Origin of the sequence: Streptomyces sp. MK7, from assembly GCF_032658145.1 — a bacterium.
Classification (GTDB): Bacteria; Actinomycetota; Actinomycetes; order Streptomycetales; family Streptomycetaceae; genus Streptomyces; species Streptomyces spiralis.
On record NZ_JAVACL010000006.1, the window covers coordinates 170,959 to 259,174 of the forward strand.

At 73.4% G+C, this 88,216-nt stretch carries 74 protein-coding genes and 1 pseudogene (1 of these 75 cut by a window edge); 36 read left to right on the plus strand and 39 right to left on the minus strand.

Translation table 11 applies throughout. The annotated features are described in order from the left end of the window. The 5 genes from glgX to R2S09_RS11000 form a co-directional block, all read left to right on the plus strand. A protein-coding gene (glgX, locus tag R2S09_RS10980) for a glycogen debranching protein GlgX (RefSeq protein WP_306184272.1) crosses the window boundary here: on the plus strand, positions 1-2,070 show its 3' portion. It extends 48 nt beyond the left edge of the window; the window shows 2,070 of its 2,118 coding nt (coding positions 49-2,118); its start codon lies off the left edge, out of view; its stop codon occupies positions 2,068-2,070. 213 nt (positions 2,071-2,283) lie between these two features. After that, entirely contained in the window at positions 2,284-2,535 is a 252-nt protein-coding gene (locus tag R2S09_RS10985) for a hypothetical protein (protein ID WP_316740625.1), read from the plus strand. Positions 2,536-2,574: 39 nt separating this feature from the next. Continuing rightward, positions 2,575-3,348 carry a hypothetical protein gene (locus R2S09_RS10990; protein WP_316740627.1) on the plus strand — a complete coding sequence of 258 codons (774 nt, stop codon included), beginning with the start codon at positions 2,575-2,577 and terminating at the stop codon, positions 3,346-3,348. Positions 3,349-3,382: 34 nt separating this feature from the next. Further along, positions 3,383-5,749 (plus strand): malto-oligosyltrehalose synthase, encoded by a 2,367-nt coding sequence (treY, locus tag R2S09_RS10995; RefSeq protein WP_316740628.1) that lies wholly within the window; start codon positions 3,383-3,385, stop codon positions 5,747-5,749. A 79-nt stretch (positions 5,750-5,828) separates the two neighbouring features. Further along, on the plus strand, positions 5,829-7,079 hold the full coding sequence (locus R2S09_RS11000) for a M14 family zinc carboxypeptidase (protein ID WP_306184275.1): 1,251 nt from the start codon (positions 5,829-5,831) through the stop codon (positions 7,077-7,079). Positions 7,080-7,138: 59 nt separating this feature from the next. Here R2S09_RS11000 and R2S09_RS11005 read toward each other — a convergent pair whose 3' ends face one another. Together R2S09_RS11005 and R2S09_RS11010 are read right to left on the minus strand one after the other, a co-directional pair. Continuing rightward, complete coding sequence (locus R2S09_RS11005) at positions 7,139-7,582, minus strand: SSI family serine proteinase inhibitor (RefSeq protein ID WP_306184276.1); 444 nt, start codon at positions 7,580-7,582, stop codon at positions 7,139-7,141. Then, complete coding sequence (locus R2S09_RS11010) at positions 7,579-8,904, minus strand: M14 family zinc carboxypeptidase (RefSeq protein WP_316740629.1); 1,326 nt, start codon at positions 8,902-8,904, stop codon at positions 7,579-7,581. The genes R2S09_RS11005 and R2S09_RS11010 overlap by 4 nt, the downstream gene beginning before the upstream one ends. A gap of 309 nt (positions 8,905-9,213) precedes the next feature. Here R2S09_RS11010 and treZ point away from each other — a divergent pair, with 309 nt between their 5' ends. Next, positions 9,214-10,968 (plus strand): malto-oligosyltrehalose trehalohydrolase, encoded by a 1,755-nt coding sequence (gene treZ, locus R2S09_RS11015; protein WP_316740630.1) that lies wholly within the window; start codon positions 9,214-9,216, stop codon positions 10,966-10,968. Positions 10,969-11,371: 403 nt separating this feature from the next. On the opposite strand, the gene R2S09_RS11020 is transcribed toward treZ, so the two are convergent. The 6 genes from R2S09_RS11020 to R2S09_RS11045 form a co-directional block, all read right to left on the minus strand. After that, positions 11,372-12,346, minus strand: coding sequence for a phosphotransferase family protein (locus R2S09_RS11020; protein WP_306184279.1), 975 nt, complete (start codon positions 12,344-12,346; stop codon positions 11,372-11,374). 46 nt (positions 12,347-12,392) lie between these two features. Continuing rightward, on the minus strand, positions 12,393-13,520 hold the full coding sequence (locus tag R2S09_RS11025; RefSeq protein WP_316740632.1) for an aminopeptidase P family protein: 1,128 nt from the start codon (positions 13,518-13,520) through the stop codon (positions 12,393-12,395). 230 nt (positions 13,521-13,750) lie between these two features. Then, a complete protein-coding gene (locus R2S09_RS11030; protein ID WP_316740634.1) occupies positions 13,751-14,326 on the minus strand; it encodes a PDZ domain-containing protein in 576 nt (191 codons plus the stop codon). 36 nt (positions 14,327-14,362) lie between these two features. After that, complete coding sequence (gene cyc2 / locus R2S09_RS11035) at positions 14,363-16,558, minus strand: germacradienol/geosmin synthase Cyc2 (RefSeq protein WP_316740636.1); 2,196 nt, start codon at positions 16,556-16,558, stop codon at positions 14,363-14,365. Positions 16,559-16,691: 133 nt separating this feature from the next. Next, entirely contained in the window at positions 16,692-17,894 is a 1,203-nt protein-coding gene (locus R2S09_RS11040) for a damage-control phosphatase ARMT1 family protein (protein WP_316740638.1), read from the minus strand. Positions 17,895-18,074: 180 nt separating this feature from the next. Beyond that, on the minus strand, positions 18,075-18,728 hold the full coding sequence (locus R2S09_RS11045; protein WP_316740640.1) for a Tat pathway signal sequence domain protein: 654 nt from the start codon (positions 18,726-18,728) through the stop codon (positions 18,075-18,077). Between the two features lie 520 nt (positions 18,729-19,248). Here R2S09_RS11045 and R2S09_RS11050 point away from each other — a divergent pair. Together R2S09_RS11050 and R2S09_RS11055 are read left to right on the plus strand one after the other, a co-directional pair. Continuing rightward, a complete protein-coding gene (locus R2S09_RS11050) occupies positions 19,249-19,911 on the plus strand; it encodes a DUF6230 family protein (protein WP_306184438.1) in 663 nt (220 codons plus the stop codon). Positions 19,912-19,927: 16 nt separating this feature from the next. After that, positions 19,928-20,377 carry a DUF6114 domain-containing protein gene (locus R2S09_RS11055; RefSeq protein ID WP_316740643.1) on the plus strand — a complete coding sequence of 150 codons (450 nt, stop codon included), beginning with the start codon at positions 19,928-19,930 and terminating at the stop codon, positions 20,375-20,377. A gap of 6 nt (positions 20,378-20,383) precedes the next feature. Here the strand turns inward: R2S09_RS11055 and R2S09_RS11060 are convergent, their stop codons facing one another. From R2S09_RS11060 to R2S09_RS11100, 9 genes are all read right to left on the minus strand, one after another. Beyond that, the gene (locus R2S09_RS11060) at positions 20,384-21,346 is read right to left on the minus strand and encodes an ABC transporter substrate-binding protein (RefSeq protein WP_306184286.1); all 963 of its coding nucleotides are present in this window, start codon (positions 21,344-21,346) and stop codon (positions 20,384-20,386) included. A 121-nt stretch (positions 21,347-21,467) separates the two neighbouring features. Beyond that, positions 21,468-22,136: an ABC transporter permease gene (locus R2S09_RS11065; protein ID WP_316740645.1), complete on the minus strand. Its 669-nt coding sequence runs from the start codon at positions 22,134-22,136 to the stop codon at positions 21,468-21,470. Then, a complete protein-coding gene (locus tag R2S09_RS11070; RefSeq protein WP_306184288.1) occupies positions 22,133-22,861 on the minus strand; it encodes an ABC transporter permease in 729 nt (242 codons plus the stop codon). Before R2S09_RS11070 ends, R2S09_RS11065 begins: the two co-directional genes overlap by 4 nt. Further along, complete coding sequence (locus R2S09_RS11075; protein WP_316740648.1) at positions 22,858-24,057, minus strand: ABC transporter ATP-binding protein; 1,200 nt, start codon at positions 24,055-24,057, stop codon at positions 22,858-22,860. Before R2S09_RS11075 ends, R2S09_RS11070 begins: the two co-directional genes overlap by 4 nt. 210 nt (positions 24,058-24,267) lie before the next feature. Next, on the minus strand, positions 24,268-24,633 hold the full coding sequence (locus R2S09_RS11080) for a DUF6479 family protein (RefSeq protein ID WP_306184290.1): 366 nt from the start codon (positions 24,631-24,633) through the stop codon (positions 24,268-24,270). Positions 24,634-24,754: 121 nt separating this feature from the next. Beyond that, the gene (gene msrB / locus R2S09_RS11085; protein ID WP_306184291.1) at positions 24,755-25,162 is read right to left on the minus strand and encodes a peptide-methionine (R)-S-oxide reductase MsrB; all 408 of its coding nucleotides are present in this window, start codon (positions 25,160-25,162) and stop codon (positions 24,755-24,757) included. Between the two features lie 18 nt (positions 25,163-25,180). Further along, positions 25,181-26,575: a UDP-N-acetylmuramate--L-alanine ligase gene (murC, locus tag R2S09_RS11090; protein WP_306184292.1), complete on the minus strand. Its 1,395-nt coding sequence runs from the start codon at positions 26,573-26,575 to the stop codon at positions 25,181-25,183. Between the two features lie 73 nt (positions 26,576-26,648). Next, entirely contained in the window at positions 26,649-27,122 is a 474-nt protein-coding gene (locus tag R2S09_RS11095) for an indole-3-glycerol phosphate synthase (protein ID WP_306184293.1), read from the minus strand. Between the two features lie 1,071 nt (positions 27,123-28,193). Then, entirely contained in the window at positions 28,194-29,021 is an 828-nt protein-coding gene (locus R2S09_RS11100) for a pyrimidine reductase family protein (protein ID WP_306184294.1), read from the minus strand. A 37-nt stretch (positions 29,022-29,058) separates the two neighbouring features. Between R2S09_RS11100 and zapE the strand changes: the two genes are divergently transcribed. The 5 genes from zapE to R2S09_RS11125 all read left to right on the plus strand — a co-directional run bounded on the left by zapE (position 29,059) and on the right by R2S09_RS11125 (position 34,383). Continuing rightward, positions 29,059-30,171 carry a cell division protein ZapE gene (gene zapE, locus R2S09_RS11105; protein ID WP_306184295.1) on the plus strand — a complete coding sequence of 371 codons (1,113 nt, stop codon included), beginning with the start codon at positions 29,059-29,061 and terminating at the stop codon, positions 30,169-30,171. Positions 30,172-30,350: 179 nt separating this feature from the next. Next, a complete protein-coding gene (locus R2S09_RS11110) occupies positions 30,351-31,367 on the plus strand; it encodes a slipin family protein (RefSeq protein ID WP_306184296.1) in 1,017 nt (338 codons plus the stop codon). A 127-nt stretch (positions 31,368-31,494) separates the two neighbouring features. Then, a complete protein-coding gene (locus tag R2S09_RS11115; protein WP_316740654.1) occupies positions 31,495-33,108 on the plus strand; it encodes an FAD-dependent oxidoreductase in 1,614 nt (537 codons plus the stop codon). A gap of 94 nt (positions 33,109-33,202) precedes the next feature. Further along, entirely contained in the window at positions 33,203-34,087 is an 885-nt protein-coding gene (locus R2S09_RS11120; protein ID WP_316740656.1) for a polysaccharide deacetylase family protein, read from the plus strand. Positions 34,088-34,155: 68 nt separating this feature from the next. Continuing rightward, complete coding sequence (locus tag R2S09_RS11125) at positions 34,156-34,383, plus strand: hypothetical protein (RefSeq protein ID WP_316740658.1); 228 nt, start codon at positions 34,156-34,158, stop codon at positions 34,381-34,383. Here R2S09_RS11125 and R2S09_RS11130 read toward each other — a convergent pair. Together R2S09_RS11130 and R2S09_RS11135 are read right to left on the minus strand one after the other, a co-directional pair. Further along, positions 34,375-35,046, minus strand: coding sequence for an ABC transporter (locus tag R2S09_RS11130; protein WP_316740661.1), 672 nt, complete (start codon positions 35,044-35,046; stop codon positions 34,375-34,377). The genes R2S09_RS11125 and R2S09_RS11130 overlap by 9 nt on opposite strands. Before the next feature lie 146 nt (positions 35,047-35,192). Then, positions 35,193-36,056: pseudogene (locus R2S09_RS11135) on the minus strand (ATP-binding cassette domain-containing protein); the annotation flags it as partial. 45 nt (positions 36,057-36,101) lie between these two features. Here R2S09_RS11135 and R2S09_RS11140 point away from each other — a divergent pair. From R2S09_RS11140 to R2S09_RS11160, 5 genes are all read left to right on the plus strand, one after another. After that, positions 36,102-36,824, plus strand: coding sequence for a peptidyl-tRNA hydrolase (locus R2S09_RS11140; RefSeq protein WP_316740665.1), 723 nt, complete (start codon positions 36,102-36,104; stop codon positions 36,822-36,824). A 52-nt stretch (positions 36,825-36,876) separates the two neighbouring features. Then, a complete protein-coding gene (locus tag R2S09_RS11145) occupies positions 36,877-37,173 on the plus strand; it encodes a hypothetical protein (protein ID WP_306184304.1) in 297 nt (98 codons plus the stop codon). Positions 37,174-37,324: 151 nt separating this feature from the next. Continuing rightward, positions 37,325-38,671 (plus strand): DUF692 domain-containing protein, encoded by a 1,347-nt coding sequence (locus tag R2S09_RS11150; protein ID WP_316740668.1) that lies wholly within the window; start codon positions 37,325-37,327, stop codon positions 38,669-38,671. 235 nt (positions 38,672-38,906) lie between these two features. After that, positions 38,907-39,707, plus strand: coding sequence for a DUF4142 domain-containing protein (locus R2S09_RS11155; RefSeq protein ID WP_316740670.1), 801 nt, complete (start codon positions 38,907-38,909; stop codon positions 39,705-39,707). A 97-nt stretch (positions 39,708-39,804) separates the two neighbouring features. After that, a complete protein-coding gene (locus R2S09_RS11160) occupies positions 39,805-40,590 on the plus strand; it encodes a TIGR04222 domain-containing membrane protein (protein WP_316740672.1) in 786 nt (261 codons plus the stop codon). Between the two features lie 153 nt (positions 40,591-40,743). On the opposite strand, the gene hemQ is transcribed toward R2S09_RS11160, so the two are convergent. Beyond that, entirely contained in the window at positions 40,744-41,475 is a 732-nt protein-coding gene (gene hemQ, locus R2S09_RS11165) for a hydrogen peroxide-dependent heme synthase (RefSeq protein WP_306184309.1), read from the minus strand. A gap of 5 nt (positions 41,476-41,480) precedes the next feature. Then, positions 41,481-42,956, minus strand: a complete 1,476-nt coding sequence (gene hemG / locus R2S09_RS11170) for a protoporphyrinogen oxidase (protein ID WP_316740673.1) — start codon at positions 42,954-42,956, stop codon at positions 41,481-41,483. 471 nt (positions 42,957-43,427) lie between these two features. On the opposite strand from hemG, the gene R2S09_RS11175 reads away from it, so the two are divergent. Further along, on the plus strand, positions 43,428-44,414 hold the full coding sequence (locus R2S09_RS11175) for a DUF4349 domain-containing protein (RefSeq protein WP_306184311.1): 987 nt from the start codon (positions 43,428-43,430) through the stop codon (positions 44,412-44,414). Between the two features lie 27 nt (positions 44,415-44,441). Then, complete coding sequence (locus R2S09_RS11180; protein WP_306184312.1) at positions 44,442-45,869, plus strand: FAD-dependent oxidoreductase; 1,428 nt, start codon at positions 44,442-44,444, stop codon at positions 45,867-45,869. Between the two features lie 75 nt (positions 45,870-45,944). On the opposite strand, the gene R2S09_RS11185 is transcribed toward R2S09_RS11180, so the two are convergent. Continuing rightward, positions 45,945-46,235 carry a hypothetical protein gene (locus R2S09_RS11185; RefSeq protein WP_189901675.1) on the minus strand — a complete coding sequence of 97 codons (291 nt, stop codon included), beginning with the start codon at positions 46,233-46,235 and terminating at the stop codon, positions 45,945-45,947. 153 nt (positions 46,236-46,388) lie between these two features. On the opposite strand from R2S09_RS11185, the gene R2S09_RS11190 reads away from it, so the two are divergent. Both R2S09_RS11190 and R2S09_RS11195 read left to right on the plus strand, forming a co-directional pair. Continuing rightward, on the plus strand, positions 46,389-47,207 hold the full coding sequence (locus tag R2S09_RS11190; protein WP_306184313.1) for a rhomboid family intramembrane serine protease: 819 nt from the start codon (positions 46,389-46,391) through the stop codon (positions 47,205-47,207). 329 nt (positions 47,208-47,536) lie between these two features. Continuing rightward, positions 47,537-47,698, plus strand: coding sequence for a hypothetical protein (locus R2S09_RS11195; RefSeq protein WP_306184314.1), 162 nt, complete (start codon positions 47,537-47,539; stop codon positions 47,696-47,698). A gap of 23 nt (positions 47,699-47,721) precedes the next feature. Here the strand turns inward: R2S09_RS11195 and R2S09_RS11200 are convergent, their stop codons facing one another. Beyond that, entirely contained in the window at positions 47,722-50,748 is a 3,027-nt protein-coding gene (locus tag R2S09_RS11200; RefSeq protein WP_316740677.1) for a BTAD domain-containing putative transcriptional regulator, read from the minus strand. Positions 50,749-51,031: 283 nt separating this feature from the next. Here R2S09_RS11200 and R2S09_RS11205 point away from each other — a divergent pair, with 283 nt between their 5' ends. After that, positions 51,032-51,349, plus strand: coding sequence for a helix-turn-helix transcriptional regulator (locus R2S09_RS11205; protein ID WP_306184440.1), 318 nt, complete (start codon positions 51,032-51,034; stop codon positions 51,347-51,349). 132 nt (positions 51,350-51,481) lie between these two features. Here the strand turns inward: R2S09_RS11205 and hisC are convergent, their stop codons facing one another. The 12 genes from hisC to aroF form a co-directional block, all read right to left on the minus strand. Then, on the minus strand, positions 51,482-52,678 hold the full coding sequence (gene hisC / locus R2S09_RS11210; RefSeq protein ID WP_316740679.1) for a histidinol-phosphate transaminase: 1,197 nt from the start codon (positions 52,676-52,678) through the stop codon (positions 51,482-51,484). A 56-nt stretch (positions 52,679-52,734) separates the two neighbouring features. Continuing rightward, on the minus strand, positions 52,735-54,123 hold the full coding sequence (locus tag R2S09_RS11215) for a hypothetical protein (RefSeq protein ID WP_316740680.1): 1,389 nt from the start codon (positions 54,121-54,123) through the stop codon (positions 52,735-52,737). Positions 54,124-54,228: 105 nt separating this feature from the next. Next, the gene (locus tag R2S09_RS11220; protein WP_306184319.1) at positions 54,229-55,500 is read right to left on the minus strand and encodes an MFS transporter; all 1,272 of its coding nucleotides are present in this window, start codon (positions 55,498-55,500) and stop codon (positions 54,229-54,231) included. A gap of 48 nt (positions 55,501-55,548) precedes the next feature. Beyond that, entirely contained in the window at positions 55,549-56,805 is a 1,257-nt protein-coding gene (locus R2S09_RS11225; protein ID WP_316740682.1) for an ATP-grasp domain-containing protein, read from the minus strand. Positions 56,806-56,866: 61 nt separating this feature from the next. Continuing rightward, complete coding sequence (locus R2S09_RS11230) at positions 56,867-57,967, minus strand: hypothetical protein (RefSeq protein WP_316740684.1); 1,101 nt, start codon at positions 57,965-57,967, stop codon at positions 56,867-56,869. Between the two features lie 76 nt (positions 57,968-58,043). Continuing rightward, positions 58,044-59,252, minus strand: a complete 1,209-nt coding sequence (locus R2S09_RS11235; RefSeq protein WP_316740686.1) for an FAD-dependent oxidoreductase — start codon at positions 59,250-59,252, stop codon at positions 58,044-58,046. Further along, positions 59,240-60,460, minus strand: coding sequence for a nickel pincer cofactor biosynthesis protein LarC (gene larC, locus R2S09_RS11240; protein ID WP_316740688.1), 1,221 nt, complete (start codon positions 60,458-60,460; stop codon positions 59,240-59,242). The genes R2S09_RS11235 and larC overlap by 13 nt, the downstream gene beginning before the upstream one ends. After that, positions 60,457-61,311, minus strand: a complete 855-nt coding sequence (larB, locus tag R2S09_RS11245; protein ID WP_316740690.1) for a nickel pincer cofactor biosynthesis protein LarB — start codon at positions 61,309-61,311, stop codon at positions 60,457-60,459. Before larB ends, larC begins: the two co-directional genes overlap by 4 nt. A gap of 3 nt (positions 61,312-61,314) precedes the next feature. Next, positions 61,315-62,184 (minus strand): ATP-dependent sacrificial sulfur transferase LarE, encoded by an 870-nt coding sequence (locus R2S09_RS11250; protein WP_316740691.1) that lies wholly within the window; start codon positions 62,182-62,184, stop codon positions 61,315-61,317. A gap of 5 nt (positions 62,185-62,189) precedes the next feature. Continuing rightward, a complete protein-coding gene (locus tag R2S09_RS11255) occupies positions 62,190-63,689 on the minus strand; it encodes an isochorismate synthase MenF (protein ID WP_306184326.1) in 1,500 nt (499 codons plus the stop codon). Positions 63,690-63,691: 2 nt separating this feature from the next. Continuing rightward, entirely contained in the window at positions 63,692-64,789 is a 1,098-nt protein-coding gene (locus tag R2S09_RS11260; protein WP_316740694.1) for a phenazine biosynthesis protein, read from the minus strand. Between the two features lie 23 nt (positions 64,790-64,812). Continuing rightward, complete coding sequence (gene aroF / locus R2S09_RS11265; protein WP_316740695.1) at positions 64,813-65,868, minus strand: 3-deoxy-7-phosphoheptulonate synthase; 1,056 nt, start codon at positions 65,866-65,868, stop codon at positions 64,813-64,815. 282 nt (positions 65,869-66,150) lie between these two features. Between aroF and R2S09_RS11270 the strand changes: the two genes are divergently transcribed. The 11 genes from R2S09_RS11270 (at position 66,151) to R2S09_RS11320 (ending at position 79,298) form a co-directional block, all read left to right on the plus strand. Next, positions 66,151-66,822 (plus strand): cyclase family protein, encoded by a 672-nt coding sequence (locus R2S09_RS11270; RefSeq protein ID WP_306184330.1) that lies wholly within the window; start codon positions 66,151-66,153, stop codon positions 66,820-66,822. Positions 66,823-66,859: 37 nt separating this feature from the next. Next, the gene (locus R2S09_RS11275) at positions 66,860-68,083 is read left to right on the plus strand and encodes a DUF362 domain-containing protein (protein ID WP_316740698.1); all 1,224 of its coding nucleotides are present in this window, start codon (positions 66,860-66,862) and stop codon (positions 68,081-68,083) included. Between the two features lies 1 nt (position 68,084). Next, positions 68,085-69,428: an aldehyde dehydrogenase family protein gene (locus R2S09_RS11280; protein ID WP_316740700.1), complete on the plus strand. Its 1,344-nt coding sequence runs from the start codon at positions 68,085-68,087 to the stop codon at positions 69,426-69,428. 76 nt (positions 69,429-69,504) lie between these two features. Further along, positions 69,505-69,783 (plus strand): phosphopantetheine-binding protein, encoded by a 279-nt coding sequence (locus tag R2S09_RS11285; RefSeq protein ID WP_316740702.1) that lies wholly within the window; start codon positions 69,505-69,507, stop codon positions 69,781-69,783. Between the two features lie 4 nt (positions 69,784-69,787). Further along, the gene (locus R2S09_RS11290) at positions 69,788-71,230 is read left to right on the plus strand and encodes a methylmalonyl-CoA mutase family protein (RefSeq protein WP_316740704.1); all 1,443 of its coding nucleotides are present in this window, start codon (positions 69,788-69,790) and stop codon (positions 71,228-71,230) included. After that, positions 71,230-72,576, plus strand: coding sequence for a crotonyl-CoA carboxylase/reductase (gene ccrA / locus R2S09_RS11295; RefSeq protein ID WP_306184335.1), 1,347 nt, complete (start codon positions 71,230-71,232; stop codon positions 72,574-72,576). Before R2S09_RS11290 ends, ccrA begins: the two co-directional genes overlap by 1 nt. Next, the gene (locus tag R2S09_RS11300) at positions 72,573-74,093 is read left to right on the plus strand and encodes an amino acid adenylation domain-containing protein (protein ID WP_316740707.1); all 1,521 of its coding nucleotides are present in this window, start codon (positions 72,573-72,575) and stop codon (positions 74,091-74,093) included. Before ccrA ends, R2S09_RS11300 begins: the two co-directional genes overlap by 4 nt. Further along, a complete protein-coding gene (locus R2S09_RS11305; protein ID WP_306184337.1) occupies positions 74,086-74,334 on the plus strand; it encodes an acyl carrier protein in 249 nt (82 codons plus the stop codon). The genes R2S09_RS11300 and R2S09_RS11305 overlap by 8 nt, the downstream gene beginning before the upstream one ends. Next, a complete protein-coding gene (locus tag R2S09_RS11310) occupies positions 74,318-75,574 on the plus strand; it encodes an MFS transporter (RefSeq protein ID WP_316740710.1) in 1,257 nt (418 codons plus the stop codon). Before R2S09_RS11305 ends, R2S09_RS11310 begins: the two co-directional genes overlap by 17 nt. Continuing rightward, positions 75,571-78,378 carry a condensation domain-containing protein gene (locus tag R2S09_RS11315; RefSeq protein ID WP_316740712.1) on the plus strand — a complete coding sequence of 936 codons (2,808 nt, stop codon included), beginning with the start codon at positions 75,571-75,573 and terminating at the stop codon, positions 78,376-78,378. Before R2S09_RS11310 ends, R2S09_RS11315 begins: the two co-directional genes overlap by 4 nt. Next, positions 78,375-79,298, plus strand: coding sequence for a diiron oxygenase (locus R2S09_RS11320; RefSeq protein WP_306184340.1), 924 nt, complete (start codon positions 78,375-78,377; stop codon positions 79,296-79,298). The genes R2S09_RS11315 and R2S09_RS11320 overlap by 4 nt, the downstream gene beginning before the upstream one ends. Before the next feature lie 16 nt (positions 79,299-79,314). Here the strand turns inward: R2S09_RS11320 and R2S09_RS11325 are convergent, their stop codons facing one another. From R2S09_RS11325 to hemE, 4 genes are all read right to left on the minus strand, one after another. Beyond that, complete coding sequence (locus R2S09_RS11325; RefSeq protein WP_316740717.1) at positions 79,315-81,255, minus strand: condensation domain-containing protein; 1,941 nt, start codon at positions 81,253-81,255, stop codon at positions 79,315-79,317. A gap of 10 nt (positions 81,256-81,265) precedes the next feature. Continuing rightward, a complete protein-coding gene (locus R2S09_RS11330; RefSeq protein ID WP_316740719.1) occupies positions 81,266-82,786 on the minus strand; it encodes an AMP-binding protein in 1,521 nt (506 codons plus the stop codon). Next, positions 82,786-84,633 carry an asparagine synthase (glutamine-hydrolyzing) gene (asnB, locus tag R2S09_RS11335; protein WP_316740721.1) on the minus strand — a complete coding sequence of 616 codons (1,848 nt, stop codon included), beginning with the start codon at positions 84,631-84,633 and terminating at the stop codon, positions 82,786-82,788. The genes R2S09_RS11330 and asnB overlap by 1 nt, the downstream gene beginning before the upstream one ends. Positions 84,634-84,865: 232 nt before the next feature. Next, entirely contained in the window at positions 84,866-85,936 is a 1,071-nt protein-coding gene (gene hemE / locus R2S09_RS11340) for a uroporphyrinogen decarboxylase (protein WP_316740723.1), read from the minus strand. Positions 85,937-86,149: 213 nt separating this feature from the next. Between hemE and R2S09_RS11345 the strand changes: the two genes are divergently transcribed. Together R2S09_RS11345 and R2S09_RS11350 are read left to right on the plus strand one after the other, a co-directional pair. Further along, the gene (locus tag R2S09_RS11345; protein ID WP_316740724.1) at positions 86,150-86,824 is read left to right on the plus strand and encodes a DUF3000 domain-containing protein; all 675 of its coding nucleotides are present in this window, start codon (positions 86,150-86,152) and stop codon (positions 86,822-86,824) included. Positions 86,825-87,173: 349 nt separating this feature from the next. Continuing rightward, the gene (locus R2S09_RS11350; RefSeq protein ID WP_030179617.1) at positions 87,174-87,830 is read left to right on the plus strand and encodes a response regulator transcription factor; all 657 of its coding nucleotides are present in this window, start codon (positions 87,174-87,176) and stop codon (positions 87,828-87,830) included. Positions 87,831-88,216 lie beyond the last annotated feature (386 nt).

Here is an 88,216-nt window from a genome sequence, read left to right on the forward strand (position 1 = left end):
GGCGCCGGAACGAACTTCGCGGTGTTCACCGAGGCCGCGGACCGAGTAGAGCTGTGTCTGCTGCACGACGACGGCTCGGAGACGGCGGTGGAACTGCGCGAGAGCGACGCGTTCGTGCGGCACGCGTACGTGCCGGGCGTCATGCCGGGGCAGCGGTACGGGTTCCGGGTGCACGGCCCCTACGCCCCGGAGCGCGGGCTGCTGTGCAACTCCGCGAAGCTGCTGCTCGACCCGTACGCGCGTGCGATCAGCGGCTCCGTCCGGTGGGGCGAGGAGGTCTACGGCTACCACTTCGACGACCCCGGCCGGCGCAACGACCTGGACTCGGCGCCGCACACCATGACATCGGTCGTGGTCAACCCGTACTTCGACTGGGGCGACGACCGGCCGCCGCGGCGCGGTTACCACGAGACGGTGATCTACGAGGCGCACGTCAAGGGCCTGACGATGCGGCACCCCGGGCTGCCCGAGGAGCTGCGCGGCACCTACGCGGCGCTCGCCCATCCGGCGTTCATCGAACATCTGACCGAGCTCGGGGTGACCGCACTCGAGCTGATGCCCGTACACCAGTTCGTCAACGACCACCGTCTGGTGGACATGGGCCTGAGCAACTACTGGGGCTACAACACGATCGGCTTCTTCGCCCCGCACAACGCCTACGCCTCCTGGGGCGACCGCGGCCAGCAGGTGCTGGAGTTCAAGTCGGCGGTACGGGCGCTGCACGAGGCGGGGATCGAGGTCATCCTCGACGTGGTCTACAACCACACCGCCGAGGGAAACCACCTGGGGCCGACGCTGTCCTTCAAGGGCATCGACAACCCGCGCTACTACCGGCTCACCGACGACAAGCGCTACTACATGGACACCACGGGCACCGGGAACTCGCTGCTCATGCGGTCCCCGCACGTGCTCCAGCTGATCATGGACTCGCTGCGCTACTGGGTCACGGAGATGCACGTCGACGGCTTCCGCTTCGACCTCGCGGCGACCCTGGCGCGGCAGTTCCACGAGGTGGACCGGCTGTCGTCGTTCTTCGACCTGGTGCAGCAGGACCCGGTCGTCTCGCAGGTCAAACTGATCGCCGAGCCGTGGGACGTGGGCGAGGGCGGCTACCAGGTCGGGAACTTCCCGCCGCTGTGGACGGAGTGGAACGGCAAGTACCGCGACACCGTCCGCGACCTGTGGCGGGGCGAGCCGCGGGCGCTGGCGGAGTTCGCCTCCCGGCTGACCGGCTCCTCCGACCTCTACCAGGACGACGGCCGCCGCCCGCTGGCCTCCATCAACTTCGTGACCTGCCACGACGGCTTCACCCTGCACGACCTGGTGTCGTACAACGACAAGCACAACCAGGCCAACGGCGAGGACAACCGGGACGGCGAGAGCCACAACCGGTCCTGGAACTGCGGTGTGGAGGGCGACACCGACGACCCCGAGGTGCTCGGGCTGCGGGCGCGGCAGATGCGCAACTTCGTCGCGACGCTGATGCTGTCCCAGGGCGTGCCCATGATCAGCCACGGCGACGAGTTCGCCCGCACCCAGCGGGGCAACAACAACGCCTACTGCCAGGACAACGAGCTGTCCTGGGTGCGCTGGCCGGAGCCCGGTGAGCCGGCCGGCGAACTGCTGGAATTCCTGCGGGCGATGGCCCGGCTGCGCAGGCGGCACCCGGTCTTCCGGCGGCGCCGCTTCTTCCACGGGCGGCCCGTGGAGGGCACCCACGACGAGCTGTCCGACATCGCCTGGTTCACCCCGGAGGGCGCGGAGATGACCCAGCAGGACTGGGACTCGGCGCGGGCCTCCGCGCTGACCGTGTTCCTCAACGGCCACGCCATCTCGGAGCCCGGCCAGCGCGGGGAGCGCATCAGCGACGACTCCTTCCTGCTGATGTTCAACGCCGCGCCGAAGCCTCTGGACTTCGTCGTCCCGGTGGACCACGGACGACAGTGGCAGGTGGTCGTCGACACGGCCCGCACCGACCCGGTGCCCCCGGGCACCGGCCGCAGGGTCCGCGCCGGGGACCGGCTCACGCTCACCGACCGCAGTCTGACGGTGCTCCAGCGGCCCGTGTAGCCGCCCGGGTGCCATGGGCCGCGTACGCCGTCGGCCGCGCCGGGGCCGCGGGCGTCGGCGAGGCGGCCGCAGACGGCGACCGCGAGCGCCTGACCGGCCACGATCGAGCTCGTCGCGTACGCCATCGCCTCGGCGAGCCGGGCCGGCGGCACCGCCCGTCCGGTCAGCCCGAAGACGGTGAGCAGGTGCGGGGCGTACGCCGCTCCGAGCACGGTGACGATCAGGTACAGGCCGGTCGGGGTGTGCGTCCGCGGCAGCGGCAGGGACAGTACGAACGCCGCCGCGGTGGCCACCCGCCGGCGTGCCCGCAGTCCGAAGCGGGCCGGGAGGGCCGCCGTCGAGAGCCCGGCGACGGCGCTCATCACCCCCATCGCGGCGTACACGAGCCCCGCATGGTCCTCCTCCCCCAGCCGCCGGGTGAACGCCGTGATGCCGGCCTGGCAGGCGCCGGACATCGCCCCCTGAAGGGCCGACGCGGCGCGCAGCGCGTCCACGCACCGGGGCATGCGCGACCGGCGCGCGGGCAGGGGGCCGCCGGCCGGACGCGGGGCGGTCGCCGCCCCCTCCTGGCCGTTGCCCGGCCGCGCGGCGGGTCGCCGCGGCCGTCGGGTGCAGGGCGAAGCCCGTGCCGCACACGCCCACCAGCAGGGCCGCCGCGCCCAGGGCGTACGCCGGACGGGCGAGGACCGAGGCGAGGCCCACCAGGGCGGGCCCGAGGACGAAGGAGATCTCGTCGAGTGTGCTCTCGAGGGACAGTGCCGCACCCACCGTGGCGTCGGGCGCCCCGGACCGGCGGGCGAGGGCGACGAGGCGGGCGCGGGCCGGCGGTCCGACCAGCGGCACCGTCGCGCCCGCGCCCGGGGCGGCGAGCAGCGGCGCGCCCGCACCCGCGAGCGCCCCGGCGACCAGTGCGGCGATCGCGCTCGCGTCGGCGAGCGAGAGGACGAGGACGACGGTCCGCCGGCCGTGCCGGTCCGCGAGCCGTCCCACCAGCGGCCCGCAGGCCACCTGCCCGAGGGCGAGCGCACCGCCGGTGAGCCCCGCGGCGGCCAGGGACCCACTCGTCCGGGCGACGAGCAGCACACTGCCGAACCGCACGGTGGCCGTGGGCAGCCGTCCCAGGAAGGACAGCACCGCAAGCCACGGCCCGGTCAGGCCGGTGACGTCACGGTAGGTCCTCAGCGTCCCGCGCCGCCCCGGTACGACCGTCGTGCGACGCCGCCCTGGTGCGGTCATCGTCCGACGCCGGCGCGCGTGCGCACGTGGACGGGCCGATGACACGAAAGCCGGCCGGGCGGGTACGTAGGTTTCCATGACACCCGAGCGCCATGAACCCGCTGTTCCCACGGCCACCTACCGGCTCCAGCTCCAGCCCGGCTTCCCGTTCGCCGCCGCCGCGGCGGCCGTACCGTACCTGGCCTCGCTCGGCGTCTCCCACCTGCACCTGTCCCCGGTCCTGGAGGCCGTCCCGGGCTCTCTGCACGGCTATGACGTCGTGGACCACGCGCGCGTGCGCGACGAACTCGGCGGCGAGGAGGGCCTGCGCGCGCTGGCGCGCACCGCGCGGGAGCACGGGCTGGGGCTGGTCGCGGACATCGTGCCGAACCACATGGCCATGGCGCCGCGCCACAACCACGCCCTGTGGGAGGTCCTGCGGGAGGGGCCGGAGTCGCCGTACGCGCGCTGGTTCGACATCGACTGGGAGGCCCAGGACGGCAAGGTGCTGCTGCCGGTGCTCGGTCACCCCGTCGGCAGGGAGCTGGACCACCTGAAGGTGGACGGCGACGTCCTGCGCTACTACGACCACGCGTTCCCGCTGCGCGAGGGCACCGGGAAGCTGCCGCTGCCGCGGCTGCTGGACGCGCAGTGGTACCGCCCGGTGTGGTGGCGGCTGGCCCGTACGGACCTCAACTACCGGCGGTTCTTCAGCATCTCGGAGCTGATCGGGGTGCGGGTGGAGGACCCGGAGGTGTTCGAGGCGACCCACGCCAAGATCCTCCAGCTGCTGCACGAGGGGGTGATCGACGGCCTGCGCGTCGACCACCCCGACGGCCTCGCCGACCCGGACGGCTATCTCGACCGGCTGCACACGGCGACCGGCGGCCGCTGGACGGTCGTGGAGAAGATCCTCTCCGACGGCGAGCACCTGCCGCCGTCCTGGCCGGTCGCGGGCACCACCGGCTACGACGCCCTGCGCCACGTCGACGGCCTGTTCACCGACCCGGCCGGGGCGGGCGAACTGCTCGGGCAGTACCGGCGCTTCGCCGCCCCGCAGACCGACCGCGGCGGGGACTGGGCGGCCACCGTGCGGCGGGCGGCGTACAACGTGATCACGCACGAGCTGGCCGCCGAGACGGAACGGCTGACCCGGGTGGCGAGCCGGGTGTGCACCGCCTCACCGGAGGTGGCGCTGCGCGACCGCGCCCCCTGGGCGCTGCGCACCGCGCTCCAGGAGCTGCTGGTCCGCCTGGAGGTGTACCGGCCGTACGCCTCCGTGGACCCGGCCACTGTGGTCACCGAGGAGGCCGCCGCCGAGGCCCGGCTCGCCTTCGTGGTGCCGGAGGAGGGCGAGGCCGTGGACGTCGTACGCGACCTGGTGCTGGGGCGGGCCGGTGACGGACCGGACCACGTGGAGTTCCGCACCCGGTTCGCGCAGGCCGCCTCCGCGCTGCGCGCCAAGTCCGTGGAGGACACCGCCTACTACCGGTACGTTCCGCTGCTGTCGGCCAACGAGGTGGGCGGCGACCCGGGGCACCCGGCCGTGTCCCCGGAGGACTTCCACGGGTACTGCGCGCGCGTGCAGCGCGACTGGCCGGCCACCGGGACGGTGGTCTCCACGCACGACACCAAGCGCAGCGCGGACGTCCGGGCGGCGCTGTCCGTGCTGACCGAGTGCCCGGGGCGCTGGGCCGAGGTGCTGACCGAGGTGACGGCCGACGGGGAGGGCGCGCCCGACGGCCAACTGGCGTGGGCGGCCTGGCAGACCGTGTTCGGGCTGGGCCCGGCGGACGGGCGGCGGGTGCGGCAGGCGCTGCTGAAGCATGTGCGCGAGGCGGGCCTGTACACGAGCTGGACGGAGCAGGAGCCGCCGTACGAGGAGGCGGTGGACCGGTTCGTCGCCGAGGGTCCGTGCGGGACGGCGGGTGAGCGGGTGGCCGCGCTGCGCGCCGCGCTGGAGCCGTACATCCGGGCGAACGTGCTGGGGACGGCCCTGGTGCACCTGACGATGCCGGGCGTGCCGGACCTGTACCAGGGCACGGAGGCCGAGTGCCGGACCCTGGTGGACCCGGACAACCGGCGGCTCGTGGACCTCCCGCCCGCCGACTCCGGCGAGAAGGGGGAGGTGACGGCGGCGGCGCTGCGGCTGCGGGCCCGCCGGCCGGAGCTCTTCGGCGCTACGGCGGCGTACGCGCCGCTGGGCGCGCAGGGCCCGGCGGCGGAGCACTGTGCGGCCTTCGTGCGCTCCGGTGGGGTGGTCACGGCCGTGACCCGGCTGTCGCTGCGGCTGGCGGAGTCGGGCGGCTGGCGCGACACGCTGCTGCCGCTGCCGGCGGGGCGGTGGGCCGATGTGCTCACGCCCGGGCGGGCGTTCGAGGGACGGGTGCCCGTGGCGGAGCTCTTCGAGCGGCTGCCGGTGGCGCTGCTGGAGCGGGCGGCGGGGCCGTCGGGGCGGGAGTGATCGCGGGGTCCGGCGTTCTTGACAGTTCCCGGAGTCCGTGGGGTACTGCGGAATGCGAGTCCGGGCGGACAAGTCGGGGGTGAGTCCACTGCCGGAGCTGCGCTATCCCAGTGTTCCCGAACTGCTCGCCTCCGCCCGGTCGCTGGCCGCGCGCCGGCCGGGCCTGTGCGAGCTGGATCAGGTCGGCGTCTCCCGCGCGGGCAGGCCGCTGCACCTGCTGTCGGTCGGTCACGCCCGGCGGGCCGTCCTGGTGGTCGCGGGCGCCCACGCCAACGAGCCGACCGGCGGCTCCACCCTCCTCGCGCTCGCCCGGCGTGTGCTGGAGGAGCGGCGGCTGCGGGCGGACACCTCCTGGCACTTCCTGCTGTGCGCCGACCCGGACGGGGCGAGCCTGCATGTGACGCCGGCCCCGCGCAGCCTCCTCGAGTACCACCTCGGGTTCTTCCGGCCCGCAGGGGCCGAGCAGCCGGAGTGGTCCCCGTCGGTGCTGCCGCCCGACCGGCTGCCGCCCGAGACGCGGACCTTGCTCCGGGTCATCGACACGCTGCGCCCCTATGTCCAGGTGACACTGCACGGCACGGATCTGGGCGGCAGCTGGGTGCAGCTGACCAGGAACGTGCCCGGGCTCGCCGAGCCGTTCGGCAAGTCGGCGGCGGAGCTGCACATACCGGTGGAGACGGGCGCCTGCGACGCCGCGGGGTGGCCCGTCTCGGGGCCCGGGGTGCGGGTGATGCCGGAGCCCGGCTCGGGTGTGGCGTATCCGAGCCTGCCGGACGACGCACGGCACAGCACCTGGTACCACGCGCACCGGTACGGCGGCATGACGGCGGTCGTGGAGGTGCCGATGTGGGCGAGCGACCTCGTCGACGATCCCGCCCCGCATCCGGCCCCGGCGGCGGCGATCCGGCGGCTGGCGGCGCGGCTGCTGCGGGACACCCGCCAGGTCGAGAAGGTGCTCGCCGACGCGCTGCCCCGGCTGGACGGCGCCGACGGGCCGCTGCTGCGGGCGGCGAAGTGGGGGCTCGGCCTGGCACCGGGGCTGGCCGCGGACTGGGTCGACACCCCGCCCGCGGACACGACGATGGCGTACGTCGGCAGCGTCGACGCGTTCGGCCGCAGGCTGCCGCTACGAGCCGCGGCCATGCTGCTCCGGGTCCTGCGCGAAACCGACGACCCCGCCGTCCCCGGCCTGGAGCACCTCGTGACGGCCTGGAGCGAGTCCTTCGCCACCCGCTTCCGCGCCCGCTGGGTCCCCCTCCCCCACCAGGTCGAACACCAGTCCCGCACGGTCCTGGCCACGGCCCACCACGCCCGCGAACTGACCATCTGACAGCCGTCGGCCCGTGGCGGTGGCGACGGCGGCGGGCGCGTGCCCAGGCGCGGGAAGGCTCACGCGTCCAGTGCGAAGACCTCGCCCGTGCGGGCCTCCATCACGCACTGGTTGGCGAAGGTCTCCGTGTAGTCGATCGCTCGGCCCTGCCACTCGCCGCGGGCCTGGACGGTGACGGGGGCGTAGATCATCGAGCAGATGACGTCGTCCTTGTGGGGGACGAAGCGGATGTCGCCGCGCGCGGACCGGAGCTGGGCGCAGGCCAGCGTCGCGTGGGAGTGGCCCCGGGGCGGGTCGCACCGCAGGAGGGCGCCCCGGGTGTCGCCGGAGCGGGTGTCGCCGTGGGTGACCGTGACGTAGAGCCAGTCGTTGTCGCCGCTGTGGCGGTGGGGGGTCCGGGCTCCGTGGGCGGCCTGGGCCGGGAGCGCGGCCGCGAGGAGGAGGGCCGCTGCCGCCATCGTGCCGCGCCGCAGCCGGGTCGCCGTCTTGCTGAAGTGGGTCATTCTCCATGTATCGGCACGGCGGCCCCCGGCCCCCACGTGGCCTCACCCGAACGGGAGCACGCGCGCGCGTGCCGCCCGGCGAGCCGGCAGGCGGCCAGCACCATCCGGGTCTGGTACTCGGACTGCCGGGCGACCGGTATCCAGCGCGCCCCGAGGCCGTCGCGGTAGTCCGCGCACCACTCGTCGATCAGCCGGTCCAGATGCGGCAGGACACCGGCCGGGTCGTCCCCGGCTGCACGCACGAGGCGGTGGATCAGCCCGGCGGTGCGCAGGGCGAGGCGCCGGCCGGCGATGCGCAGGGCGGCCAGGTGGGCGTTGGTCAGCGGCGGCAGCGCGCGTGCCGTGCCGTCGTCGGTGTCGGGGTCCCATGCGTCGGCGAGGCCGGGGCAGACCAGTAAATAGTCGTCCACCGGGGCGAGCAGGCGGTCCGCGCCCGGCACGCCGGCGACGTGGGGCCGGGCGCGGGCCAGGAGCCGCGCCAGGTGCCGTGTGTTGTCGCGCAGGGCGTGGCTCACGGCGCGCAGCACCGCGTCCGGGTCGGTGGGCGCCGAGCCGTCGCCCACCGCGGCCACGCCCCACATGGGTGCCTCGACGACGGCGGTCACGGTGCCGTGCCGGTCCGGGTGGAACCAGGTGGACTCCACGGCCGCCTCGGTGATGGCGGCGGCCAGGTCGCGCCGGCGCGGGGGCGGGATCCGGTACACGGCGGGACCGAGGCGGGGCCAGTACAGGGAGTCGTAGGCGCCCAGTTCGCGCGGGATGCCGAGCCGGGCCGCGGTGTGCGCCAGGCGCTGGGCGAGGCCGGGCAGGTCCCGGGTCAGCTCGACGAAGCCGCCGCCGACGTCCACGCCGTGCAGCGAGCACTGGACGAAGGGCCGCAGCTCGTCCTGGAGGTCGAGCAGGGCGCGGGTCTCGGGCAGCGCGGCGGCCTCGGCGCCGTCGGGCAGCCATTCGGGCTGCTCCAGGAAGCCGGGCCGGAAGAAGTTCCGGAAGTAGGCGCCGAGGGTGTAGGGGCCGGTGAGCCAGCCCTCGTTGCGGCGCGAGCCGTCCGGGTCGAGGCAGAGCAGCAGGTTCCAGGTGATGTCGGCGGCCTCGCCGGTGACGGGTGCGGCCAGGACCCGCTCGGCCAGCCGCAGGACGGTGGCGCCGCCCACCGGCTCGTTGGCGTGGGGCCCGGCGACGACGAGGGCCTGGCGGCTGCCGTGGCCCACCGAGAGCAGCCAAAGGGGCGTGCCCGCGCGGGAGGTGCCGACACGGCGCAGCCGGGCGCCCTGGGGGTGGCGGGCGACGAGTGCGGCGGCGTGCGCGCCCAGCTCGTCCACGGTCGGGTAGCGGTGGAGTGGGGGCAGGGCACACCTCCACAATGCGGTGCCGTTGGTTCACCACATGTGCATGGTGTACGCACAGTCAGTCACGATGTTTCCGATCCGTCAACACCACCGTGCGAAAACGGACTTGACCGGCCGCGACGGGCATCCCGCAGACCGTGGGCGAAGTGGGGCGCAGACGGTCCCCGACCGGGCGGATCCGACGACACCCACCGCAAAAGGAAGCATCCGAAAGCGGATTGATCTCTTTTGGAGGACGATGGACGCACTCCATCACGGTGAGCAGACGAAGGGGAACCGTCCGTGCAGTTCGAGGTGTGGGCACCGCAGGCCGGCCGTGTGACGCTCCGGTGCGACGGGGCCACGCGCGCGTTGGAGCGCGATCCGGAGCGGTCGGGTTGGTGGATCGGTGAGGCCGAGGCGCGGGACGGCTCGCGGTACGGCTTCGCGGTGGACGACGGGCCCGTGCTGCCCGACCCGCGCTCGCGGCGGCAGCCGGACGGCCCGGACGGGCCGAGCGCCGTCGTCGACCACGCCCGCCATGTGTGGCGTACCGCGGACTGGGCGGGGCGGCCGCTGCCCGGCGCGGTCCTGTACGAGCTGCACGTCGGCACGTACACGCCCGAGGGCACCTTCGACGCGGCCGCCGAGCGGCTGGAACACCTGGTCGAACTGGGCGTCACACACGTGGAGTTGATGCCGGTGTGCCCGTTCCCCGGCCGGCACGGCTGGGGGTACGAGGGCGTCTCGTTGTGGGCGGTGCACGAGCCGTACGGCGGCCCGGAGGGGCTGAAGCGTTTCGTCGACCGGGCGCACGGACGGGGCCTCGGCGTGGTCCTGGACGTCGTCCACAACCATCTGGGCCCGTCGGGCAACTATCTGCCGCGGTTCGGGCCGTACTTCACCGACGCCCACCACACGCCCTGGGGGGCCGCCGTCAACCTGGACGCGCCCGGCTCGGACGAGGTGCGGGACTTCCTGATCGGCAGCGCGCTGGCGTGGCTGCGGGAGTACCGGATCGACGGGCTGCGTCTGGACGCGGTGCACGCGCTGGCCGACACGCGCGCGTGCCACTTCCTGGAGGAGCTGTCCACGGCCGTGGACGCGCTCTCCGCCGACCTCGGCCGCCCGCTGTTCCTCATCGCCGAGTCGGACCTGAACGACCCGCGGCTGATCACCCCGCGCGCGGAGGGCGGCCTGGGCCTGCACGCCCAGTGGAACGACGACTTCCACCACGCCCTGCACAGCGCGCTGACCGGTGAGGCCCAGGGCTACTACGCCGACTTCGGGCGGGCCCCGCTCGCGGCGGTCGCCAAGACGCTCACCGGCGGCTTCTTCCACGACGGGACGTACTCCAGCTTCCGGGGCCGCCGTCACGGCCGTCAGCTGGACCGCACCCGGGTGGCCGGCCACCGGCTGCTCGGCTACAGCCAGACCCACGACCAGGTCGGCAACCGGGCCCAGGGGGACCGCCTGTCCATGCTGCTGGCCGACTCCCCCGGGCTGCTGGCGTGCGCGGCCACGCTGACGCTGACCGCGCCGTTCACACCGATGCTGTTCATGGGCGAGGAGTGGGGCGCGAGCACCCCGTGGCAGTTCTTCACCGACCACACCGACCCGGAGCTGGCGGAGGCCGTGCGGCGGGGCCGGCGGCGGGAGTTCACCGCGCACGGCTGGGCGGAGGAGGAGGTGCCCGATCCGCAGGACCCGGCGACCCGCGACCGCTCCTGCCTGGACTGGTCCGAGCCGGAGCACGGGCCGCACGCGCGTCTGCTGGCCTGGTACCGGCGGCTGATCGCGCTGCGGGAGGAGCAGCCGGACCTCACCGACCCCGACCTCGCCGACACCAAGGTGGCCTACGACGAGGAGGCCCGCTGGTTCGCCTTCCGGCGGGGCGACGTCCGCGTGGCCGTCAACCTCGGCAAGGAGCCCGCGGCCATCCCCCTCGGCACCCGCCCCGCCGAGCTCCTCGCCGCATGGGACCCGGTCGAGGTGCCCGACGGCGACGGGGTACTGCACCTGCCCGGGGAGTCGTGCGTGGTACTGGCACAGAACTGACCAGGCCCGAGCCGGGACGGGACCGCCACCACGACGCATCAGGGACCGACGGCCCGGCGGGCCGCACCGCCGCGGGCACCGCCGCCCCTGAGCAGCGCCGGGTCGGCGCCACCGCCCGCGACGCCACGGTCATCGCCGACACCGCGCGCCTACGGCACTACGCGACCGCCGGCCCGCCGCACGAGGGGACGGCCCCGCCGCCCCGCGACGCCCCGGGACCGGCGGCTCACACGGCTACGGCCCTTACCGGTGCCGCCGGCCCGCCGCACGGCCGAGACACCCCGCGGCACCCCGGGGACCGGCGCCTCACACACCTACAGCCCCCACGAGTACCACCGACCGCCGCACGACCGAAACGGCCACCACCACCCCTGCGGCACACCCGGGACCGGCGGGTGTGGCGCTACGGTGCCGTGGTGCTGTCGTCGCCGGTGCCCTGGCAGTCCTCGCGGAGTTCTGTGACCCGTTCCAGGAGGATCGCCTCCCAGGCGTGGCGCAGCCGGGACCTGAGCGGTGGCAGCGGGGTGTCGTCGCGGCCCTCGAGGCGGCCGGCGAGCCGGATCACGCTGTCGCAGCGGGCCAGCCACAGGCCGCGCAGGCAGGGGCGGGCGCCGTAGCCGGCGAGGGTGGCGGCGCGCACGGCGGCGGGGGAACCCACGGCGAGGGCGAGACCGGCGATGTCCTCGGCGGGATCCCCGACCGCCGCGCCGGTCCAGTCCAGGACGCCCCGCACCCGCCCGTCCGCGCTCACCACCAGGTGCTCGGCCCCGAGGTCGTGGTGGACGAGCACGGCGGTCCCGGGCTGGGCGGCCAGCTGGGCCGCGGCGGGCGGGGTGAGCTGGTTCATCCGCGCGGGATCGAACTCGTCGGCCTTCCCGAGGCGTTCGGCCGCGTGCACGGCCGTACGGCGCAGCGCCTCCAGGGAGCGGGGCGCGGCGCGGGGCACGCCGAGTGCCTCGGCCTGGCGGGCGGGCACCGCGCGCAGTCCCGTGAGCAGCCCGGCGAGGTCGTCCTCTCCGACGGCGGAGACGTCGTGCCCGCCCGTGGTGCCGCCGGTGATCCGCGTGTCCAGCGTGTACGTCAGTCCGGGCGCCCACTCGCCGTGGGCGACGCTGGCCGGCACGGCGAGCGGCACGTGCGGCCGGACGAGGTCGCGCAGGCGCACCTCGCGGCGCTGGCGTGCGGCGGCCTCGCGGTCGGGGGCGAGGCGCAGCACGTGGCGGGTGCCGACCCACCACGTGGAGTGCTCGCCGCCCTCGGCGACGGGCCGGACGTCGGGTCCGGCGGCGGTGCCGGCCCGGTCCTGCGAGCTCTCCTTGAGCAGGGTGCGGACCAGTCTGCGGAGGGTGTCCGCGGTGGGTGTCGGTGCCTGGGTCATCGTCGGGCCGTGTCGATTCGGGTCGCGGGTGCCGGCTGCCGGTCGGTCAGTCCACCAGGACCATCTCGCGGGTCGTGTCGTTGAGGCGGCGGCCTCCGTCCTCGGTCACCGTGACGATGTCCTCGATGCGGACGCCGAAGCGGCCGGGCAGATAGATGCCGGGTTCCACGGAGAAGCACATGCCGGGCACGAGGGGCTGTTCCTCGCCCTCGATCATGTAGGGCGGTTCGTGCGTGGTGACGCCGATGCCGTGGCCGGTGCGGTGGATGAAGTACTCGCCGTAGCCGGCCTCGGCGATCACCGTGCGGGCGGCCCGGTCGACCTCCTGGCAGGCCGCCCCGGGGCGCACCGCCCGGAATCCGGCCTCCTGGGCCTCGCGCACGATGTCGTGCACCCGGCGCTCCTCGTCGGTGGGCTCGCCGACGTGCACGGTGCGGGTGGTGTCGGAGCCGTAGCCGTCCTTGAGGCCGCCGAAGTCGAGGACGACCATGTCGCCGCGCTCGATGACGCGGTCGCCCATCTCGTGGTGCGGGTTGGCGCCGTTGGGGCCGGAGCCGACGATGGTGAAGTCGACCTGGGAGTGCCCGGAGCGCCGCAGCAGCTCGGCGAGGTCGGCGCCGACCTCGGACTCGCGGCGCCCGGCGAACCGGACCTTGCGGATCTCCTCGAACGCCTGGTCGGCGGCCGCGCCCGCGGCGGCCAGGAGCCGCAGTTCCGCCGGGTCCTTCACGGCGCGCAGCATCGGCAGGGCCTCGGTGAGGGAGGCGTAGGAGGTGCCGGGCAGGGTCCGCTGGAGGCCCAGCAGGTGCATGGCCCAGGTGTTGTCGCTGATGCCGAACCGGCCGGAGGTGTCGAGCAGGTCGGCGGTGACGGCGTAGGGGTCCTTGCCGTCGGTCCAGTCCCGCAGGGTCAGGGCGGGCGCGCCCACGGCCCCGGCGGCGTCCGGGGCCTCCAGGGTGGGGACGACGAGCACGGGGTCCCGGCCGGGGGTCAGGACGAGCAGGGTGAGCCGTTCGGTGACGGCGGTGGGCGTGTAGCCGGTGAGCCAGACCATGTCGGGGCCCGGCGCCACCAGCAGTCCGGCCAGCCCGGCGTCGGCGGCCGCCTGTGCGGCACGCGCCATCCGGGCCCGGTGGTCGTCGGCGGTGAAGGGCGCGGGCGCGGTGCCGGTCATCCGGGCCTCCGTATTCGGCTGAACGGGTGATGGTGGACCCACGGGCAGCATCCTGCCCGCCCGCGCGGGGCCGCGCGAGCCGGTCGGCCGCATCCGCCGGGCGGCGCGGGCCCGTCGCCCCGCCCCGTCCGGTCGGCCGACCGTGTGACCAGTGCTTCCGCTCCCATGTTAAGACTCGGCACCCACCCGCCCCGCACGCCCCGTGCCGGGACCGCGACACACCGTTCACCTCATGTGACGACTCCGGGCACCACGGTCAGCTGCTCGTAGCCGCCGCTGCGGTGCCGCACCGTCAGCACCACCTCACGGCCGGGGCGCGCCCGGGCGACCGCCCGGGCCAGGTCCGCGGCCGAGTCGACGCGGGTTCCGCCGAACACGAGGAGCACGTCTCCGCGTACGAGGCCCGCCGAGGAGCCGGGTCCGGGGACGTGGACGCCGACGACGCGGGCCCCCGGCCCGGTGTCGTCGACCGCCTCGATGCCGAGGGCCGGGCGCACCGGCGTCGGCGTGGGGCTCGCGGGCGCCGTCCGGTACGCCGGGGCGGACCGGGGCGCCGCCGCCCCCGGTCCTGCCGCCTGGCGTTGCAGCTCGGCCATTCTGCTCATGCCGATCACCGTGGCGCTCACCGTGCCGATGCCGATCCCGGACAGCAGCAGGACCAGGCCGCCGAGCAGACCGAACGCGACGGTCAGCAGCCGGCGGCGCCCGCGGCGGACGCTGTGCGGGCGCCGGACGGTGCCGCGCGAGGCGCCGCCCGGGGGCTCCCGGCCGGGCATCGGCTTGGGACGCAACGCGGTCTGTTCCATCGATCGCCTCCATCTGGTCCTGCCCCAGGTCCTGGGTCAGCCGACGGGCAGGGCGGAGGCCGGCGGGCGGTCCGGGAGGAAGCCGTGGGCGCGGCGGGCGAGCCACTCGGCCTTGTAGCGGTCGACGTTCCGGTGCCAGTTCAGGATGCCGGCCATGTAGTTCTGCAGGCCGGTGACATAGCCGTGGAGTGAGGCCCACGCATGGTCCGACAGCCCGAAGTCGTCGCGGACGAGGGGCAGTTCGTGGGCGATGACGTGTTCGAACTGGTGCATGCGCTGGGTCATCAGGTCGTGCACGACGGTGAGCGCCGCCGGATAGCCGATGCCGAAGAAGTACTGCACGACGAGGATCGCGTTGTGGATCTCGCCCTCGTACTCGATCTCCTTCTGGTACGAGAAGACGTCGTTGAGCAGGCAGGCGTAGTCGACGGCCGCGTTCTCCAGCGAGCGGACCGGGCCGCAGCCGTAGACCTCCGGCGGCAGGTCCGGGGCACGGCCCGCGCGGCACAGGTGCAGGGTGAGGTCGGCGCCGAAGGTGGCGCGCCGCATCTCCAGATAGTCCACCGGGTCGGGGATGCGGTTCTGGAGCTGGTTGGACAGCTCCCACACCCAGCTCTCTGTCATCGTGTCGATCGCCTGTTTGAGGGTGCGGCACTGGTCGGCGGTCATCTGCGCGGTGGTGCGCGCCCACAGGGCGGTCAGTCCGCGCTCCATGGCGCCCACGGGAACGGTCGCCGTCTCGCCGTCCAGCGGCATGCAGCCCGACAGGCGGGCCGTGGCGAGCCGGGCCCCGGCCAGGTCGCGGCGATGGCCGTACACCAGCGGGTAGTAGTCGTCGGCGTAGGTGCCCCAGGCGAGCCACCGCGCGCTGAGGTCGAGCGCCTCGGGGGTGGCGTCCGGGTCGAGGCCCGCGGAGCACAGGGCGAGGTCGTAGGAGGCGAGTTTGTCCTCGTCCCACACGCCCTCCTGGAGGATGCCCATGCGGTGGCACCACGCGGTCAGGCGGGAGCGGGCGGCGTCCAGGTGCGGGCTGAGCCGGAGCTCGTACGGCATGTACAGGTCGGGGATACGGGAGGGCCCGACCTTCTGGAACGGCACATGGGTGTAGGCGCGCAAACGCCCCCACTGCCTGAACGGCGTGGGAGGTACCCCCATGGCGCCCGCGTCGGCGAGCAGCGCGCGGACGTCCGCGCCGGAGGTGCCGAGGCCGGTCGGCCGCTGCCAGGGGCTGTCCGGACGTGCCCCCTTGTTCATGTACCGGCTGGAGCGCATGTGCCACTCGTGGCCGCCGGACTGCCAGTCCTGAAGGCCCTTGGTGTACGCCGCCACCGCCGCGATCCGGTCGGGGGTGAGGCCGTGCTCCACGGCGAGCGCGGGCACCTCGGTGAGCGCCGTGTGCTCGAACTGGCGCAGCCGGGAGGTGAGGACGTCGTTGACGGTCTCGGCGGCCTCCTGGGTGGTGCAGCCGAAGAAGGTCTCCAGGACCAGCACGCCGTTGCTCAGCTCGCCCTCCTCCTCCACCTCGCGCTGGTAGGAGAACAGGTCGTTGCGCAGGTGCACACCGTCGGAGAAGGTCTCCATGAGCACCCGCAGCGGCCTGGATCCGGCCACGCACGCGGGAACCTCGGCGGTGGCGTACTCCACGAGCCCGGCCGACCAGGGGGCGCCGCCGACCTTGCGGCGCATCTCGATGTACTCGACGGGGTTGGCGACGCGTCCCTCGTTGATGTTGGACAGCTCCCACAGGGACTCGTTCAGCAGGTGTTCGGTGGCCACCGCGAACCGCTGCCGCCAGCCGGCCGACATCGACGGCACCGTGCGCGCCCACAGGTCGGCGAGGCCGGCCTCCACCGGGTTCTCCGGTTCGGGCACGGGAGTCGCGAGGTCGAGCGGCATGAACAGGGGCAGCCGGTCCAGGTAGGCCTTGCCGCCGGCGCGGTCCTGGCCGCGTTTGAACGTCTCCAGGAAGTGGTCGTCGAAGAAGAAGACCCACACGTACCAGTCGGTGATCAGGGACAGGGCGGGTCCGTCGCAGTCCGGGTGGGTGTAGGCGCAGAGCAGTCCGTAGTCGTGCGCGTCGAGGTCGGACTGCTCCCAGATCCCGGAGCCCTCCAGCATGCCCATCTCGCGCGCCCACCGCGTCGAGTGGGCGCGGGCCTCGTCGACGTGCGGGTTGAGCCGCGCGGGATACGGCATGTAGAAGTGCGGGAGTTCGAAGGGCTGCTGCGTCATGGCCGGGCACTACCCGTGACACTCCGGCGGCATCCTCCGGCGCGGATCCGATCACACCATCGCGTGAATCGCCGTCCGAACCGGCCCGTGAGCAGCGAGGGTTCGCCGAGACGCCGTGAAGGTGCGGGCCCCGTCAGGCTCCGGCGACCTGGATCAGCGCATGCGTGCCGCCGGTGCGCCAGCGCCGGTCCTCGGCGGCGTCGAGCGCGGCCTCGGTGCGCGCGTCCAGGCCGGTGACCACCTCGGACTTCAGGGTGCGCAGGGCCGCGACCGGGCCGGGGAAGTACGCGGTCACATCCGCGAACGACGTGGTCGGGGGCCACAGCCGGTCGCCGACCAGGCGCCGGTAGTTCAGGTCGCCCTTGAAGACGGTCAGCGTGCCCGCGGCGAACTCCTCGCGCAGGTCGCCGGGCATCTCGGCGTACGGCAGCGGGGCGCAGGAGAACGGGTGCGCGCGGACGGTCAGCCGCCCGTCGGCCATGGCGGACCACAGGCGGCGCCCGTACCCGTGGGCGGCGCCCGGCGCCGCCGCCAGCCGGCGCACGGCGTCGACGACGTCGGCCGTGGTGGCGTCGGAGACGTAGTACGGGTACGGCTTGACGTGCAGGACCACCCGCGCCGCGCGGCCGTGGCCGAGAAGGTCGGCGACGAGGAGCAGGTCGGGGACGAGTTCGCGGCCCGCGTTGTCGGCGACCAGGCAGAGCGTGCCGGTGCCGGAGGTCGGCAGCAGGGACCACAGGGCCTCGCTGTCGTCGGCGACGAGGCCGGGGGCGTCCTGGGTGACGCCGGTGGCCGTCGCCCGGGCCTCGGTGGAGGCCGCCGACAGGCGGAAGCCGAGGTCGGCGCGGTTGCCCCAGAGCGAGCCGTGCAGCAGGGCGGCCAAGCGCTCCGCGTCCGGTACGCCCTCCAGGGCGTCGAGCGCGGCCAGTTCCTCGTCGGTGTCCTGGGCGTCGAGTTCGGCGAGCTTGGCCGGGCGGAACGGGTCGATGCCCTGCCACGGACCGGGCCCGAAGTAGCCGACGGCCTCGAGGAGCAGACGGTAGAAGTAGCTCTCGGACCACAACCACGGCACGTCGAACCAGGACCGGCCCTCGTACCCGGCCATCCCCCAGGCCGTCCAGCGGTGCCGGTCGTGGGCGTCGGCGGGGAGCGGTTCGATCACTCCCTCGGTGCAGCTCTCCGACAGTGCGTCGAGGGCGCGGTGCTGCGCGGGGCCGTAGGGAAGGGCCTCACGCACCTGCCGGATGATGGCGGGGTGCCGCTCGGCCAGCACGCTGTGCGGGAAGGAACCGGGTTCGCCGCCGAGGAGCACCGGCGCGGTCGGGATCTCGGGCATGCGCTCACGCTAGGGCCTGTCCGGCGGATCCCGCCGCAGACGCGGGGTCTGGCACGCACATCTGGGCTTGATATGGCGCGGTGGCTTCTCTCCGGCCAGATCCGCCGGACAGGCCCTGGCGAACAGCGGCGCGCCGGACACGTGCTGCCGGTGCCCGGCGCGCTGCCGGCGCGGGAGAGGTCAGTTGACGTAGACGGCGGCGCCCGCGTCGGTCACCGGGGCGTACTGCGCGGTGAAGTAGCCGTTGGCGAAGCACAGCGACGAGCCGGACGCCTTGCCGAACTGCTGGTTGGTGAAGGTGATGCTGTTGGCGGCGTTGTCGGCCTTGCCGGTCAGGGCGGCCGCCTTGTAGACGCAGGTGACGCTGCCCAGCAGGGTGCGCAGCTTGACCGTGGCCTGGATGGCGGAGCCGCTGGACGGTGTCACGGTGAGCGTGCCGTCGGAGTCGACGGTGGCCGCGTACGGCAGGTTGTCGATCGTGATGCCGCTGACGCCGAGCACACCGGTGACGTTGCTGGTGCAACTGGCGCTGTCGAAGGTGTGCCCGGTCACCGACTCGGTCGCGCTGCCGGGTGCGGCGGGGTTGCCGGTGACGGTGGCGGTGAACGTCGAGGAGGTGCACGAGACGCCGCTGCTGCCGGACGCGCTGGAGGCGAATGTGGCGTGGGTGCCGCTCGCCAGCGAGGCGGTGAGGACGTCACCGACCGCGACGGGCGTGCCGCCGGGGCCGCCCGTGGTGAGCACCGCGCCGCCCGCGGCGGAGGCGGGGACGATCGCCGGGAGCGAGAGCGCGGCGATGACGGCGGCGAGGGTGAGGACGGGACGCGTACGCATGCGGGTACCTCGATTCTGTGTGGGGGTCGGGCGAGGTGCGGGGACGCCCTGAGGTGCGTGCGCAGGGAGCCGAGGAGAGCGCGTGAAAGCCCTTGCACAGGTGAACGGCGTGCGTGAAGGGCCGACAGGCGCAACGGCTCCGGGAAGGAGCGCGGCGGGCCGTGCGGTGGGCCGCGCTGCGAAAACGGCGTCACGGATCCGGCGCCACGGATCCGGGGAGGCCACGCAGAGTTGTAGCCCCGACCGCCCGTCAACGTCAAGGCATGACAAGGCAGTTGGCCGAGCCGGCCGCAGCTGTGCGTCCTGTGCACGACCGAGGCGCCGAAGGTTCACCTTTCTTTCACAAGCACCTTGACCCTGCCTGTAACCCCCGGTAACTTCCTCCGCACCTACTGCCGCGTAAACCAGAAAGCCCTTGCATCGACCGATGGTGCTCCGGGTGCGCGGCAGCCGCTGTCCGCGCCAGGGCAACGGGCCGCTGAACTCCGCACCGGCACTGACCATGCACACGGGAGCAGACATGGCCTCGTCCTCGGACCTCACATCGTCCGCCGACCCCACCCCCGAGACCCCCGAGCAGCCCGGCACGGACAGACGCGGCCGGGTGCGGCTGCGCCGTGCCGCCGTCCTGGCGGTGCCCGCCACCCTGGTCGCGGCGGGCCTTGCGGTGCTCACCGCACAGGGCGCCCTGGGTGTCCAGTTCGCGATCTCCGGGATGCCCTTCACGGTCACGGCGACCGAGCTGAACGGCACCGGCTTCGAGCAGTTCGGCGCCCTGGACAACATGGCCGAGGACAGCCCCAACGCGGGCGACACCGGCGGCCAGGTGCTGGTGGTGACCTCGGCGATCAAGAACGCGACGCTGACCCGGCTGTGCCAGAGCGTCGACCTGGGCGGCACCAACCTGCTGATCACCGCGGGCAGCGGCGCCGAGAAGGTGCGGGCGACCGATCTGACGACGGACTCCACCGAGCTCTCTGGCGACGCCGCCTTCGACAACATCGAGATCGGCAACGACGCCAGCACGCTCACCAAGGCGGGTGTACGCGGCCCCAAGGGCGTGTTCAGCCAGCAGTCGGACACGGTTCGCATCGCCAACCTGCGGCAGACCAACTACGCCACCACGGCGGGCGTCTTCAAGCTGCCGGGCCTCAAGCTCCGGTTCAGCGACTCGGGTTGCTGAACCGATGGCGGACGACGTGAGCGCAGGGCAGGCGGGCCCCGGTGTGCCGCGACCGGGCCCGTGGGCCGCGTTCCGCAGCTGGCGGTTCCGCCGCCCCTTCTGGGGCGGGCTGCTGCTCACACTGGGCGGGGTGGAGATCCTGCTCACCGAGAAGGCATCACTGAAGGTCGTGATGCACATCGGGATGCAGGGCCTGGCCGGCTATCTGCTGCCCGCACTGATGGTGCTGTGCGGGCTGCTGACCCTCTTCAACCCCGCCCAGCGCCTCTTCTACTCCCTCACCGGCGTCCTGCTGTCCCTGGGCACCTGGGTCACCTCCAACCTGGGCGGCTTCTTCCTCGGCCTCCTCCTCGGGGCGACCGGCAGCTGCCTGGTCTTCGGCTGGCTCCCGGACCAGGAGTCCCGCCGGGCACGCAGGCAGCGGCGGAGACAGGCCCGGGGGCGGCCACGGGCGGCCGGCGCCTGACGTGCGTCAGCCGAGACCGGCCGACTTCAGCCAGGCCTTGGCGACGTCGAGCGGGTCCTTCTTCTGGGCCTGCACCTGGGTGTCCAGGTCCAGCAGGGTGGCCGTGTCCAGCTTGGCGGAGACCGCGTTGAGCGCGTCGACGCCCTTCTGGGAGAGCTTGCCCTTGCGGACGAGCGGCTGGACGTTCTCGAAGCCGAAGAGGTTCTTCGGGTCCTGGAGGACCACGAACTTCTCCTTGGCGATGGTCGGGTCCGTGGTGAAGACGTCCGCGACCTGCACGGTGTTCTTCTTCAGGGCCTGCTGGGTCAGCGGGCCGCCCGCGTCCAGGGCCTTGAAGGACTTGAACTGGAGTCCGTAGACCGACTTCAGGCCGAGGAGGCCCTGCTGGCGGGCCTGGAACTCGGGCGAGCCGCCGAAGACGAGGTCCTTGGCGGCGTCCTTGAGGTCGGCGATGGAGGACTGCCCGGTGAGGTGGTACTTCTTCGCCGTCTCGGCGTTGACGGTGACCGAGTCCTTGTCCTGCGCGGGCGCGGGCTGGAGCAGCGTCAGCCCCGGGTCGAGCTTGCTGTTGATCGCGGCCGTCGTGGCCTCCACCGTCTTCGGGGCGGCCTTCTTGTCGAGGTAGGCCAGCAGCGCCCCGTTGTACTCGGGCAGTACGGTGATCGAGCCGTTCTTCAGCAGGCCGTACGTGGTCTCGCGGCTGCCGATGTTGGGCTTGTAGGTGACCTTGATGCCCTTGGCCTTCAGGGCCTCGCCGTAGATGTCGGCGAGCAGGATGCTCTCGGCGAAGTTGTTGGAGCCGACGACGACGCTGTCGCCGCTCGCCCCGCCGCCCGTGAGCGGGTTGTCGGACGTGTTGTCTGAGGACGACGAACACCCGGTGACGAGCGCCGCGACGGTGGCGAGCGCGACGGCGGCCGCGCCCGTGAGCCTCGTGCTGGACCTGGAGTTCTTCGGGTGAGAAGTCACCTGTCCGATCCAATCCAGCCGGTTCTCGGTCAGTCAAGAGTCACCGGGTCACCGATTGGCTTCGATCTTCGGCGAGTTGCGCGAGACGCCGGCCTGGGGCGGCGGCGCCGCACCCCCGGGATCAGCCGCTCCTGCGCACCCCGGGCGAGACCGTGCACCGCGCCACCGCCCAGAACACCGCGAGGGTCGCCAGCGCCAGGGCGGCGACCAGTGTGGCGCCGCCCACCACCTTCTCGTAGTCGCGCTGGTAGAGCCCGTCGATGACGTAGCGGCCGAGGCCGCCGATGCCGACGTACGCGGCGATGGTGGCCGTGGAGACGATCTGGATGGCGCCCGAGCGCAGGCCGCTGAGGATCAGCGGGAGCGCGACGGGCAGTTCGACCTGGAACAGGATCCGCGACTCCTGCATGCCCATGCCCCGCGCGGCGTCCACCGGCGAGGGGTCTACGGAACGCACCGACTCGTACGTGGTCACCAGGATCGGCGGGACGGCGAGCACCACCAGCGGGACCATCACGGGCACCAGGCCGAAGCCGACCATGATGGTCATCAGCACCAGCAGACCGAAGCTGGGCAGGGCCCGCCCGGCGGTGGCGATGAAGGCGAGGGCGTTGCCGCCGCGCCCGTAGTGCCCGGTGACCAGGCCGACGGGCAGCCCGATGGCGGCGGCGAGGGCGAGCGCGATCAGGCAGTAGCGGATGTGCTGGATCAGCCGCGTGGGGATGCCGTCGTAGCCGTGCCAGTGGGCGCTGTCGCTGAAGAAGGCGTTGACGAAGTGCAGTACGTTCACCGGACGGTGTCCTCCAGGGCGGGCACGGCCGGCTCGGGCCCTGCCTCGGCGGCGTCGGCGGCCTCGGCCGGGGGGCGGCGGCGGGTGCCGTGCGGCATCCAGGGGGTGAGCAGGCGGCGCACGAGGACCAGGACGGCGTCGGCGAGGATGGCCAGGGCCGCCGTGGTGACCACGGAGTTCACCGCGAGTTCGGGCCGGTGGTAGATGTTGGCGTCGTTGAGCAGGTTGCCGAGCGCGCCCTGGTTGCCGATCAGCATGCCCACGCTGACCAGAGAGATGCTCGACACGGTGGCCACCCGCAGTCCCGCGATGATGGCGGGTACCGCGATCGGCAACTGCACCTGGAGATAGCGCCGTACGGGCCCGAAGCCCATGGCGGTGGCGGCGGCGAGCGTCTCCTGCGGCACCGAGCGGACGCCGTCGACGATGGCCGGGACGAGCACGACCAGGCTGTAGACGGCGAGCGGGATCATCACGGTCAGCTCGGTCTGGCCGGTGTAGTCGATCAGGACGACGAAGAAGGCCAGGGACGGAATGGCGTAGAGGACTGTCGTCAGCCCCAGCACCGGCGCGTACAACCAGCGGAAGCGCACACACAGTTGCGCGATCGGCAGCGAGACGAGGAGGCCGGCCAGGACCGGCAGCAGGGCCTCGCGCAGATGCAGGCCGATCAGGCCGAGCCAGCTGTGCTGGAGGTCGCTCGGAAGGTCGAAGAAGCCGCTCATCCGGCGACCTCGGCGCCGGTGGCGGCATCGGCGTCACCGAGCGCACCACCACCGGTAGTGCCGTCGTCTCCGGCGGTACCGGTGGTGCGCTCGGCGTGGGCCGTGCGGATCGCCTCGCCGATGGCCTGCTGGGAGACGACGCCGACGGCGCGGCCGGTGCCGTCCACGGCGACGGCCCAGCCGGTCGGGGAGAGCACGGCGCAGTCGAGGGCGGCGCGCAGGGACTCGCCGCCCTGCCGGAAGGGCCGTCCATGGGGCAGCAGCCGGGCGACGTCCACCGGTCCGGCGGCGAGCGCGGCCGGCTCGCTCCAGCCGAGGGGCCTGCCGTCCCGGTCGGTGACGAGGAGGTAGGGCACGTCGTCCTCGGCGTCGGTGCGCGCGGCGACCTCCTCGGCGGTGGTGTCGACCGTGACGATCGGGGCGCTCTTCAGCTGCAGCCCTTCGGTGCCGAAGAAGGAGAGCCGGCGGATGCCTCGGTCCGTGCCGAGGAAGTCCTCCACGAAGGCGTCGGCGGGGGCGGTGAGCAGTTCGGCGGGCGGCGCGTACTGGGCGAGCCGGCCGCCGGTGCGCAGCACCGCGACCGTCGTGCCGAGCTTGATGGCCTCGTCGATGTCGTGGGTGACGAAGACGATCGTCTTGCCCAGCTCGTCCTGGATGCGCAGCAGTTCGTCCTGAAGGCCCTTGCGCACCACGGGGTCGACGGCGGAGAACGGCTCGTCCATCAGCAGCACGGGCGGATCCGCGGCGAGCGCCCGGGCCACGCCGACGCGCTGCTGCTGACCGCCCGACAGCTGGTAGGGGTAGCGCTTGGCCAGTGCGGCGTCCAGTCCGACGCGCTCCATCAACTCCAAAGCCCGCACGCGGGACTTGCTCCTGCTCCAGCCGAGCAGCCGGGGTACGGTGGCGATGTTGTCGACGATGGTGCGGTGCTGGAAGAGACCGGCGTTCTGGATGACGTAACCCATCGACCGCCTGAGGGAGTTGACGGGCTGTTCCCGGATGTCGACGCCGTCCAGGAGGATGCTGCCCTCGCTGGGCTCCACCATCCGGTTGATCATGCGCAGGGTGGTGGTCTTGCCGCACCCGGAGGGTCCGACGAGGACGGTGATCGAGCGGTCCGGTATCTCCAGCGAGAGCCGGTCGACCGCGACCGTGCCGTCCGGGTACCGCTTGGTGACTGTGTCTATGCGTATCAAACGCCGAACACCCTTCGGGTCTGGCAGAAGCTGCCCGCTCTCGGCCACGGTCGCACGGGCCGCTGCGGTGTGAGTCTAGACGCCTCGGGTTGCGGCGGGCCGGGAGCGCCCCGGGCAGGGGCGCATCCCGTGAAGATGTGGTGGGATCTGTGAACAGGGCCCGCGAAAACGGGGCGGGCCCCGTGAAGGGACCTGCCCCGCTTCGTCGGATCAGTGGGCGCCCGGGCCTCCGCTGCCGAAGGATCCGCTGGTGCCCGGGGCCCAGCGGTGCCGGTGCTGGTCCTCGCTGCGGCGGGTGCCGGCGCGATGGATCTCGTACGGCATGAGCCGCTGCCCGTCCTCGGGCTCCACCTCGTCCGGCTCGCGGAGCTCGCTGATCTCCTCGATGGCTCCGGTGACCGGGAGGTGCGGCTGCTCATGGTCCTTGGGGCGGTCGGGCTCCCGGCGCATCACGCCGATGCCCATGCCGACGGCCCATACGAGCGCGATCACGATCACCAGGCCACCGATGAAGGCTCCCAGAGTCGCCCACACGTGCGGCGCCGCGGCCAGTTCGACGTAGGAGGCTGTGACCATCTCTTTCACCCGCCTCTGCGGAGATGCGGAGAAACTGCCGGTGGCGTCGGCGACGCCACCTGTGTCCCATATTGTCCCACCCCGTCAGGGTGCTGCAAAGCGTCCTGACGGGGCGCTCGGCTCAGTCCTCGGCCGGCGTCAGTCGCAGCGAGACGCTGTTGATGCAGTACCGCTGATCGGTGGGTGTGGGGTACCCCTCCCCCTCGAAGACATGCCCGAGGTGCGACCCGCAGCGGGCACACCGCACCTCGGTGCGCACCATCCCGTGGGACCCGTCCTCCAGCAGTTCCACGGCGTCGGTGTCCTTCGGGTCGAAGAAGGACGGCCAGCCGCAGTGGGACTCGAACTTGGTGTCGGAGGTGAACAACTCGGCGCCACACGCCCGGCAGGAGTAGATGCCCTTGGTCTTGGTATCCGTGTACTCGCCGGTGAAGGCGGGCTCCGTGCCGGCCTGGCGCAGGACGGCGTACTCGGCCGGGGTCAGCTCCGCGCGCCACTGCTCGTCCGGCTTCTCGACCTTGTACGGCATGAGCCTCAGCTCCTCGCTTCAGTTCTCGCTCAGTCGGTCCAGGATGCGCGGGCCGAGGTCCGTGACGTCGCCCGCTCCCATGGTGAGAACGAGATCGGCGGCCTTCGCCATTCCCGCGATCACGTCCGGAACCTCCGCCGTGTCGTGGACGGCCGTGACGTCGGCGCCCGCGGCCCGGGACGCCTCGATGATCAGCTCGCTGGTGACGCCGGGGATCGGGTCCTCGCGGGCGGGGTAGATGTCCAGGACGACGGAGGCGTCCGCGAGGGCGAGCGCCTGGCCCATCTCCTTGCCCAGCTCCTGGGTGCGCGAGAACAGGTGCGGCTGGAAGACGACCAGGATCCGGGCGTCTCCCGCAGCGCCGCGCATCGCCTCCAGGTCGGCGGTCATCTCGGTCGGGTGGTGGGCGTAGGAGTCGATCACCTGGACGCCCGCGGCCTCGCCCTTGAGCTGGAGCCGCCGCTTGACGCCGGTGTAGGCGGCCAGGGCGGGGGCGAGCTCGGCGGCCGGGATGCCGAGGGCGACGCCGGCGGCCAGCGCGGCGACGGCGTTGTGCGCGTAGTGGCGGCCGGGGACGGAGACGGAGAAGGTCAGCTCGGTGCCGTCCAGCAGGACGGTGACCTCGCTCTTCAGGCCCTGCGGGACGATCGCGAGGATGCGTACGTCGGCGTCCTCGGACTCGCCGTACGTCACCACCCGCACGTCGCGGGCCGTGATCCGGCGCGTCAGCTCCCGCGCGCCCTCGTGGTCGGCCGCGATCACCAGCGTGCCGCCCTCGGTGATGCGGTCCACGAAGGTCTCGAAGGACTCGTAGATCTCGTCCATCGAGGCGTAGTTGGCGTGGTGGTCCAGTTCCACGTTGAGGACGATGGCGACCTCGGGGGCGTACTTGTGGAAGCTGCGGTCCGATTCGTCCGCCTCGGCCACGAAGATGTCGCCCTCGCCGTGCAGCGCGTTGGAACCGGGGGCGTCCAGGTCGCCGCCGATGGCGTAGGAGGGCTTCAGACCCAGCTCGGACAGGGAGACCGCGAGCATGGAGGTCGTGGTCGTCTTGCCGTGGGTGCCGGCGACGGCGATCGGGCGCAGGCCCGTCATCAGGGCGGCCAGCGCGTCGGAGCGGTGGACGACCGGGATGCCCAGCTCGGCGGCGCGCGCCAGCTCAGGGTTGTCCTCGCGGATGGCGGAGGAGACGACGACGCAGCTGGCGTCGTCGGCGAGGTGCTCGGCCGCGTGCCCGATGTGCACGGTGGCGCCCAGCGCGCGCAGCGCCTCGGCGGTCGCGGAGTCCTTGGCGTCACTGCCCGCGACCCGCGCGCCGCGCTGAGCGAGGATCTTGGCGATGCCCGACATCCCGGCGCCGCCGATGCCGATGAAGTGCGGTCGGTCCATGGCGGTAGGAAGGCCGGGTGCCATGCGCTTTTCTCCCCAGGTGGTACGGCTGCGGTACGACGGTGCGCGCACCCGAGCGCGGGGGCGCCGCCCAAGCCTATGCCTTGCTGTGCGAGAACAGCTTCAGGACCGGTACGCCGACCTTGTGACGGGCCCGTGAGGCCCAGTCCCGGTGGAAGAACTCCTCCACGTAGTGCGGGTCGGTCAGGACGATCACCTCGTCCGCGCCGACGTCCGCGACCAGGGACTTCAGGGCGTCCAGCGGATGGTTCTCCACCAGGCGCCCCTCTGCCTCGCCACCCGCGGCGCGCAGCGCCTTGAGGGAGACCTCCAGGGCCCGCTCCCCCTCGCTCTTGGCGGCCTCGCCCTCGGGCGTCTCGCCCTCCCGCGCCGCCTCGTCGATCTCGCCGAGCGCGATGTCGTCGATGGCCCGCAGCAGCCGGTCGGCCTGCTCGCCGCGCGGCTGGAGCAGCACGTGGAAGGAGACCGGCTCCTCGCCGTGCAGGGTGGTGACGAACTCCACGTCGGCGGACGTCAGGGCCTTCTCGATCATCAATACGCTTGTGAACACCAGGCGCCCTTTCTGCTCCGAGGGCCGCGCCGCGCCGCCCTCTGCCTACGGCTGGGGCCGATCCAGTCCCCAGCAGAAACCATCCTGCCTTGCGTCGGCGCCGGTTTCGCCGGAACTGAGTGCACCCACCATCAACAGACCGGAATTATCAATTCCGGTTGCTGGAAGTGTCCGGGTCTGATTGGTGGGGCGCGGCGGGTCTGGTCGGCGGGGGCGCGGCGGGTCTTGTTGCCGGTCGGGGTGCCGGTGGGACCTCCGGGTCGGGGTGCCGGGGGCGCCCGGGTTCGGGGTGCCGGGGGGAGGCCCCGGTTTCGGGTTGCCGGAGGCGCCGTGGTTCGGGCTGCGGGAGGAGGCCCGGGTTTCGGGTCGCCGGAGACGCCACGGTTCGGGGTGCCGGGGGAGGCCGGGGTTACGGGTCGCCGGAGACGCCATGGTTCGGGCTGCCGGAGGAGCCGGGTTTCGGGTCGCCGGAGGCGCCACGGTTCGGGCTGCCGGAGGAGCCGGGTTTCGGGTCGCCGGAGGCGCCACGGTTCGGGCTGCCGGAGGAGGCCGGGGCTGCCGTAGCCCGTGGCACCTGGATTCGGGTTACCGGAGGCTCCTCGGGGATGCCGTGGCCGGGAGCCACCCGGGGTGCGAGTGCCCGAGGCTCCCGGGCCGCCGTAGCCGAGAGGCACCCGGGGTTCGGGGGCCGGAGCTGCCGTAGCCGGGAGGCGCCGAGGGTTCAGGGTGCCCAGGGCTGCCGGCTGCCGTAGCCGACGGCGCTTGGATTCGGGTAAGGCTCCCGGGCCGCCGTAGCCGGAAGTCACCCGGAGTTCCGGTGCCCGAGGCTCCCGGGGCTGCCGTAGCCGGAAGTCACCCGGAGTTCCGGTGCCCGAGGCTCCCGGGCCGCCGTAGCTGGAAGACGCCCGAGGTTCAGGGTGCCCAGGGCTGCCGGCTGCCCTGGCCGGAGGCCACTGGCTGCGGTTGGCGGGGGTGCCCCGGGCCGTCACGTCCGGCGGTACCGGTGCCCAGGGCTGCCGGCTGCTGTGGCCGGAGGCTACTGGTTGCGGTTGGCGGGGGTGCCCCGGGCCGTCACGTCCGGCGGTACCGGCCGAACAGGAAGCCGTCCTCCTCCAGGAGCGAGGCCAGGGTGAAGCGGTGCGGGACGGGGACGGAGGGGCCGCCCGCGATGCGCTGGGCGTCCCCGGCGGTGAGCATCGGGGAGACGGTCAGGCACAGCTCGTCGAGCACGCCCGAGGCCACGAACTGGCCGAGCAGACGCGGACCGCCCTCGGTGAGCAGGCGCGTGTGGCCCAGCTCGGCCAGCGCGCGCACCGCGCGGACCGGGTCGATGCCCATGCCGTCCCCGGCGATCACCACGCGGGCGCCCGCCTTCTCCGCGGCCGCGACCCGGTCCGGGGCCGCGGCGGCACCGGTGAGGATCAATGTGGGCACCAGGGGCGAGGTGAACAGCGGGAGCGTGAAGTCCAGCTCCAGGCCCGCGGTGACCACCGCGATCGCCGGGGCCGGCCCCTGCCCGGCCGCCTCGCGCAGGGTGCCGAACTCCTTGCGTGCGCGGGCCGGGCGGTAGCCCTCCTGCCGTACCGTCTCGGCGCCGACCACCACCACGTCGGCCAGCGCCCGCAGCGTGCCGAAGATCCGCATGTCGGCGGCGCTGGAGATGGGCTGCGAGCGGCCCTCGTGCTGGGCCGCCCCGTCCAGCGTGGACACCATGTTGGCCCGCAGCCACGGCTCGCGCCCCGCGGCTCCGGGCCCGGGGTAGGCGTAGGCGGCGGCCAGCTCGGCGAGGGTCCACTCCCGGCCCGCGAGGCCGCCCGGCGCGCTCGCGTCACCGGTCTTCCGGCCCTCGCCGAAGGCCTGGGCTGCTGTTTCGTCGGTCACAGGGAACAGGCGTCGCATGCGGTGCAGTGTTCCACGCGGCATACCATGGGGAACCGTGTCGTCCTCCACTGCCGCCTCCGGTCTGAGCCCCGTCATCGGTGCCGCCCCCGTGTCCCTGTGCGCCCGTGAGCCGCACGTCCCCGCGGACCGGCTGGTCGCCGAGATGGTCCCGCCGCCGCGCTTCGACGCGGTGCGCTTCTCGACGTACATCCCGGACCCGAACCAGCCCAGCCAGACCGAGGCCGTCCGGGTCCTGGAGGACTTCGCCGCCGGGCTCGACGGTGCACCCGCCGGCGGGACCGCCCGGCGCGGCCTCTTCGGCTTCGGCAAGGGCAGGAGCAAGGCCGCCAGGACGCCCGCCGGGCCCCGCGGGGTCTACCTCGACGGCGGCTACGGCGTCGGCAAGACCCACCTGCTGGCCTCCCTGTGGCACGCCACCCCGGCCGAGCCCGACCGCAAGGCGTTCGGCACGTTCGTGGAGCTGACCAACCTGGTCGGCGCGCTGGGCTTCCAGAAGACGGTCGAGACCCTGTCCGGGCACCGTCTGCTGTGCATCGACGAGTTCGAGCTGGACGACCCCGGCGACACCGTGCTCGTGTCCACCCTGCTCGGCCGGCTGGTCGACGCGGGTGTCGCGCTGGCCGCCACCTCCAACACGCTGCCGGGCAAGCTCGGCGAGGGCCGGTTCGCGGCCGCCGACTTCCTGCGCGAGATCCAGGGCCTGTCGGCACACTTCCGCGCGCTGCGCATCGACGGCGAGGACTACCGCCACCGCGGGCTGCCCGAGGCCCCGGCGCCGTTCTCCGACGAGCAGGTGGAGAAGGCGGCGCACACCGCTGGGAACGCCTCGCTCGACGACTTCCCCGAGCTGCTGGAGCACCTGGCCAGGGTTCACCCCAGCCGCTACGGCGCGCTGACCGACGGCATCGGGGTCGTGTGCCTCACCGGCGTGCGGCCGGTGCCGGACCAGTCGACGGCGCTGAGGCTGGTCGTCCTCGCGGACCGGCTCTACGACCGTGAGGTGCCGGTGCTGGCCTCCGGGCTGCCCTTCGACCGGCTGTTCAGCGAGGAGATGCTGAAGGGCGGCTACCGGAAGAAGTACTTCCGCGCGATATCCCGGCTCACGGCACTCGCCCGGGACGCCAAGGGGCTTGTCGACGCTCCCTGACCGGCCCGAGGTGCGGTCCTCGCCCACCGCCCGGAGAGCGACGCCTCCAGCGACACCTTACGGCCGTGTGACGGTCTCACGTTCACGGCCCTGTGACGGTCTCACGGCCCTGTGACGGGGCATATGGTTGATGAAGGCCCCGAACGGGCGCACGGACGACTGGGCGAGGAGTCGTCATCATGCTTCAGGACCTACTGACCGCCGTGATCGCCGCGGGCTGCACGGGTCTCGTGTACCTCTCGGCGTCGGCGCGGGTCGTCAAGCAGTACGAGCGCGGTGTGGTGCTGCGGCTGGGGCGGTTCATCGGTGGCGTACGCCCGCCCGGTTTCACGATGATCATCCCGTTCGTGGACCGGCTGTACAAGGTCAACATGCAGATCGTCACGCTCCCGGTCCCCGCGCAGGAGGGCATCACCCGGGACAACGTGACCGTGCGGGTGGACGCGGTCGTGTACTTCAAGGTCGTCGACCCGGCCAACGCCGTCATCCAGGTCGAGGACTACCGGTTCGCGGTGTCCCAGATGGCCCAGACGTCGCTGCGCTCGATCATCGGCAAGAGCGATCTGGACGACCTGCTGTCCAACCGCGAGAAGCTCAACCAGGGACTCGAGCTGATGATCGACAGCCCGGCCATCGGGTGGGGTGTGCAGATCGACCGTGTGGAGATCAAGGACGTCTCCCTGCCGGAGTCGATGAAGCGGTCCATGGCCCGGCAGGCGGAGGCGGACCGGGACCGGCGGGCCCGGATCATCAACGCCGACGCCGAGTTCCAGGCGTCCAAGAAGCTGGCCGAGGCGGCGCAGCAGATGGCGGACACGCCGGCGGCGTTGCAACTGCGGCTGCTGCAGACGGTGACGGCGGTCGCCGCCGAGAAGAACTCCACACTGGTCCTGCCCTTCCCGGTGGAGCTGCTGCGCTTCCTGGAGAAGGCCCAGGGGCAGCCCCAGGTGCCGCCGGCACCGGAGACGCCGAGGCCGCTCGGCCTCACCCCACCCCCGGAGACGGCGGCCGTGGACGCTTCCGCACCGGCGGGCTCCACAGAAGCCGGAGCCGAAGGAGCCGGCGAAGCCCGCCTGGACGGCGAGCCCGAGCCCGCCGCCCTGGACGGGGCGCCCGAACCCCCCTTGGATCCCGCCTCGATCGCGCCCGTCCGGGCCGCCGCCGACGCCGCCTCGGCGGGGCCGCCTGATCAGTGAGGACGCGTCATCGCGCCATGGGGCCATCGGGCAGCTGAGGCGCCCACGCCGCTCGGCCGCCCTCACTCAGGCTCGCTGCCCCGGTGGGCAAGCGATCGGGCGGGTACGGCCGGGGTACCCGGCGGCCATGAGCGAACACAGACACGAAGGGGCGCAGGAGCAGCCCGGTGGGCGACACGAGCAGCGGCGCGTCAGTGGCTCGTACTGGGTGGAGACGGCTCCGGGGCCGTCGGCCCGTCCCCCGCTGGCGGAGGACCTGGACGTCGACGTGGTGGTGATCGGCGCGGGCGTGGCCGGCCTGAGCACGGCCTATGAGCTGACGCGGGCCGGCCTGGGCGTGGCGGTGCTGGAGGCGCGGCGGGTGGCGGCAGGCGTCACCGGGCACACCACCGCCAAGCTGACCGCGCTGCACACGCTGATCTACGACAAGCTGCGGCGCACCCGTGACGCGGAGGCGGCGCGGCTGTACGCCCGGTCGCAGTCCGAGGCGATCGAACACGCCGAGGCGCTGGTGGACGAGCTGGACATCGAGTGCGAGTGGGAGCCGCGCAGCGCGTACACCTACGTCCGTGACCCGGGCAGGGTCGCGGAGCTGCGGGCCGAGGCGGAGGCCGCGCGGGAGGCGGGGCTGCCCGCGTCGTTCGTGACGGAGACCGGGCTGCCGTTCCCGGTGGCGGGGGCGGTCCGGGTGGCCGGGCAGGCGCAGTTCCATCCGCGCAAGTACCTGCTGGCCCTGACGGCGGACCTGCTGGAGCGCGGTGGACAGGTGTACGAGGGCACCCTCGTGCGCGGTCTGACCGAGGGCGAACCGTGCCGGGTGACGACCGCGACGGGCGCGACGGTGCAGGCCCGGGACGTGGTGGTCGCCACCCACTACCCGATCTTCGACCGGGCGCTGCTGTTCGCCCGGCTCTCCCCGCGCCGGGAACTGGTCGTCGCGGGGCCGATCGAGTCCGGCCGGGACCCCGGGGGCATGTACATCACTCCGGAGGAGGGCACCCGGTCGGTGCGTACCGCGCCGTACGGGCCGTACGCGGAGGACGGGCCGGACGGCACGGACGGACCGGACCGCGTGGACGGGCTGCGGCTGCTCGTGGTCACCGGGGAGCACTTCACGCCGGGCAGCGCCGGCACCCCGGCCCGCTTCGACCGTCTGGCCGCCTGGGCGCGGGAGCATTTCCCCGGCGTGGACCTGGTCCACGCCTGGGCCACCCAGGACATCGACCCCACCGACACGGTGCCGATGGTCGGGCCGCTGCACGCGGGCGCCCGCCACACGTATGTGGCGACCGGTTTCGGCGGCTGGGGGCTGAGCGGCGGCATGATGGCGGGGCGACTCCTCACGGCGCTGATCACCGGTCGGGACTGCGCGTGGCGGGAGCTGTACGACCCTCGCCGGGTGCGGACGGCGGTGCGCGAGGCTCCGACGTTCCTCAGGACGCAGGCGGAGGTCGCCCGGCACTTCGTGGGCGACCGGTTGCGGCCCGCGCCGCCCGTGGAGGCGATACCGCCGGGCGGAGGTGCCGTGGTCCGTGCCGGCGCCGACCGCTACGCCGTGCACCGCGACGACGAGGGCAACCTGCACGCGCTCTCCGCCCGCTGCACCCATCTGGGCTGTCTGGTCTCCTTCGACTCCGCCGAGCGGGCCTGGGAGTGTCCGTGCCACGGCTCCCGCTTCGACACCGAGGGCCAGGTGCTCCAGGGCCCGGCGACCAAGCCGCTGGAGCGCAGGACATGGTGACGGGCGGGGCCGTGTCCGGCACGGGACCCCCGGGCGGGTGACCGCACGGCCGCGCTGCCGTTCATACGACCGGAGATCGTTCTACGTTCATCCGGTGATCTCACTTGTACGACGAATCACTGCGGCCTGCGCCCTGAGCGCCGCCCTCACCGCCCTCACCGCCGTCGCCGCCTGCGGCACCGCGCATGCACCCGGCACCCGGCACCCGTCCCCCGCCGCCGGCCACCCGGCCCCCGCCAGGCCCTCGGCCGCCGCCCCCTCCGCGCCGCCGACGCTCGCCTCCCGGCCCGGTGGCCTGACCCCGGTCTTCGTCAACGGCCCGCGGACCAAGGGCAAGATCGTCGCACTCACCTTCGATGCCGACATGACCGCCGACGAGGGACGGCGCGCGGCGGCGGGCGAGCACTTCGACAACCCCGCGCTCATCGCCACGCTCCGCGCCCTGAAGGTCCCGGCCACCGTGTTCATGACCGGCCGGTGGGCCGCGCAGTACCCGGACGAGGCCCGTTCCATCGGCAACGACCCGCTGTTCGAACTCGCCAACCACTCCTACAGCCACTACGCCTTCACCGGCGACTGCTACGGCCTGCCCACCATCGCCGCGGACCGGATGCGCTCCGACGTGGAGAACGCCGACAGCGCGTTCCGCAAGGCGGGCGTGCGGCACGTGATGCCGTACTTCCGCTTCCCCGGCGGCTGCTACGACGACAGGGCGCTGCGGGCACTCGGCGGCCTCGGCGTCACCGCCGTGCAGTGGGACGTGGTGAGCGGGGACGCGTTCGCGACGGACGCGAACGCCGTCACCCGGCAGGTGCTGGACGGGGTGAGGCCGGGCTCGGTGGTGATCATGCACTGCACGCGCAGCGCCGCCCCGACCACCGAGCGCGTCGTGCGGGCGGTCGTGCCGCAGCTGCGGAGGCAGGGCTACCGCTTTGTGAAGGTGTCCGACATGATCCGGGCGACGACCGGCCGTTCCTGACCACCCCCGACCAACTCCTGATCGCGCACGACGGACCAGGGTGATCGCCGCCGTCCTAGGCTGGAGCCATGAGCGAGGACCACGAGGACCGCACCGACCGCACCGGCGGCGACAGCGGCGACAGCGGCGGCTACTGCCTGATCGACGCGGCCAGGCCGCCGAAGGCCGACGGGCCGCCGTACGCGGAGTGTGTGCTGTGCCGCGAGCCGACCGAGTACCCGGAGTCGTACAAGGGGATCACTCTCTGCCCGGTCTGCGAGTGGCAGGAGGCGCAGCGTACGGCCTGCTCAGGGTGATCTGCGCCCGGTGAGCGCACAGCTCGCGGCGATCGCCGCCGCCGCGAGGAGCGCCGCACCGGCCAGCGGCAGCAGCGGCAGCGGGACACGGCCCGTCCGCGAACCGGTGACCAGGCCGCTGACGGCCGCCTGCGCCGGGGAGCCCGCCGTCACCATCGACAGCAGCGCCGCCAGCAGCATCGCGGGCACCGCGCGGCCGGTCGAGCGCAGCACGGGGCGGTTCGTGACCGCGCCGACGGCCGTCCCGAGCAGGGCACAGACCAACGCGGCGAGCAGCCCGGCCCCGCCCGCCTGGAGCATCGGCACCCGGGTGCGGTGGTCGGTGCCGGCCGGGTCACTGACCAGCGTGACGACGACGGTCGCGGCCGTGCCCAGGACCACGGACGCCGCCAGTGCCACGAACACGCAGGCCAGATGAGCCCGCGCGGGCCCGGCCGCCGCCGCGACGCACGTACGGGCCGCGGGCGGCTCGCCGCCGACACAGATCCGCACCAGCCAGGCGGCGACGGGCAGCAGGGCGGCGGCCGCGTAACCGACCGAGTCGAGCACCGGCTGGCCGCTCTGCACGCCGACGGCGAGGAACGCCGCGTAGAGGATGAACGGCGGCAGCCACCGCTGCGAGCGCACGAGAAGGGCGGCCTGGTAGCGCATCAGGGCGGTCATCGAGGGCTTTCCTGGTCGGGACCGGAGCGATCGGAGACGGAGGGGCCGGGCCCGGAGTGGTCGGGCCCGGACTGGTCGGGCCCGGACTGGTCGGGGCCGGGGTGGTCGGGGCCGGGGTGGTCGGGGCCGGAGCCGTGGGCGGCACGGCGGGCACCGGCGTCCGCGGGGTGGGCGGTCACGCGGGCCACGTGCCACGGCGGGCGGGCGGTCAGCAGCGCGCGCAGCACGACGTCCGAGTGGGAGGCACGGACCGCGAGCCGGTGGGTGCCCGGCGCGATCTCCTCGGCCGAGGTCACCCCCGGGTGCCCGGCGACCGGAAGACGCCCGTCCGGCGGCCCCTGCGCCTCGACGAGGACGTGCGGGCCGGACGGGGCCGGGGAGTCGCTCTCCGTACGGCGTTCGAGGGCACCGTCGCGCACCGTGTACGTCACGCCGGATGCTCCGGCGAGGCGGTGCGGGTCGTGGTCGACGAACACCACGGCCCCACCGCCCGCGATCTGCTCGGCGACGGCCCGCTCCAGCTCGGCCCGCGCGCCGGCGTCCAGCCCGGTCCACGCCTCGTCCAGCACGAGCAGCTCCGGGGCGGCGAGCAGCGCCTGGGCCACGGCGACCTTCTGGCTGCTGCCCTTGGACAGCGCCGTCATCGGCGAGGCGGCGTGGGCGGCGGCCCCGAAGCGTTCCAGCCACTCCCCCGCGGCGCGTGCGGCGGCCGGCCGGGACAGACCGTGCACCGCGCCGAGGTGCGTGAGGTAGCCGGCCGCGGTGAACGGCAGCGCGGCCGGGAAGCGCTCGGGGACGTAGGCCGTGCGCGGGCGGCCCGTGACCCGGCCCTCGGTGGGGGCGTCGACGCGCGCGAGCAGGCGCAGCAGGGTGGACTTGCCGGTGCCGTTGGCGCCCTCGACGCGGGTCAGGGTGCCGGGCCGGATCGCCAGGTCGACACCCCGCAGGACCCAGGGACCGCGCAGGCCGTAGCGGCGGCCGACACCGTCCAGCCGGAGATCGTCTCGCATGGGGGGCATCCTCTCGCGCGCACCGCGGTTGGCACACTTGAGGGCGTGACCTACGAGACTCCCGCTTCCGACAGCCCGTTCCGCACCGAGCCCGCGCCGCGCGACCTGGCCCCGCAGTTCGTGCTGCCGCTGGTCGTCCGGATCGAGCGGGCCGCTCCCCCGGCGCGTACCGACGCGCTGGAGACGGCGGCCCGCGCCGTGCTGGTGCTGCTCGGCGACGAGCGCTCGGCGGGCGAGGGCGAGTGGGCGAGCGCCGTACGGGACTGGCAGGACGCGCGGATCCGCAAGGTGGTGCGGCGGGCGCGCGGCGCGGAGTGGCGGCGGGCCGAGGCCCTGCCCGGCATCACGGTCGCGGGAAAGACGGCGGAGGTACGGGTCTTCCCGCCCGTCCCGCTGGACGGCTGGCCCAAGGACCTGGCGAAGCTCCAGGTCTCGGGCACCGACCTCGACGACCCGGAACCGCCGGCCCGGCCCGACCCCGGCACCCCGGTGCTGTGGCTCAACCCCGGCCTGGAGATGTCCGCCGGCAAGGCGATGGCACAGGCCGGCCACGGCGCCCAGCTCGCCTGGTGGGAACTGACGGACGAGCAGCGCACCGCCTGGCAGGACGCCGGCTTCCCTCTCACCGTCCGCACCACCGACCCCGCCCACTGGCACGAACTCACCACCAGCGGCCTCCCCCTGGTCCGCGACGCGGGCTTCACGGAGATCGCCCCCGGCTCCTGCACGGTGATCGCGGACCACCCCGCGCTGCGATCCCTTCGCTGAGTCCGCTGATCCGATGCGGCGCATCAGGCCCCTCGGTGACAGGATCGGTGTTATGAACACCAACACGGACTGGGTGTACCGGGTGTTCGAGCCGCACGGCTCCGAGGGCTGGCGGCCCTACGGCGACGCCGAGCGGTGGCACGGTGCGATCACCGCCTCCGACTCGCCCGAGGGTGCCAGGTTCGCCATCGGCCGGATCGTCGCCGACCTGATGGGCGAGTGGGAGAGGATCGGCCTCCACCACGCGATGCACGTGCGGGTCTTCGTCTGGCACGTCGAGGAGGGCGACATGGATGACGCCGACTTCATCGTGGAGGTCCGGCCGCGGTCGGACTTCGACGCGGCGTGACGGTCGGCGTCCGGCACATCGCCGCCCGCCCCCGGCCCTCCGGGCGGTGGGTGAAGCTCAAATGTTCCTCTGAAGGTGCGGGCGGTGCGGTTCGCGGCCCGGTGCCCGGGCCATACCCCCGTCACCGAGGAAGTGAGGGGGACGAGCGACGATGGAGCGGCTGGGGACGGGGATCGGGTGGCGGCCGGAGATCGCGGACGCCGTGGAGCGCATGCCGGGCGTCGACTGGGTCGAGGTGGTGGCCGAGAACGTGTGCCCCGGGCATCCGCCGGAGTCGCTGCTGCGCCTGCGGGCCCGCGGGGTGACCGTCGTGCCGCACGGGGTCTCGCTCGGCCTCGGCGGGGCCGAGCGGCCCGACGAGGGCCGGCTCAACGCCCTCGCCGAGCGGGCGGAGGCGCTCGGCGCGCCGCTGGTGACGGAGCACATCGCGTTCGTCCGGGCGGGCGGCCCGCTGACCGCGTCGGACCCGCTGGAGTCGGGGCATCTGCTGCCGGTGCCCCGCACCCGCGACGCCCTCGACGTGCTGTGCGAGAACATCCGGATCGCGCAGGAGGCGCTGCCCGTGCCGCTCGCCGTGGAGAACATCGCCGCGCTGCTGTCGTGGCCGGGCGAGGAGATGACCGAGGGGCAGTTCCTGTACGAGCTGGCCGACCGCACCGGCGTGCGGCTGCTGATCGATGTCGCCAACCTCCACACGAACCACGTCAACCAGGGTGAGGACCCGGCCAAGGCGCTGGCCGAACTTCCGCTCGAAGCGATCGCGTACGTCCATGTGGCGGGCGGATACGAGCGGGACGGCGTCTGGCACGACAGTCACGCCCACCCCGTTCCCCGGCCGGTCCTGGACGTCCTGACCGACCTCGCCGCCCGGGTGTCGCCGCCCGGCGTGCTGCTGGAGCGGGACGAGAACTTCCCCGAACCGGGCGAGCTGGAGCGGGAGCTGAGCGCGATCCGCGAGGCCGTGGGGCCGGGCCGTACGTCCGCCGCACGGTCCTCCGCCGACGCCTGCCCCGCCCCGCCCCAGGGGTCCGCGCGCGCGTCCGCTGCCGCCGACCTGCCGGCGACAGCGACGACCGGCACCGGTCCCGCGCGTCAGCGGCTCGCGCTCGCGCAGACCGCACTGCTGTCCGCCCTGGTCGCCGGGACGCCCGCCCCGGAGGGGTTCGACCGCGTACGGCTCGGCGTCCAGGCGCGGGCGCTGGCGTCCAAGCGGGCCGGTGTCGTCGCCAAGATCGCACCCGAGCTGCCCGTGATCCTCGGTGACGGGTACCGGGCGGCGTTCCTCGCGTACGCGCAGCGGCATCCCATGCGCGGTGGCTATCGGCGGGACGCGATGGACTTCGTGGAGTCCCTGCTCCTGGACGGCCGCCCTACGGACGCCGGCGTCCGACGCGAGCTGCGGGAGTGGTGGCTGGGCCGGTCGGGGCCGGCCCCGAGGTCCACCAGGCCGGCGATACGCGCGGCCCGGGCGGCACGGCGGGTACTGCTGCGGCGTTGACGGTGGCGGTGGCGGTGTGCGCGGTTTAACAGTGCGGGGCACCAGGCACTTCGTGCCGGGTTTCACGCAGTTTGCCGGCTTGTGCGCCGCCACGCTTCGCCACCTTTCGTTCTGATTCACTCGTTACGGCCGTTTTCTCCCGCCCGTCGGCCGTCGCGCTCGCCGCAGTAATATGCCAAGCCTTCACACCCACCCCGAAGCGCACTGACGTGCGGTGCCGCGACAGGAGGCACCCATGCGACCGCGACCCCCCGTGAAGGGCCGAGGCCTCTTCAGCGGGACCGGCGTCATCGTCTCGGTCCTGGCCGGGACCGTGGTGGCCCTGCTCGTCCCGCTCTGGTCGTACGCCCACCGGCCCGCCACGCCCGCGGACCTGCTGAGCGCCCGGACCGTGGCGACGCAGTACGGGCCGCTGTCCGAGCTCGACCGGGACTTCGTGACGAAGGTGAGGCTCGCCGGGCTGTGGGAGCTGCCCGCCGGACAGCAGGCGGAGGAGAAGGGCACCACCGACGCCGTACGGACGGCGGGCCGGCACCTCGTGGAGGGGCACACCTTCCTCGACCACCGGGTGCGCGACGTGGCCGCCCGGCTGGGCCTTACCCTGCCCAACGAGCCCACTGTCCAGCAGAACCAGTGGCTGGACACGCTGGACGCGGCGCACGGAGAGGACTACGACCGCAGGTTCGCCAACATCCTGCGGCTCGCGCACGGCAAGGTCTTCTCGCTCGTCGCCGAGGTGCGGGCGAGCACACAGAACTCACTCGTGCGCGACCTCGCCGACGACGCCAACACGACGGTGCTGGACCACATCAAGGTCCTGGAGGCGACGGGGTTCGTCGACTTCGCCGCCCTGGCCCGCGACCTGGCCGCGAGCGGTGACCCCGCCACCGCCGACCCCTCCGACACCGCCGTCCCGGGCGTCGGGCCCGGCGAGGTGGTCCCGGTCACCCCGTCCGTAGCGCCGGGCTCGCCGACGTACGCACTGCCGCCCGCCGCCTCCAGCCCGCCCCCTGCCGCGCGGGCGCGGACACCCTGACCTCGCGAAACAAACGGAACGTCACATACCGACCACACTCCGTCCGGAATGTGAACAGGGCATGGAGTTTCCCACACCTCTGGCATAGAAACGCGTCATGTTCTGGGTCCTTCTCCTGCTGCTGGCCTGGGCCGTCGCCGGCGCGGCGTGCACACGGCTGTGCCTGGCCGCCGTACGCGCGGCGGCCGTCTACACGCACGACGCGACCGTGGGCCGGGGACACGAGCTGACGCTGTACGAGGCGGCGTTCCTGTCGGGCGGTCCCGCGCGCGTCGCCGACGTCACGCTCGTCTCCATGGCGCGCCAGCGCCGACTATGGCTCGCGCACACCGGCTGGGCCACGGTCGTCGATCCGCACGGCCGGGACGAGATCGAGCGGTCCGTCATAGGGGCCATCGGCCCGGAGGGACAGTCCCGGATCGCTCCCGTACGGGCCGCCGCGGCCGCGGCGGACTCGGTGCGCGGCCTGGCCGACCGGCTGGTCAGCGCGGGGCTGGCCGTGCCGGAGGGCACGGCGTCGACGGTCGCGGCCGGGATCCGCCAGGTGCGGGGTGCCGCGCTGGCCGTCCTCGCGCTGGGCGCGGCGGCGCTCCTGCTGCCCGGTCCGACCGGGATGCCGCGCGATCTGGTCGCCCTCTGGTTCGCGCTGCCGCTCGCGCTCACCCTGAGCTGTCTGGGCATAGCCCGGGTCGAGGCCCATCCCTACTCACGCTGGGCGTCTCCGGCCGGGCAGCGGCTGCTCGGCGCGCTGGCCCGGCGCGCGAAGGGGGACGGTGACGAGCGCACGTACCTGGCCTCCGTGGCCGTGCGCGGCGTCCGCGCGATCGGCGAACCCGAACTGCGCGCGGCCTTCGCCCACCGCGACCAGCCCTGGCGGGAGTGACCGCCCGGGACAGGCGTCCTCCGTGCGGAGCGGCGGCCGCGCAGGCCGCCGGCCGGGCGGGCCACCGCCCACGCCGACCCCGCCGCCGGCCGGCCCTGGAAGTGAGGGACGGCCGGCGACCGGACTGAAGTGATCAGCGGTGATCAGCGGTGATCAGGCGAGGCCGGCGACCAGGTCCGCGATGTCCTTGCGGCGGCCCGTGAAGAACGGGACCTCCTCGCGCACGTGCATCCGGGCCTCCGAGCCGCGCAGGTGGCGCATCAGGTCGACGATGCGGTGCAGCTCGTCGGCCTCGAAGGCGAGGACCCACTCGTAGTCGCCGAGGGAGAAGGACGCGACCGTGTTCGCGCGCACGTCCGGGTAGCCGCGGGCCATCTTGCCGTGGTCGGCGAGCATGCGGCGGCGGTCCTCGTCGGGCAGCAGGTACCAGTCGTAGGAGCGCACGAACGGGTAGACGCTGACGTAGTTGCGCGGCGTCTCGTCGGCGAGGAACGCCGGGATGTGCGAGCGGTTGAACTCGGCGGGGCGGTGCAGCGCCATGTTCGACCACACCGGCTCCAGCGCGCGGCCCAGCTTCGTGCGGCGGAAGAGGTTGTACGCCTCCTGCAGCTGGTCGGCGGTCTCCGCGTGCCACCAGATCATGAGGTCGGCGTCGGCGCGCAGACCCGAGAGGTCGTACGTGCCACGGATGGTCACGTCCTTGGCGGCGAGCTGGTCGAACAGCTCCTGGACCTCGTCGGCGTAGCCCGCGCGGTCCTCGGGGAGGACGTCCTTCAGCTTGAAGACGGACCACAGCGTGTAGCGGATGACCTCGTTGAGGTCCTTGGCCAGCTTGCCCTTGTTCGGGATCCTGCCGGACTCGGTGGTGGAGGCGTCGTCACTCATGGTCCCTATTCTCCCGCTCCGCCGTGCAGACTCTGCACCGGGTGGGCGGTGAGCTCCTGCACAGCCCGCAGGTCGCCCCGCAGCTGGTCCACGGCCGCGTGGGCGCTCGCGATACAGGCCGGGATGCCCACGCCGTCGTAGACCGCGCCGCACACCGCGAGGCCCGGGAGCTTGCCGACGTGCTCGCGGATGCGGGCCACGCGCGCGTGGTGGCCGACGAGGTACTGGGGCAGGCCGTCGGTCCAGCGGGTGACGCGGGTCTGAAGCGGTGCGGCCTCCAGGCCGGTGGCCTCCCGCAGGTCGCGCCGGGAGACGTCCACGAGTTCGGCGTCCTCCCGTCCCAGGATCTCCGTCTCGCCGTGGCGACCCACCGAGGTGCGCAGCACCACCAGGTCCGGGTCCTCGTCGGCGATCCAGCCCCACTTGCGGGAGGCGAAGGTCGAGGCCTTGATGGTGTGCCCGTCGACAGGGGGCACCAGGAAACCGCTGCCCTCGGGCAGGCGCGCGGCGTCGGCACGGCGGTAGGCGAGGGTGATCAGGGCCATCGAGGCGTACTCGACGGCCCGCAGCTCCGCCGCCGCCTCGGGCGACTCGGCGCGCAGCAGCTCGGCGGCGGCCGGCGCGGGCGTGGCGACCACCACGGCGTCGGCGTGCAGCACCAGGTTCCCGGCGACCACCCGCCAGGCCGCCGGTGCCCCGGGCTCGGCCGGCGCCTCCCGGCGCAGCTCCGTCACGGGTGTCCCGGTCAGGATCTCGCCGCCGCGTGCGCGCACCGATTCGGCCACGGCGAGCGGGAGCCGGCCCACTCCGCCCTCGATGCCCATGAAGACCGGGCCGGTCTGCTGAGCCCCGGCCGCCCGGGCCTGGATCTCGCGGACGGCCTCGGTCAGCGAGTCGTGCGTCCGCGCGGCCTGGAAGAGCTGGGGCACGGCCGAGCGCATCGAGATGCGGTAGGCGTCGCCCGCGTAGACCCCGCCGAGCAGCGGTTCGACCAGGCGGTCGACGACCTCGCGGCCCAGGCGCGCCGCCACGTACTCTCCGACGGCCACGTCGTCGCCGACCTCGGTGCGGGGCAGGTCGGCGTCGCGTTCGATGCGCGCCAGGCCCTCGTCGGAGAGCAGTCCGGCGAGCGCGGCGGCGGTGCCGGGGACGCCCATCACATGCCCCTTGGGCATGGGGCGCAGGGCGCCGCGGGTCCAGATCGAGGCGGTCGCGGTGGCGGGCGGCTGCAGCCGGTCCGCCAGGCCCGCCTCGCGCGCGAGGGTCACCGCCTCGGGCCGGCGGGCCAGCATCGACTCGGCGCCCAGGTCGACGCGCACACCCGCGACCTCGCCGGGCAGCAGCTTGCCGCCGACCCGCCGCGCCGCCTCCAGCACGGTCACCCGCGCCCCGCGCTCCAGCAGCCGGTGCGCGGCGGCCAGCCCCGCGATCCCGGCCCCGATGACGACGACATGCCCCATGCCCCTGCCCCTTGCGCTCATGTCCTCCACTTTCTCAGACCCCGCTGACACTCCCGCGTCGCCCCCACGCCCCCCAGGGCCTGTCCGGCGGATCATGGCGCAGACGCGGGGGCTGGCACGCCCGTCTGCGGCGTTGTCGTCGGTTGCCGACGCTCCGCGTCGACGCCCTCCTCCGCCTTGCATCTGGACGCGCCAGCCCCCGCTCACCTGAGTTGATCGGCGCCGACACTTGCCTGCACCTTGATCCGCCGGGCAGGCCCTGGCGGTGTCCGTCACGAGTCCCGACCGTGACCGCATCGGAACCGTTTTCGGCCAACGTCCCGCAGGGCCCGGGCGTCGAAGGAACGTCCATGTCGACGCCACCCGTCACGACGACCCCCGGGGGTACACCACATGCGCGCACGACGTCTCCCACGTCCTTCCGACCGACACCGTGACCGACACCGCGGTCGGCGTCCTGTCCCGCGTCCTGTCCGGCGTTCCGCTCGTCCCGTGTCCGCCCTGGCCGCTCTGCTGCTCGCGGCGGCCCTGGCGGTCACCGGGTGCAGCGCGGGAGGTGGCGGCGCGGACTCCTCCGGCAAGTCCGCGGCCGACAGCGCCGCCGGGGGCGAGGCGCAGCGGGGCGCCTCGGGCCGTGGCGGCGGCACGGCCTCCGGCGCGAAGGCCACCGCCCCGCCGAAGCTCACCAGCCACATCATCCGCACCGCCTCCCTGACCGTGGAGGTCAAGGACGTGCCCAAGGCCCTCGATGCGGCCCGTGCGGCCACCGAGAGCGCGGGCGGCTACATCGGCGACGAGAACACCACCCGCGACGAGGCGGGGCACGAGCAGACCCGTGTCGTGCTGCGTGTGCCCGCCGACCGGTACGACGAGGTCCTCACCGATCTGCAGGGCACCGGCAAGCTCGTCTCGCGCACCGCCCAGGCCCAGGACGTCACCGACCAGGTCGTCGACGTCGACAGCCGCATCAGGTCGCAGCGCGCCAGCGTGGCCCGGGTCCGCGACCTGATGGACAAGGCGAGCGACCTGAGCGACGTGGTCAGCCTGGAGAGCGAGTTGAGCCGCCGCGAGGCCGACCTGGAGTCGCTGCTCGCCCAGCAGGCGTCCCTGAAGGACCGTACGAGCCTGGCCACCATCACCCTGTCGCTGTCCGAGACACCGGTGCGGAAGAAGGCCGCCACGCACGACGAGCCGGGCTTCGCGGACGCGCTGAGCGGCGGCTGGCACGTGTTCGTCACCGTGGTCCGCTGGATCGCCCTCGCCCTCGGCGCGGTCCTCCCGTTCGCCGTCACGGCGGCGCTGCTCGCCCTGCTGTGGCTGCGGGTCGTACGGCCCCGGCTGCCGCGCCGTACGGCGGATGCGGCGGGTGCGGGCGGCGCGGCGCCCGCGACGACCGCGCTCGGTCCGCTGCCCGCCGCCCGGCCGGTGCCTCCGCAGGGTGAGCCTCCGGCCCGGGAGGAGCGGAGCACGCGCGACTGAAATCACCTGCGGCCGTAGCGTGTTCGCATGGACATGAGCGGTGCGAGGGATGACAGGACCGTACGCGGGGCGCGGGCGGCACGGGAGCGGCTGGTCGTGATCGGCGGCGACGCCGCGGGGATGTCCGCGGCGTCGCAGGCGCGCCGGCTGCGCGGGCCCGGGGAGCTGGAGATCGTGGCGTTCGAACGCGGCCACTTCAGCTCGTTCTCGGCCTGCGGCATCCCCTACTGGGTGGGCGGCGACGTCGACGAGCGGGACCGGCTGATCGCCCGCACCCCCGAGGAGCATCGCGCCCGGGACATCGAGCTGCGGATGCGCACCGAGGTGACGGAGATCGACGTGGCCGCGGGCCGGGTCCGCGCGCGGGAGGTCGATTCCGGCGCCGAGTACTGGACGCCGTACGACAAACTCGTGATCGCCACCGGGGCGCGGCCGATCCGCCCCGCCATGCCCGGCGCCGACGCCCCCGGGGTGCACGGCGTGCAGACCCTGGACGACGGAGAGGCGCTGCTCGACACCCTGGCACGCACGCGTGGCCGCAGGGCCGTCGTGGTCGGCGCGGGCTACATCGGCGTGGAGATGGCCGAGGCCCTCATCAACCGCGGCTACGAGGTGACGGTCGTCAACCGCGGCACCGAGCCGATGTCCACCCTCGACCCGGACATGGGCCGCCTGGTGCACGAGGCCATGGTGGGCCTCGGCATCACCATGGCCGGCGAGGCCGAGGTGACCAAGGTGCTCACCGGTGCGGACGGCCGGGTCCGGGCGGTGGCCACGCAGGACGCCGAGTACCCGGCGGACGTGGTGGTGCTGGGCATCGGCGTGCGCCCCGAGACGGGACCGGCGCGGGCGGCCGGGCTGCCGCTCGGCGCCCACGGCGGGCTGCTCACCGACCTGGCGATGCGGGTGCGCGGGCACGAGAACATCTGGGCGGGCGGCGACTGCGTGGAGGTCCTCGACCTGGTCCTGGGACAGGAGCGCTACGTCCCGCTGGGCACTCACGCCAACAAGCACGGCCAGGTCATCGGCACCAACGTCGGCGGCGGCTACGCCACGTTCCCCGGCGTGGTCGGCACCGCGGTGAGCAAGGTGTGCGACCTGGAGATCGCGCGCACCGGGCTGCGCGAGAAGGACGCCCGCCGGGTCGGGCTGCAGTTCGAGACGGTCACGATCGAGTCGACGAGCCGCGCCGGCTACTACCCGGGCGCCTCCCCCATGACGGTGAAGATGCTCGCCGAACGCCGCACCGGGCGCCTGCTGGGCGTGCAGATCGTGGGCCGGGAGGGCGCGGCGAAGCGCGTCGACATCGCGGCGGTCGCGCTGACGGCGGGCATGACGGTGGAGCAGATGACGGCGCTGGACCTGGGGTACGCGCCGCCGTTCTCACCGGTCTGGGACCCGGTGCTGGTGGCCGCCCGGAAGGCCGCGGCGAAGGTCCGCGACGGCGCGCGCTGAGCACCGCGCCGTACCGTCGCCCGCTCCCGGTGGTCACCCGCTGCCACCCGCTCCCGGTCGTCACCCGCTCCGGGGCTACGCCGTGCTGCCGTTGAGTCTGGGCAGCGAGGAGACGGAGGCGCTGGTGGCCGTCGTCGTGGCCTGCTGCTCCCCGCCCGGCCGGGCGTGCGCGGCCGGCGGACGGGTGGAGCGCAGCCGGTGGCTGACGGCCTCGTCCAGCGTCACCGGCCGCTGTGCCTGGGCCGCCAGCCGCCCGGCCTCCTGGCCGAGCCGGGCGACGTCCTCCCACGGCAGCCGCACCACCAGGGAGAGCTCTGCCTCGCCGTCGGGCAGGGCGTGCATCGCGGGGGTTCCTCGGTCGCTCATCGCCTGCTCCTCGCCTCATCGTGTCGCCGTGTCGCGCGTGGCCGCCGCGCCGCCGTGTGTCACGGGGACGGCCGCTTGTGTCAGGGGGACATACGGACCGGCGGCCGACCGCGTTCACCGATTCACCGGCCGTATCGGGGGCAGTACTTCCCTGTGGTCATCCCCGTCCATGATCTGAACCCGGTGCGGCGCACCCCCTGGGTGACGTACGCCCTGATCGCCGCGAACGTCGTCGTGTTCCTGAGCACACCGGGCATCTCCGGTTCCGTCGCGGGCGGCAGCACGCTGGCGCAGCTGTGCCATCTGGAGGCGTTCACGGAGCACTACGCCCTGGTGCCGCGGGAGCTGATCCAGCACCGGATGCCGTCGCTGGTGCCGACCGGCGAGGTGGGCGTGGGCATACACGGGCCGGGCTGCGTGCTGGGCCCGCCGGCGTACGACAAGTCGGCCGAGCTGTCGGTGTTCACGGCGATGTTCCTGCACGGCAGCTGGCTGCATCTGCTGGGCAACATGCTGTTCCTGCTGATCTTCGGCAACAACATCGAGGACCGCCTGGGCCATGTGCGGTACCTGCTGTTCTACGTGGCCTGCGGCTACGCGGCCGGGTACGGCTTCGCGCTGCTCAACTCCGGCTCCGGCCAGCCGCTGATCGGCGCGTCGGGGGCGATCGCCGGAGTCCTGGGCGCGTATCTCGTCCTGTATCCGAGGGTCCGGGTCTGGATCCTGGTCCCGTTCCTGCTCTTCCTGCCGCTGCGGCTGCCCGCCTGGATCGTGCTGGGCTTCTGGTTCGTGCTCCAGGCGCTGTACTCCTCCGGCCAGGGCGTCTCCAGCGCCGGCACCGTGGCGTACGCGGCCCATGTGGTCGGCTTCGTCGCGGGCATGCTGATCGCGCTGCCGCTGCGCCCCGGCACCCCACCGCCGCCGCGACCACAGGGCCCGGTCTTCGGAAGGCGGGCCCGTCCGGGCTGGTGACACGGGAGCCCGGTGCGCTGCCCGGACGCGGACGGCGGGGCGGGCCCGCCATCGCGGTGACGGCCCTGTCCCGACCGCGCAACCCTGTCCACAGCACCCGACCGGCACGGGTAGCCGCCCGGGAACCGATCGGGAACCGGATCGGCGACAGTGATGCATGCCGAGGGCACTTCTGACGGCTCCCGGCCCGCGACCGACCGAACCGACCAGCGGGACGTCGCGAGGCGCGGGCTCGTCCGTCGGCGCTCGTTCCAGCCGGGGGACGGTTACAGGATTCGGCCCAAGCGCCTCAGGCGTAACCGTGGACACAGCGACTGAAGGGACATCCCATGGGAAAACTGGCCGTTCGCACCGCCCTGCTGATGCTGGGCGTCACCGCGCTGACGGGGCTCGTCGTCACCGAGTCGAGCGCGGCACCGGCAGCACCGGCGGCCACCGGGTCCCACGTGGTCCCCGCTTCCGACGCCGGACCCAACTTCGTGCGGAAGTAGCCGTGGACGGCCCCCGGGCACCGTCAGTCCGGCCACCTGCATTCCGCCGGCACACCGAGGCCGGCGAACAGTTCGTGGGCCGCCTCCCGGGCCGCCTTGGCCGTCGCCGCGTCGCCCATGGCGTCCGCCGTGGCGGCGACACCGGCCTGCGCCCGGGCCATCTCCACGCGTAGATCCATGGCTGCGGAATGCCGGTACGCGCTGCGGTGCAGCTTCAGGGCGGCCGCGTAGTCGTGACGGCGCCGGTGCACCCGGCCGAGGACGTTCCCGATCTCTGCCCGGCGAATGGCGCCGCTCACCTCCATCAACGCCAGCGCGCGGGCCGTGCACGCGTCCGCCTCCGGGGAGCGGCCCAGCCGCTGAAGCGTTTCGGCCCGGTACGCGAGCATGAGCCCGGCGGTGCCGGGCTGGCACAGTCCGTCCGGCCCGCCCTCGATGACGGACAGCCGGAACAGGGCCAGATCCGGACGGCCCGTGCCGAGGTGGGCCACTGCCAGCTCGGTCAGGGCGTAGATCTCGTGGTCCCGTTCACCCAGCAGCCGATCGAGGCGGACGGCCAGGGCGGCGGCGTCCGCCGCCTCGGTGTACCGGCCCAGACAGTTCAGCGCCGAGGCGATGTTGGCCAGGGCCTCGGCCTCTTCTCGCCGGCAGCCGAGCCGCCGGTGCAGGTCGAGGGCGCGGCGCAACGTGTCCAGCGCTCGTGTGTACTGCCCGAGGCTGGAGTAGCACATGCCGATTCTGCTCAGGCAGGCGGCGACGCCGGGCACCTCCGCCGCCTGTTCGGCGAGCGCCAGCGCCTCGTCGAGCTCGGTGAGCGAGCCACGGATGTCGCCCACCTTCCACAGTGCCATGGCCAGATTGGTCAGGCTGATCCGCAGCAGCAGCGGATCGTCCAGACGGCGTGCGGCTCGTACGGCGAGCAGTTCCACGTCCCGGAACTCCGTCCACCAGCCGCGCAGGTTGAGGTAGAACGCCAGGCCCCGGGGAAGGTACGCGGCGTGCAGGTCGAGTCCGACGTCATAGGCGAGTTGAGCCGCGTCGCGGAGCGCGGGGTACTCCTTGTCGAGCCAGCTCAGGGCGTCGCTCTCGGAGTCGAGGCCGGGGACCACGGAGCCCTCGGGCAGCGGCACGGGATGACGGGCGCGGCCCGGGAAGATGAGGTCACAGGCCCGCTCCAGGGTCAGCAGGTAGTGGTCGAGCAGCTGTTGGACGCCGGCCCGGTGACGGTCGGCCGGCCCGCTGCCGCGTAGATCGCGTGCGAACCAGCGGACCAGGTCGTGCAGCGTGTAGCGGCCCATGGTGTGCTGCTCGAGCAGGTTGACGTCCAGGAGCTCCTCCAGGATGGTCTCCGCTTCGAGAGCGTCCGTCCCGAACAGTGCGGCGGCGCTGAAGACGTCGAAGTCGGCGCCCGGGTGCCAGCCCAGCATCCGGAAGGCCGCGCGCTGTGGCTCGCTCATCGCCCGGTACGAGAGCTGGAGGCTGGCCGCGACGCTGCGCTCCCCCACGCGGAGTTCGGTCAGCGTCCGGGCCTCCGAACGCATCCTGTCCACGAGGTACCGGACAGTCCACTGCGGCCGGTTCCTCAGCCGTGCCGAGGCGATGCGCAGGGCGAGCGGGAGGCCTGCGCACATGCCGGCCAGAAGCGTGCGGGACTCCACGTCGTCCCGTTCGTCGCCGAGCACCTTGGACAGCAGCTCCATGCTGTCCTCCATCGACAGACTGCCGACGGAGCACCACTCCGCGCCGTCGATCTCCACGAGCCTGGTCCGGCTGGTGACGATCGTCGCGGAGTTCTCCGCGCTCAGCAGGAGCGGCTGCACCTGGGCGCAGTCGCGGACGTTGTCCAGCACCACCAGCAGGCGCTGGTTCGCCGTGACCGAGCGCCACAGGGCACGTCGCTCGCTGAGCCCTTCGGGAATCCGGTCGCTCGCGATGCCCAGGCTGCGCAGCAGGAGGTCCAGTGCGTCCAGTGGCTGGAGCGGCGCATGGCCCGGCGTGAAGCCGTGGAGGTCGAGGAAGAGCTGGCCGTCCGGGTAGCGCTCGGCCAGCAGCTTGGCCACGTGCACGGCGAGGGCGGTCTTGCCGCTGCCTCCCATCCCGTCGATCATGATGAACCGCCGGCCGTCCGCCAGGGCGGTGAGGATGCGCCGGACGACGTCCTGACGTCCCGTGAAGTCGGGCAGGTCGTAGGGGAGGGTGCAGCGCGCGGCGACGGGTTTCGGTGCCGCGGGTTCGACGGGCGGCGCGGCCGGCGGTCCGTCGGCCAGCTCCGGGCTCTGGCGCAGGATCGCCTCGTGCAGCTTGGCGAGCTGGGGGCTCGGGTCGGCGCCCAGTTCCTCGGCGAGCAGGTGCCGCACCGCGGCGTACTCCTCCAGGGCGTCCGCGTGCCGGCCGGTGCGGTACAGCACCGTCATCAGCAGCTCGCGCAACGACTCCCGCAGGGGATGGGCGTCGACGTACTGCCGCAGATAGGTGGCGAGGTCGTCGAGCCGGCCCGTCCGCATCCGCAGTCTGGCGTACTGTTCGACGGCCGCCAGCCGCATCTCCACCAGCACGTTGGCGGCGGTGCCGATCGCCTCTCCGTCGAGACCGTCGAGCACCGGGCCGCGCCACACGTCCAGCGCGGCGCGCAGTCCCGCCCCGGCCTCCGTCGCACGGCCCGCGCTGTTGGCCTCGGCGGCCGTGTGCAGCAGCTCCTCGAACTCCTTGAGATCGAGTTGGTCGGCGGAGACCACGGCGCGGTAACCGGCGCCGTCGGTGTGGAGGATCTCGGTGCCCCCCGGAAGCGATCGCCGCAGTGCCGAGACGGTCTTGCGGATCTGATGGGCCGCCGTGGAGGGCGGCTCGCTGTCCCACACGGCTTCGACGAGCCGCGCGACCGGAACCGAGCGGTTGTGTGACAGCAGCAGAAACCCCATCACACGCTCGGCCTTGGTCCCCCCGAGCGGAAGGCGCCTTCCCCCGGCCCAGCACTCCAGCGCGCCCAGCACGTTGAAGCGTATGCCCTCCCTTTTGCCGCCGTGGTCCACGGCCGACTCCCCCTCTGTCACGACGCGGTCCTGCTCCCCGTCAGGAAGAGTAATTCACCGGTAACCAATCGGGATACGGGGAGGGCAGCCTTGAGGGAGGGACCGGGGGAATCAAGACCGGGGGAATCACGGGAGTACCGACGCCAAGAGGGCAAACCAAAACTGATCTTTTACCTGATCGGTGGAGGAGGGCTCCCATCTGGCGTGATAACGGGGGCACGGATGGCCTCAGAGAGGTGTTTCATTGACGACTTCTGACGCGTTCGTGGAAAGGCGGCAGCACCGGGCAGGGCACCAGGACGATGTGACCTGCGCGACACCGGTCAGCTCACTCAGTGGCCGGGAACGACAGGTCCTGGAGCTGCTGGCCGACGGTCAGCTGGACGAGAGCATTGCGCGCAAACTGAATATCTCGGTCCGGACCTGCCGTCGCATCATCGCCTCCCTGATGGATCGACTGGAGGCTCGAAGCCGATTCCAGGCCGGCGTGATCGCCGTGGCGCGTGGCTGGATGGAAGTGCCGTCACCGTCCGGGCCGGCGGTAAGACCTTCGGCCCGGACGCGAATGCGAAGGGGATTAACGACAGGCGCGGGAATTGGTTCAATCGTTAACCGGTCCTGAGGGATCATCCGTCATTGGCCGGTCGAGATGACCGATCCACCGCCGGCTAATTCACAGATCACGATCACGTCCGTGGAAAGGGGGGGCGGGGGTGGGCTGCCGGACGTCGTGCTCCGCACCGGCCGGCGGCCCTCAGCGCCGGAACCGGGCCGCGGCCGAGAGGAAGGCGTCGTTCTCGGGCGGGGAGCCGACGGAGACCCGGACCCCGTCCCCGGCGAACGCTCGCACGACGACCCCTGCCCGCCCGCAGTGCTCGCCGAAGGCCGCGGCCGCGTCGCCCAGCGGGAGCCAGAGGAAGTTGGCCTCGCTCGGGGGGACCGTCCAGCCCTGGTCCGTCAGAGCGGTGCGCACCCGCAGGCGTTCGCCGACCGTCGTCTCCACCCGCGCCATCAGCTCGCTCTCCGCGCGCAAGGCGGCGATCGCGGCGGCCTGGGCCACGCTGTTCACGCTGAACGGCAGGTAGGCCTTGCGGACCGACTCGGCCACGACCGGATGTCCGACCAGGAAGCCGACCCGCAGTGCGGCGAGGCCGTACGCCTTGGAGAACGTGCGCAGGACCACCACGTTCGGCCGTCCGGCGGCGATGTCCAGGCCGTCGGGTGCCTTCGTGTCCCGGACGTACTCGCGGTAGGCCTCGTCGAGGACCACCAGGCAGTCCGCGGGAACCCGGTCGAGAAACGCGCGCAGGCCGGCCTCCCCCACCACCGTCCCGGTGGGGTTGTTCGGATTGCACACGAAGATCAGGCGGGTCCGGTCCGTGATGGCGTCGGCCATCGCGGCGAGGTCGTGAAACCCGTCCCGGAGCGGCACCTCCACGGCGGTGGCGCCGGAGAGCCGGGTCAGTATCGGGTAGGCCTCGAACGAGCGCCAGGCGTAGAGGACTTCACCGCCCGGCTCGGCGACGGCCTCCATGAGCATCTGGGCCACACCGACCGAGCCGCAGCCGACCGCGATGCCGTCCTCGGGGACGGCATGGCGCGCCGCGATCTCGGCGATCAGGTCGGCACAGCTGTTGTCCGGATAGCGGTTGGCCCGCAGCGCCTCCCGGCTGATCGCCTCGACGACGGCGGAAGGCGGCGGGTACGGGGACTCGTTGGCCGCCAGCTGGAAGACCGGGCCCGTCCGTGCGGAGCCGGCGGACCTGCTGGGCCGGTAGCTCACCATCCGGTCGAGGACCGAGCGGAAACGAGGTTTCCGCTCGGAGTCCGTGACGGTGGCGGTGGCGGGGCCGGCCTCGGCCGTGGTGACGGCGGCCGTGGTGACGGCGGCCGTGGTGACGGCGGCCGTGGTGACGGCGGTCGTGGTGACGGCGGCGGTGTCATCGGACATCTGTGACTGCTTTCTGCTGGTCCGGCCGGGGGGAAGGTGCGCGGCTCCGCATCGCCTCAGGCGGTCGGCTCGGCCAGCTGGTACAGCGACGGGCCCGAGTGGATGCCGTGCGCCCGGTTCATGACGACGTCGCCCAGTTCCGCGCGTGTGGCGCGGGCGTTGGCACCGCCGTAGCCGTTGGCCACGGAGAACATGCCCCACAGGATGTTCCAGGGCCGCAGTTCACCGTTCTCGTCCGGGAACAGCTCGGCAGTGGGGCGCACCCGGCGCTGGAGGATGTGCGGGCTGTCGAGCGCCGCGTCGAGGTGCCGGCGCCACTGCTGCGCCGTGAGGTCCGGCGTCCAGCCGAGCACCACGCCGCGGTTGCCGTACAGCGACGTGGGCTTGAGCACGAGGTCGTGGCGGTGCTCGACGGCGTACTCGATCAGGTCGGCGCGTTCCCCGCTCTCCAGGGTCACGGTGCCGGGGCGCACGGTGCGCGTCCACGGCAGCAGACGGTCCACGCCGGCGCGCTGCTCGCTGCTGAGCAGCGCGCGGGTGTCCTCGTCGGAGAGCATCGCCAGCGCGCCCTTGCTGGCGTAGGCGGCGGAGTCCAGCGGTGTGAAGATCTTGACCTCGCCGCGTTCCGCCGCGTCCAGGACCGGATCCAGGATCTCCGGCGCGTCGGCGATCTGGGAGATGGCGAAGGTCCTGAACACGATGTCGACCGGCTTGTCCTCCAGCCAGACCCGGCCGCCGCGGACCTCGAGCTGCCCGACATGGCAGGGGTAGGCCTCCAGGCCCAGCTCCCGCCAGCGCAGGCAGAGCTGCCGCATGTAGGCGACCTCGTTCTCGAAGTAGCTCGGCCAGTCCGTCAGCGCGACCACCGGACGGTCCTCCGGTGCGAATCCGCACTCCACCAGGACGTTGTTGACCTGCTCGCGCAGCGTGTCCACGAAGCCGAGGCGGTGTTCGGCGGCGAACTCGGCCAGCAGCGGGTGCTCCAGCAGCCCCCGGCAGAGGTCGGCGTTGTCCATGCCGCCGATCGAACTGCCGATGTTGAACTCCAGGAGCTTGAACTGCCCGTCCTGCGGATGCCCGTCCCGCGGATGCCCGTCCTGCAGGTACAGATCGGCCCGGACCTGCCGGGTCATCGCCGCTCCCCGGCCGCGGAGCACGACGGAGACCTGCGTCTCGGTCAGTCCGGCGGCCCGTGCGAACGCGGCGAAGTCGCCGCCGAAGAGTGTGTCGGGCAGGCTGCTCAGGGCGTCCAGGACGTTCCTCACGTCGCCGAACGTCCGCTCCCGCTCGGCGGGCCCGAGGAAGACGGGCCGGGACAGGAAGGTCCCCTTGTAGAAGGCGGCGAGCATCTCCGACTCCGGCAGTCTCCCCACCAGGTCGCCGGCCTTGGCGCCGCTCTCCGTCACCCTGCTCAGATATTCCGCCGTCAGTGACACGCGGTCCATGTGGGTCCTCCTAGAAGTCCTGAAGTCCGTGAAGCCGTGAAGCCGTGAAGCCAGGGAAGCCGTGAAGTCCCGAAGTCGAGAAGTCGAGAAGCCCTGGAGTCAGGGTCATCGGCCCGCCGCCGGCACACCGGCCGTGGCGGCGGGGGCGGGCGGCTCGAAGTAGACGGCCCCGGCCGGCAGCGAACGCTCGGTGAGTCGCAGCACGGTGCCGCCCAGCAGAGCCGTGGCCGTGATGACCAGCCAGGGCAGCCGGCCGTCCACGGCGACCAGTGCGGTGAACACGCTGGGCGCCAGGGCGTTGGCCAGGGCCCAGGAGCTCTGGTAGGCGGCCAGGTACCTTCCGCGCAGTTCGGCCGGCGCCGCGGACTGGGCCAGGGTGCTCGCGGCCGGACTGTGCACGAGTTCGGCGAAGGTGGCGACCACCACGCAGGCCAGTACGACGGCCATCGCCACGGTCGTGTTGTGCGGGCGGACGGTGCCGAGGACGGCCTGTCCGACGAAGGCCGTCACGAACAGCGCCACCCCGGCGGTCGCCATGCGGTTGCGGGTGCGGAAGCGACGCCGGGCGAACGCGGCGACCGGGACGCCGAGGGTCGCGCACAGCAGGGTGTTGACGACGAAGGAGCTGCCGATGAGGCCCTGGGGTATGTGCAGCCAGTCGGTGGCGTAGACGGGGATCAGGATGGTGAGGGAGGTGTAGCCGATGGCCACCGACAGGTTGGCGAGCGCGAGGGCGAGGAAGGGGCGGTCCCTGGCGACCAGCTTGTATCCGCCGCTCCTGGCCGCCCGTTTGCGGTCGGCGTGCGGGCTGGCCGGGGTGCGGGTGGCCAGCACCGCGGCGATGACGAAGCTGGCGGTGTTCAGCCACGCGGCCACGACATAACCGGAGTCGCCCAGGGTGGCGAGGATCACGGAGGCGATCAGGGTTCCGCCGCCGAGACCGGCGTTGCCCAGGCTCCGGGACAGGGCCTGCATCCGGTCGCGGTCGGTGCCTTCGAGGAGTTCGGCGAACCGGGCCTGGAGCGTGGACGGCGCGGCCCGGGTGCCCGCCGCGGTGATCAGCGCGAGCACGGCGAACAGGGGCAGATCGTGGGCGAGCGGGTAGAGGGCGAAGCCGAGCGCGCGAAGAAGGTACAGGACGATGAGCACCTTCAGGGCGCCGAACCGGTCCACGGCACTGCCGCCCAGGGGCAGCGCGGCCATGGCGATCAGGCTGGTAACGGTGAGCACCGCGCCGATCTGCGCCAGCGGCAGGTGGGTGACGTGTTTGAAGAAGATCAGGTTGAAGGGGACGTACATGCCCGACCCGGTCGCGTCGATGGCGATGCCGCTGATCAGCGCACGTTCCCCCTTGAAGCGGGGGCGCAGAAAGGACATTTGTTCTCCAGGAAGGGGTCCGCGGGGGCGGACCCATCGGATACGGACCTACGCGATCTCGTAGAAACCGGGACCGTCCAGGTAGCGCGCCGACACGCAGTCCCGGGCGACGGCGCTCTCGCTCTCGTGAGCCAGGAACACCCGCAGCGGGAAGGTCCAGTCGTCGACGGAACGGCTGATCGGGTCGCCGGGGGTCACCCGGAACACGCAGTCGTGGAAGCTCTCCAGCGCTTTCAGCTCCGCCAGCTTGGGGTAGCGGGCGAGACGCCCCTCGACGGGCGAGACCATGTTGACGATCCTGGCGTGCCGGGCCGGCTCGTAGTCGGTGTTCCATCGCCCGAGGAAGCGCTCGGGGTCGGCGTACGCGTCGACGGTCCAGTCCAGTTGGCTCTCGCCGATCGCGGCCCCGGTGGGCACATGGACGTCGGCGCCGCAGACCCGGGCGCCCGTCTCGACCAGACGCGGCCCCTTCGGAGTCAGTTTGAGCTCGGAGTGCGCGGGTCCGTTGCGGATGCCCAGGGCGTCCAGGACCAGCAGGGTGTGCTCGACCAGCGCGTCCTGTTCGGCGCCCCGGCGGGGCAGCAGCTCCGCGCCGGCCGGCAGGTCGCGGACGCCGTTCGCGCTGAGGTGGTGCATCTTCCAGATGTCGGTCACCCGGTGCCTGCCGTGCAGGCTCACCGTGTTGACGATGTACTCGTTGCCGACGAGGTACTCCTGGGCCAGTACCGCCCGGTTCTCCTGGCCCAGCACGCTGCGGCCCCCGATCAGCTTGCCGAACGCCGCGCGGACGTCCTCGGCGCTGTCGCAGAAGAAGACGCCGTCGTTGCCCGCGCTGCTCACCGGCTTCAGCACGACACGGCCCGGGTTCCTGCCGTACCAGTCGAGCAGGGTGTCCAGGTCGGTGGCCAGGAGCTGCTCGGTGGCCGGGACCCCGGCCTTCCGGACGGTCTCGGTCATCTGGAACTTGTCGCGCCGGGCGGGGCTCAGCGCGGTCCCGTTCGTGGGCAGGCCGAGCCGCTCGCTCAGCTCGTCGGCGAGCATGACCGCGCGCTCGATCCCGGGCAGCAGCCCGATCGGCGCATAGGGCGCCAGGGCCGCCGCCGTCGCCGTCACGTCCTGGTCGTGGACGATGTTGACGGTGAAGTCATCGGGCCGGAAGCTCGCCGCGTAGACGGCGGGAACCGTCGGCGTGCTCTGCACATGGATGCAGTCGACGCCCCGCTCGCGGAACAACGGGGCGAGGCAGCGCGCGCTCGCGAACGCGTCGACGACGACCACCGTGCGACGGTCTGTGCTGGAACTCATGGTCATCCCACCATCGGTTGCTGACGGGCGGCGAGGCCGCGTGAGTGGACAGGAGCGGTCGTCATGCGCCGGCGATCTCGACGGGGTCCCCGAACCTCATCAGGTCCCGGTAGGCCATCGCCCTGGTGTGGCGCATCGTGCGCAGCATCGCGATCGCGCTCTCGGCGGCCTCGTCGACCTGCACGATCGACTGGTCGTCGCCGACGAGGGCGGCGGTGACGGCGATGTGGCGCTCGATGTCGTGCAGATCGGCCTCCAGCAGGGCGTCGCGCGCGAGGGCCAGCTCGGGGTCGGCGACGGCCACCTTGGCGAACGGCTCGCCGGAGGCGGCGACGAGTTTGCGCATCGCCTTGCGGAACGCCTTGTGCTCGGGCTGGGTCCGGCCGGTGAGCGCCACCGGCACGGCCGGGGGCTGCATCGTCGGCCGGACCCTGGCGTCGTAGCAGGCCGCCGACATGTCCCCGGAGTGCATCATGGCCGCGGTGAACCCGCGGACCAGCACGACGGCCTCGCGCAAGGCGGTCACCGCGGTGTCGCGGTCGGCGTCCGCCAGCGCGGCGACGGCCCGGGAGACGGCGTGCGCCGCCGCGAGGTTGAGTACGAAGTAGAAGTGATGGGTGATGACCCACCGGGTCAGCTCGTCGCGGCCGACACGGCGGGGCGTCCCGGACGCGACCGCCGCGCCGGAGGGCTCGGCCGCCGGCGGACCGTCCTGCGGGCTCAGACCCCTGAGGATCAGGACCATGGCCCGGACCTCGGCCGCCCGGTCGTTCAGGTCGAGTCGGGCGCCCCGCAGATCGGCGAGGGTCCGGGCGATGATCGTGGTTGTCTCCCGGCGGCGGTAGGCGTCGTCGATGTCCGCCGTGCGCACCCCGAAGTACTCGTGGTTGGGCACGATCGGCCGCAGCGACGCGGTGTCCATCGGTGCGGTGGCGGCCTCGTCGGCGAGGTGTCCGGCACGGGCCACCGCGGTGTCCAGCGCCTCGTGGATCGCGTCGTCGTCCGCCCCGTTCGGGTCGAGCAGCCGGGTGTGCAGGTGGTTCAGCGCGTCGATCGCCGCCGTGAGGGCGGCTTCGACGGGGGCGGCGGGCCGGGTGCGGCAGTGCACGGCGTTGTCCGCCGGGAGGACGACGAGGGGTATGTCGGGGCATGCAGGGGCCATGTCGGTCACCTCGGATGTTCGGTGGTCGTGTTCGGTGTCGGCGGGGGCGTGCGGCGCCGCCGCGCCGGACGGCCCGTCACCCGGCGGGTGCGGCCGCGCGCCGGACCGCGCCGCTGAGCGCGGTCCCGGGATCGGTGATCAGGTCGACGTTCACGGGAGTGCCCCGGGCGAGGAGACGGCGGCCCTGCGCCATGTCCCGGGGGCGGTCGACGGTCAGGAGGGCCCGCAGGCGGTCGCCGCTCAGCCACAGCGCCGTCCAGTCGGGTCCGTCCGGCGTGCCCCGGAAGACCACCCGGTCCGCGGCGGCGTGATGGCCGGCGTACTGCACCATCCGCCCGAACTGCTCCGACCAGACGTACGGGACCGGGTCGTAGAGCGCTTCCTGGCCGAGCAGTGCGGCGGCGGCCACGTCGGGCGCGTTCAGGGCCGTGTCCCAGTGCTCGGCCGTCAGCCGCCGCCCGTACCGCGCCGACCACCAGGAGGCGCAGTCGCCGGCCGCCACCACCTCCGGGCGGGCCGTGCGCAGCGAGCCGTCCACGACGACTCCCCCGGCGACCTCGAGCCCGGAGCCGGCCAGCCAGCCGACCTCCGGCCGCACCCCGACGCCGGTCACGACCGCGTCGGCGGGCAGGAAGGACCCGTCGGCCAGCGTGAGTCCGCCGGGATCCACCGAGGCGACCCGGACCCCGCAGCGCAGCTCGACGCCGCACTCGGCGTACCAGCCGGCGGTCAGCGCACCGAGTCCGGGCCCGAGCGCCCCGGCCAGCGGGGCGTCGCCGGCTTCCAGGACCGTCACCCGGCAGCCCTTCCGGGCCGCCGCGGTCGCCACTTCGGCGCCGATCCACCCGGCTCCGACGAGCACCACCCGCGCGCCCGCGCGCAGCGAGTCGCGCAGCCGTTCCGCGTCGTCCAGGGTCCGCAGAACGTGCTGCGGCCCCTCACCGGGCAGCCGGACCGGCATCGCACCCGTGGCGATCACCAGCCCGTCGAAGGGCAGCGGCCCCGCCGAGGTCGCCAGGGCCCCGCCGGGACGGCCGTCGTGCAGGCGCAGCGCCTCGGCCCGGGTGCCGAGGAGCCGCTCGCACCGCAGGGCCTCCCAGTCGGCGGGCAGGGCGATGCCGTCCGTGTCGCCCGCGAGGACGGCCTTCGACAACGGGGGCCTGTCGTACGGCGGGTGGCTCTCGGCCCCCACGAGGGTCAGGCGGCCCTCGTAGCCCCGTGCGCGCAGGCGCTGGAGCGCGCTCAGGCTCGCGAGCCCGCCCCCGACGACGATCACGTTCCGCATGAGTCGCACCTCTGGTTCTCCACGGCTCCTTCGGCCGCGGCGATCGACCTCGCCAACGCCGTCTTGACGGGAATGCCGAGCCGTTCGGCCGCGGCGACCACGTCCTCGTACTCCGGCTGGACGTTGACGATCCGCCGCCGGTACCGCGCGACCTTGACCCGTACGGAGGCCTCGCCCACGGCGACGGTGGTGAACTCCCGCTCCAGCTCGTGCTTGTCCACCCGGTGCTCGCGGGTGCCGATGGTGGAGGTCTCGGCCGTGATCGTCTCCCGTACGGCGGGCAGGACCGGGAGCGGGCACAGCGCCGAGAGCATGTGGGCGGGGCGTCCCTTCTTCATGAGGATGGGCGTGAGCCAGGCGTCGGAGGCGCCGGCCTCCAGCAGCCGGGTCAGGACCTGCGGCCAGATGCGCGGGTCGAGGTCGTCGACGTTGGCGTCGACGACCACCGCCTGCGCCGCGGCCGGGGCATCGGCCCGCGGGGCGGTCCCGAGGACGACCCGGACGACGTTCGGGACGTCCGCGAGGTCGCGCGTGCCCGCGCCGGCCCCGGTGGCGACCAGGCGGAGCTCGGGCATGCCGCCCCACTCGCTGCACAGCGTCAGCAGGAGCGCCACACCGGTCGGGGTGGCCATCTCGTACGGGAATCCACCGGACCGGGCCGGTGCGCCGGAGCCGGTCAGGAGCCTGAGGACGGCGGGCGCCGGGACGGGGATCCGGCCATGGGCGCTGCGCGCCCGTCCGCTGCCCAGCGTCACCGGTGTGGCAGCGGCGGCGGTGATGCCCAGTTCGTGCGCGGCGGCGCAGACGCCCACCACGTCCGCGATCGCGTCGAGGGCGCCGACCTCGTGGAAGTGGACGTCGTCGACGGCGACGCCGTGCGCGGCGGCCTCGGCGCGGGCCAGCCGCAGGAACACCGAGTGGGCTCGTTCCCGTACCGCCTCGGGGAGCGCGGCCCGCGCCAGCGTCGTGCGGATCGCGTGCCAGGTGCGGTGCGGCGGGCCGGGGTCGGCGTCGACGTGCACCTGGGTCGCGGACAGGCCGCAGCGCCGGACCTGCTCGGCGCGGATCCGGATGCTGCCGGGAGCGACCGCGTCGACGGCCCGTCCGACCGTGTCCACGGTGGCTCCCGCGTCGAGCAGGGCGCCCAGCAGCATGTCGCCGGCCACCCCCGAGGAGCAGTCGAACCAGGCGGAGACAGGTGTGTTCATGAGCCCACCGGGATCGGCCGGCCGGTGTCCCGGCGCACCATCCGACGTGTCATCCGGGCCGCCGCGACGGCGGCTCCGAACCCGTTGTCGATGTTGCAGACCAGCACGCCCGGGCCACAGGAGTTGAGCATGGTGAGCAGCGGGGCGATGCCGCCGAAGCAGGCGCCGTATCCGACGCTGGTCGGCACCGCGACGACGGGGACGGCAACCAGTCCGGACACCACGCTCGGCAGTGCGCCGTCCATGCCCGCGACGACGACGAGGCAGTCCGCGGCGTCGAGCCTGTCCCGCACCGCGAGGAGCCGGTGGATGCCGGCCACCCCGACATCCCGCACCAGCTCCACCGAGCAGCCGAACTCCCGGGCGACGAAGGCGGCTTCCCGTGCCACCGGTTCGTCCGTCGTCCCGGCCGTCACCACCACGACCCTGCCCTGGACGGACGGCGGCTCGCCCAGCGCGGCGCAGCGTGCCTCCCGGTCGATCCGCACCTCGGTCCGTACGCCGGTCGGCACGTCGCTTCCCGCGTCGCCGTCGAAGCCCCGGGACACCGCGTCCAGGGCCTCGTCGGACAGGCGCGTCGCGAGGGCGGTGCGCCGGCCGGGCTGGCGGACGAGCTCCTGGAGCAGGGTGACGATGTGGGCGGTCTTCTTGCCGGCGCCGTAGACCACCTCGGGATCACCGGTGCGCAGAGCCCGGTGGGTGTCCAGGCGGGCGAAGCCGAGGTCCTTGATCCCGTCGCCGTCGCCGCGGCCGGCCAGGGGGCCGGCCACCAGCTCCCTCAGGGCCTCCTCGACGCCGCTCGTGCCCGCGGACACGCGGTGCAGCAGGTCCCGTACCTCCTCGCGGTCCATGGCTCACCCCTCGGCGCTGTCGTTGAGGGAACCGGAGCGGAACCCGCGCGGGTCGACCTCCACGGAGGCGAACCCGGCCGCCCGGACGGCGTTCAGCGCCTGGGCGCAGGACGTGACGGCGGGCACGGCCGGGGCGTCGACCTGGACGAGGGCACGCTCACCGAGGTCGCGGACCCGCAGGTCGTACGTGCCGATCCCGGCCCGGCCCAGCGCCTCCCGCAGCGCGGTCTCCGCGGCCTCGACGCGGGCGAGCCGCTCCCGGGTGACGGTCAGGCCGTAGGCGACGCGGCTGGACAGGCACGGCGACGCCGGCTTGTCCCAGGTCGGCAGTCCCCAGGCGCGGCTCGCCGCCCGGACCTGGTCCTTGGTCAGGCCCGCGTCGGCCAGCGGGGTGACCACGCCCCGCTGTGCGGCCGCGCGGATGCCGGGCCGGAAGGGGTCGGTCAGATCGTCGGCGTTGGTGCCGGTCGCGACATGGGCGAGGCCCTCGTCGGCCGCCACCGCCAGCAGTCGCCCGGTCAGTTCGTTCTTGCAGTACCAGCAGCGGGAGCGCGAGTTCTCGCGGTATCCCGCGACCTGGAGCTCGCGGGTGGCGACGAAGGTGTGCCGGGCGCCGAGCGCGCCGGCGATCTCCCGCACCGCGTCGCGCTCCCGGCCGGGCAGGCTCGCCGAGTCCCCCGTCGCGGCGAGCACCCGGTCGGGGCCGAGCGCGCGGAGGGCCGCCGCCAGCAGCAGCGTGGAGTCCGCGCCCCCGGAGAGCGCCACCACCAGGGAGTCCAGTTCGAGCAGCCGCCGGTGGAGGTCGTCGAGCTGCCGTGCGGGTACGTCACCGAAGTGCGGCGGAGTGCCCGCCGGCGATGTCTGCAGGGGCATGCGGGTCACTCGATTCCCAGGGCGGACATCATGGGGCGCAGCTTCGCGCAGGTCTCCGCGTACTCGGCCTCGGGGTCGGAGTCGGCCACCAGACCGCAGCCGGCGAACAGCGAGGCGGAGGAGCCGTCGAGCAGGGCGGAGCGGATGGCGACCGCGAACTGGCCCTCACCGGCGGGGGCGGCCCAGCCGACCGCCCCCGCGTACCAGCCGCGGTCGAACCCCTCGTTGTCGGAGAGCCAGCTCAGCGACTCCTGGCGGGGATGGCCGCCCAGCGCGGGCGTGGGGTGCAGCAGCTCGACGAAGTCCAGGACGCCGGCCTCGGAGCCGGGCGCCAGGCGGCCCCGGACGTCGGTGGACAGGTGCTGGACGTTGGTGAGTTTGACCACGCGGGGCGGGGTCTGGATCTCCACGTCGGCGCAGGAGTCGTGGAAGGCGTTCCGGAGCATCCGGACCACGACGTCGTGCTCGTGCTGGATCTTGGGGCTGGCGACCAGTTCGCGTTCCAGCGCCTCGTCCTCCTCGGGCGTGGCTCCGCGGGGGGCGGTGCCGGCCAGTCCCAGCGCGCGCACGGTGCGGTCGTCGACGCGCACCAGGTACTCCGGGGTGGCGCCGAGGAAGGTGTACTCCTCGTGGTCGATCGCGAAGACGGTGGTGCCGGGGTTGGCCTCGCGCAGTCGCCCGACGGTGGCGGGGACGTCGAACGGCGTGGACGCGGTCACCCGGAGTTCGCGTGCCAGCACCAGCTTCTCGAAGACGCCGTCGCGGATCCCGCCGGTCGCCCGGCGCACCAGCCCCTTCCAGTCGTCGGCGCCCGGCAGCTCGACGCTGGTGTGCGTACGAGCCGCCGGGGCCGACGGCTGCCGCCGCGGGGGACCGGCGGTACGGAGACAGCGGTCGGCGAGCTGGGCGAGCGACTCGGCCAGCTGCTCGGGGTCGCTGTCGTGCATCAGTACGGCGTTGAGCCGCAGTTCGGCGGGGTGGGCTCGGTCCGTGACGCCCGGCTCTGGCAGGGCGCTGCGCAGTTGCAGGGACGGCACCCACAACAGCGCGTCGGGGAGCCGTCGGTTCTCCGGCGTGCTGTCCGGGCTGAACGCGAACCCGCCGATGGCGAGGGGGCCGTCGGCACCCGGCAGTGGAACGGTGGCGGTCGTGCCGCCCGTCACCGGGTTCCGGGACAGCTCCGTCCACGTCTCGCGGACGGACGCCATCCGCGTCTCGCCGCGGCCCCGCAGATCGCGGGCCGTCCCGATGGCGACGACGCTGTCGCGGTCCCATGCCGACTGCCACAGGAAGGAACGGGGCGTACTGCGCCGGGCACGGCTCCAGACCGCCAGGGGGTCGGTGACCGAGAGGGGCCTGGCCCAGCTGGCGAGCACCGTCCGCTGGGTGGCCCGCGCCCGGTCCAGGGCGCGCCGGCAGGTGGCGAGCAGGCTGTCGAGGTCCGCCTGGTCGAGCACGGACGCGTGCCGCACGGGCGCGGCGGTCGGGGCGGTACCGGTCCGCACGGTCAGTACACCCCTTCCACGACGGCGGTGCCGCCGCCCTCCGTGGTCAGCGGCCGGATGTCGGCCAGACCGTCCTGCGGATAGGCACGCGTGGGAGCGATGCGCAGCACCGCGTCGCGCTCCAGCGTCCAGGGCAGCAGCAGGTCGCGGGAGACCAGGCTGATCCTGGCCTGTCCCCGCTCGCCGTAGCCGACTTCGCTGGTGGTGTCCTCGGGGTCGACGACCCTGACATGGCTGAAGGGGTGGAACGGCACGAAGACGCAGCCGCCCTCGTCGGCGGCGCTCCTGGGGCGCTGCGGGGCTATGCCCATCATGGTGTTGCCGTACAGGCCCACCACCGCGGCGTCGGGGAAGACCTCCTCCTCCAGCACGCGCAGCGTCTCCGGGCTCACGCTGGTGCCGGCCCAGATGATCCCGCGCACCTTCCGCTGGACCAGGTCCAGCAGCTTCTCGTCGGCGGCGAGGGCCTCCAGCACCGGCGGCGTGGCGAAGAGCACCGAGACCGGCTGGGTGGCCAGCACGTCCTCCGCCTGCGCCAGGATGTGCCGGACGTAGCGTGCGGCCTCGTCGGTCCGTCCCGCCTTGACGCTGCCCTTCACCCAGCGCGGGTCGAAGTCGATGTAGTGGCAGAAGGTACGGCGCAGCCGGGCCAGCAGCCCGACGGAGCGGCCCACGATGTGCGGCCCGGTCGGGCCCAGGTGGAGCCAGTGGCCGTCGCCCTCACCGGGGACGCCGTGCTCGGCGAGGACCTCGCTCACCCACAGCACGCCGTTGCGGCGGGAGTGCGCCTCCACGATGCGCTTGGGCCGTCCGGTGGTGCCGCCGCTGTCGAACACCTGGAACTCCCAGGCGTCCCGGAGGGTGCCGGCCGGCACCAGATCGTCCACGGGGATGTCGCGCCACTCCTCGCTGACATCGGGGAAGAGGTCGAGGTCCGCCCAGGAACGGATGTCCGTCAGGGGGTCGAAGGCCAGTTCCGCGGCCTTCTTCACCCAGTACGGGGAGCCGGTCTCCGGGGAGAAGTGCCACTGCATCGCGGCGCGGATGAACTCTTCCGGGGCGAGGTCGGCGCGGAGGGGATCGGCCGATGTCTCCAACATGTTTCTCCTCCGTCAGAAGCGGGTCAGACCTGGGCCAGCGAGCGGGCGGGGGTGACGGGCAGCGTCCGTCCCACGGCCTCCACCACGGGCTTGAGCCGGTCCATGAGCGCGCCGAACTGCTGCGCGGTGAGCGCCTGGGCGCCGTCGCACAGCGCGTTGCGCGCGTCGGTGTGCACGTCGATGAGCAGGCCGTCGGCACCGCAGGAGGCGGCGGCCAGGGACATCGGCCCGACCAGGTGGGGCCGGCCGGTGCTGTGGCTGGGGTCGACGATCACGGGCAGATGGGTGAGCCGCTTGGCCTCGGCCACGGCACTGAGGTCCAGCGTGAACCGGGTGCTGCGGTCGTAGCTGCGGATGCCGCGCTCGCACAGGACGACGTCGCCGTTTCCCGCCTGCATCACGTACTCGGCGGCCATCAGCCACTCCTCGATCGTGGCCGACATGCCCCGCTTGAGGAGGACGGGCCGCCCCGACGCCCCGGCCTCGCGCAGCAGTTCGAAGTTCTGCATGTTGCGCGTGCCGATCTGGAGCATGTCGCTCTCCTCCGCGACGCACTCCACGTCGCCGGGGGTGACGACCTCGGTGACCACCGGCAGGCCGGTGCGCTTGCGCTGCTCCGCCAGGAGGGCGAGACCCGCGAGCCCCATCCCCTGGAAGCTGTAGGGAGAGGAGCGGGGCTTGAACGCACCGCCGCGCACCATGACCGCGCCGGCCGCGACGACGGCGTCCACCACCGAGAACATCTGGTCCCGGCCCTCCACCGCGCAGGGGCCGGCGATCACCATGAACTCGGTTCCGCCGAACGCGGCCTCGTCCGAGGGCCCGACCTTCACCACGGTGTCCTCGGCGCGGAACTCACGGCTCGTCAGGCGCTGCGGGCCCGACAGCACGATCACGCGGTCGACCCCTGCGGCCTTCTCCACGGCAGACACCAGTTCCGGCGTTCCGCACTGCTCGGTGATGAGCATCGCGATGTCGTCCATCGTGCTGGACACCGCGATCAGGCCCTGGTCCCGGAGAATTCCGGAGACGTAATCCAGCTGTTCGCGGGTGGCCCGCGGACGCATTGCCACGATCATGGGAGCCTTCCAAATGGGCTGGCACGCGGGATCTTCATCCCGATTGCGACTCCAAGCCATTTCGGCCTGAGTGTGAGCGACACCGGACACTCCCGGTGGCTGCGGTCGGAGAACGACCTGTGCCGGAAGGCTAACCAGAGGTCGGCCGCTCATGGCAGTGGCCTGGCAGGATGCTGCCAACCTCCCGTGGAATCACCCACGATCGCCGTCTGACGTGCTGTGATCGCCGGGCAGTCCTCGAGCGGGGACGGCAGTCACACAGGCCGAGCGAGGGAGTGGGCCGTGAAAATCATCGACATCAGCCAGGGCTGGTACGAGGGCATGCCCTCTTATGACGCGCCGTGGTACCCGAAATTCGGTGTGCGCAGGGCCATGTCGCCGAAGACCGATCCGTCGGGCGTCGGCCGGACATTTTCCGATCTCCAGCTCTTCCCGCACAACGGAACGCACGTGGAATCCGGCTACCACTTCTTCGAGGACCGGGAAAAGATTGACGAGGTTCCGCTGGACACCTTCGCCGGCCGTGCCTGCGTCGCGGACCTCTCCCACAAGCGCGACCTCGACCCGGTCACCGGCGAGGACCTGGAGAAGGCACTGCGCGACGTGTGGCAGCCCGGGGACCGGCTGCTGGTGCGCACCGACCACCCGAACCGCTACCTGGGCCGGGAGGACTACTGGGACAAGCCGCCGTACCTCACCGTCTCCGCCGCCGACTGGATGGTGGACAACGGAGCCGTCCTGGTCGGCATGGACTGCATCACGGAGCGGCCCGACGACCGCAGCGGCCAGGTGCACCGGCGCCTGCTGGCGGCCGGCATCCCCATCCTGGAGAACATCCAGAACCTCGACCAGGTCGGCGGCCCCGTGGTCCAGTTGATGGCGCTGCCCGTCAAGATCGCCGACGTGGAGGCCGCGCCGGCCCGTGCCGTGGTCATCGACGGATGGCCTCTCTGAGCGCCCCCGGGGGCACGGTGTCGGACAGGGGGCAGTCGTGACCGGAGAACTGACGGCGGTTTCGCTCACCCGGGTGGCGGCGGCGACCGAAGAGGCGGTCGACGCCGCGGTCGAGGAGGCGCTGGGTCTCCTGGGCCACCCCTTGCGGGAGGTCGGCAAGGGCGACCGCGTGGTCATCAAGCCCAACATGTTCCAGCGCAAACCGGGGTTCAGGACGAGTCCCGAACTGCTGCTGGCCGTGGCGGCGCGGGCGTCGGCGCGCGGGGCCGAGGTCTACGTGGCCGAACGCACGCACGTGCTGAAGGAGATACTCCAGCGGGCCCCCGTCCACCGCTACGCCCAGGTGGTCAGCTTCGACGACCGGCCGCTGCGCGTGGTCCAGGTGCCCGGCGCCACGTCGCTGAGGGTGCCGATCGCCGTTCCCGACCTGGTGCTGGACTGCGACTTCTTCATCGGGGCACCCCAACTGCGCACCCATTCCAGCGTGGTGCTGACCAACGCCATGAAGAACCTGGTGGGCCTGCTGCCCGGATTCACCACGCGCATCGTCCACATGGCCGGGGTCGAGGAGGCCATCGTCGACCTCAACCAGCTGCGCCCGCAGCACCTGGTGGTCTGCGACGCGACGACCGTCATCGAGGGGAACTACCCGATGGAGGGCACGACGCGTGAGGCCGGTCTGATCGCGGCCTCGCGCAACGCGGTGGCCCTGGACGTGACGATGGCGGCGGTCGCCGGCGTGGGGTCCTGGGAACTCGCCTATCTGCGCGACGCCCACGCCCGAGGCCTCGGGCCGATCGACCTGGCCGACGTCGACGTACGGGGCACGGCCGTGGAGGACGCCGCGTTCAAGATCCGGCGCGCCCCGGTGGACCTCACCCCGCCCCGGGAGGGCATCCACGTCCAGGCCGAGACGGCGTGCGAGGACTGCCGCCGCTGGCTGGCCGCCGCGATGCACCTGCTGCGCGACGAACTCCTGCGCTTCCCGGGGGAGATGACGATCGTGTCCGGCCCGATGGAGCGGCTCCCGGCGCTGCGCGGCGCGGTGGTCCTGGTGGGCAACGCGATGTACGAGCACCGCGACGCCGGCGTGTACCTGGAGGGGTGCCCGCCGCGGGCGATCCAGACCGCCGGGCTGCGCTACGCGATGGGCCAGTCCGTCACGGAGCAGGAGGCCACCCAGTTCCGCGTGCCGCGCCAGGAGGCGGGTGCCCGGGACGGCAGCGGGTTCGCCGGACTGTCACTCGAGGAGTGGATCTGACATGGAGACGTTCATCCCCGTACTGCGCGGCGGCCAGGAGCACCGGTCACGTGACTCCCGCCCGCTGCACGACGTGAACGGCAACCCGCTCGCCGAGGTCCACGAGGCGCCCGCCCTGACGACGAGGCTGACCGCGAAGGCCATGCGCCAGGGGCCGGCCCTGGACCCCGAGAAGCGGCTGGCGGTGCTCGCCGAGGCGGGCGCCCTGTTCGCGGGGGCCACGCTGGGCGGACAGACCCCCGAGGAGTACTGCCGGCTCCAGGCGCTGGCCTCGGGCGTGCCCGTGGCGGTCGCCCGTGGGACGCTCGAGCGGATGCGCGGCGACAGCGCTCTGCTCGGCACGGTCGTCGGCAGGCAGTCCCCGGTCGGGGCCGGCCGGACGGCCCGCTGGGTGCGCCGCGGCTCCGTGCTCGGCGTCGTGGCCCCCAGCAACCATCCGGCCACCCACGGGGCCTGGCTCCAGGCCCTCGCCATGGGGTACCGGGTGGCCGTACGGCCGGGCACCCGCGACCCGTTCACCCCGCTGCGTCTTGTGCGGGCCCTGCTCCAGGCCGGTCTCGACCCGCACTGGATCAGCCTGCTCCCCGGATCCCATTCCGCCGCGGACTCGCTCGTCCAGGCGGCCGATCTGGCTCTGGTGTACGGCAGTGAGGCCACGGTCGCCCGGATGCGCGGCAACGACCGGGTGCTGGTGCGCGGGCCGGGGCGGACGAAGATCCTGGTGGACGGCGCGTACGACGACCGTACGCTGGACCACCTGGTCACGGAGACCGCCTCGGACGGAGGCGTGCGGTGCACCAACACCACCGCCGTCCTCACCTCCGGCGACCACCGGGAGCTGGCCGAGGCACTGGCCGAGCGGCTCGCCCGGCTGCCGGCCCACCCGGTCACCGACGACCGGGCGGTCCTGCCGGTCCGCCCGCGCAAGGAGGCCGAAGCCCTCAGGGCGTCCCTCGACCGGGCCGCCCAGGGAGCGTCCGACCTGACGGGACGTCACTACGAGGACGGCCCGCTGGCACCCGTGGGTGACGACGGCGTGGCGCTGCGTCCCGCCGTCCTGTGCGTGGACCGCGGCGACCACCCCGGGCTGCGGACGGAACTGCCCTTCCCCTGCGTGTGGGTGGCGCCCTGGCGGCCGTCGGACGGCCTGGGCCCGCTGGACGACTCGCTCGCCCTGACCCTGCTGACCGACGACGCCCCGCTCGTCGCCGAGGCCCTGGAGTCGCCCGGGATCCGCACCGTGCTCCACGGCAGGGTCGCCGACTGGTGGAAGGACCCGTACCTGCCGCACGACGGATACCTCGGCCAGTTCCTCAACGAGGCGCGCGGCTTCGCCGCCGCGTGAAGCCGCGCCCCGCACCGGCGCCCCGCACCGGCCCGGCCCCCTTCGCAGGACACCCCTCACAGACAGGGACGCACCCATGCCCACAGACACCGCGACCCTCGCCGAGGTCGAGACGGCGGTGCACGACATCACCGCCGGCGCCCTCGGCCTGCCCGCCGTCGGCCGCCACGACAACCTGCTGGAACTCGGCGTCGACTCGCTCGTCGCCACCCGGATCGTGGCGGCGCTGCGCACCCGCTACGGCGTCGAGATCCCGCTGATCCTGCTCTTCGAGCACCCGGAGATAGCCGAGTTCGCCGAGTCCGTCCACGACCTCGTCCTCGAACTCGACGTCCAGAGCGGCACAGAGGACTGACCCCATGGGCGTACCGGGCGAGTTCCCCTACGACGCCGGGATCCATCCGGCCGGGTACACCACCCGGCTGTGGACCATGCGTCAGCTGGCGGGGCTGAGCAGCGCCGAATCCACCAACGCCCGCTTCAGATATCTGCTGGAGATGGGCGAGACCGGCCTGTCCCTCGCCTTCGACCTGCCCACCCAGCTCGGACTCGACCCCGACGACCCGGCAGCCCACGGCGAGGTGGGCCGCACCGGGGTGTCGGTCGCCACGGTGGACGACCTCGCCGAGGTCTTCGACGGCATCCCGCTCGACAAGGTGTCGGTGTCGTTCACCATCAACGCCACCGCTCCCATGCTGCTCGCGATGTGGATCGTGCTGGCCGAGCAGACCGGCGTCACACCGGCCGCGCTGCGCGGCACCCTGCAGAACGAGATGCTGAAGGAGTTCCTGGCCCGCAAGGCCTACGTCTACGACCTGCCGACCAGCGTCCGCTACGGACTCGACGTGATCGAGTACTGCCTTCAGGAGCTCCCCGGCGTCAACCCCGTGTCCGTCTCGGGCGGCCATGCGCGGGAGGCCGGGGCCGACGCCGCCCTCGAGGTGGCCTGCGCTCTGGCGAGCGTGGACGAGTACCTGCGCGGCATGGTCGCGCGCGGCCACTCGGCCGAAGCGGTGGCGGCCCGCTTCAGCTTCATCTTCGGGACCGACATGGAACTGCTGAAGGAGGCGGCGAAGCTGCGGGTCGCCCGCCGGCGCTACGCGGAGCGCATGAGGGCGCTCTGGGGCGCCCGCGATCCCAGGGCCATGAAGCTGCGCACCCAGGTCAACACCTTCGGCTCGGCGCTGGCCTACCAGGAGCCCCTCAACAACATCGTCCGGGCCACCGTGCAGGCGATCGCCGCGGTGCTCGGCGGCACCCAGTCGCTGCACGTGTGCAGCTTCGACGAGGCCGTGCAGACGCCGGGGCCGCTCGGGGCGAGGATCGCGCTGCGCACCCAGCAGATCCTCGCCGAGGAGACCGACCTGGCGCACTACCCCGATCCCCTGGGCGGCTCGCGGGTGATCGAGCAACTGGTGGAGACGCTGGGCCGCGAGGTGGACGACTGGCTGGAGCGGATCGACGCCCGCGGCGGAATCGCGGAGTGCATCCGCAGCGGATGGCTGGAGGGCGAGATCGAGGACCTCGCCTTCCACGACCCGGGTCCCGTCGTCGGGGTCACCGCGCCCACCCCCGTGGAGTCCGAGACCAGGCTGCTCCAGGCGGAGCGCCACACCACCACGGGCGGCCGGCGCGAGATCACCAGACGCCCCTGGGGCGACGAACTCGACCGGCTGCGCGAGGACGCCGCGGCCGGGCGCAACGTCATGCCCGCACTGATCCGCGCGGTTCGCGCCCGCGCCACCATCGGGCAGCTGTGCGCGGCCATGCGTCCCGACGACCACGTCCCGGAGAGTGACTGATGACGCATCTCATCGAGGCGGTGCGCCAAGGAGCCGGCCGAGACCAGCTGCTGGCCTGCCCGGTGCCCGGGTCCTACCGTGCGGTCCACCTGCGACGCGGTGAGGACCACCTGTTCCGGGGCCTGCACGGCAGGAACAAGGACGTCCGCAGGACCCTGCACGTCGGCGAGGTCCCCATGCCGGAACTCGCCCCGGACGAGGTGCTGGTGGCGGTGATGGCGGCGGCGGTGAACTACAACACCGTCTGGTCCGCCCTGTACGAGCCGATACCCACCTTCCGGTTCCTGGAGCAGTTCGCCCGGCAGGGCGGCTGGGCGCAGCGGCACAACCGCGACTACCAGGTGGTGGGTTCGGACGCGGCCGGGGTGGTGGTCCGCGTCGGCAGCGCGGTGCGGCACTGGTCCCCGGGCGACCGGGTGGTGGTCAACCCGCCGTACATCGACGAGCAGGATCCGGACGCGCAGCGGGACGGCATGCTCACCGAGGGGATGCTCGCCTGGGGTTTCGAGACCAACTTCGGCGCCTTCGGCGACTTCGCCGTGGTCCGGGCCACCCAGCTGGTGCCCAAGCCGCCCCACCTGTCCTGGGAGGAGGCGGCCTGCAACACGCTGTGCCTGGGCACCGCCTACCGCATGCTGATCAGCGACCGGGGCGCACGCATCAAGATCGGGGACGTGGTCCTGGTCTGGGGTGCGGCCGGTGGTCTCGGCTCCTACGCCGTGCAGCTGGTGCGCCAGGCCGGCGGCATCGCCGTCGGGGTGGTGGGCTCGGACGCCAAGGCCGATCTGCTGACGGACCTCGGCTGCCATGCCGTGATCAACCGCAACGACGTCGGTCTCGGCGAGGGCGGCGCCGAGTCCGCGACCGCGTGGAAGGCGCTGGGCTCGGCCATCCGCCGCGAGGTGGGCGAGGACCCGCACGTGGTCTTCGAACACGTGGGCCGCGCCACCTTCGAGACCTCGGTGAACGTGGTCCGGCGCGGCGGCACGGTGGTCACCTGCGGATCGAGCAGCGGCTACCGGCACTCCTACGACAACCGCTATCTGTGGATGCGCCTGAAGCGGGTCATCGGCAGCCACGGCGCCAACATCCACGAGGCCTGGGAGGCCAACCGGCTGCTCCGGCTGGGCAGCGTGGTCCCCGCCCTGTCCAGGGTCTACCCGCTGGAACAGGCGCCCGAGGCCACCCGGTCGGTCCAGCTCAACGAGCACGAGGGCAAGGTGGGGCTGCTGGTCCTCGCCACCGACGAGGACCAGGGTGTGGAGGACTGGGAGCTGCGCAAGAAGGCGGGCGAGGAGCGGCTGCGCCTCTTCCGCGAGCACGCGGCGCAGAAGGAGTCCCGATGACCGCCCCGGCCACCGTCCCGGACGCGTTCCGCCGCCGGGCACGGCTCAGCCCCTCCGCGGTGGCCGTGGCCGACGCCGCCGAACGGCTGGACTACGCGGAGCTGGACCGGCGCGCCGACGGCCTTGCGCACGCCCTGGTCGCGGCGGGGACACGCCCGGGCGACCGGGTGGTGGTCTGCGTCGAGCGCTCGGTGGCGCTGGTCGTGGCCCTCCTCGCCGTCCTGAAGGCCGGCGCGGCCTACGTGCCGGTCGATCTGGGCGAGGCGCCGGGCCGGCTGGCGGACATGCTCGACGACGCCGGGGCCCGCGTGGCCCTGTGCGACGCGGCGGGCCATGCCCTGCTCGCCGGGCGGCCGCTGCGCACACTGGACCCGTCGGCGAAGGACCCGGCCGCGCCCGCGCACCCGGCCCGGTCCGCTCCCCTGCCGGACGGGGGGCCGGAGGCCCTGGCCTGCCTGATGTACACCTCCGGGTCCACCGGCCGCCCCAAGGGGGTGATGGTCCCGCACCGCGCCGTGGTCAACCTGGTGTCCGAGCCGAACTACGTCCGGCTGGGCCCGGCGGACCGGCTGCTGCAACTGGCCCCGGTCGCCTTCGACGCCGCGACCTTCGAGATCTGGGGGGCGCTGCTCAACGGCGCCCGGGTGGAGCTGGCCCCGCCCCGCACGCTCGGTCCCGCCGAACTGGGCCGGCTGCTCGGCGAGCGCGGCATCACGGTGCTGTGGCTGACCGCGGCCCTGTTCCACCGTCAGGTGGAGGCGGCACCCGAGTCGCTCGCGGGGCTGCGCACCCTGCTGGCCGGCGGGGACGTGCTCTCACCCGGTCACGTCCGCCGGCTGCGGGCCGTGGCACCCGGCCTGGAAGTGGTGAACGGCTACGGCCCCACCGAGGCGACCACCTTCAGCCTGTGCCACCGGATCGCCCCGGACGAGGAGTTCCCCCGTTCGGTGCCGATCGGACGGCCGGTTCAGAACGCCGCCGTGGAACTGCGCGACGGCTCCGGCTCGGTGGTGCCGGACGGCGGGACGGGTGAGCTGTGGGTGGCCGGGGCCGGGGTCTCGCTCGGCTACTGGCGACGGCCCGCGCTCACCGCGGAGCGCTTCGTCCCCGACGCCTCCGGGCGGCTGTGGTACCGCACCGGCGACCTCGCCCGGCGACGCCCCGAGGACCGGGTGGTGGAGTTCCTGGGCCGGGCCGACGGCCAGATCAAGCTGCACGGCCACCGGGTGGAGCCCGGGGAGATCGAGCACGCGCTGGCACGGCACTCGTCGCTGCGGCAGGCGGCGGTCGCGGTGCGGACCAACCACCTGGGCGAGGACCGGCTGGTGGCCTGGGTGACGGCCGACGGCCGGCTGGACCGCCGCGCCCTGCGCTCCTTCCTGCGCGAGCGGCTGCCCGGCTACATGGTCCCCGCCGTGTTCCTGCGCGTGGAGGAGCTTCCGGTCACCAAGAACGGCAAGGTCGACCGGCACGCGCTGCCGGACCCGGACTGGCGCCGCAAGGAGAACTATGTCTGAGTCCCACGAGCAGCTGACCGACCTGGTCGCCGAGGCCTGGCGGGAGGTGCTGGGCATCGACGGCATCGGCCCCGACGACGACTTCTTCGATCTCGGCGGCGACTCCCTGACCGCCGCCCGGCTGGCGGGCCTGCTGCACACCCGACTGGGCACCGAGGTGAACGCGGTCGACGTACTCGACCAGCCCACGGTGTCCTCCCTCACCAAGGAACTGGAGCGCCGACGTGCCGACGGCAACTGACCCCGCACCGTCCGGCTCGGCCGGCGCCCGGGAGGTCCGCCTGTGGATCGGCGGGACCAGCGTCTCGCTCTTCGGCGACGCGGCCCTGTGGATCGCGCTCGGCGTCTGGGTCAAGGACCTCACCGGCTCCAACGGCGCCGCGGGCCTGGCCTTCGCCGCCTATGTGATGCCCCGGCTGGGTGCTCCCTTCCTCGGCCTGGTGGTGGACCGCTTCCGCCGCCGGCCGCTGATCGCCCTGCTCAACCTGGTGCTCTGCGGATGGGTCCTGCTGGCCCTGCTGGTGCACGACGGCAGCCAGGTCTGGCTGGTGTATCTCGTGCTGTTCGGCGTCGGCCTCGGCGTCGGCATGCACAACGCGGCGGGCAGCGCGCTGCTCACCAGCCTGGTGCCCCCCGACGCGCTCGGCCGCGCCAACGCGCTGCTGCGCACCATGCAGGAGGGGGGCATGCTGGTCGCCCCCGCCGCGGGCTCGTTCCTGTACCTCACCTTCGGCGCGCGTGCGGTGGCCGTGCTGGAGTCGGCGACGTTCCTGGTGTGCGCGCTGTGCGTGCTGGCGGTGCGGGTCGACGAACCCGCTCCCGAGCCGCCGGCCGGCAGACGCACCGAGGCCCTGGTGGCCGGCATCCGCCACCTGGCCGTCACACCACGGCTGCGGGCGGTGTGCATCACCATGGCGGGCGGCCTGCTGGGCTTCGGCTTCATCGAGACCGTCATCTACGCCGTGGCGGACCAGGGACTGCACCGCAGTGCCGCCTTCGTCGGCGTGCTCACCGTGGCCAAGGGCATCGGCTCGGTCCTCGGCGGGCTGGGCGCGACCCGGGTGCTCAAGCGACTGGGGCCGGGCGACGAGGCGATGCTCACCGTGTACGGGCTGAGCCTGATGGCGGCGGGCGTCGCCGTCCTGGCCCTGCCGGGACTGGTCACCGCACTGGCCGGTGTCTTCGTGATCGGTCTGGGCATACCCGGGGCGGTCGTCGGCCTCTACACCTCGGTGCAGCGCCATTCGCCCGCGCGCCTCCAGGGCCGCGTCGCGGCCGCGGCGAGCATGCTCGCCACCACGCCGCAGGTGCTGGCGGTGTTCACCAGCGCCGCACTGATCGCCCACGTGGACTACCGGCTGCTGCTGGTGGTGATGACGGTGCTGATCGGCTGCAGCGCCGGATACCTGGCCGTACGTTCGCGGAGCTTCGTCACCACGGCTCCGGCCGAGCAGGAAGAGGAAGCGGAGGCGACCGCATGACCGCACTGACCCTCCCCCTCACCCCGCAGCAGCGCGGCGTGTACTTCCTGCACTGCCTCGCACCCGACAGCGCGGTCTACAACGTCCCCGTCGTGCTGCGGGTACGCGGCGGCCTGGACTGCGACCGGCTGCAGAAGGCCGTGGACCTGCTCCAGCGCCGGCACCAGGCGCTGCGGCTGACCGTCGAGGAACGCGGCGGTGAGGTGCTGCAGTTCGTCCACCCCCCGCACCGGGCCGCGCCGGTACGGGTGAACCGGATCGCCCTGCCGGGCGCCGGTCCGCGCGCCGCGGCCCGGGAAGCGGTACGGCACGCGGCCGAGCCCTTCGACCTGGTCCGCGGGCCGCTGTGGCGGGTGGACGTGGTGGAGACGGCCCCGGACGAGCACGCGCTGGTGTTCTGCTTCCACCACATCGTCATGGACGAGGTCTCGGCCACCGCGGTGGCCGAGGAACTGCACCAGGCCTACGCGGCGCCCGACGCGCTCGACCCCGCCGGGCCCGAGCACACGTACGCCGAGTTCTGCGGCATGCTGCGCGCCGAGGACGACCCGGCGGGGCTGGACTTCTGGCGCACCCGGCTGAAGGGCCTTCAGCCGCTGCCGCTGCCCGAGGAGCACATAGCGGAGGAACACGGCCTGTTCACGGGCGACCGGGTGCCCTTCACCGTCCCCGGGCCGGTGTCGGCCCTGCTCGGCGAGGTGTGCCGCCGGCACCGGGTGTCGGAGTTCATGGTCTTCCACGCGGTCCTCCAGGTGCTGCTGCACCGCTGGACGGGCGCCATGGACCTGGCTGTCGGCACCCCGATGAGCGGCCGCACCGACGAACGCTTCCTGCACTGCGTCGGCTTCTTCCAGAACACCGTGGTGCTGCGCAGCCGGGTCACCCCCGAGCAGAGCTTCGCCGCCCTGCTGAAGTCCGCCCGGCGGACCGTGCTGGAGGGACTCCAGCACCAGCGGACGCCCTTCGAGTCGGTGGTCGACGCCGTGCGGCCCGCCCGGGAGGGGGCACGCAATCCGCTGTTCCAGGTGGCCCTGGTGTTCAACCGCCGCAAGGTGGAGCAGGACTGGACCCTGCCCGGCCTGACGGTCGAGCCCCTGCCGTTCGAGTGGAGGTCGTCGCACTTCGACCTCACCCTGACGCTTCAGCACGAGTACGACGTGGTCAAGGGCGACTTCGCGTTCGGCGCGCAGCGTTTCTCCCGGGCCACGGTGGAACGCCTGGCGGCCATGTTCCTCCGGCTGCTGGGCGCGATGCTGGACGACCCGGAACTGCTCGCCGGTGACGTCGAGTTGCAGGGGCCCAAGGAGCGCGAGCACGTCCTGGCCCTCGGCCGGGCGGCGGGACGCCATGTGCTGGACGAGCGGCTGCGGCCGCTGCCCCTGGGCTGCTACGGCGCGGTCCACACCGGCGATCCGCTGACGGGCGAGGTGACGCCGACCGGTGAGCGCGGCAGGTTCGACGCCGCCGGACGGTTCGAGCTGTGGCGCGATCCGGCCGAGGCGGCGCTGACCGCGCACCCGGCGGTGGAGCGTGCCCTGGTGGCCGCCGACGGGGCGGAGCGCGTCGGCTATGTGGTGCCCAGGCCCGGCGCGGACCTGCCCGCGGCACGGGAGTTGCTGGGCCGGCTGCAACAGCGGGTGCCGGCGCATCTGCTGCCGCAGCGGATCGTGGTGTGCCCACAGCTGCCCCCGGTCGCGGACGGCCCGGTCGATCCGGAGGCGGTGGCGGGGCCGGAGGCAGTGGCGGGGCTGGAGGCGGCACGGGACGGCGAGGAGCCGCGCGGTGAGACGGAGCGGCGCGTCGCGGAGCTCTTCGAGGAGCTGCTCGGCGTTCCGGGCCTCGGCCGGTACGACAACTTCTTCGACTTCGGCGGCCATTCCCTGCTGGCGGTGCGGCTGGCCGGCCGGGTCGCCGACGAACTGGGCAGGACCCTGCCGGTCGGGGCGGTCATGAAGGACCCGACGATCCGCGGCATCGCCGCGGCCCTCACGGACGGGACGCCGGACGGCGGATCCAGCCCGGTGGTCCGCCTGCGCGAGGGTTCGTCACCGGTGGCGGTGGCCCTGGTGCACCCGGTGGGAGGCACCCTGATGTGCTACGGCGGGCTGCTCTCACGCCTGCCGCGGGAGGCGACGGTCGTGGGCCTGGAACGACCCCCGGGCCCGCAGCCGCGGGACGCGTCCTACGGTGACCTGGTCGACCGCTACGCCCGTGCTCTGGCCGAGGCCGTGCCCGGGCGGCGGATCGCCCTGGTGGGCTGGTCCCTGGGCGGTGTGCTGGCGCACTCGGTCGCCGGGAGGCTGGTGGCGGCGGGCCACGAGGTGGCGCTCCTGGCCCTGGTGGACTCGCTGGCCCAGCGCACGCCCGCCGACGCCGAACGGATGACGCTCACCCGGGCGCGGCTGGACGAACTGGCCGAGCGGGTGCGGGCCGAGGGCAGCGGCGTGATCGGCGCCACCGACGAGGAGCGGCTGCTGATGCGCCGGTTCGGCGTCGACGTGGACGCGCTGCGGCAGACACCGCCCGACCAGGCGGCGGGGATGCTGCACGGCTGGGGCCGGCTGCTGGCACTGGTGGCCGGGTGCCGTCCCGGACCGGCCGAGGTACCCACCCGGCTCTACCTCTGCCGGGGCAACCCGGCCGGCTATCCGGAGGCGCTGGCCGCCAGCTGGTCGGGCCTGGCCCCGGACCTCGAGACGGTGCCGGTGCCCGGCACCCATGTGGAGGCGCTGACACCGCCGGCGGTCGACACGATCGCGGCGGACCTGGCCGCGGCCCTGACGAAGCCGGGGGACGCCTCGTGAACGGCCGCTTCGCGCCCGGCTGGTACCGGTCCGCAACCGTACGCGGCCGGCCGCGCCGCACCCTGGACGAGGACAGGGAGGCCGGGCTGCGGGTCTTCCCCGAGCACCTGGTGCCCCACCTGCGCCACGAGGGCCTGGCCGACCTGGGCGCCGACGCGCGGCAGGCGCTGCTGGCCCAGCACTTCTACCAGTACATGCTGTTCACCACCCATCTGGAGACCAAGGTCGTGAACCGGGGTGCCGCACTCGTGGCACACGGCGAGATCGATGTCGACCTCACCCCCGAGGCCCGGCTGGACGCTTTCAAGATCTACTGCGACGAGGGCTACCACGCCCTGTTCAGCCTCGACGTGGTCCAGCAGGTCGAGAAGGCCTTGGCCGTGCCCGTGCTCCCGTACGACTTCGCGCCCCGGCTGGCACGTCTGGAGCGCACGGCGGAGCGGTTCCTGCCTGGCCTGGACAGCCTGGGCCGGCTGCTCCAGGTGGTCGCCTTCGAGACCGTGGTGACCCGCTATCTGGCGCAGATCCCCCGGGACGAGACGGTATTCCGGGTGGTCCGCGAGGTGGTCGGCGACCACGTCAGCGACGAGGTGCACCACCACGCCTACTTCGTACGCCTCTTCAGGGAACTGTGGGCCTCCCTGAGCCCGGCGCTGCGCGTCAGGGTGGCCTGCAGCATGCCCCACTTCATCGACGACTGTCTGCGTCCCGACCTGGCGCCGGTCCGCGCGGCGCTCCTGTCGGCCGGTGTCGCTCCCGGCACCGCGGACGCCGTCGTCGCCGACTGCTACCGCGAGGACGTGCTGACGGCCGGCGTACGGGAAAGCGGCCGCCACACCCTGAAGCTCTGCGAGTCGGTGGGCGCCTTCGACATCCCCGAGGCCCGCGAACAGGCCCACCTCCTGGGCCTGCTCCCGTAGGCCCAGTCGTCGGGGCCTACGGGACCGGGCGCCCGCCGCCGTCGCGGGCCGGTTCCGGTCCGTGCAGGCCGATCTCGGTGGGGGCGGGCCAGCCCGCCGGCCAGGCGCGGCGCAGCAGGCGGCGCCAGGCGCGCGGGTCGGTGGGGGCGTCCGGCGCCAGGGTGAGGTCCACGCGCGGGCGCGGAGGTCCGCCGGAGGGGGTGGGGCGGCCCAGGTCGAGGGTGACGTGACGGACGCCCGGCAGGGCGGCGAGGGCGGACACGGCCTCGAAGAACTCCACGCGCCGGCCCACCCAGTCGTAGGTCTGCTCCACGGTGCCCAGCAGCCGTACCCGGTCCCGGTCGTCGATCCAGGCGCGGAACCGGCCGGGCCGCGGGTCGCCGGAGTGGCCCAGTACCCCGGGCACGCCCCGCGGCAGGGCGCGGCCCCCGGTCGTGGTGACCCGGAAGCGCAGGCCGGGAGCGGGGTGCGTGAGCCACAGGCCGAGGGGGTCGTCCGCGTGCCATGCACAGCTGCCGAGCGGGCCCAGCACGGGATCACGCAGCTCCAGTCGCAGCGCGCCGCCGGTCCGGGACAGTGCCGCCGTCTCCCGTGTCGGCCGGAAGTCCTCGACCGGCCCGGTGACCGCACCGCACTCCTCGCCTCCTGCCGCGGGCGCCGTCAGATGGCTTTCCATCAGCGTGGTCAGCGGAAGGTCCGGCCGGGCCGTGGCCTCGGTCAGCAGCCGCGTGTAGCCGGCGGCGAGCGAGTCCGCCGCGGCGGGCGACAGCACGGCCGTGGAGAAGTCGAGCCGGCCGTACACCGCCTCGCCCTCCCGGCGCAGTTGGAGGATCAGCTCGAAGGAGCGGGTGGAGTTGGGGGCGAAGAAGTCCCACTCCGTCTCCACCCCGGGAACGTCCCCGAGGTCGGTGGTCACGGCCGGGTACGAGACCCCGATGCGGTCGAAGGCGCCCTGGGTGACGTCGACTCCGTGGCGCTGCCGCAGCTCGCGCAGAACCCAGGAGAACGGCACCCGCCTGAACCGCCGCACCACCTCCAGCGCGGCACGGCACACGCCGATCAGTTGACGGAACGTCACCCCGGGAGGTACCTCGACCAGGCAGGGGACCACGTTGACCTGGAGCCCGATGTGCTCCCGGGTGCCGGGCAGGCTGGTGTCCACGGGGATGCCCAGCACGAAACGCTCGTTGCCGTACTCGTGCAGCCGGGCGGCCACACCGGCGAGGAGGCCGGTGAACAGGCTCGCTCCCGCCTCCCTCGTCAGTGCGCGCAGCCGGGCGCCGGTCTCGGCCGAAAGGTCGAAGCGGGCGGTCGGGTGCACCGGGGCCGCGCCCTGGGCCGTACGGACGTCGTCACGCGGCAGCGACAACCCGGGCAGGCCCGGCAGATCCGCGTCCAGCCAGTACTCCAGCACCTGGGCCAGCTCGGCGTCGACGGGCGGATGCACCGGCAGCGGGTGCGGACCGTCCGGCGCCGGGGCGGCGCCCTCCCGCTGCCGCCGCAGCGCCGCCAGGAACTGCCGGGCGAAGACGAACTTGGACCGGCCGTCGAAGGCGATGTGGTGCACCCCGACCACCAGGGTGCACCGCCCGGGCCCGTGCTCCAGCAGCCAGAACGCGATCGGCGCCGCACCGGTCAGGTCCCAGGGTCCGGTCCGCTCGGCGCGGTACCAGCGGCGGGCGGCGGCCTGCTCCTGCCCGGGCCCGGCGGTCAGCGGGACGCGCGCGAAGCGCAGTACCGCCTCGACCGGATGGACGGCCATCCGCACCGCCGGTCCGCCGGCCACCACGAGGCTGCGCAGCTGCGGGTGCCCCGCGCAGACCGCGGCGCAGGCCGTCCGCACCTCCTCGGCCGTCACGGGGCCCCGGAGGAGCACCGAGAAGAACCCCCCGTTGACGCTCTCGGGGTGCAGCAGTTGCTCCAGCCACATCGCCTCCTGGGCCGGCGACAGCGGCACCAGCGGAGGCTCAGCCGAGAAGGGTTCCGCTGCCGGCGAGTTCACGTCGGGCGACCTTTCCGCTCGCGGTCAGGGGAAGCTCCGGGACGTGCCAGAACCGGACCGGCACCATGTAGTCGGGGAGCTCGGCGGCGCAGGCGTCCCGCAGCCTCGCCCCGTCGATCTCCTCGCCGGCGCCCGGCGCGAGCACGACGTAGCCGTGCAGGGCGACCGATCCGGCCCGGCCGGCGCCCACGACGGCGGCCCGGCGCACCCCGGGCACCCGGCCCAGGACCGCCTCCACCTCGCCCGGTTCCACCCGGAAGCCCCGCACCTTCACCTGGTCGTCCAGCCTGCCGACGTAGTGCAGGAGGCCGTCCTGCCTGCGGACGAGGTCGCCGGTGGTGTAGCAGCGACGTGTACCGCCGTCCCGGTGGGGCAGTTCGCGGAACCGGCGGCGGGTGAGCTCGTCGTCGCCGAGGTAGCCGAGGGCCAGAGGGCGCCCGGCTACCACCAGTTCGGCCTCCTCGCCCTCCGCGAAGGGGCGCAGCCGCCCGTCGTCCGCCACCCGCAGCAGCTCCGCCGACGCCACCGCGCCACCGAGGGCCGGGTGCACCGGCCAGCGGCCGGGGTCCCCGGCGGGCAGCCGGTACTCCGTCACGACGTGGGTCTCGCTGGGGCCGTACTGGTTGACCAGAGTGGCGTCCAGGCCCGCGAACATCGCCCGTACCTCCTCGTTCACGACCAGCCGTTCACCGGCCGTCACCACCTCCCGCAGCGCTCCGGGCCGGCGGCCGGTGACCGGAAGCGCGACCGCCAGCGCGTGCAGCGCGGTGACGGGCAGGAAGGTGCGCGCGATCCGGTGCTCCTCCAGGCAGCCCGCCAGCAGAAAGGGGTCGCGCCGCTGTTCGTCGTCCAGCACCACCAGCTCGGCGCCCGCCGTCCAGGTGGTGACCAGTTCCTGGAAGCTCACGTCGAAGCCGACCGAGGCGGCATGGGTGGTCGCCGGAGGCCCGGGAAACGACCAGCGGCCGCGGTGCCAGTCGGCCAGGTCCGCGAGGACCGCCGGCGGCACCGCGACGCACTTGGGCGTGCCGGTCGAGCCCGAGGTGGCGACCACATAGGCCAGCGGACCGGTGCGCGCGACGGCGGGTCCCGAACCGAGGACCCCGGGAACCGGCACCTGCTCCGCTTCGACCGGCGGCTCGGGGACGGCGGGGTCCCGCAGGACGAGCCGGGTCGCGGAGGCCCGGACGATCCGGTTCAGCCGCTCCACGGGCAGTGCCGGGTCCAGCGGGTTCACCGCGGCGCCGGCCCGCCAGATGCCGAGCACCGCGGCGCAGCGCCACCAGCCTCGGCCGGCCAGCAGGCCCACCGTCTCACCGGGCCCGACCCCGTGTGCCACGAGCCCGGCCGCGATGCGGGCCGAGAGTCGGCCCAGGTCCGCGTAGCGGTACCGCAGGCCGTCGTGGACGACGGCGGTCCGGTGGGAGTGGCGGGCGCAGGCGCGCACCAGGGTCTCCACCAGGTCCGTACGGGCATCCGCGGGCATCACAGGCTCACCGTGACGCCGGAGGCCAGCCAGTGGTGGAGCTGGACGGCCGCCTCGATGCTCATCCGGGTGACGCCCGCGCGCAGGCCGCAGGAGGGGTCCTCGAGCACCGACTTCACCCGCTCGGGCTCCAGCAGTTCGTTCACCGGGTTCGCGGGGTCGGCCACGACGGCCCGGAGCTGCTCGCGCAGCGCGGTGCGGTAGGCGGGGTCCTGGGCGGTGGGGAAGGGGGACTTGCGGCGGGCGAGTACCTCCTCGGGCAGCAGGTCCCGTACGGCGGCCCGCAGCAGGCTCTTCTCACGGCCGTCGGCGACCTTCATCTCCCAGGGGACGTTGTAGACGTACTCGGCCAGCAGGTGGTCGCAGAACGGCACCCGGCCCTCGACGGAGGCGGCCATGCCCAGCCGGTCCTTGCGGTCGAGGATGACGCGCAGGTAGCGGGTCATGTTGAGGTACGTGATCTCTCGCATCCGGCGCTCGTGCGGCGTCTCGTCCCCGGTGAGGGGAACCTCGGCGAGCGCCGCCCGGTAGCTCTCGCGTTCGTGTCCGGGGAAGTCCAGGCGCCGGTGGAGGTCGCGGCGCAGCAGGCCGGACAGGAACTCCATCTGGTGCGAGGCACCGAGCCAGGGGAAGGTCTTCGCCCGCACGTAGTACGGGTCGTGGAACCACACGTAGCCGCCGAACAGTTCGTCGGAGCCGTCTCCGGTCAGGGTGACGGTGGAGAACCGGCGCACCTCCTGGGAGAGCCGGTACAGCGACACGTACATGTCGAGGCCGGCGACGGGCCGCTCCATCGCCCGCACCACCTCTGCCTGCCCGTCGCGGTCGGCCAGGTGCTCCCGGTCGATGAGCAACTCCCGGTGCTCGGTGCCCAGATGGGCGGCCGTCTTGGCGACGTAGGGGCTGTCCGGGGAGTCGTGCACCTCGTCCGGGCGGAAGTGATCGAGGTGGTACGAGAACTCCATGGAGAAGGTCTTCAGCGGCTCGGCCCGCCCGCCGCCGGCCAGGACCCGGCCGGCCAGCGCGCACACGGCGCTGGAGTCCAGTCCGCCCGAGAGCATGGAGGAGATCGGCACATCGGCGGCCACCTGCTGCCGGACGACGTCCTCCAGCAGCTCGCGCACCCGGTGCTCGGTGGCGGCCAGGTCGTCCCGGTGCCGGGCGGGGGTGAAGTTCCAGTACCGGTGGCGCCGAAGGCCGTCCCGGCCGAACCGGACCACCTCGCCGGGGATCACCTCGCGCATCCCCCGGAACGGGGCGTGGCCCGGGGTGGGTGTGAAGGACAGCGCCTCCAGCAGCCCGGCACCGTCGACGACCGGTTCGATCGCACCGGTGGTGAACAGCGCCTTGGGTTCGGAGCCGAAGGCCAGGCCCGTCGCGGTGTCGGCGTAGTACAGGGGGTAGATCCCGAACCGGTCGCGGATCAGCACCAGTTCCTCGCGCCGCACGTCCCACACCGCGAAGGCGAACATGCCGCGCAGCCGCTCGGCGCAGGAGGGGCCCCACTCCTCGTAGGCGCGCAGCACCACCTCGGTGTCGCTGCGCTCCCGGAACCCGTGGCCGCGGCGGCGCAGTTCGGCGCGGAGCCCGTCGGCGTTGAACACCTCGCCCGTGTAGCTCAGCACCACCGTGTCCGCGCCCGTGGCGTCCGTGGCGACCATCGGCTGCCGCCCGCCCTCCAGGTCGACCACCGCCAGCCGCCGGGGCACCAGCAGCGCCCGGGGGGACACCCACTCGCCGACCGCGTCCGGCCCGCGCAGTGCCAGGGCGCCACGCATCGCCGTGAGCAGCTCCGGGCGCCGGGTCAGGTCGTCGTCGAACGAGATCAGACCGACTATGCCGCACATGAGTTGCCAACCCCCCGGGCTCGATTCCTCCCAGACAGTAGGGGCAGCGGGCCGTCCCACGGGGCCCTGTGACAGCTTCCGGCCATGTGCCGGACTGCGGCTTGCCACCAGGGCGGACCGACCCCGGCATCACGGCCCGAGGAGCACGGCGGTCACCGGGCCGGTGCCGGGCGGACGGCGGACCGCCCGCCCGGGTCGCGGTCGCGGTGACCGCTCGGGTTCGGCGTCAGGCTCAGCGCGCGGTGCGCGTGTGGACGTACTCCACGAGCCGGGTGAGCGCGTCGGGGTCGGTGGACGGCATCACGCCGTGGCCGAGGTTGAAGACATGGCCCTCCAGACCGGCGGCCGCGTCCAGCACCTCACGGGTCTTGGCCTCGACGGCCTCCCGGGGGGCGAACAGCACGGTCGGGTCGAGGTTGCCCTGGAGCGCCTTGCCCGGGCCGACGCGGCGGGCGGCCTCGTCCAGCGGGACGCGCCAGTCGACGCCGACGACGTCCGCGCCGGCCTCGCCCATCAGGCCGAGCAGCTCTCCGGTGCCGACACCGAAGTGGATGCGCGGGACGCCGTACCCGGCGACGGCCCGGAAGACCTTCGCGGAGGCGGGCAGCACCGAGCGGCGGTAGTCGGCGGGGGCGAGGGCCCCGGCCCAGGAGTCGAAGAGCTGGACGGCGCTCGCGCCCGCCTCGATCTGCACCTTCAGGAAGGCGGCGGTGATGTCGGCGAGGCGGTCGAGGAGGTCCGCCCACAGCTCGGGGTCGCCGTACATCATCGCCTTGGCGTTCTCGTACGTGCGGGACGGGCCGCCCTCCACGAGGTAGCTCGCGAGGGTGAACGGCGCGCCGGCGAAGCCGATCAGCGGGGTCTGCCCCAGCTCCTTGGTGAGCAGGCCGATCGCCTCGGTGACGTAGGGGACGTCCTCGGGCGTGAGGTCGCGCAGCCGGGCCAGGTCGGCGCGGGTGCGGATGGGCTCCTCGACGACCGGGCCGACGCCGGGCTTGATGTCGAGGCCGAGGCCGATGGCCTTCAGCGGGACGACGATGTCGCTGTAGTAGATCGCCGCGTCCACGCCGTGCCGGCGCACCGGCTGGAGGGTGATCTCGGTGACCAGCTCCGGGCGCGTGCACGACTCCAGCATCGGGACGCCCTCGCGCACCTTGCGGTACTCGGGCAGGGAGCGCCCGGCCTGCCGCATGAACCACACGGGGGTGTGCGGCACCGGTTCACGCCTGCACGCCTTGAGGAAGGCGGAGTCGTAGGTGGCGGTCGGCGGCTGGTGGCGGACGGGCGTCTCGTTGGCACTCACGGGGGCAAGTCTCGCACGGTCCCGGGGACGCCACCGTCGCGGGCCGGGGGCGTGCGAGCCGCGGCCCCGGGGGCGCGACGGCCGCCGTGTGCGGGCCCGGACGCCCCCTGGGGTACGGAGTGATCGGCGAGAGACCCCCCAGGGGCGGTGCCGCGTCCCGCGGCGGGGTGTCTTGCCCTGCACGAAGGCCCGGTTCCCCTTAATCTTCCCGGCATGGCTGCGGCTCAGGGACGACTGTCGGACGGCGCTGGCGGAATGGACGACGAGAAGGAGGGGGACGGGCGTGAGAACAGGACGGATCAGGCTCCGCTGCCCTTCCGGGCCGCCGTCGAGGCACTGAAGGCCGCGCGCGTGCGGCCGCAGGTGGAGATCGAGCAGGTCCCGCCGCCCCAGCGCCTGGCGCCCTTCGCGTACGCACTGGAGGCCACGGTCGTCGACGGCGAGCAGGACCTCGCCGACGGCCGTCTGGTGCTGCTGCACGACCCGGCCGGGCACGACGCCTGGCGCGGCACCTTCCGGCTGGTGACCCTGGTGCGCGCCGAACTGGAGCCGGAGATGGCCGCCGATCCACTCCTGCCGGAGGTGTGCTGGTCCTGGCTGACCGGGGCGCTGCAGGCGCGGGGTCTGTCCTACGGCGAGCCCAGCGGCACCGTGACGCGGGCGAGCTCGCACTACTTCGGCGGGCTGTCGGCGCGCCCTGCCGCCTCGCAGATCGAGATCCGCGCCTCCTGGACGCCGCTCGAGAGCCTGGGCGGGGCTCCCGACACCGGCGCCCACCTGGGCTCCTGGTGCGATCTGCTGGCCCAGGTCGCGGGCCTGCCGCCGGCCGGGCCGGGTGACGCGTCCGTGGTGACGCTGCCGCAGAGACGCGACCCGCAGTCGCGCTGAGCCGAGCATCCCCGCACCTCACACCCCGCAGCCCGTACCTCCGCGCTCCAGCGCCCCCGCGTCGCAGTCGTCGCGTCTTACCGGCCCCTTGCCGTGTCTTTGTCGATACGACCACTTTCGGGCACGTATCGCCGCCGAACGACCCCGAACGGCCCCGACTGAACCGATTCGGCCTTCGGTTGATCGACAACATGTCCGAATTGCACGCATTGGTACTCACCAGATCGTGATCATTCTCTAAAGGACAACAGGTTTGCTGCCGAAGACGACTGTGACCTTGCAAGCACGGTTTTCCCGGCTTCCTCCCCACAAGCCGGCCCCGTCCCCCCCCCACCCCCCAGGAGGCCTGGTGTCCGTTCTCCTCGAGCAGCCCTCAAGCCTGGTCGCCTACCGCCCGAACAAGCCGACCGCCATGGTCGTCGTGGCGGACCCGCGCGTCCGTTCCACCGTCACCCGTCACCTGTGGGCGCTCGGAGTCCGTGACGTCATCGAGGCGTCGTCCGTCGCGGAGGCCCGTCCCCGCATCGGCAACCCGCGTGACATCTGCGTCGCCGACGTCCACCTGCCCGACGGGTCCGGACTCACCCTGCTGTCCGAGACCCGTGCCGCCGGCTGGCCCAACGGCCTGGCCCTGTCCGCCGCCGACGACATCGGCGCCGTCCGCAACGCCCTCGCGGGCGGGGTGAAGGGCTACGTCGTCACCGGCACCCGCACCAACGTCGGGCTCCCCACCCGACCGGGCGCCGCCCCCATCGGCGCCGCCCGACTGCACCGCCGTCCCCCGGGTGCCCCGAGCCACCCGGGTGGCTACCGAGAGCTGTCGGGGCGCGAGGTCGAGGTGCTGCGGCTGGTCGCCGAGGGCCAGTCCAACAAGGCGATCGGCGTCTCGATGGGCCTGTCCGCGCTGACCGTCAAGAGCCACCTCGCCCGTATCGCCCGCAAGCTCGGCACCGGCGACCGCGCCGGCATGGTCGCCGTCGCCCTGCGGACCGGAATCATCCACTGACCCCCGGGTGACACCCGGGCCGCCCGCCCGGGCCGCTCCCACCGACCCCCGGACCGCCCCTCGACTACTCCTCCCCTCCCGGCTCCCCGCGCCCAGCCGCCCCCGTTCGCCTCCCCTCCTCCGCCCTGACCCGCGCCCCATCCCCCACCCGCCGTCCCCCGTCCGCCCCACCGTCACCCGTCCGCCGCCCTGTTCACCCCTTTTCTTCGTCCGGTTCCTCCACCCCGCCGCGCCCCGCCCCGGTGAAGCGCCGGCCCCTTCCCCCCGTACCGGTCGTGAACCGGACGTGTCACCGACCTGACCGGTTTGCGACCCCCGGCGCCCGCCCCCCGCACCGTCCCCGCGCCGGCGCCCGCCCACCACCCCAACACAAGGCCAGTGCCCGC

Bases quoted from the DNA above. Each gene is read 5' to 3' on its own strand.
- larB (WP_316740690.1), bottom strand. From the start codon at position 61,311: ATGGACCGCGAGGAGGTACGGGACCTGCTGCACCGCGTGTCCGCGGGC.
- R2S09_RS11180 (WP_306184312.1), top strand. From the start codon at position 44,442: ATGGACATGAGCGGTGCGAGGGATGACAGGACCGTACGCGGGGCGCGG.
- R2S09_RS11020 (WP_306184279.1), bottom strand. From the start codon at position 12,346: ATGACCCAGGCACCGACACCCACCGCGGACACCCTCCGCAGACTGGTC.
- R2S09_RS11040 (WP_316740638.1), bottom strand. From the start codon at position 17,894: ATGCCCGAGATCCCGACCGCGCCGGTGCTCCTCGGCGGCGAACCCGGT.
- R2S09_RS11150 (WP_316740668.1), top strand. From the start codon at position 37,325: ATGGAGCGGCTGGGGACGGGGATCGGGTGGCGGCCGGAGATCGCGGAC.
- R2S09_RS11160 (WP_316740672.1), top strand. From the start codon at position 39,805: ATGTTCTGGGTCCTTCTCCTGCTGCTGGCCTGGGCCGTCGCCGGCGCG.
- murC (WP_306184292.1), bottom strand. From the start codon at position 26,575: ATGGCACCCGGCCTTCCTACCGCCATGGACCGACCGCACTTCATCGGC.
- R2S09_RS11050 (WP_306184438.1), top strand. From the start codon at position 19,249: ATGGCCTCGTCCTCGGACCTCACATCGTCCGCCGACCCCACCCCCGAG.
- R2S09_RS11260 (WP_316740694.1), bottom strand. From the start codon at position 64,789: ATGTTGGAGACATCGGCCGATCCCCTCCGCGCCGACCTCGCCCCGGAA.
- R2S09_RS11195 (WP_306184314.1), top strand. From the start codon at position 47,537: ATGGGAAAACTGGCCGTTCGCACCGCCCTGCTGATGCTGGGCGTCACC.
- treY (WP_316740628.1), top strand. From the start codon at position 3,383: ATGACACCCGAGCGCCATGAACCCGCTGTTCCCACGGCCACCTACCGG.
- R2S09_RS11080 (WP_306184290.1), bottom strand. From the start codon at position 24,633: ATGGTCACAGCCTCCTACGTCGAACTGGCCGCGGCGCCGCACGTGTGG.
- hemG (WP_316740673.1), bottom strand. From the start codon at position 42,956: ATGAGCGCAAGGGGCAGGGGCATGGGGCATGTCGTCGTCATCGGGGCC.
- R2S09_RS10990 (WP_316740627.1), top strand. From the start codon at position 2,575: ATGCGCGACCGGCGCGCGGGCAGGGGGCCGCCGGCCGGACGCGGGGCG.
- R2S09_RS11110 (WP_306184296.1), top strand. From the start codon at position 30,351: ATGCTTCAGGACCTACTGACCGCCGTGATCGCCGCGGGCTGCACGGGT.
- R2S09_RS11005 (WP_306184276.1), bottom strand. From the start codon at position 7,582: ATGACCCACTTCAGCAAGACGGCGACCCGGCTGCGGCGCGGCACGATG.
- R2S09_RS11285 (WP_316740702.1), top strand. From the start codon at position 69,505: ATGCCCACAGACACCGCGACCCTCGCCGAGGTCGAGACGGCGGTGCAC.
- R2S09_RS11290 (WP_316740704.1), top strand. From the start codon at position 69,788: ATGGGCGTACCGGGCGAGTTCCCCTACGACGCCGGGATCCATCCGGCC.
- R2S09_RS11345 (WP_316740724.1), top strand. From the start codon at position 86,150: ATGGCTGCGGCTCAGGGACGACTGTCGGACGGCGCTGGCGGAATGGAC.
- R2S09_RS11155 (WP_316740670.1), top strand. From the start codon at position 38,907: ATGCGACCGCGACCCCCCGTGAAGGGCCGAGGCCTCTTCAGCGGGACC.
- R2S09_RS11315 (WP_316740712.1), top strand. From the start codon at position 75,571: ATGACCGCACTGACCCTCCCCCTCACCCCGCAGCAGCGCGGCGTGTAC.
- larC (WP_316740688.1), bottom strand. From the start codon at position 60,460: ATGAACACACCTGTCTCCGCCTGGTTCGACTGCTCCTCGGGGGTGGCC.
- R2S09_RS11100 (WP_306184294.1), bottom strand. From the start codon at position 29,021: ATGCGACGCCTGTTCCCTGTGACCGACGAAACAGCAGCCCAGGCCTTC.
- hisC (WP_316740679.1), bottom strand. From the start codon at position 52,678: ATGTCCGATGACACCGCCGCCGTCACCACGACCGCCGTCACCACGGCC.
- R2S09_RS11225 (WP_316740682.1), bottom strand. From the start codon at position 56,805: ATGAGTTCCAGCACAGACCGTCGCACGGTGGTCGTCGTCGACGCGTTC.
- ccrA (WP_306184335.1), top strand. From the start codon at position 71,230: ATGACGCATCTCATCGAGGCGGTGCGCCAAGGAGCCGGCCGAGACCAG.
- R2S09_RS11330 (WP_316740719.1), bottom strand. From the start codon at position 82,786: ATGCCCGCGGATGCCCGTACGGACCTGGTGGAGACCCTGGTGCGCGCC.
- R2S09_RS11300 (WP_316740707.1), top strand. From the start codon at position 72,573: ATGACCGCCCCGGCCACCGTCCCGGACGCGTTCCGCCGCCGGGCACGG.
- aroF (WP_316740695.1), bottom strand. From the start codon at position 65,868: ATGATCGTGGCAATGCGTCCGCGGGCCACCCGCGAACAGCTGGATTAC.
- R2S09_RS11230 (WP_316740684.1), bottom strand. From the start codon at position 57,967: ATGGCCCCTGCATGCCCCGACATACCCCTCGTCGTCCTCCCGGCGGAC.
- R2S09_RS11025 (WP_316740632.1), bottom strand. From the start codon at position 13,520: ATGACCGGCACCGCGCCCGCGCCCTTCACCGCCGACGACCACCGGGCC.
- R2S09_RS11215 (WP_316740680.1), bottom strand. From the start codon at position 54,123: ATGGACCGCGTGTCACTGACGGCGGAATATCTGAGCAGGGTGACGGAG.
- R2S09_RS11045 (WP_316740640.1), bottom strand. From the start codon at position 18,728: ATGCGTACGCGTCCCGTCCTCACCCTCGCCGCCGTCATCGCCGCGCTC.
- cyc2 (WP_316740636.1), bottom strand. From the start codon at position 16,558: ATGACGCAGCAGCCCTTCGAACTCCCGCACTTCTACATGCCGTATCCC.
- R2S09_RS11185 (WP_189901675.1), bottom strand. From the start codon at position 46,235: ATGAGCGACCGAGGAACCCCCGCGATGCACGCCCTGCCCGACGGCGAG.
- R2S09_RS11250 (WP_316740691.1), bottom strand. From the start codon at position 62,184: ATGCCCCTGCAGACATCGCCGGCGGGCACTCCGCCGCACTTCGGTGAC.
- R2S09_RS11305 (WP_306184337.1), top strand. From the start codon at position 74,086: ATGTCTGAGTCCCACGAGCAGCTGACCGACCTGGTCGCCGAGGCCTGG.
- R2S09_RS11115 (WP_316740654.1), top strand. From the start codon at position 31,495: ATGAGCGAACACAGACACGAAGGGGCGCAGGAGCAGCCCGGTGGGCGA.
- R2S09_RS11220 (WP_306184319.1), bottom strand. From the start codon at position 55,500: ATGTCCTTTCTGCGCCCCCGCTTCAAGGGGGAACGTGCGCTGATCAGC.
- asnB (WP_316740721.1), bottom strand. From the start codon at position 84,633: ATGTGCGGCATAGTCGGTCTGATCTCGTTCGACGACGACCTGACCCGG.
- R2S09_RS11070 (WP_306184288.1), bottom strand. From the start codon at position 22,861: ATGAGCGGCTTCTTCGACCTTCCGAGCGACCTCCAGCACAGCTGGCTC.
- R2S09_RS11125 (WP_316740658.1), top strand. From the start codon at position 34,156: ATGAGCGAGGACCACGAGGACCGCACCGACCGCACCGGCGGCGACAGC.
- hemQ (WP_306184309.1), bottom strand. From the start codon at position 41,475: ATGAGTGACGACGCCTCCACCACCGAGTCCGGCAGGATCCCGAACAAG.
- R2S09_RS11130 (WP_316740661.1), bottom strand. From the start codon at position 35,046: ATGACCGCCCTGATGCGCTACCAGGCCGCCCTTCTCGTGCGCTCGCAG.
- R2S09_RS11145 (WP_306184304.1), top strand. From the start codon at position 36,877: ATGAACACCAACACGGACTGGGTGTACCGGGTGTTCGAGCCGCACGGC.
- R2S09_RS11235 (WP_316740686.1), bottom strand. From the start codon at position 59,252: ATGCGGAACGTGATCGTCGTCGGGGGCGGGCTCGCGAGCCTGAGCGCG.
- msrB (WP_306184291.1), bottom strand. From the start codon at position 25,162: ATGCCGTACAAGGTCGAGAAGCCGGACGAGCAGTGGCGCGCGGAGCTG.
- R2S09_RS11030 (WP_316740634.1), bottom strand. From the start codon at position 14,326: ATGGAACAGACCGCGTTGCGTCCCAAGCCGATGCCCGGCCGGGAGCCC.
- R2S09_RS11280 (WP_316740700.1), top strand. From the start codon at position 68,085: ATGGAGACGTTCATCCCCGTACTGCGCGGCGGCCAGGAGCACCGGTCA.